The organism is Mycobacterium sp. SMC-15, assembly GCF_045310925.1.
GTDB lineage: Bacteria > Actinomycetota > Actinomycetes > Mycobacteriales > Mycobacteriaceae > Mycobacterium.
Window position 1 is genome coordinate 168,011 of the sequence record NZ_JBJIAJ010000006.1, and the last position, 113,681, is coordinate 281,691.

The window sequence follows — 113,681 nt, forward strand, 5'->3', positions numbered from 1 at the left end:
TCCAGGAACTCGTCGTCGTCGAGGATCCGGGTGATGACCTCGTGCATGTCATACGGCTGGTTCGGCGAGTCCGGGATCAGCGTGTCGAGCTCGATGTCCTCGGCGGTGAGGTTGTCCTCGATGGCACCTTCGGGCGCCGGCACCGGGAAGTGCGGCGGGTCGGCGTAGTTGTTCGGGGGCAGGTAGCTCAGCAGGTCCCGGACATACTCGAACGCGTCCTGCTCGCCGGAGGCGACGTAGTGCGCGGTACCCGACTTGCCCATATGGGTGTGGGCGCCGCCCAGCTCTTCCTGCGTGACGTCCTCACCGGTGACGGTCTTGATCACGTCCGGGCCGGTGATGAACATCTGGCTGGTCTGGTCGACCATCACGATGAAATCGGTCAGGGCGGGGGAGTACACGTGACCACCGGCGGCCGCGCCCATGATCAGCGAGATCTGCGGGATCACGCCCGAGGCCCGGATGTTGTTGTGGAAGATCTTGCTGTAGAGGCCCAGCGAGACCACACCCTCCTGGATGCGGGCGCCGGCGCCGTCGTTGATCCCGATCAGTGGCCGGCCGGTCTTCATGGCCAGCTCCTGGACCTTGACGATCTTCTCGCCGTAGACCTCGCCGAGGCTGCCGCCGAACACCGTGGCGTCCTGGCTGAAGATGCAGACCTCGCGGCCGTCGATGGTGCCGTAGCCGGTCACCACACCGTCGCCGAGCGGACGCTTGTCGGCCAGGCCGAAGTTGGTGCTGCGGTGCTTGGCCAGCGCGTCGAGCTCCACGAACGAACCCTCGTCGAGCAGTGCGTAGACCCGCTCACGAGCGGTCAGCTTGCCCTTGGCATGCACCTTCTCGACCGCGGCCTCACCGACCGGGTGCAGGGTCTCCTCGGTCCGACGCTTGAGGTCGGCGAGCTTGCCCGCGGTGGTGTGGATGTCGACGACGTGCTCGGCTTGCGCCTCTACGTGGGCCTCGCCGGAGTGCTCAGTAACACTGGTCATAAGAAACGATCTTAAAGTGTGGGCGATCGGACCGCCCGACCGGACCGGTTAGGGAATGTCGTCGTCGTCTTCGTTTTCCCGCAGTAGCCGCTCGGGGTGGTGGTAGTGGTTGGTTCGGGGTTGGCCGTGGTCTCAGTGTGGCGGCGCCAGGGTTTGGGTGGTGCCGTCGTGGCGCTTGCGAGTTTTCCAGCCGCCGGTGGTGATGAGTTGGTGGTGGGGGCCGCAGCGCAGGGTCAGGTCGGTGATGTCCGTACGACCTGTTTCGGCGTAGTCGTGGTCGTGATGGACTTCGCAGTGGTAGCCGGACACCGGGCAGTTGGGGTGGGAGCAGCCGCGTTCTTTGGCGTAGAGCACGATGCGTTGGGCCGGTGAGGCCAGGCGTTTGGTGTGGAACAGGGCGAGTTCTTGGGCGCCGTGGTAGATCCGCAGGTAGTGGTGCGCATGCGACGCCATGGCGATCACATCCGACATGGGGAGCCAGGTGCCGCCGCCGGTGTGGGCTTTGCCGGTGCCGGTTTCCAGGTCGGCCAGGGTGGCCGAGACGATGATGGTGGCCGGTAAGCCGTTGTGCTGACCGAGGTTTCCCGAGGCGAGTAGGGCGCGGCCCATGGCGGTCAGGGCGTCGTGGTTGCGTTGGGCAGCGCTGCGGGTGTCGGTGTCGATCGCGGCTTGGGAAGGGGTGCCGGCGGTGCAGGGGATCTCGTCGTTGGGGTTGCACATGCCTGGGGCGGCCCATCGCGCGAGTACAGCGTCGAGGGTGGCGCGGGCTTGGGGATCGAGATGGCCCTTGATGGATGTCATCCCGTCGCGGTCTTGCGGGCCGAGCACCACACCTCGGCGTTTGGCGCGCTGGTCCTCGGTGTAGTTGCCGTCGGGATGCAGGTAGTCGGCGAGGCGTTGGGCCAGTTTGGCCAGCTCGTCGGGGCGACACCCGGTGGCCAGGCCGGACAGCTGCGCTTCGGCCTGGGATCAAGTGCCCGCGTCGACATCGGCGGGCAGATAGGTGAAAAAGGAACGGATCACCGCGATATGAGCGGCCCCGATCTTCCCCGAACGTTGGGCGGCGGCCACGCTCGGCAAAACGGGTTCCAACGGTTCGCCGGTCAGACTGCGGCGGGCACCAAGTTCGGCAGCCTCAGCGATACGCCGTCCCGCCTCACCCCGGGTCAGGTGCAACTCGTCGGCCAGCACCCAGCGAGGCTTGCCGCCCAGTTCGGTGGGGTCGGTGGCGGCCAGTGCGTTGACCATCGGATGTTCCACCGCCGGAAGCCGCCGCCGCAGCACCTCGCAGCGCCGCAACAGTGCCAGGCATTCCCGCGGAGTCAGGGCGTCGAAGTCCAGATCCAGCGCCCGATCCAGGTCAGTCGACAGGGCGTCGAAGACTGCGACGACCTCCTCGCGACTATCCGAACGCATGTGCTAACAGTAGCTGCGGGGTCCGACAAGGCGCGGAAACTCGTCCATCACCAAAATGATTGTGACACAAGTGAATGCAGTGACAAACCGGGCGAAGTCAGGCGGCTGCGGTACCGGGCTTAGTGGGCGCGGTGACTTCCTTGACGAACTCGCCGATGTAGCGGATCGCCCGCCGCGCCTCGGGCAGCACGTCGGCCGCCAAGGGGAAGTCGTGCACCTGGCCCTCCCACAGATGCAGATCGCAGCGGACCCCGGCGGCATCCAGGCGTTGCGCCATGGTCTCGGCGTCGGGCAGCAGCAGCTCGTCAGTACTTGCGTGGATGGCGATAGGGGGCAGCAACGACAGGTCGGCGTCGATCGGCGACGCCGCCCGGGCGCGGAGTAGGTATCGGGTGAACGCCAGCAGTGCCTCGCAGGGGAACATCGCACATCGGCGGGCGTTGGGGTGCTGGAGCTTGGCGGTGGGGTTTGCGTCCGTGAACGGTGAAACTGTCACTATCCCAGCAGGTTTCACCAGATTCAACTGCGCCGATGTCAGGGCGGTCATGAAAGCCAGGTATCCGCCGGCGGAATCGCCCGCGATCACGATCTGCTCCGGGTCGTAGCCATGGCGAAGCAGCCAGCGCAATCCGCTCAGGCCGTCCTCGATCGCGTCGGCGATCCGGTGCGCAGGCAACATCCGATAGTCGATGTTGAGAACGCTGGCGTCGGCAGCTCGGGACAATCGAGTCACCAGTGAGCGGTGGGTGTTGAGCCCGCAGGTCAGGAACGCGCCGCCGTGCAGATAGAGAATGGCCCGTTGCGTCGAGACGTCTGCGGCCTGAACCCGTTCGGCGACACAGCAACCCAAGCGGAAGCGCTCGGCGTGTGCGGTGTGCCGGTGCGGCACCAAGCCGGCCATGCGGTCGACCGATGCGAGCGGCCAGGCCAGATCCGGTCGGACTGCCCACGCGCGCACCAGGTTCTTCACCACGAACCGGCTGGCCAGCCCCACCGCAACTGATTGTGCGCTGTGCCGGCGGTGAATTCGCCTCGTCAATCCCCTGGTGACCACGTCGATCACCTCCTCCACCTGTCCGATTACCCGCGCGTCGGGCGTCTCAACCGGCGTGGCTGCAGCGCCGGTTGAGTAAGCTGGCGCAATGAGTCTTGTGCCACGGCCGCCGCTGGATGTGACCGCTCTGCGAGATGGGCTGGCCGGTTCGAGCGGGCCATGGCGCACCGTGGATGTCGTCGACGACACCGGTTCCACCAATGCCGATCTGTTGGCCCGCGCCGCAGCGGGGGAGGACATCGACGGCGCCGTACTGCTGGCTGAAAATCAGACGGCCGGCCGTGGGCGTCACGGTCGACACTGGAGTGCCCCGGCGCGCAGCCAGCTCGCGCTGTCGGTGGGAGTCGCCGCCGCGACGGTGCCGACATCGGGTTGGGGCTGGCTGACGCTGGCGACCGGGGTCGCAGTCGCCGATGCGATCGCCGAAGCCTCGGGCCTGCAGGTGGGCCTGAAGTGGCCCAACGACGTTATCGCCGGCGACGGCAAGCTGGCCGGCATCCTCGCCGAGGTAGCCGCCCCGAAGCAGCTGATCGTGGTGGGGCTCGGGCTCAACGTGACGATGACCGCCGAGGAGGCTCCGGATCCCGTAGCGGTCTCGTTGGCCATGCTCGGGTCCTCGGTGCTTGATCGAAATGCCCTTGCCGACAAGGTTCTTCGCCACCTCGCGGCTCGGGTCGCGGCCTGGCGCGCGGCCGGTGGGGCGGACGACGCCCTGGTGTCGGACTATCGGCGGCACAGCTGCACGCTGGGAGCCCAGGTGCGCGCCGACATCCCCGGCGACCAACGAGTGGAGGGGCTCGCCGAGGCCATCGATGACGCCGGCCGCCTGGTGATCAACACCGGGAATGGCACCGTCACGGTGTCGGCAGGCGACGTCACCCGGCTGCGCCCGAATACGGGCAGCGGTTAGGGCCGGCCGTGGGTTACCCGGAGAACGTGCTGGCCGAGGACGAACAGGTGGTGTTGCATCGCCACCCCCACGTCAAACGTCTGATCCTGCCGGTACTGGCGCTGTTTCTGGCCACCGCCCTCGCCGCGTTCGCCGCCGGGTTCGTCAACCCGCGGACTTGGGATCCGGTCGCCAAGAACGTCGTCTTCGGGGTGATCTGGGCGATCTGGCTGGTAGTGGTCGGCTGGCTCACGCTCTGGCCGTTCCTGAGTTGGCTGACGACGCATTTCGTCGTCACCGACCGGCGCGTGATGTTCCGGCACGGATTGCTGACCCGCAGGGGCATCGATATCGCTCTGGCGCGGATCAACAGTGTGGAGTTCGTCCATGGGTTCATTGACCGGATCTTGCGAACCGGGACGCTGATCATCGAGTCGGCTTCACAGGAACCGTTGGAGTTCTACGACATCCCGCGGGTGGAGCAGGTTCATACGCTTCTCTACCGGGAAGTCTTCGACGGCTCCGACCGGAAGGACTTCGGCGGCCCCGGTCAGGACGTCTTCGACAGGCCGTCCGCCGGCGGTTGATGACGGGCCGGACGCCGGAAAAGCGTCACGACGCCGGTATCGGGGCCGCCCTCCAGTGAATCCTCGATCGCCTCGGCGAGCGCGCCGGTCTCGATCGTCGCGTCCAGCACGGCGTCGGTGCTGCGAGCGAACTCATCCGGAAAGACCCAGCGGCGGAACGCCCAGAACCGGAACGCCATCTGCAGCAGGTTGCCGATGATGTAAGCCGAGACGAAGTCCGACAGGTTCTCGACGGTCAACGACACCATGGGCGCCCGCAGCCCAAGTACGTAGCTGGAGAACCACAACGGCGCCATGGACAACACCACGCCGACGCCACTGACCCCGAAGAACAGCAGCGCCTCGTGGTGACGCTCCCGGCCGCCCCGATCCTTGAAGCTCCACTCCCGGTTGAGGATGTAGGAGGCGATCACCGCGACGATCCCCGAGATGACCTTGGCCGTGACGGGCTTGGGCGACAGGATGGTCAGCTTGAGGGTGTAGAACAGCGCCGAGTCGATGAGGAATGTGGTCGCGCCGACGATGGCGAACTTGATCAGCTCATGATGGCGTTCGGCCAGCGGACGGATCACCCGCGGCAGGCGGGCGATCGTGGCGTCGGTAAAAGACACAAGTTGCCAGTGTACGGACTCGGCCCCCTCCGCGCCTAACGACTGCGTAACGACCTCGCTGCGCAGCACTTGCGATCGCCGCGCACCGGCGTGACACGATATTGGCCGTGCCGAACCCCCCCACCCCGACGCCCCCTGCGGGCGGACGCAGCCCCCTCGTCGCCATGGTGGGCGGCGGCCAGCTGGCGCGGATGACCCATCAGGCCGCGATCGCGCTCGGACAGCGGCTGCGGGTGCTGGCCGCCGCGGCCGACGAGCCGGCCGCCCAGGTCACCCCGGACTTGGTGATCGGATCCCACACCAACCTCGATGACCTGCGCCGGGCCGCCTCCGGAGCCACCGTGCTCACCTTCGACCACGAGCATGTCCCGAGCGAGCTGCTGGACCAACTGATCGCCGAGGGTGTCAACGTCGCGCCGCCGCCCGCGGCGCTGCTGCACGCCCAGGACAAGCTGGTGATGCGCCGCAAGCTGGCAGAGCTGGGCGCGCCGGTGCCGCGGTTCGCCGCGATCGAGACGTCCGAGGATCTCGACGACTTCGCGGCCCTGACCGGCGGCCCGATGGTGGTGAAGGCGGCCCGAGGCGGCTACGACGGGCGCGGGGTGTTCATCGTCGACGACGTGGACCAGGCCCGGGCGGTCGTTGCCGACTATCTGGCCGCCGGAGTACCGGTACTGGCCGAAGAGCGGGTCGCTATGCGCCGGGAACTCTCGGCGCTGGTAGCGCGGTCCCCTTTCGGTCAGGGCGCGGCGTGGCCGGTGGTCGAGACCGTTCAAGAGAGCGGAATCTGCGTGACGGTGATCGCTCCCGCTCCCGATCTTCCAGACGAATCCGCTGCTGCTGCACAACAATTGGCGCTGCGGTTGGCCGATGAGCTGGGCGTGGTCGGGGTACTGGCCGTCGAACTGTTCGAAACCGTAGATGGCCAGGTGTTGGTCAACGAGCTGGCGATGCGGCCGCACAACTCGGGACACTGGACCATGGACGGTGCCGCCACCAGCCAGTTCGAACAGCATCTGCGCGCGGTGCTGGACTATCCGCTCGGCGCAACCACACCGGTGGCGGCCGTGACCGTGATGGCCAATGTCCTCGGCGCCCCGCAAACGCCAGCGATGACGATGGACGAGCGGTTGCACCACCTGTTCGCCCGCTATCCCGACGCCCGAGTCCACCTCTACGGCAAGGACGAACGGCCGGGCCGCAAAATCGGCCACATCAACCTCTTGGGTGCGGACACAAAGGACTCGGCGAACCTGCGCGAGCGGGCCGAAAGCGCGGCACACTGGTTGTCGCACGGGGAATGGAGCGATGGATGGGATCCGCATGACTGAGCACAAGCCCGGACCCCGGGTCGGCGTCATCATGGGCAGCGACAGCGACTGGTCGGTGATGGAAGAGGCCGCGCTCGCGTTGGCCGAGTTCGAGATCCCGTTCGAGGTCGGGGTGGTCTCGGCGCACCGCACCCCGCAACGGATGTTCGACTACGCCCGCGACGCCGCCGGCCGCGGCATCGAGGTGATCATCGCCGGGGCGGGCGGAGCCGCGCACCTGCCCGGGATGGTGGCTTCGGCCACACCGCTGCCGGTGATCGGGGTGCCGGTCCCGCTGGCCCGCCTGGACGGCATGGACTCTTTGCTGTCGATCGTGCAGATGCCGGCCGGAGTGCCTGTGGCCACCGTTTCTATCGGCGGCGCACGCAACGCGGGTTTGCTTGCAGTGCGTATTCTGGGCTCAGCCGACGCCGCGCTGCGGGCCCGCATGGCGGCATTTCAAGACCAGCTGGCCGCGAGCGTGCTTGCGAAGGACGCGATGCTTCAAGGTAAAGTTACCGGCGAGTAGCTTAGGAGGCTGTGATGGCTGGGTGGGCCGGGAATCCCTCGTTTGATCTGTTCAAGTTGCCCGAGGAGCATGATGAGTTGCGGGCGGCGATTCGGGCGTTGGCGGAGAAGGAGATCGCTCCGTACGCCAAGGATGTTGATGAGAAGGCCCGGTTCCCCGAAGAGGCCCTGGCCGCGTTGAATGCGTCGGGCTTCAATGCCGTGCACGTCCCGGAGGAGTACGGCGGTCAGGGTGCGGACTCGGTCGCCGCCTGCATCGTGATCGAAGAGGTCGCCCGGGTGTGTGCGTCGTCGTCGTTGATTCCGGCGGTGAACAAGTTGGGCACGATGGGTTTGATCTTGTCGGGTTCTGATGAGCTCAAGGCGCAGGTGTTGCCGGGTTTGGCCTCTGGTGAGGTGATGGCCTCCTATGCACTGTCCGAGCGTGAGGCGGGCAGTGATGCCGCGGCGATGCGGACGCGGGCCAAGGCTGATGGGGATGACTGGATTCTCAATGGTTCCAAGTGCTGGATCACCAATGGCGGAAAATCCAGTTGGTACACGGTGATGGCGGTGACCGACCCGGATTTGGATGCCAATGGGATCTCGGCGTTCATGGTCCACATCGACGACGAGGGCTTCACCATCGGGCCCAAGGAGCACAAGCTCGGCATCAAGGGTTCGCCCACGACCGAGCTGTATTTCGAGAACTGCCGGATCCCCGGCGACCGGATCATCGGTGAGCCCGGTACTGGCTTCAAGACCGCGCTGCGGACGTTGGACCACACCCGTCCGACCATCGGCGCTCAGGCGGTTGGCATTGCGCAGGGTGCGTTGGACGCGGCGATTGAGTACACCAAGGACCGTAAGCAGTTCGGGAAGAACATCAGCACCTTCCAGGGTGTGCAGTTCATGTTGGCCGATATGGCGATGAAGCTCGAGGCTGCTCGGTTGATGGTGTACTCGGCGGCGGCACGTGCCGAGCGCGGTGAGACCGGGTTGGGTTTCATCTCGGCGGCATCGAAATGTTTCGCCTCGGACGTGGCGATGGAGGTCACCACCGACGCCGTGCAGTTGTTCGGTGGGGCGGGTTACACCACTGATTTCCCGGTGGAGCGGATGATGCGCGACGCCAAGATCACCCAGATCTATGAGGGCACCAACCAGATCCAGCGCGTCGTCATGAGCCGACACCTACTGCGCTGACACCGCGGCGATGACAAACCGGATCGACATCGTCCGCGCGGCGCGGCATGCCTTCGTCGACACAGTCGACGGGCTCGGCGACGACGAATTCGACCACGGCACCACCCTGTGCACCCAATGGTCGCCGCGTGACGTACTGGCCCATCTGATCGGTACTTCCGAGATCGGCAGATACCTGCGTGCTCCGTGGCGGTTGCACAAGATCAACGCCGAGGTCGTCGCGGAGGGACGTGGTCGCGACCGAGCCGAGTTGATCGCCGACGCCCGGCGCTGGGCGCAGGTGCCCGATCGCGTGGTGGCCGGGCTCCTGCTGGGCGACTTGGCGATGCATCACCAGGATGTGCTGCGCGGGCTGGGCCGTAGCCGGGAGATCCCGCCGGGTGAAGAGGCCGCGATCCTGGCCGAGGGAGTGAGCCTGACCGTGCAGAAGCTGCAGCCGACGCTGCTGCGGTATCGGGTCGAGCCCACCAACGGGATCGGCCGGCCCCGTGGCCGTGGCACCGTTGTGCACGGCACCGCAGAAGCGCTGGGCCTATGGCTCGGCGGCCGCAACATATCCGATGTCGAGATCGGCTGAGGCGTTCGCGCGCATCGGTGAACGAAGGAATCCGACCGCCCTAAGATTGGCAGTCGGCGCTGTCCGTCCCACCTAGGAGAGGCTTCATGCCAGGACTTCTTCCCGAGGTCGACCCCGACGGTTTGCTGGAGTACTCCGTCGTCTACACCGACCGGGCACTCAACCACATGTCCGCACGCTTCCAGGACGTCATGAACGACGTCTCGGCCATGCTGCGCGAGGTCTACCACGCCGACGCGGCAGTCATTGTGCCCGGCAACGGGACGTGCGGCATGGAGGCGGTAGCGCGGCAGTTCGCCAACGACGCTGACGTGCTCGTCGTCCGGAACGGGTTCTTCAGCTACCGCTGGAGCCAGATCCTTGCGGCCGGCCGCATCACCGACCGTGTCACGGTGCTCAAGGCCCGTCCGACCGGCGACGGCGACCAGGCGCCCTTCGCTCCCGCGCCCATCGACGAAGTCGAGGAGGCGATCGCGCGAATCCGGCCGGCGGTGGTCTGCGTTCCGCACGTCGAAACCGCCAGTGGAATCTTGCTGCCCGACGACTACCTGGCGCGCATCGGCGCGGCGACGGCCGCGGTGGGCGGCCTGTTCGTCCTGGACTGCATCGCCGCCGGCGTGGTCTGGGCGGACATGGCGGCCCTCGGGGTGGACGTCTTGGTGACCGCGCCACAGAAGGACTGGAGTGCCGAGCCGGGCTGTGCCATGGTCGGCCTGTCGGGCAGGGCGCTGGAGGTCATGGAGCGCACCCAGAGCACCAGCTTCGCGCTGGACCTGAAGAAGTGGCGCGAGATCATGCTGGCCTACGAGAACGGTGGCCACGCCTACCACGCGACCATGCCGACCGGCGTGATCAGCGGCCTTCGCGACGCCATGGCCGAGACCCGCGAACGCGGGTTTGATGCCGTGCGCGAGCAGCAGTTCACCCTGGGGCGCAAGGTGCGTGCGCTGCTGGCCGAGCGGGGCTTCCCCAGCGTGGCCGCACCGGGATTCGAAGCGCCCGGCGTGGTGGTCAGCTACACCACCGACCCCGACATCCGCACCGGCAGAAAGTTTCTGGCCCAGGGCCTGCAGACCGCGGCGGGAGTGCCGCTGCAGTGCGATGAGCCGGCGACGTTCAGCACCTTCCGGCTGGGGCTGTTCGGTCTGGACAAGTTGGCCGATATCGAGGGCACGGTGGCGCGACTGGGCTCCGCGATCGACCGGATCGCCTCGGCCTGATCCGATGCCAGAAGGTAACGCCGGCACGTCGAGCATCTACCTCGCTGCCGCCGAGGGCGGCACCGGCAAGTCCGTGCTCGCGCTGGGCCTGCTGCACCTTCTGGCCGCCTCGTCGGCGCGGGTCGGCGTGTTCCGCCCGGTCGTGCGGTCGCTGGACGAGCCGGACGGGCAACTCGAACTGCTGCTCGCCCATGCCACCGCCACCATTGACGACCACAGTGCCTGCCGCGGCGTGACTTACCAGGACGTCTTCGCCGACCGGGAGGCGGCGCTGGGGGAGATCGTCGCGCGATTCCACGAAGTCGCCCGGCATTGCGACACCGTGCTGGTAGTCGGCAGCGACTACACCGACGTCGTCAACCCCAGTGAGTTGAGCTTCAACGCCCGGGTCGCGGTGAACCTCGGCGCGCCACTGGTGCTGGCGGTCAACGGCCACAACCGCGACGCGGAGGCCGTCGCGGAGATCACCGAGCGTTGCCTGGCCGAAGTGGCCGCGGTATACGCCCATCCGGCAGCGGTGATCGCCAACCGTTGCGACCCGGACCGGCTGGCCGATGTCACCCAGGCGATCTCGGTGCGCCTGGCCGGCGCGGACGTTCCGGCGTTCGCGGTTCCCGAGGTGGCGTTGCTGTCGGCCCCGACGATGGCCGAACTCTGCACTGCGCTGGAGGGCACCGTCTACAGCGGCGACCCGGAGTTGCTGCGCCGCGAAGCGCTCAGCGTCATGGTCGGCGGCATGACCGCTGAGAACATTCTCGATCGGCTGTCCGAGGGCCAGGTGGTGATCGTGCCGGCCGACCGCTCCGACGTGCTGCTGGCGCTGGTGAACGCCCATGAAGCACAGGGCTTCCCATCGCTGGCGGGCATCATTCTCAACGGTGGTCTGCTGCCACACCCGGCGATCGACAAATTGGTGAAAGGACTGCGGCCCACGCTGCCGCTGATCGCCACCAGCCACCGCACCTACGACACCGCTGAAAGGGTGTCGCACACCGGCTCGCGGATCACCGTCGGTGCATTGCGCAAGATCGACACCGCGCTTGCCCTGGTCGCCGAGCACATCGACGGCGCCGAGCTGGCCGAGCGGATCCGGGTGCCGGCGTCCACCGTGATCACCCCGCAGATGTTCGAGTACCGGCTGCTGGAACGGGCCCGGGCCGACCGTCGCCACATCGTGCTGCCGGAAGCAACAGATGACCGGGTCTTGTTGGCGGCCGGACGGTTACTGTCCCGCGGAATCGTGGATCTGACCCTGCTCGGTGTGGAAGGCGCGGTGCGCCAGCGCGGTGCCGAGCTGGGCGTGGACCTGGACGCGGCACGGGTGATCGACCCCGAGACCAGTGACCTGCGCGATACCTTCGGCGCCGAATACGCCCGGTTGCGTGCGCACAAGGGCGTGACCGAAGACCGTGCCCGCGAGATCATGCGCGACATCTCCTATTTCGGCACCATGATGGTGCACTCCGGGATCGCCGACGGGATGGTGTCGGGCGCCGTGCACACCACGGCCCACACGATCCGGCCGGCATTCGAGATCATCCGGACAGCGCCGGGGGTGTCCACGGTGTCCAGCGTGTTCCTGATGTGCCTGTCCGACCGGGTGCTGGCCTACGGGGACTGCGCGGTGGTGCCCGATCCGACCGTCGACCAACTCGCCGACATCGCGATCTCCTCGGCGGCCACCGCGGCGGCGTTCGGCATCGAACCCCGAGTCGCACTGCTGTCCTACTCGACCGGCGAGTCCGGTTCCGGCGCGGGCGTGGACAAGGTCCGTGCCGCAACGCAATTGGTACACGAGCGCCGCCCCGATCTGCTCGCCGACGGCCCCATCCAATATGACGCCGCGGTCGACGAGGGGGTGGCCGCGGCCAAGATGCCGGACTCGCCGGTCGCGGGGCGAGCCACCGTGCTGGTTTTCCCGGACCTCAACACCGGCAACAACACCTACAAGGCGGTGCAGCGCAGCGCCGGTGCGATCGCGATCGGCCCGGTGCTGCAGGGACTGGCCAAGCCCGTCAACGACTTGTCCCGTGGTGCGCTGGTCGACGACATCGTCTACACCGTCGCCATCACCGCGATCCAGGCGCAGGGGGTGGCTCCGTGACCGACGCCGCGTCCGGTCTGGTGCTGGTGCTCAACTCCGGCTCGTCGTCGATCAAGTTCCAATTGGTCGACCCGGTGGCCGGGACCGCGCTGCTGTCCGGGCTGGTGGAGCAGATCGGCGAGGCGGACAGTCCGGTGGCCGACCACGCCGCCGGGCTGCGGCTGATCCATCGGCAGCTGGTCGACTCCGGTATTGACCTGGCCGCCGTCCGTGCTGTGGGGCACCGGGTGGTGCACGGGGGCAACCTGTTCCACGCGCCCACACTGATCACCGATGATGTGGTGGCGGAGGTGGCGCGGCTGGCCGAGCTCGCCCCGCTGCACAATCCGGCCAACGTGATCGGGATCGACGTGGCTCGCCACGACTTTCCCGACGTACCGCATGTGGCGGTGTTCGACACCGGCTTCTTCCACTCGCTACCGGCGGCCGCGGCCAGCTATGCCATCGACCACGACGTCGCAACCCGATATGACATCCGCCGCTATGGATTCCACGGCACCTCACACGAATACGTCGCCGGTGAAGTCGCCGCCGTGCTGGGCCGTGACCCCGGCGAGCTGAACATCATCGTGCTGCACCTGGGCAACGGGGCCTCGGCTTCGGCCGTGCGTGGCGGGGTGGCCGTCGAGACCTCGATGGGACTGACCCCGCTGGAGGGCCTGGTGATGGGGACCCGCAGCGGTGACGTCGACCCGGGCGTGCTTTTTCACCTCAACCGCACCGCTCACATGGGCGTCGATGAACTCGACGAGCTGCTGAACCGCCGCTCCGGTCTCAAAGGCCTGTGCGGGGTCAACGACTTTCGGGAGCTGCTGGAACAGCGGGAGGCCGGCAGCGCGCTCGGCGAGGCAGCCGGGCTGGCCTACGACGTCTACATTCACCGACTGCGCAAATACGTCGGCGCCTACCTGGCGGTGCTGGGCCGGGTCGACGCCATCGCCTTCACGGCCGGGGTGGGGGAGAACGCGCCCAGCGTGCGCGAGGACGCGCTGGCCGGCCTGGACGGACTTGGCATCGTGGTGGACCCCGAACGCAACCGCACAGGCAAGGGCGCCCGGATCATCTCAACCGACCGATCGCCCACCACCGTCTTGGTGGTTCCCACCAACGAAGAGCTGGCGATAGCCAGGGCTGCCTGGCAGTTCGTGTGAGCCTCGCCCGAGATCTGGACCCGGTGGCCCCGCTGTGGCGGGCCGCGCAGGTGTTCCGACTGCTGAGTTGCCTGTACGCGCTGGGATTTCAGCTCGCGATCAACGACGATCTGCGCCGGCCCGGGCTGGCCTGGGCACTGTTCGCGGTCCTGATCGGTTTCAGTGGCCTCTGCGCGGTCGGCTATCTGCGCGGCTTCGCCCGTCGCCCGGCGTGGGTGATCGCCGAGATCGTCGTTGTCGTAGCCCTCATGCTCTCCACCGAGGTGGTCGCCTCCCGACAGTGGGAACTCGACAATCAGACCTGGCCGACGACACTGTGGGCCAGCAACGCCACCATTTCGGCTGCCCTGCAGTTCGGTTCGACCGGCGGCATGGCGACTGCGGCCGTGGTCACCGCGGCCAGTGCCTTCGTCAAGGGCTACGTGAGCCTCAACTTCGGCCGCAACGCCACCATGATCGTCGAGCTGGCCCTCGGCCTGGCGGTCGGCATGGCAGCGCAGACGGCGCGGCGAGCCCACGACGACCTGCAGCGGGCAACCCGGCTGGCCGCCGCCACCGAGGAACGCGAGCGGCTGTCGCGACACGTCCACGACGGCGTCATCCAGGTGTTGGCCCTGGTCACCCGCCGAGGACGCGAAATCGGTGGCGCCACAGCAGAGTTGGCTGAGCTGGCCGGCGAGCAGGAACGCGCGCTGCGCCGGCTGGTGAGTTCGGCGGACTTCACCACGGACGTCGGCGCCACCGATCTTCGGGCACTGCTGAGCCGCCGCGCGGACGATCGGGTGTCGCTGAGCCTGCCCGGCACACCGGTGCTGCTGGAACAACACGCGGCCGCCGAACTCGATGCCGCCGTCGGCAATGCCCTGGACAACGTGCGGGCCCACGCCGGTGCGCACGCCCGCGCCTTCGTGCTCTGCGAGGACCTGGGCGAGACGGTGACCGTCAGCGTGCGCGACGACGGCGTGGGCATCGCCGCCGGGGTGTTGGAAGAGGCCGCGCGCCAAGGTCATGTCGGGGTATCGAAGTCGATCATCGGCCGGATCGCCGCACTGGGTGGCAGCGCGGTCTTGCACACCGAGGTCGGGGAGGGAACCGAATGGGAACTGTCCATCCGACGGTGATGGTGGTCGACGACCATCCGATCTGGCGCGACGCCGTTGCCCGCGATCTGGCCGATTCCGGCTTCACCGTGGTCGCCACCGCCGAGGGGGTGGACGCGGCGCGCCGCCGGGCCGCAGCGGTGCAGCCCGACGTGGTGCTGATGGACATGCGGCTGGCAGACGGCGACGGGGTCGCCGCGACCACCGCGGTGCTCGAGGTCTCCCCGGCATCGCGGGTGCTCGTGTTGTCGGCTTCCGACGAGCGTGAGGACGTGCTGCAGGCGGTCAAAGCCGGCGCGATCGGCTATCTGGTGAAAAGCGCCTCGCGGGAGGAGCTGACCGACGCGGTGCACGCCACCGCAGCCGGCCGCGCGGTGTTCACTCCGGGACTGGCCGGGCTGGTGCTGGGCGAATACCGGCGCCTGGAACGCAGCCCCGACGCCGGGCCAGCCACTCCCGCGCTGACCGAGCGGGAGACCGAGGTGCTGCGTCACGTGGCCAAGGGCCTGTCCGCCAAGCAGATCGCCGAGCGGCTCTGCCTGAGCCACCGCACCGTGGAAAACCATGTCCAGGCGACATTTCGCAAGCTGCAGGTCGCCAACCGGGTGGAGCTGACCCGCTACGCGATCGAACACGGCCTGGACAGCTGACCGGCGAAGTCGAGTAGTCCTACTCATCCGATCTCCGCCCCCGATGCGGCATCGTTTCCTGCGTGACCGAACCACATGCCGTGCTGCACCGGCTTACCGCGGAATGCCACGCCTTGTCCTGGCAGCTCTACCGGGTCTCGACTGAACTCGCCGACCTGGATCGGCAACTGCACACCGCGCCCGCCCCGGTGTCGCCTCCCGTACCGATGGAGCCGGCGACTCCGGCGGCCATGCCGGTGAACCCAGCGTTTCCGGGGGCGGCGGCAGAACCGAAACCTGCTACCGCAGCGGGTGACACGAGCTGGATCGGCAAAGTACTGGCCGTCGCGGGCGTCGCGGTGACGCTGGTCGGCGTGGTGCTGCTGCTGGTGCTGGCCGCTCAGGCCGGCATCTTGCGCCCGCAGATCCGGGTGGCCGGTGGCTTCGTGCTCTCGGCCGTGCTGGTCGGTGCGGCGTGCCGGCTGCACAGCCGACCGGGCGGACGGACCGGGGCTATTGCATTGGCCGCCACCGGGATTGCCGCAGCCTATCTGGACATCATTGCCGTCACCGCCTACTACCAATGGGTGCCGGCGGCCGTCGGGTTGGTGGTCGCGGCAGCGGTCGGCGGCGTCGGCCTGCTACTGGCGCGGCGCTGGGACTCCGAACACCTCGGGGTGCTGGTGCTGGTCCCGCTGATCGGTCTGGCCCCGATCATCACCGGCGACGTCGACCTGCTGCTGGTCGGTTTCCTGCTGGCATTGTCGGCGGCGGCCCTGCCGGTGCAGCTGGGCAAGGACTGGACGGCGATGTTCGCCGCCCGCATCGCGGCCGCGACGTTGCCGCTGCTGCTGGCGCTGGGCGCGGTCAGTGGTGACGACCATCGGTGGCTGGTCGGCGGCGCCAGCGCCGTGGGCGCGGTGCTGGCCGTGGTCAGTGGGCTGTTGGTGCTGCCCACCAGCACCCGGCCGGGTGCACTCGCGCTGCTGACCGCCGCCGGAACCCTCCCGGTGTTGGCGGCTGGCGCCGCGGTCGACACGGTGCCGGCCACCGTGCTGGCGGCGACACTGTCGGTCGTCATGCTCGCGATCGTCCTTGCTCATCGGGCACTGCCGCCGGTTGTCGTGCAGGTTTTCTCGGCGCTGTCCGCCGTCGCCGCGCTGATCGCGGTAACCACGGCTGTGCACGGCTCAGTGCTGGCCCCGGTGCTGCTGGCCATGGCGGTAGTCGTCGCGGTCGCCGGCCCACGCAGCGGTGTGGCCCGGTGGGTCGCAGCGGGATTCGGATTCGCAGGCGCGGTCGTCTACCTGGGCTACGCCGCACCGGACAACCTGATCACCGCAACGGTGATGCCGACCGCAGACACGGTGTCCACGCTGATCGCCAGCCTGCTGTTGATCGCGCTGGTGATCGTCATGGCCCGCGCATACGCCGGCGCCGACGGCGCGAAACCCGCGAATGCGCCGATCCTGGCGGTGGCCGGCGGGGCGTCGATCGGCTACGCCGTCACCGCGTTCACCGTCACCGCCGGTGTCGCGATCGGGGGGACCGAAGGCGGGTTCTTGGCAGGCCACATGGCGGCCACCCTCTGCTGGATCGCGATGGCGGCCGGGCTGCTGCGCCACGCGCTGCGTTTGGCTGACCGCGAGGCCCGCACCTGGGCGATCACCGCCGGCCTGGCGCTCACCGCCGCCGCCACCGCAAAGCTGTTCCTGTTCGATCTGGACACCCTCGACGGCATGTTCCGGGTTGCGGCGTTCATCGTCGCGGGCCTGCTGCTACTGGGGATGGGCACCGGCTACGCCCGCAGCCTGGCGCAGCAGGACGAGAGGTAACCGGCGATGACAACCCTGCTGGGCTTCCCCGACCCCACCGAGCTGGCCGCGGCCACGCCCGCCGGGCGCGATCGCGCCCTGGACGTCATGCGGATTACCGCGCTGCTCGGCGTCGTCATCGGCCACACCGTGATGGCCACCAGCGTCATCCGCGACGGTGTGCTGATCTGGGACAACCTCCTGACGGCCTCGCCCGCGCTGGCCGGCTTGACCTGGGTCTTCCAGGTCATGCCGCTGTTCTTCTTCGCCGGCGCCGCCGCCTGCCTGACCACGTGGCGGCCCGGCGAACAGTGGGGCGGCTGGCTGATGAAACGCTGCACCCGATTGTTCCGGCCGGTCTTCTTCTACCTGGGGTTCTGGGCCGCCACGCTGGCGGTGCTGCGCCCGCTGTTGCCGCAACACGTCTACGAACCGGTGGCCGGCGTCAGCATTCAGCTGCTGTGGTTTCTCGGCGCCTACGTGCTGGTGCTGGCCGCGATGCCGCTGCTGTGCCGGATCGCCACCACCGGAACGCTTTTCGTCGGTGTCGCCGTGGTCTACGGAGCGATAGCGGTCGTCGACGTACTACGACTGCAACACCCGGCGCTGGCGCCGATCGGCTATCTCAACCTCGCCGTCTGGCTCATCCCGGCCATGTTCGGTGTCGGCTACCGGCGCGCATTGCTGCCGCGGCGCGCGGCGCTGGCAATCGCAGTGATCATGGTGGCGATCGACGTCGCACTGGTTCGGTTCGGGCCCTACCAACTGAGCATGGTGGGCACCGGCGACCACCAGTTGTCCAACACCAGCCCGCCGTCGCTGTTGCTGGCCGGGCACGCGATCGCGATGAGCGCGCTGGCGATCTGCGTCGCGCCAGCGATCACCCGATGGGCGCAGCGGCCCCGGGTGTGGTGGCTGACCGCGGTCGGAAACTCCGGGGCCATGACGCTGTACCTGTGGCATATCCCGGTGCTGCTGGGTGTGCACCTGCTCTTCGATCAACTGGGCTGGGCCCGCTACCCGGGGCTGCCGCATTTCGTCGCCATCAGCGTCGCGCAGTTGATCGTCGTGGCCGCCGTGGTGGCGCTGTTGTTCACGGTGTTGCGGCCACTGGAGAACAACCCGCTGCCCGGTTGGGACGGCCGGATCTCGGCGGGGCCGGGCCGTGGCACCGCCGCGGGCCTGCTGCTCATGGCGGCCGGCGCCGCAACGCTGGTCGCGGTCAAGTGGGGCCTCAAAGACGACGGACTGATCTGCGTCGCGGTCATGCTGGCCGCGCTGACCGGTGCGCGGCTGCTGGTCTCTGGGCAAGGCTCGCCGTCGTCGAACACGTCGTCGCCCATCCCGTCGCGGTCCTGATCGGGCGGCAGGGGAGTGCCGGTCCCGATCGCATCCGGCAGTACCAGGCCCGCTCGCGGCGGGTCGCGGTACAGTTTCGTCCTGTGAAATTCGGCCGATCGACCGTGCTGCCGGCCTTGCTGGTTGTTGGCGCACTGACGGTTTCGGCCTGTGGTGACGACTCTGCGCAATTGGGGTCCGCCGAGGACCCGGCGGCGGGCGTGGACTGCGGGGGCAAGCAGGCACTGCACGCCGGCGGCTCGACCGCCCAGGCAAGGGCGATCGAACAGTTCGCTTACGCCTATTCCCGTGCCTGCCCCGGACAGGGACTGGACTACAACGCCAACGGCTCCTCCGCCGGAGTCGATGACTTCATCGCCAACGCGATCGATCTGGCCGGCTCCGAGGTAGCGCTGGACCCCACCAAGACGCAGCCGGAACGGGCCGCGGAGCGGTGCGGTTCGCCGGCCTGGGACCTGCCGGTGGTGTTCGCCCCGATCGCCGTCACCTATCACCTCAACGGGGTGAACAGCCTCAGCCTGGACGGGCCCACCCTGGCGAAGATCTTCAACGGCACCATCGGGAGCTGGGACAACCCCGCGATCAAGGCACTCAACGCCGGTGTTGCGCTGCCCGCACTGCCCATCCACGTGGTGTATCGCAGCGACCGGTCGCCGAGCACCGCCACTTTCCAGAAGTACCTCGAAGTCGCCTCTGACGGCGGGTGGTTCGCCGGCGGCGGCGACATGTTCAACGGCGGCATCGGCGAAGCCGCCACCGGCAACAACGGTGTCGCGGCGGCGCTGCAGAGCACCGACGGATCCATCACGTACAACGAATGGTCGTTCGCGGTCGGCAGGCAGCTGCCCATGGCGCAGATCAGCACCGCGGGTGGCTCGGCACCGGTGGCGATCTCCGCCGAATCGGTCGGCAAGACGATCGCTGGGGTGAAATTCGTGTCGGACGCGAACCCGAACAACGACCTGGTGCTGGATACGGCGTCGCTCTACCGGCCCGCCGAGCACGGTGCCTATCCGATCGTGTCGGCGACCTACCAGACGGTCTGCTCGAAATACCCCGACGCCGCCACCGGCACGGCGGTCAAGGCGTTCCTGCAGGCTGCGATCGGTCCAGGCCAGGACGGGCTGGACCAGTACGGCTTCATTCCACTGCCGGCGTCCTTCAAATCCAGGCTCCTGACTACGGTCAACGCGATCTCGTGACCGTTTACGGCGTCGGCGCCGGTTAGTCTGATAGCCAATCTTTCGCCGCAGTGCGCGGCACTGTGGTCGAAGGGAGCGTCGTCGGTGAACAATCCCGAGCCGGGTTCGCGGACCGGGTCGCGATTCGGCCCCTATCAATTGGGGCGGTTGCTCGGCCACGGCGTCGTGGGTGATGTCTACCGGGCCGAGGACACCCGCAACGACGAGACGGTGGCGCTGAAGCTCATCTCTGAGTCGCTCTCCGCCGACGAGGCGTTCCGCAGCCGGCTGGAGGACGAGGCCGAAGCCGCCGGTCAGCTGACCGAGCCGCATGTGGTGCCGATCCGCGCCTACGGCGAGATCGACGAGGTGCTCTACCTGGAGACGGGCCTGATCGACGGCACGGATCTGGCCACCGTCTTGGCCGATGGAGGCCCGCTGAGCCCGCCGCGCGCGGTGGCCATCGTGCGGCAGGTCGCCGCGGCCCTGGACGCGGCACACAATGCCTATGTCGTCCACCGTGACGTCAAACCCGACAACATCTTGGTCACCCAGGACGATCTGGCGTATCTGATGGACTTCGGGGTGGCCGCGGCGATCGCCGAACCGGGCGCCCGGGCCAAGCCGTCCGTCGGCACCCTCGCCTACATGGCTCCCGAGCGTCTGACCGGCGAGCAGGTCACCCACCTGGCCGACATCTACTCGCTGGCCGCTGTGTTGGCCGAGGCGCTCAGCGGGGTGCGTCCGTTCTCCGCCGACAGCGTCGACGAGGCGATCGAGGAACGTCGCACCGCCGAGCCACCGCAGCCGAGCAAGCTGCGCCCGGGGCGGGTTCCGGCGGCCATCGACGCGGTGCTGGCCCGCGGGCTGGCTCGCAAACCCGAGGAGCGCTACAGCAGCGCCGGTGAGCTCGCCGCCGCTGCCTACCAGGCGCTGACCGAGCCCGAACGCCACCAGGTGTCCCGGTTCCTGCGGCGCGGCGAGCCCGCACTGCATCTGCCCGGCGGCCTGGAACCCGAGCCCCGGTCCGAGAGGCGGGGCGGCACTGCTCTGCCGGCCGCCGTGAGCCGAGCAGGATGGGCGCCGTCGGACATCGGATTGGGTACTGCATTGGGTGCCGGTCTGGGCGGCCCGCCCCCGGCTCCGTTCCCGATGTCGCCCCTGCGTAACGATCTGCAGACTCCGATCTCGGCCATGCCCACTCCGTCCCGGCGGTGGCGGCTGCCCCGCAAGCCGGTGCTGGTGGCGGCCGGTGCGATCGCCGCGGTCGCCGTCGTCGCCGGCATCACGCACCTGGTGTCGGAGCCCTCGTCGGCGACGCCGGTCGCGGCACCCCCACAGGACGTCTTGCCGTTCACCGACCTGGACTACCGGCTCTCACCGGGTGGGGTGGCTCTGGACGGTGACGGCAATGTCTACGTCACCAGTGAGGGCATGCACGGGCGGGTGGTGCGCCTGGCCGCCGACTCGACTGCCTCGACGGTGGTGCCCTTCAGCGACCAGTACCAGCCGCGCGGCGTGGTGGTCGACAGCATCGGCAACGTGTACTTCTCCGACGTCAACGACCGGGTGGTCAAGGTCGGGGCGGACGCCGACACTCACACGGTGCTGCCGTTCGTCGGCCTGGACGACCCCGACGGGGTGGCGGTGGATGCCGACGGCGGCAACGTCTATGTCGCCGACCGCGGCAACGACGTGGTGCTGCGGCTGGACACGGCCACCAACACCCAGACCACGGTGCCGTTCGTCGGCCTCAACAAGCCCGATGGGGTGGCGGTGGACTCCGCCGGCAATGTCTACGTCACCGACACCGGCAACAACCGGGTGCTCAAGCTGGTGGCCGCCTCAGGTGAGCAGGTGGTGCTGCCCTTCACCGGGATCGTCGCGCCGTGGGGTATCGCGGTGGACGAGGCCGGCGACGTCTACGTCACCGAGCACAACCGCAACAAGGTGGTGAAATTGGCAGCCGGTGCCGCGATCCCGGTGGTGCTGCCGTTCACCGGTCTCAACGCCCCGTTGGACGTTGCGGTCGACAAGCACGGCAATGTCTATGTCGCCGACCGCGGCAACGACCGCGTCGTCAAGGTGGACGCGGACAGCTGAGGACCGCCTGAGGCGCCGGTGCTGTGACGGCTGCCTCACCGAAACGCCAGGTAACATTTTTTGCGTGGACAGTAGCGTCGTGGGCCCCGCAGCGGCCGTCACCGATCCGGTGACCGACGCCCGGGGCACGACCATCGGACACCACGACCACGATCACGATCACGATCACGATCACGCCGGGCATGCCCATGGCGTTCGAGTCGTGCGCGATGGGGGCTGGCACCGCGCAGCGACGTGGGCGCGACGGCTTGCCTGGGTCAGCCTGGTCCTGGTGGGAATCGAAGGCGTGGTGGGTCTGTGGCAGGGCCTGGCCGCCGGTTCGATCGCCCTGACTGGGTGGGCGCTGGGCGCCATTCCCGAGGCGATGGCCGGGGCCGTGGTGATCTGGCGATTCACCGGTGCCCGCACCCTGTCCGAGACGGCCGAGCGGCGCGCCCAGATCGGCGTGGCGATCTCGTTCTGGATCAACGCGCCCTATATCGCCGCCGAATCGGTACGCCACCTCTTCGGCGACCATCGCAGCGAAGGCAGCACCATCGGCATCGCGGTCACCGCCGCGGCCGTGCTGGTGATGCCGGTGCTGGGCCGGGCTCAGCGACGGCTCGGCACGCGGCTCGGCTCGGCGGCGACCGTCGGTGAGGGAGTGCAGAACTACCTGTGTGCGATCCAGGCCGCCGCGGTGCTGGTCGGCCTGACCCTCACCGCGCAGTGGTCCGGCGGTTGGTGGCTGGACCCGCTGATCGGTCTGGGGGTGGCCGCCGTTTCGGTGTGGCAGGGCTTCCGGTCCTGGCGCGGCGAGGGCTGCGGCTGCTGAACGCCGCTGAGGCGTCGCGTCTACCGACGCAAAGTCCCGACTGCCCTGGAGCTGGTGGTGGTGCTCGACAGGAACAGTCGGGACGGGAGACAGATTACGGCACCGCGGGGTCGGGCGCCAACGCTTCGGAGCCCAGCCGATAACGAATCAACCGCGAGCTGTTGGCAACCACGGCCACCGACGACGCGTTGTGCAAGATCGCCGCGAGCACCGGTGACAGCGCGCCGCCGGCGCCGATCAACAGGCCGACCGCGTTGACCGCGATCGACATGCCGTAGTTCTGCCGGATCACCTCGACAGCACGTCCGCCCAGGTCCCGGACGTCGAGCAGTCGGCGCAGGTCGTCGTTGGCCAGGGCGACATCGGCGGTCTCCACCGCAACGTCGGTACCAGCCAGACCCATCGCGATCCCGATATCCGCGGCGGCCAATGCCGGTGCGTCGTTGACGCCGTCACCGACCATGCCCACCACGTAGCCTTCGTCCTGCAGGCCGCGTACCACCGCCAGCTTGTCCTCCGGCAGCACCTCGGCTCGCCATTCGTCGATGCCGAGTTCGGTCGCCACCGCTGCCGCGGTCTCCGGGTGATCGCCCGTGAGCATGACGATGCGGCGAACACCTTTGGCGCGCAACGCCTCAAGCACCTCGCGCGACTCTGGGCGTACCTCGTCGCGCAGACTGATCAACCCGACCAGGGTGCCGTCGACAGCCAGCAGCAGCGGGGTCTCGGCCTGTGCGCGCAGCTTGGCGACCCAGTCGGCCGCCTTCTTGGAGATACGGACCTTCTCCGAGCGCAGCAGGTTCGGGCTGCCCAGCAGCAGGGTGCGGCCGTCGGCCCAGGTGCGGATGCCCAGCCCCACCAGGACTTCGCATTCCTCATGCGGCGGGATGCTGATGTGGCGTTCTTCGGTGGAGCGGATCACCGCTTCGGCCAGCGGGTGACGCGAGTGCAACTCCGAGCTGGCGGCGTAGGCGAGCACCTGTTCGGGCTGCCAATCCTTGTGGATGGCAACGATATTGGTCACCACCGGGCGGCCCACCGTCAGCGTGCCGGTCTTGTCGAACACGATCGCGTCCACCCGGCCGGCCTGCTCCAGATGCGAGCCGCCCTTGATCAGGATGCCGCGACGCGCACCGTTGCCGATCGCCGCGCTGATCGCGGTCGGCGTGGCCAGCCCCACCGCGCAGGGGCAGGCGATCAGCAGCATCGTCATCGCCCGACGGACATCGCCGGTGAGCACCAAGGTGATCGCCGACAGGATGAAGGAGGCCGGCACGAAGCGCCGCGAGAAGTTCTCGCCGACCGTCTGAATCGGTGCGCGGTCGTGCTGTGCCTCCTCGACGCGGCTGATGATGCGGCCGATCACGGTCTGGTTTCCCACTGCGGTGGCCCGGACCACCACCCGGCCGCGCACCACCACGGAACCGGCGTGCACCCTCGCCCCGGCGATCACGCTGACCGGCAGCGTCTCGCCGGTGATCGCGGACTGGTCGACGATGGCCTCCCCGTCGACGACTTCGCCGTCGACCGGGATCGCCACGTGGTCGTGGATGATCACCTCGTCGCCGATCTGCACCGTGTCGATCGGCACCTGTACTTCGGTACCGTCGGGCAACCGGACCCACGCGGTGTCCTGGTTGCCGCGCAACAGATCCGAGATGGCGCGGCGGGTGCGGCGCAGCGTCAGATCCTGCAGGTACTCACCGATATTGAGCAGCCAGAGCACGGTCAGTGCGACCACGTTCTCCCGGAGCACCAGGCTGGCCACGGTCGCGGCGGTCACCAGTGCGTCGGTGCCGGCCCTGCCGGACCGGATCGAGCGCAGTGCGCCCCGCAGGAAGGGATAACCCATGAAGACCGTGGCGCCGGTCGCGACGAGTTGGCCGCTGGGCCCCAACAGCGGCGGCCGGGCAAAGACGTAGCGGCGCACCCCCAGCACCGCCAGCGCCGCGCCGCCGATCACCATGCGCAGCACATCGGTGTTGCGGATGTCGGCCGAGCGTGGCGTGCGGGCCGGGATCAGCTCGGCTGCGACGGTGGCCGCAGCCGCGATGGCCGCCAGGATCTCTGCGGTGTCGCTCCGCTTGGGGGAGTACCAGACCACGACCGAGCCGGTACGCGGATAGGCGTGCACGGTACGTACGCCGTTGACGCGGCCGGCGGCCTCTTCGGCGGCCACCGCACGCCGTGAATCGCCGCGGACCCACGAGACCTGCACCCGCATCCGGCCGGCCGCGTCGGAGATGACGGTCAGCTCATCGCCGGCGGGCACGGTTGCTATGGCGCTGCTGTTCATCGCTGCGCTCCCCATCCTCGGCGCCGGTCGGTCAGTGGTCGTGGTCGTGCTCGACGGCCGCGGCCGGCGGGGTGGCCTCCTCGCCGATGCGCTCGCGGGCCTCGGCCACGACGTCGGCCACCTTCAGCCGTGCCGACTCGGCGACCTCTTCGGCCCTCCGGGTTCCGCGCAGACTCCACTCGGTGGCGGTCACCGCTGCCTCGTGCAGCGGAGCTTTCGCCAGTGCCCGGCGGGCCACCTCATAGGCGCTCACGCCAACCAGTCCGGTGAACACCGTCGACGCCGCTTTCACCAGCAATCCCTGCACTGCCATGAGTCATCTCCTCTTCGTACGGCGGGTTCTTGCGGGCAAGCGTATCAGCATATAAGCATTTATGCATGAGTCATGGCTCGCGAAGTGTGCGACCGATGGTCTGTCGACCGTCGGTCAGCTCAGATGTCGGGTGACCTTCTCGCTGGCCCGGCGGCGCTCCTGCAGGTCGGGATCGGGGTTGGCGACCTGGACCAGCGACCCGCCGACGGCGAACACCGTCAACATGTTGTCGATCAGCTCGGTCGGGTTGTCCCAGCTATTGGTCGACCAAACCCGATCCGACGACGTCAAACCCAGTGCCGCCGCGCACTTCTCGCACGAGGCCAGCACATCGTCGGCGGACGATCCGGCCAGGGCGGGGCCGGGGGCGCGCTCGGCGTCGATCTGGTCGCCGTGCACCCGCACGGCGGTCGCATAGTCGGTGACGCCCACCGGCAGGTCGGGGGCGGGCCGGCCGAACGGATCCAGGGACAGCACCACCACCTCGCCGCCGGTGGCGGCCACCGCCGCGTCGGCCTCGGCGAGCCGGTCGGCGGTGCACAATGCGACATCGGCATCGCCGTCCGGATCGCCGAGCACCACCTCGGCCCCGATCCACCAGGCGCCGAAGAGCACCGCCGCCGTCTGCCAGTGCGCGGGGAGCAACACCGCGATGCGACTGCCGGCTGCGGCGCCGAGCTCGTCGCGCAACAGGTTGCCGGTCTTGGCGGCCCAGTTCGCCAGCGTCGCCGCGGACAGCTCGATACGTTCCCCGGTCGCGTCGTCGTAATAGGTGATCCGTGGCCCCACCGGGTCGGCGCGCATGATCGGGTCAAGGATCGCCGAGCTGAGGTTGGTCACCGCAGCGACGTTAGTTCACGCACTGGGGATCGTTGGAACCCGCGGTCAGAATCGGTGACGCAACGGGGATTTGGGGTGCCTCGCCGTCGTCGTAGCTGGAGATGCCGGCCGCCTGCGCGCTGGCGCCCCCGGAGCCCATGCCCGATCCGGGCCCGGTGTAGTCGCCTGCCAGCACGACGCGGACGGCGCCGGCCGGGAGCGACTCATTGGACACCACCGGCAATCCGCCGAGGTCCCTGGCCACCGCCCGTGCGCCGGGGTCGTCGGCCGAGGCGGCCTGCACCTGACTGGTGGGCACATGCCCGGACTCGTTGTTTCCCACGGCTCCGGTGCCGAAGCCCTTGGCGCTGAGCACGCCGGAAACCGCGGCGGCCAGGCCGTTGATGTCGGTGTCGTTGAGCACGCTGGCGGTGGTCTGTTCCGGGTTGTAGGCCAGTTGTTCGGTCTTGCCCTCGTCCTGATCGTGCAGCAGCCCCGCGACCCAGTCCGCCACCTGGTCGGGGTCGACACGCACCACGCTTTGCATACCGTCGTCGCTCCAGCCCGACTCCTCGAGCACCGGGATGGTGGCGAACGCCACCTTGCCCGCGGCCAGGTCTTGGGCTTTCGTGACGAAGTCGATTACGTCCCACCCGGCCGACAGCACCACCGACCGCTGTACCGCCGCCTGCAGCCGCGACAGGGTGCCGGGGCTGGACAGCGTCTTTCCGGAGATCACCTGGTGCGCCAGCGACGCCATCACCGTCTGTTGACGCCGGACCCGGTCCAGGTCGCCGTGCGGGAGTTCGTGGCGCTGTCGCACGAAGCTGAGCGCCTGGGCGCCACCGAGTCGCTGCCAGCCGGCCGGGAAGTCCGCGCCGGAGAGCTCTTCGTAGACCGGCTCCCGGAGGCAGACGTCGACGCCGCCCAGGGCATCGGTGATCAGTGCGAACCCGAGCAGTCCGATCTCGGCGTAGTGGTCGACGGTGACTCCGGTCAGGTCGGCCACCGTCTTGATCAGGGCCTCCCGGCCCGCTTCGGTACCGCGCGCCTGGGCCTGGACCGGGTCCATTCCGGATTCGACGAGCGCGTCGGCGGTCTCCAGTCGGGTGGCCCCGTACACGCCGTTGATCTTGGTCTTGTCCAGGCCGGGTGCCGCGACGTAGGAGTCGCGGGGGATCGAGATCGCGGTGGCCGACTTCCCGTTGTTGGGGATCCGGACCAGGATGATCGTGTCGGTGTTGGTGGCTTCGTCGTCCCCGACGCGCAGTGCGGCCAGCTCTTCGGGGGTCAGCGGATTGCCGTGGGCGTCGGTGCGGCTGTCCATCCCGACCAGCAGGATGTCGACCGCGCCATCGGATCCGCCGTTGCCCAGGGCCAGCGACGAGACGTGGAAGATGCCGTCCTCGAACGACCGGACTTGACTCCACGCCACTCCGGTACCCAAGACGACGGCGACGGCTGCCACCGTGGCAATCACACGAATCACACGTTGCGCAGGCATCACTTCAGATTACTTGCGTAACTGCTGTATCGCCGGTAGCCGGGTGCGGCGTGCCAGACCGGTGGTTTAGCGAGCCTCGACGGAGGAGAGGCGAAGCTGGAACCGCCGCATAAGCTCGACGGTCATGAGTACTCGGCAGCGGATTGTGATCACCGGCGCCGGCGGCCAAGTCGGCACCTTCCTGGCCAAACGCGCCGCGGAGGCCGGTCATGACGTGCTGGCACTGACGTCGGCCCAGTGCGACATCACCAAGGCCGCCGCGGTGGACGCCGTGGACCTGCGGCCCGGTGACGTGCTGATCAACTGTGCGGCCTACACCAACGTGGACGCCGCCGAGCAGGATGCCGAGCGGGCGCATGCCGTCAACGCCACTGGACCGGGTCACCTGGCCGCCGCCAGCGCGCGAGCCGGTGCCCGCCTGATCCACATCTCCACCGACTACGTCTTCGACGGCGACTTCGGCGGCGCCGCGCCCCGCCCGTACGAGCCGGGGGATGCCACCCGGCCGCTGTCGGTCTACGGCCGCACCAAACTGGCTGGTGAGAACGCGGTGCTGGCAGCTTCGCCGGATGCCCTGGTGGTGCGCACCGCCTGGGTTTACACCGGCGCTGCCGGCGGCTCCGACTTCGTCGCGGTGATGCGCGAGCGGGCCGCGGGCGATGCGGACGTGGAGGTGGTTGACGACCAGATTGGATCCCCGACCTATGTCGGCGATCTCGTCGATGCGCTGCTGGCGCTGGCGGCCGCACCGCCCAGTGCCCGGGTGTTGCATGCCGCCAACGCCGGTGCCGCGAGCCGGTACGAACAGGCCCGTGCGGTGTTCGCCGCCGTCGGCGCCGATCCGGACCGGGTGCGGCCGGTCAGCAGTGCGGCGCATCCGCGCCCGGCCGCCCGGCCCGCCTACTCCGCGTTGTCGGGGGCCGAGTCGGCGCGCGCCGGCCTGACACCGCTGCGCCGGTGGAGCGATGCACTGTCCGCCGCCGTGGCCAGATAACCTCTACGCCGTGAGTGAGGCGCTACCGGTGGTGACGGTGACCTATTCGCCGGGCTGGCACCTGGACCGCTTCCTGGCATCGCTGTCGCTGGCGACCGATCGCCCGGTGCGGGTGGTGATGGCCGACAACGGATCTACCGACGGTTCGCCGGAGGAAGCCGCGCAGCGCTATCCCAACGTGCAATTGCTGCATACCGGGGCCAACCTGGGCTACGGCGGAGCGGTCAATGCCGGGGTGGCGCTGCTCGACGCCGAGGACGGCGAACGCAGCGAGTTTCTCATCGTGGCCAACCCCGACGTGCAGTGGGGTCCGGGCAGCATCGAGGCCCTGTTGGATGCGGCCGCGCGCTGGCCCCGGGCGGCGACGCTGGGTCCGCTGATCCGGGAACCGGACGGTTCGGTGTATCCCTCGGCGCGTCACCTGCCCAGCCTGATCCGCGGCGGGATGCACGCTGTGGTCGGCCCGGTGTGGCCCAACAATCCGTGGACCCGCGCTTACCGGCAGGAGCGGCTGGAGCCCAGCGAGCGGGCGGTGGGGTGGCTCTCGGGCGCCTGCCTTCTGGTGCGCCGCGCCGCGTTCGACGCCATCGGCGGCTTCGACGAGCGCTACTTCCTCTATATGGAGGACGTCGACCTGGGGGACCGCCTGGCCAAGGCCGGCTGGCTCAACGTCTACGTGCCCGAGGCCGAGGTGCTGCACCAGAAGGGCCACGCCACCGGCAAGGATCCGGCACGCAACCTGGCCGCCCACCACCGCAGCACCTACACCTACCTGGCCGACCGACACCCCGGCTGGTGGCGGGCCCCGCTGCGCTGGACCATGCGGGGCGCGCTGGCGGTGCGCTCACAATTGGCGGTGCGTAACGCCCGCCGCAAACTGACGAAGGGGCACCCGTGACACTGAGCCAAGTCGACGCGGTCGTCCTGGTGGGCGGCAAGGGGACTCGGCTGCGGCCGCTCACCCTGTCGGCGCCCAAGCCGATGCTGCCGACCGCGGGTCTGCCGTTCCTCACTCATCTGCTGTCGCGGATCGCCGCCGCCGGCATCGAGCACGTGATCCTCAGCACGTCCTATAAGCCGGAGGTCTTCGCCGAGGAATTCGGTGACGGAGCCGCACTGGGTCTGCAGATCGACTACGTGACCGAGGAAGAGCCGCTGGGCACCGGCGGCGGCATCGCCAACGTCGCCGGAAAGCTGCGCCACGACACCGCGATGGTGTTCAACGGTGATGTGCTGTCGGGGGCCGATCTGACCGAGCTGCACGACTACCACCGCGAGCAGGGTGCCGAGGCGACCCTGCACCTGGTACGAGTCGGCGACCCGCGGGCCTTCGGCTGCGTGCCCACCAGCGACGGGCGGGTCACCGCGTTCCTGGAGAAGACCGAGGACCCGCCGACCGACCAGATCAATGCCGGTTGCTACGTGTTGTCCCGGGAGGTCATCGACCGCATCCCGCGGGGACGCCCGGTTTCGGTGGAACGCGAGGTGTTCCCCGCGCTGCTGGCCGACGGTGTGAAGGTCTGCGGCTACGTGGACACCAGTTATTGGCGCGACATGGGCACCCCGGAGGACTTCGTGCGGGGCTCGGCGGATCTGGTGCGCGGCATCGCGCCGTCACCGGCACTGGGCGGGCAGCGCGGTGAGGCCCTGGTGCACGACGGCGCCTCGGTGGCGCCGGGCGCGGTCCTGATCGGCGGCACGGTTGTGGGGCGAGGCGCCGAGATCGGCCCGGGCGCCCGGCTGGACGGTGCGGTGATCTTCGACGGCGTGAAAGTCGAGGCCGGCAGCGTGATCGAACGCTCGATCATCGGGTTCGGCGCCCGAATCGGTCCGCGGGCGCTGATCCGTGACGGGGTGATCGGCGACGGCGCCGACATCGGGGCCCGCTGCGAGTTGCTGCGCGGGGCCCGGGTGTGGCCCGGGGTGTCGATCCCGGACTGCGGGATCCGCTACTCGTCCGACGTGTGAGCCGGCTTTCCGCTGACTCTGCGCTCAGGGCGCACCCTTCTCGAACTTTCCCGCCGTAGACGCAGAGTCAACGCCTGGATCAGGCGGCCGCGACGGCCCGCGCCACCAAATGCGCCAGCGCGTCGTCGGCGTCCGGCGGCAGCGCATCCACCGGCCACCAGCGCAGGGCAAGCGACTCGTCGCTGATTCCGATCTGCGCGCCCGCGGGCGCGTGCGCCACGAACTGAAGGTCCAGGTGCCGGGTCGGCAGACCCAGCGAGCAGGTCACCGGATGCACATGCACGGCGGCCAGTGCCGGATCCAGCCGCAGCTCGGCGATGCCGGATTCCTCGGTGGCTTCGCGCAGGGCGGCGGCGACGATGTCGGGGTCGGTGTCCTCGCAGTGCCCGCCGAGCTGTAGCCAGCGGCCTACCCGCGGGTGCAGCGTCAGCAGCGCGTGCTCACCGGTGTGGTCGAGCACCAGTGTCGACGCGGTGATGTGGCCGGGAACGCATTCACGCCGGCACGCGTCGGGGCGGGCAGCCAGAAACGCCAGCACCGCATGTCGGAGCGAGTCTTGCGCGGAATCCGGTGCGGCCCAAGCGCTCAGTGCCGCGACCGCGGAGTCGTGCAGACTCATCGCCGCACCAGCAGGTCGCCGACGTCGGCCGGTGCGCGGGGTTCGGGCGGGTCGGTCGGGTAGCCGATCGCGATGGCGCCCAAGGGTTCCCAGTCGGGCGGCAGATCGAGCTCGGTCCGGACCAACTCGGGGGTGAAGATCGTCGAACCGATCCAGCAGCTGCCCACACCCCGTACCGCCAGTGCCACCAACAGCCCCTGGACGGCGGCGCCCACGGCAACCGTGAACATGGTGTGCTCGGCGGCGGTGCGGGCGGCGTCGGGGTAGTGGTGGGCGCCATCGGGGACCATCATCGGGATGACGACTTCAGGTGCGTCATAAAGGATCTGGCCACGTGAGACCCGGGCCTCAATGGACTCGGGGGACTTGCCGTCACCGGTCAGGTCGGATCGCCACTGCTGCGCCATGGCATCGAGCAGCCGCGTGCGCACGCTCGGGGTCTGCAGCCAGACGAACCGGACCGGACGGGTGTGGTGTGGGGCCGGCGCGGTCAGCGCCTCGGCCATGGCGTCGGTGATCAGTTGCGCCGGAACGGGCTCGCCGGCGAAGCTGCGCACGGAGCGGCGCAGCAGTTGCGCCTGGCCGCGTCCGACCTCGATAGCCTCGGCGGTACCGAGCCAGAACAGATCTTCCGGGCCGGAACGCACCAGTGCGGCGGCGGTGGAACCGTTGTCGGGGCTGGTAACGCCGCGCACCACCGCCACTGGAACATCGGTGAGCTTGCCCTTGACCAGGTCGGCGGCCGCGGCGAGTTCGTCGGCGACGGCCACTTCGGTGACCACCAGTTCGTTGCCGTGCCGGTCGACAGACCCCGCATAGCCGTTGAGCACCGACAGGCCCGACGCCCCGATCGCGAGGTCGATCTGGCCGTGGCGCCAGGCGCGGCCCATGGTGTCGGTGATCAGCACCGCCACGCTGACCCCCAGACGCTCGGCCAGCCCGGCGCGCAACGCGGCGGCGCTGCCGTCGGGATCGACCGGCAGCAGCGCGAGTTCGTCGGAGCCGACGTTGGAGCCGTCCACACCGGCGGCGGCCTGCACCAGACCGAGGCGGTTCTCGGTGATCCAGGTGCGGCCTTTGCGGGCCAGCACGCGTACCGCCTCGGCCTCGACCAGTTGGCGGCGCAATGCATCACGTGCCTCGGCGTCGTGCGGCGCCGGAACGATGCGGCCCTCACACTTGGACACCACCTTGCTGGTGACGACCACGATGTCGCCGTCGGCCAGCCATGGGGCGGCCTCGGCCAGTGCGGTGGCCAGATCGTCGCCGGGGCGGAACTCGCCCAAGCCGGTCACCGGCAAGATCTCGACCTTGGCGGCGCTACCGTGCTCGCCCTGCCCCTTTATGGTGACACCCCCGCGAGATCCAGTCCGGTGCGGACCATTTCGGCCGTGGCGGCCGGATCGGTCATCAACAGCGGGGCGGCGCTTACGGTCATGCCGGCGATGTCGTCGCCATGGGCGGACTCGCCCTCGTGTACCAGCCAGTAGTCCAGGATCCCGGTTCCGCTGCGGGCGCCATAATGCTCGCCGACGGCTCGAGAGGTGGAGTCCAGGCCGATCACGCTCAGGCAGACATCGGCCATGCCGCGCAACGGCTTACCGGCGATGATCGGCGAGTAACCGACGATCGGTGCCGCGGTGGAGCGCAGCGCCGCGCGGACACCCGGAACGGCCAGGATGGCGCCGATGCTCACCACCGGATTGGAGGGCGCCAGCAGGACGATGTCGGCGCCGGTGATGGCATCGACGACTTCCGTTGTGGCCGTGGCCTTCTCTGCGCCCACGAAGCCGAACCCGTGGGTGGAAACCTGCGCGCGGTAGCGCACCCACCATTCCTGGAAGTGGATTGCGCGCTGGGTGTCGTCGGCCGGGTCGGTGATGACGACGTGCGTTTCACAGCTGTCGTTGGTGACCGGCAACAGCAGCGCGCCCGGCTGCCAACGCTGGCACAACGCCGAAGTCACCTCTGTCAGCGGATAACCGGCGCGTAGCGACTGGGTACGGACCAGATGGGTGGCCAGGTCGCGGTCGCCGAGGCCGAACCAGTCCGGCTGCATCCCGTAACGGGCCAACTCCTCCATGGCGTGCCAGGTTTCGTCGCGGTGACCCCAGCCGCGCTCGGGGTCGACGCCGCCGCCCAGGGTGTACATGCAGGTGTCCAGGTCGGGGCAGATGCGCACCCCGTGCATCCAGGCGTCGTCGCCGACGTTGACGACCGCGGTCAGTTCGTGCGCGTCGGCCCCGGTGTCAGCTGGGGATTCGGCGAATTGGCCCAGACCCAGTAGTTTCTGGACGCCGAGCAGGAACCGGGCGCCGCCGACCCCCCCGACGAGAACGGTGACCTTCACAGCGCACGACAGTACCTTTGGCGCCGAGATGGCTGGCGTGGCGGACCGCCGTCGTCGCTCCATCGGGGACGCGGTAAGACACGCCGAGGGGCGGGTGTGGGGTAGATGACAGGGACTCGCCGGTCTCGGACACGTTGGAAATCGATCACGGGATGGTAAGGAATTTGGCCAATCAGCTTGACCGGGCTGATCAACCCGTGTCTAATCACACTAGTGTCATTTCCCGGTTGGCCAGCCGATTTCGGTGTCGCAGACCGAGATTCGATCACATGTTCGAATTGGGATGGTCAATATCTTCCGATTCGAGCGACATATCAGGATCGCGCTACAGGTGAGGAGGCGGAGCATGTCCTATGAGCACCTTTGGGGCGTGATGGGGGGAGCACCGCACGCCGGTGCCGAAATGGCTACGCCGAGCGGGCTGGAGGCGCCGGAGGCGTTGGAGCCGATGCCCAGCCGGCCGCATCTGAGCCTGGTTCCCGAGCCCGAGGACTACGACGAATTCGAGCCGTTCGACCCTGCGTCGGCCACCAATGAGCAATGGCAGGACCGCGCCCTGTGCTCGCAGACCGACCCCGAGGCGTTCTTCCCGGAGAAGGGCGGCTCGACCCGAGAGGCCAAGAAGATCTGCCAGCGGTGCTCGGTCCGCAGCGAGTGCCTGGAATACGCCTTGGGGCACGACGAGCGTTTCGGTATCTGGGGTGGGCTTTCCGAGCGTGAGCGCCGCCGCCTCAAGCGCGGCATCATCTGAGCCGGCGACTAGTCGTCGATCGTTGGGTCGATGACGTTGGGCTCGACATCCAAGTAGGTGGCGACTTGAGCCACCAGAATCTCGTGCAATAAGTCGCCGAGTTCTGTGCTGTCGTTTGCGCGTTGCTCGATCGGCTTGCGGAACAGCAAGATTCGGGCCCGCGTCGGATTTCCTCGAACGTCCACCCCGGCGGGAATCAACCGGGCCAGCGGAATCGGTCCGTCCGCGACCACTTCTGGCGGCCACTGCACGCTGTCGGGATCCTTGGCGGCGATCCGCGGGATCTCGTCGACGGCGACGTCAAGAGCCGTCAACCGTTGCTTCCAACGTTGTTCGATGGGCTCGTAGGCCTCCAGCACCGCCATGTCGAACCGTTCCGCACGGGTGCGCCAGCCCGGCACGGTCGGCGGCAACAGCGGTCCGCGGGTTTCACGGCCGCGCCTGCGGCGACGCGTGGCGATCACGCAGAAGATGGTAACGGTTGTGCATAGGGTGCCGGCCCATTGCGCGTGTCCGGCGCTGCGGGGGAGCGCGGCCACGATAGCCTCACGGGCGTGAACGTTCCCCGTCGTTGCTGCCGGCCAGGGTGTCCGCACTATGCGGTGGCGACGCTGACGTTCGTCTACTCGGACTCCACCGCCGTGGTCGGCCCGCTGGCGACTGCCGCTGAGCCGCATTCCTGGGACCTGTGCTTCAACCATGCGGGCCGGATCACAGCCCCGCGCGGTTGGGAACTGGTCCGCCACCCCGGCCCCTGGGTGTCTCCCGAAGAAGATGACCTGATCGCCCTTGCCGAGGCGGTTCGCGAGCGTGAATCCGGGCGAGCGGCCCCGGCCAACGGGTGGTACCCCCAGACCAATCCGGTCGACTCCGCGACCCGGGGAGCGCCCACCGCCGGACTCGGTGGCGGCGTGCTGGCACCGCCTGGTCCGCCCGGCAAGACCAATGGTCGGCGCCGTGGCCATTTGCGGGTGTTGCCAGACCCGTCGGACTGATCGCGGGTTCCGGGCTAGGCTTGAGCGTCAAGAGTCCACTGCGTCAGGAGCCCTGTCCATGTCTCGGCCCGCTGCGGCTGTCCACCGTGTGATCAAGGCGTACGACGTACGCGGCCTGGTCGGTTCGGAGATCGATGAATCCCTCGTCACCGAGGTCGGGTCCTCGTTTGCCCGGCTGATGGCCGAGGAAGGCGCCCGGCAGGTGGTGATCGGCCACGACATGCGGGACAGTTCGCCGGTGCTGTCGGCGGCGTTCGCCGAGGGCGTGGTCGCCCGGGGCCTGGATGTGGTCCGGATCGGGTTGGCATCGACCGACCAGCTCTATTTCGCCTCCGGGGCGCTGGACTGCCCGGGTGCGATGTTCACCGCCAGCCACAACCCGGCCGCCTACAACGGCATCAAGCTCTGCCGGGCGGGCGCCAAGCCGGTGGGCGCCGATACCGGCCTGGGCCGAATCCGCGATGAGCTGATCGCCGGCTTGGACTCCGACTGGGCCCCGGGCGGCGACGGCCACGGACCGCGCGGAACCGTCACCGACCGCGACGTGCTGGCCGACTATGCGACATTCCTGCACTCGCTGGTCGACATCTCCGGCCTGCGTCCGCTGCGCGTGGCCGTCGACGCCGGCAACGGAATGGCCGGCCACACCGCCCCTGCGGTGTTCGGATCGGTCGGCGCGATCACATTGCTGCCGCTGTATTTCGAGCTGGACGGCAACTTCCCCAACCACGAGGCCAACCCGCTGGATCCGGCCAACCTGGTCGATCTGCAGGCCTTCGTGCGCGAGCAGGGCGCGGATATCGGGTTGGCCTTCGACGGCGACGCCGACCGATGCTTCGTGGTCGACGAGCGCGGAGAGCCGGTTTCCCCGTCGGCGGTGACCGGCCTGGTGGCCGCCCGCGAATTGGCCCGCGAGCCCGGGGCGACGGTGATCCACAACCTGATCACCTCGCACGCCGTACCGGAACTGGTCACCGAACTCGGCGGCACACCGTTGCGGTCACGGGTCGGGCACTCCTACATCAAGGCGCTGATGGCCGAGACCGGGGCCATCTTCGGCGGGGAGCACTCGGCGCACTATTACTTCCGGGATTTCTGGGGTGCCGACTCGGGCATGCTGGCGGCCCTGCACGTCCTGGCCGCGCTCGGCGAACAACAGCGGCCGCTCTCCGAGCTGACCGCCGACTACCAGCGTTACGCGGCGTCGGGAGAGATCAATTTCACCGTCGCCGATGCACAGGCGTGCGTGGATGCGGTGGTCGGATCGTTCGGCGACCAGGTGTCCGTGGACCACCTGGACGGCGTGACCGTCGACCTGGGTGCGGGCAGCTGGTTCAACCTGCGCAGCTCCAACACCGAGCCGCTGCTGCGGCTCAACGTCGAGGCACCCGACGCCGCCGCGGTGGACGCGGTGGTGGCCCGGGTCGCTGCGCAGATCGAGGCTGTCAGCTCCGCGGAGAAGTCTCGTCCGTGACCGCTTTCTCCGGCTCCTTCTCCACCGTCGACCTCGATGACACCGAGGCCCTATTGGCGGCCGACCGCGACGGCGCGCTGTGGGCCGCGTCGATGGCCGGGGCACAGGTGCGCGCTACCGCCGCGGCGGTCGATGAGGGTGCCCTGGATGCCGTGCGCAGTGAAAGCCGTGACTACCCGCCGCGGGCGGTGATCTGGCTGGCCACCCGCGGTACCGCGGCCACGGCCGGGAGCCTGTTGGCCGCCACGCACGGCGATTCGGTGCGCGCACCGCTGGTGCTGGCCGCTGAGGCCCCGTCGTGGATCGGTTCGCTGGACGTAGTGGTGATCGCCGGTGATGACCCGGGCGATCCGGCGCTGGTCGCCGCGGCCGCGGCCGGGGTACGTCGCGGGGCGCGGGTGGTGGTCGTCGCGCCCTATGAGGGGCCGCTGCGCGACGCGACCGCCGGCCGCGTCGCAGTGCTGGAACCGCGGATCGCCGTCGCGGCGGAGTTCGGCCTGCCGCGCTACCTGGCCGCCGGGTTGGCCATCTTGGACGCCCTGGAGCTGGGCGGCGCGGGTGCGCCGAGTGACCTGGGCGCACTGGCCGACGAGCTCGACGCCGAGGCGCTGCGCAACAGCGCCGCGCGTGAGTTGTTCACCAACCCAGCGAAATTGCTGGCCGACCGCATTGTCGGGCGCGCCGTCGCGCTGGCCGGTGACTGCGCGGCGACCCTGGCGCTGGCGCGACACGGCAGTGCGGCGATGCTGCGGATCGGTCAGACCGCGGTGGCGGCGACCGGGCTGGCCGACGCGGTGAGCGCCCTGCGGGCGCGGTCCGCCGGTGGCAACGATGACGCCGACATCTTCCACGACGAGCAGATCGACGGCCCGGCCCTCGACCGGTTGCGGGTGCTGGCGTTGACGCTGGCCGCCGAACGTACCGTGGTGGCGGCCCGAATCAACGGCTTGGGCGATGTGGACCTGGTCGCAGCCGGGGATGTACCGGTGGCGCCGGGTGCCTCGGCGGAAACCGCGAACCCGACCCAGGGGCCGCCCCCGAGCGGCCCAGGCCCGGCCGAACAACAACTTGCGGTGTTGGCAGTGCGGTTGGAGATGGCCGCCGCCTATGTGCGACTTTTGCGGGGTTGACGGGAACAGTGGAACAACTACGCGGTGCGATACGGACCTACGCCTGGGGCTCGAGGACAGCTATCGCCGAATTCACCGGCCGGCCGGTTCCGGCGGCACATCCAGAGGCCGAACTGTGGCTGGGTGCACACCCCGGGGATCCGGCCTGCCTGGAGACCGACACCGGCGAGGTGTCGTTGCTCCACGTCCTAGCCCAAGACCCGGAGGGCCAGCTGGGGCCGCTCGCCCAGACCCGCTTCGGTGATCGCCTGCCGTTTCTGGTCAAGGTGCTGGCCGCCGACGAGCCACTGTCGCTGCAGGCCCACCCCAGCGCCATGCAGGCGATCGAAGGCTACGAGCGCGAGGAGCGGCTCGGGGTCCCGGTGTCCTCGCCGATCCGCAACTACCGCGACACCAGTCACAAACCGGAACTGCTGGTGGCGCTGCAGCCGTTCGAGGCGCTGGCCGGCTTCCGCCCGGTGGCGCGCACCATCGAGCTGCTGAGGGGGCTGGCGGTATCGGACCTGGACCCGTTTATCGACCTGCTCGGCGGCCAGTCCGGCAACGGTCAATCCGACGTGCAGTCCGACGCCGACGGCCTGCGGGCGCTGTTCACCACATGGATCACCGCACCCCAACCCGATTTGGACGTGTTGGTGCCCGCCGTGCTGGAAGGGGCCATCCAGTACCTCAGTTCTGAGGCCGGCGAATTCTCCGCCGAGGCCAAGACGGTCCTCGAACTGGGAGAGCGGTACCCCGGTGACGCTGGCGTCCTGGCCTCGCTGCTGCTCAACCGGGTCAGTCTGGCGCCGGGGGACGCCATCTTCGTATCGGCCGGCAACCTGCACACCTACCTGCACGGCGTAGGTCTGGAGGTGATGGCCAACTCCGACAACGTGCTGCGTGGCGGACTGACGCCCAAACACGTCGACGTCCCCGAGTTGCTGCGGGTGCTGGATTTCACCCCCACCACCGAGGAGGCGCTGCGGCCGGCCACCTACACCGACGGACTCGAGGTGGTCTACCAGACCCCCGCCGAGGAATTCGCGCTGTCGCGACTGACCCTCGATGGCACCCACCTCGGCCACGAGGTGGACGCGCCGGCGCGCCACGACGGTCCGCAGATCCTGCTGTGCACCGAGGGCTCGATCACCGTGCACGCCAAGTCCAAGACGCTGACGCTGCACCGCGGCGAGTCGGCCTGGGTGCCCTGCGACGACGGGCCGATCCGGCTGCTCGCCCAAAAACCAGCCGCTCTGTTCCGGGCGACGATGGGCCTGTGAGTGTCTTCCTCCGGTAGTACCAAGGCCATCATCGCGGCCCTGGCGGCCAACGCCGGTATCGCGGTGGCGAAGTTCACCGGCTACGTGATCACCGGTAGCGCCGCCATGCTCGCCGAGGCGGTGCACTCGGTGGTCGACACCTCCAACCAGACGCTGTTGCTGTTCGGACAGCGCGCCGCCACCAAGGCACCCGACGCGCTGCACCCCTTCGGGCACGGCCGCAGCCGCTACTTCTGGTCGTTCGTCGTGGCGCTGGTGCTGTTCAGCCTGGGCTCGATGTTCGCGCTGTACGAGGGGTACGAGAAGCTTCGCCACCCCGTCGAGTTGAGCTCGCCGCTGGTGGCGATTGCGATCCTGGTGGTGGCGATCGCGTTGGAGTCCTACAGTTTTCGGACCGCTATCGTCGAGTCGCGCCCGCTGAAGGGCCAGAGCAGCTGGTGGCGGTTCCTTCGCAACTCGCGCAATCCCGAGCTGCCGGTGGTGTTGTTGGAGGACACCGCCGCGCTGATCGGATTGGTGCTGGCGCTGGCCGGCGTGGGACTGAGCGTGCTCACCGGAAACCCGGTGTGGGACAGCGTGAGCACCCTCGGGATCGGTGTGCTGCTCGGTGTGGTCGCCGTCTTCCTGATGGTGGAGATGCACAGCCTGCTGATCGGTGAGGGCGCCACTGCCGCCGAGGATCAGGCCATTCGCGCGGCGCTGGAGGGAACCGAGAACGTCACCCGCCTGATCCACATCCGCACCCAGTACCTGGGCCCGGACGAGATGCTGGTGGGGGCCAAGATCGCCGTGGTTCCCCGGCTGGACCTGGCCGGTGTCGCGGCCACCATCGACGCCGCCGAAGCCAATATCCGCGCGGCCGTGCCGGCGGCGCTGGTCATCTATCTCGAGCCGGACCTGGACCGGACGCCTGTGCCACACTCGGTGGACCAGAAAGGTTGATCGCTTTGTCCAAACTTTCCTTTCCACAGCTGATCGCCGCCTGCCAGGCCGGTGGCGCCAGCACCCTGAGCCTGTCCACCGAGCTGGCACCCGCCGGGGGAGCCCACGCCGCGATCAGCCCGGTCCACCGCGCCGCGCGCTCAGCGTCGGCCGCTGAGACCCGATTGATCGACGGGGAACCGACGGCCACGGTGCTCATCGATGACAACCAGAGCCAGGTCCAGCGTGTCGAAGCCGCGATTCTGCAGGCCATCCGTGACCAGCATCCGCTGTTGAGCCGGGTGCCGCGGATGGAGGTTTCCTACGAGGGTGGCCGGCTGGCCTACACCGATCTTGAAATGCCGCAACGCATTTTCGACGGGCACTTTCTCACCGGCTCCATCGACGGCAAGCCCGCGATCGCACACCCCGCCTACCGAGTGGCCCGCGAGAGCACACCGGACAACGCTCGCGCGCTGTTGGAGTTGAGCCCCGGCAGCCTGGTCTTCGGTGCGATCGACGCGGCCCTGGGCACCGGCCAAAGCCGGTTCCGCGGAGTGCTGTCCGGCGAGATCATCGGCGTATTGGTCGATGGCGCATCGACGGATTCCCGTGCGGTGGCCGACACCGGTGTGTGCTGCACCCGGATCATCCGCACCCAGGTGCTCAGCTTCGCCGCACTGCGGCAACTGCGGTTCGACTGCGGTCCGGCCGGCGACGAGGCATGCCGCGTCCTGCTGGCCGCCTATGCGCTGGCGGGGCTGGCGCGTTCCAACGCCGAACTGAGCATCCGGGCCAACTGCGACCTGGTGGAAACCGGCCCCACCACGCTCAAACTCGATGCTCGCGACGGGGAATTCGTCGAACTGACCGCGTTGTCGATTGCCGAGGCCGACAAGCTGCTGGAACGTGCGCTGGTGGAGGCCTACCGGGAGGCCGACATCACCTGGCGCGGTCAGGTGCTGCACGTCACCGGTAATTCCGCGGCCTACACCGCCGCCCAGAACGGCGGAGCGCCACAGGACACACCGGTCATGCATGCGCCTCGGCGGTTCCGGTTGCCGCACTTCATCGAGAGTCGGCTGAGCGCGCCGAACTGAGTCACCCAGTTTCGGCGACCGATGCCCAGAAGGATGTGAGGGCGGCCGCGCCGCGCCCCGGGTCCTGGGTCATCCACCAGTGGCCAAGCCCGTCAAGCACTTCGGTATGGGCGCCCGCTTGCTGCGCTGCGCGTCGCCGGATCTTTTCGGACCCCACGTAGGGGTCGCCGGTGGACAACAGGGAAAGGCCCGGACGGGCCCGCGCGCGCTCGAGCCCGCCGCCGGTCTGTGCCATGGCCCCGGGGCCTTCCACCGAGCGGTACAGCAGCAGGGTTGCCCGCCCCATCTCCGGGCCCTGCGCCTGCGCCATCGACCTGGCGATGTCGGCCGGCAGGGTGGCCGACCACAGCGCCGTCCGGTCTTCCACTGTGCCGCCGAGCATGTTCTCGACCAACCGCTCGCCCTTGCCTGGGGTCCGCCAGACCTGGGCCGTCTCGGGCCAGACGTAGTCCGGGTCGAACACACCGATGATGTCGGTGGTCCAACTGCGCACGAGGTCGGGGCGATGCATCGCCAGGTTGACCACGTGGACCCCGCCCCAGTCGTGTCCGACGAGGTCGATCGGCTCGCCCGCGTCGCCGAGGGCTTCGAGCTCGCGTTCGAGCCAGTCGCGGTAGGCAACGTAGGTTGCGGAGAAGTGTTGCGGCAGTGGAGCGCCGAATCCCGGTGGCGACAACCGTACGACATCTCGACGGCCCAGGGCGTCGACCAGCGGGTCCCAGATCGCATCAGATTCCGGGTTTCCGTGCACCAGCACTACCGACATGAGCAGATCTTGGCATGCCGCTACTGACGCGGTCCGCGAGACCGGCACTAGGACGGGCCGACCATAAAGCCGACGACAGCCGGCAACAACGGGAGGAAACGTAAAGCGCTCGACTGGATACCCCAGCCGAGCGCTTTAGGTGTTCGCTACCGACCGCGTGACGTCCGCAGCGGCGATTTCGCATTAGTGGTCGTGGTCGTGGTCGTGCGGGTGACCGATTCCGCCGTCACCTCCAGCGCCACCGGTGATGCCGTCGGCGCCAGGCGTTCAGCCAGGTAGCTCGATGGCGGCGAAGTTCACCGTCGCGGTGGCCGCCAGCTGATCGTCGTCGCCGCGGTAGATGTCGACCTGGGCCACCACCGAACGCCGGCCGGTGCGCAGGATGGACGCGACGGCCCGGGCCGGCCCGACCTTGATCGGCCGCAGGTAGCGGATGAACAGATCCGTCGTGGCAATACCGTTGCCGAACTGCGTGCTACGCGCGGCGAGCTGTCCGGCCGCCACGTCGGCCATGGTGGCGATCAATCCGCCCTGCAACCCGCCGGAGGTGTTGACCACCCGCTCGTCGACCGGCATCTGCAGAGTCAGGGTGCCGTCGGCCGACGGCACCTCCTCCAGACCGAGTTGGGCGAACAACTCCCGGATCGATTGCGGCGCGGTCATGACGTCGGCTCGACCGCCTCGTCCCACGCCTGAAGCAAGGTGCACAGAATCTCTTCGGCGCGGCCCAATCCGGCCAGATGGCTCTCTCCGGGAATCGGGTAGAGCCGGGCGTCGGGAAGCAGTGCCACCGCATGTTTGCCGTGTGAGAACGGGACGATGTGGTCGGCATCGCCGTGCCACCAGTGCACCGGCACCGTGATGTCGGCGAGCCGGAAGCCCCAGGGGCGGGCGAACAGGATGGCGTCGGCGATCGGTGCGGCGAGCTGCTTGCGGGAGCCGTTGAGCAGGTCATCGAGGAACATCGCCTTGAACTCCGGGCGCGACAGCATCTCGCGGTCACCCTCGGGGGAGAGCCGCGCGTAGAGCTCCAGTGCCGGGGAGGCCACCGGGCGGATCATTCGGATCAGTCCGGCGGCCAGCACGCTGATCGGTCGCCCGGCGTGGTCGAGTACCGGCTCGGCGAGCCGGGCCAGCCGCATCAGATTGCTGTCGATGGCCTCGGGGCCCACCGCCGGGGCGACACCGCCCAGAACGCCGGCCGCCACCACCCGCTTGGGCATAGCCGCCGCGCATGCCAGCGTGTACGGGCCGCCACCGGACAGCCCGATGACCGCCATCTTGTCGATGCCGAGCGTGTCGGCGACGGTGCGCAGGTCATCGGCGAACTGCGACACCGTCTCGTACTGGAAAGGGGTCGAGGACCCGATCCCGGGTCGGTCCACCCCGATCAGACGGATGTTGGCTTCGGTGGCGTACAGCCGTGCCTCGACGGGAATCTGCCGGCGGGCACCAGGCGTGCCATGCAGCCAGAACATCGCCCGGCCCTGCGGCGCACCGAATTCGGCGAAACCCAGCTGACGGTTCTCGCCGACGGCGATGTTCCCCTCCATCTGAGGGCGGGCGATGTCATAAGCCATGCTCGGAGTCTGGCATGAGCCTGGCAGCCAGGTCACCCCCGGTCGCGGGCTCGGTGATCGGCGTCGACATTTGGGTGGGTTGCGCCCGGCCGCGCAATGTCGCCGACCCGTAGTGCACCCAGCGCGCCCGCTCGGCGTCGTCGGCGCGTTCCAGCGCGGTCGCCGAACACAACACCCGGGCCGTGACGGCCTTGGCGCCGTCGGCCAGCCGCGCGGCCTCGTTGACGGCGTCGCCGACCACGGTGTACTCGTAGCGGTTCTCGCTGCCGATGTTGCCGGCGAACACCGGCCCCGCCGAGACGCCGATGCCGAAGTCCACCAGCGGTAGCCGGCGAAGCCGGGCGATCAGGGTGCGGGCCGTGGCCAGCGCCGCCGTGGCGGCCCCGTCGGACGGGACGGGGGCGCCGAACAACGCCAGCGCCGCATCGCCCTGAAACTTGTTGATCGATCCGCGCTGTGCGTCGACGGCGTCCACCACGATGCGGAAGAAGTCGTTGAGCACCCCGGCGACCTCGTCCGGCGGGTGGGTGGCCGCCAGTTCGGTTGAGCCCACCAGGTCGATGAACAGGATCGCCGCCTCTTGTACCGAGCCGGACAGCGCGAGATCCTGCTCCACCGCCAGCCGGGCCACATCGGAGCCGACGTGGCGGCCGAACAGGTCCTGGAGTCGGTCGCGTTCGGCCAGACCGGCCACCATGCGATTGAATCCGGTTTGGAGTCGCCCGATCTCGGATTGTTCGTAGACGCCGACGGAGGTGGTCATCTCGCCGCGCTCGACCCGGGCCATCGCGTTGACGACTTCGCCGACCGGATCGGAGATCGATCGGGAAACCAGGATCATGGCGCGAACCCCGAGCAGCACCGCCACCACGCACAGCACCAGCACCGGGATCTCCACCGACGAGTCCGGGTCGATGATCCAGCCCCGCTGACGGCAGACGATCAGCGCGATGATGGCCGCCGAAGGCATGGCGCAGGTGATGAACCACATGGTCACCAGCCGGGCCAACACGCCGGGGGCGGTCGCGCGGACGTCGGTGCCTTGCCAGGCGGCGGCCACGATCGGCCGGAAGGTGCGCTGGGTGAACAACATGCTGGTGCTCAGCGATGCCGTGCCCCCGAACACGATGATCGCGCTGAGCAGCACGATCAGCCCCATGTTGTGTGAGTGGAGCGCGGCCAGGCCGATGGCCCCGCCGATCAGCCAGGTTCCGAGCACGATCACCGATTGCCGGCGCAGGATGTTGATGGCCGAGCGCCGTTGCCCGGGATCGGGCGGTGCTCCGGCGGTGTACCAGCGCACTGACGGCGCGATGCTGGCACTTCCCGCGGCGACGACGGCCAGCGTGCCCAGCGTGACCAGCACCGCGACCAGCACCAGGTTGGGCACCGACAGCAAGGTGGTGTCGGTGAGGGGGGTTTCGCCGTTGAGCGACACCACCACCGCGATCGCCTCGGCGCTGGTCAGCAGGTGGGCGAAGGCCAGTCCGGTCGCGTAGTCACGGACCCGGATGGCGGTACGCGGCCGCGCGCCTGCTTGCGAACCTGCAGTCGTCATTGCGGTCGTGCCCATCCCTGAGTGCGTTGTGCACTCAAGTTATACGGATCTGCCCGACGCGGCGCGGCATCTTTCGTGTACAAATTGCCGTCAAATGTCTAGACGGCGTACGAACAAGGATGTAATGTCCAGACGCGACGGTGGTTGAACTCACAAGGAGGGCGTGGATGAGCACTCAGACCGCGGAGGTATGGCGGGACAAGAAGCGATACCTCTGGCTGATGGGCCTGATCGCCCCGACGGTGATGTTCACCATGCTGCCGTTCGTCTGGGCGATGAACCGGTTCGGTTGGCACCTGGCCGCACAGTTGCCGTTCTGGATCGGTCCGATTCTGGTCTACGTGCTGCTGCCGGCGCTGGATCTGCGGTTCGGCGCCGACGGGCAGAACCCGCCCGACGAGGTGATGGCGCAGCTGGAGAACGACCGGTACTACCGCTACTGCACCTACGCCTACATTCCGTGCCAGTACGCCAGCCTGGTGCTGGGCGCTTATTTGTTCACCGCCACCGATCTGAGCTGGCTGGGAGTCGAGGGGTCTCTCAGCTGGTTCGCCAAGATCGGGCTGACGCTGTCGGTGGGCACTTTGGGCGGGGTCGGCATCAACACCGCGCATGAGTTGGGGCACAAGAAGGATCAGCTCGAACGCTGGCTGTCCAAGATCACCTTGGCGCAGGTCTGCTACGGCCACTTCTACATCGAGCACAACCGGGGCCACCACGTGCGGGTGGCCACCCCAGAAGACCCGGCGTCGGGCCGGTTCGGCGAGACCTTCTGGGAGTTCCTGCCGCGCACCGTCTTCGGTGGGCTGCGCTCGGCCTGGCAGCTGGAAGCCGCGCGGTTGCGCCGGCTCGATAAGGGACCCTGGCGACTGTCCAACGACGTTCTCAATGCCTGGCTGATGTCGGTGGTGCTCTGGGGGGTGTTGATCGCGGTGTTCGGCCCGGCGCTCATCCCGTTCGTGATTGTTCAGGCCGTCTACGGCTTTTCCTTACTGGAGTCGGTGAACTACATCGAGCACTACGGGCTGCTGCGCCAGACCCGTGCGAACGGCCGCTACGAACGCTGCACGGCCGAACACAGTTGGAACTCCGACCATCTGGTGACCAACCTGTTCCTCTATCACCTGCAGCGGCACAGCGACCACCACGCCAACCCCACCCGGCGCTACCAGACGTTGCGCAGCATGGCCGGGGCTCCGAACCTGCCCAGCGGATACGCGTCGCTGATCGGGCTCACCTACATCCCGCCGCTGTGGCGGCGGCTGATGGACCACCGGGTGCTGGCGCACTACGGCGGGGACATCACCCGGGTCAACATCGATCCGCGCCGGCGCGCCAAGATCCTGGCCCGCTATCGCGCGACAGATGCGGCGGCGGCGTGATGGCGGCGCGGCCGGGGCCGAATTCGAGTTGGTAGAGGTTGCTCGGGCATGACACCCGCTAATCTCGCGGTGGTGAAACGCATCCCCTACGCCGAGGCATCCCGGGCGCTGTTGCGCGACTCGGTGCTGGATGCGATGCGGGAACTGCTGACTCGCCGAGACTGGTCCTCGATCACGCTGGCCGCGGTCGCCGAGGCGGCGGGGGTCAGCAGGCAGACCATCTACAACGAGTTCGGCTCGCGTCAGGGCTTGGCGCAGGGCTATGCCGTCAGGCTGGCCGACCGCCTGGTCGATGCCGTCGAAAGCGCCATGTCCGACAACGTCGGCGACATCCACGCCGCGTTCCTCGAGGGGTTCCGGTCCTTCTTCTCCGATTCGGCCGCCGACCCGCTGGTGATCTCGCTGCTGACCGGTGCCGCCAAGCCCGACCTGCTGCAGATCATCACCACCGACAGCGGCCCGATCATCACCCGCAGCTCAGCGCGGCTCACGTCGTCGTTCATGCACAGCTGGGTCAAGGTCAGCGAAGACGACGCCGGAATCCTGGCCCGGGCCGTCGTGCGGCTGGCCATGAGCTATGTCTCCATGCCGCCGGAAGCCGACCACGATGTGGCCGCCGACCTGGCCCGACTGTTCACCCCGGCGGCACAGACCTACGGTGTCGTCGACACCGAATGACCCGACCGAGCAGACTTGGGCTTGCGCCGGTAGCTTGTAGCGGAGCCAATTCACCGAACCTAACGGGGGCGTACTGATGAGTTTGACCGCGGACAGCCGCAACGGAATCGACTACAAGGTCGCTGACCTGTCGCTGGCCGAGTTCGGCCGCAAGGAGATCCGGCTGGCCGAGCACGAGATGCCCGGTCTGATGGCATTGCGTCACGAGTACCACGGGGTCAACCCGCTCAAGGGCGCCCGCATCACCGGTTCGCTGCACATGACCATCCAGACCGCGGTGCTCATCGAGACCCTGGTCGACCTCGGCGCCGAGGTCCGCTGGGCCTCCTGCAACATCTTCTCCACCCAGGACCACGCTGCCGCGGCGGTCGTCGTCGGGCCGCACGGCACCGTCGAGGAGCCCAAGGGCACCCCGGTCTTCGCCTGGAAGGGCGAGTCGCTGGAGGAGTACTGGTGGTGCGCTGAGCAGGCCCTGACCTGGGACGGCGAGCCGACCAACATGATCCTCGACGACGGCGGCGACGCCACCATGATGGTGCTGCGCGGCGCCCAGTACGAGAAGGCCGGCGTGGTTCCGCCCGCCGAGGACGGCGACTCTCACGAGTGGAAGGTCTTCCTGGGCACGCTGCGCGACCGCTTCGAGATTGACAAGACCAAGTGGACTACCATCGCCGAGTCGGTCAAGGGTGTCACCGAGGAGACCACCACCGGCGTGCTGCGCCTGTACCAGCTGGCCGCCGCGGGTGAGCTGGTGTTCCCGGCGATCAACGTCAACGACTCGGTCACCAAGTCCAAGTTCGACAACAAGTACGGCTGCCGGCACTCCCTGATCGACGGCATCAACCGTGGCACCGACGCACTGATCGGCGGCAAGAAGGCGCTGGTGTGCGGCTACGGCGACGTCGGCAAGGGTAGCGCGGAGTCCCTCAAGGGCCAGGGTGCGCGGGTGACCGTCACCGAGATCGACCCGATCAACGCCCTGCAGGCACTGATGGAGGGCTACGACGTGCAGACCGTCGAGCAGGCCATCGGCGATGCCGACATCGTCATCACCACGACAGGCAACAAGGACATCATCACCCTCGAGCACATGAAGGCGATGAAGAACCAGGCCATTCTGGGCAACATCGGCCACTTCGACAACGAGATCGACATGGCCGCGTTGGAGTCCTCCGGCGCGGTGCGCGACAACGTCAAGCCGCAGGTCGACGTGTGGACCTTCCCCGACACGGGCAAGTCCATCATCGTGCTGTCCGAGGGCCGGCTGCTCAACCTGGGCAACGCCACCGGGCACCCGTCGTTCGTGATGAGCAACAGCTTCTCCAACCAGGTGATCGCTCAGATCGAGCTGTGGACCAAGGGCGACGAGTACGACAACGAGGTCTACCGGCTGCCCAAGCACCTGGATGAGAAGGTGGCCCGCATCCACGTCGAGGCTCTGGGCGGCACGCTGACCAAGCTGACCAAGGACCAGGCCGAGTACATCGGCGTCGACGTCGAAGGCCCGTACAAGCCGGACCACTACCGATACTGATCTCTTTCGCGGACAGTCACAAAAGCCCCCATTCCGGCCTGGAAATGGGGGCTTTTGTGTTCGCTCGGATAGGCTTCCCGCCGTGCTGATCGCGATCGAAGGCGTTGACGGCGCCGGCAAGAACACCCTGGCCCAGGGGTTGCGCACGGCGTTCGAGGGGGCCGGGCGGTCGGTGGCCACGTTGGCGTTTCCGCGCTACGGCGTCTCGGTGACCGCCGATGTGGCCGCCGAGGCGCTGCGCGGCAGTCACGGCGACCTGGCGGATTCGGTGTACGCGATGGCGATGTTGTTCGCGCTGGATCGTGCCGGGGCCAAGGACCAGATCGACGTGCTGCTCGGCGGCCACGACGTGGTGATCCTCGACCGGTACGTCGCCTCCAGTGCCGCCTACAGCGCCGCCCGGCTGCATCAGGACGCCGCCGGCGAGGTGGTGGACTGGGTGCGTCGGCTGGAATTCGAGCGGCTCGCGCTTCCCGCCCCGGACTGGCAGGTGCTGCTGGATGTGCCCACCGAACTCGCCGCGCAGCGGGCCCGGCACCGCGAGGACCACGACGCCGCACGCGCCCGGGACAGCTACGAGCGCGACGACGGTCTGCAGCGCCGCACCGGCGAGGTGTACCGCGGCTTGGCCCACGCCGGATTTGCTGGACGCTGGCAGGTAGTCGGCCCGACGGTCGACGCGGCCGCTCTGGCGGCCGATCTGACTGCCGAAATGCGCGGGTAACTCTGCGAAACGCGCGTGTGATAGCCGGGTTTTATCACGATCTGGTGACACCATGTACGCCATGAGGCAAAGGATTCTTGTCGTCGACGACGACGCGTCGCTGGCCGAGATGCTCACCATCGTGTTGCGTGGGGAGGGTTTCGACACCGCGGTCGTCGGTGACGGCACCCAGGCGCTCACCGCGGTGCACGAGCTGCGGCCCGACCTGGTGCTGCTGGACCTGATGCTGCCCGGCATGAACGGCATCGACGTCTGTCGGGTGCTGCGCAAGGACTCCGGTGTGCCGATCGTGATGCTCACCGCCAAGACCGACACCGTCGATGTGGTGCTCGGGCTGGAGTCGGGCGCCGACGACTACATCATGAAGCCGTTCAAGCCCAAGGAGCTGGTGGCCCGGGTGCGGGCCCGGCTCCGCCGCAACGACGACGAGCCGGCCGAGATGCTCTCGATCGCCGACATCGACATCGACGTGCCGGCGCACAAGGTGAGCCGGGGCGGTGAGCAGATCTCGCTGACTCCGCTGGAGTTCGACTTGCTGGTGGCGCTGGCACGCAAACCGCGGCAGGTGTTTACTCGTGAGGTGCTTCTCGAACAGGTCTGGGGATACCGCCATCCGGCCGACACCCGACTGGTGAACGTGCACGTCCAGCGCTTGCGGGCCAAGGTGGAGCAAGACCCGGAGAACCCGACTGTGGTGCTGACCGTCCGAGGAGTGGGTTACAAGGCCGGACCTCCGTGATCCCCACCGGGGAGCGGCGCAAGTGATCTTCAGCTCCAAACGGCGCCCCCGGCGGTCGGGTCCACTGCTGCTCGGCGTGAACACCCTGCGCCGCGCGGTGCAGATCGCCTGGCGACGGTCGCTGCAGCTACGGGTCGTGGTGCTGACGCTGGGGCTGTCGGCAGTGGTCATTCTGGCGTTGGGCTTCGTGCTGACCAGCCAGATCACCGACCGGGTCCTCGACGTCAAGGTTCGGGCGGCCACCGAGCAGATCGCGCGCGCCCGCGTCACGGCCGGCGGCATCGTCGGCGGTGAAGAGGCCCGCTCACTGACGTCGAGCCTGCAACTGGCCCGCAACACGCTGATGTCCAAGACCGACCCGGCGGCCGGCAGCGGAACCGCCGGCGCGTTCGACGCGGTGCTGGTGGTGCTCGGCGAGGGGCCGCGCGCGGCGACCACCGCCGGGCCGGTCGACCAAGTGCCCGCCACCCTGCGCGAATTCGTCAAGGCCGGCCAGGTCAGCTACCAGTACGCGACCGTGCACGTCGAGGGCTTTTCCGGGCCGGCACTGGTGATCGGTACGCCGACGACCTCGCGAATCACCAACCTGGAGCTTTACCTGATCTATCCGCTGGGCACCGAACGCAACACCATCAGCATGGTGCGCGGCACGATCGCCACCGGCGGCCTGGTGCTGTTGGTGCTGCTGGCCGGTATCGCTTTGCTGGTGTCGCGGCAGGTGGTGCTGCCGGTGCGGTCGGCTTCGCGGATCGCCGAGCGGTTCGCCGAGGGGCATCTGTCCGAACGGATGCCGGTGCGCGGTGAGGATGACATGGCGCGCCTCGCGGTGTCGTTCAACGACATGGCCGAGAGCCTCTCGCGTGAGATCACCCAGCTCGAGGAGTTCGGCAACCTGCAGCGCCGGTTCACCTCCGACGTCAGCCACGAACTGCGTACCCCGTTGACCACCGTGCGGATGGCCGCCGACCTGATTCACGACCACAGTGAAGACCTCGAGCCCTCGCTGCGGCGCTCCACCGAACTGCTGGTCAGTGAACTGGACCGGTTCGAGTCCCTGCTCAACGACCTGCTGGAGATCTCCCGCCACGACGCCGGTGTGGCCGAGTTGTCCGTGGAGTCGGTGGACCTGCGCTCGACGGTCAACAGTGCGCTGGAGAACGTGGGGCACCTGGCCGCCGACGCCGACGTCCAACTCAAGGTCGACATGCCCGGCGATCCGGTGATCGCCGAAGTCGATCCGCGCCGGGTGGAACGCATCCTGCGCAACCTGATCGCCAACGCCATCGACCACGCCGAGCACAAGCCGGTGGTGATCCGGATGGCTGCCGATGACGACACGTTGGCCGTCACGGTGCGCGACCACGGAGTGGGGTTGCGACCGGGCGAGGAGAAGCTGGTGTTCAGCCGGTTCTGGCGCGCCGATCCGTCGCGGGTCCGGCGCTCCGGCGGGACCGGGCTGGGCCTGGCGATCAGCGTGGAGGACGCCCGGCTGCACCAGGGCCGGCTGGAGGCCTGGGGTGAGCCGGGCAAGGGCGCCTGCTTCCGGCTCACCCTGCCGCTGGTGCGCGGACACAAGGTCACCACCAGCCCGCTGCCGATGAAGCCGGTGAGCGCCGCCGAGCGGCGGGAGCGTCGTCAGCGGGCCCGCGAGCACGCCGAGAGGATCGGATGATGCGGCGCAACAGGATCGCGACGTGCATACTTGCCGCGGCAGCGGTGGTCGGCGCGCTGGCGGGGTGCGCCGGAGTGCCCAGCAACTCGGCGCCGCAGGCAATCGGCACCGTGGAGGCGCCGCCGCCGTCGGTGCTGCCCAAACCGACCCCGGGCATGGATCCCGATGTGCTGCTGCGGGAATTCCTCAAGGCGACCGCCGATCCGGCCAACCGGCATCGGGCGGCGCGGCAGTTCCTCACCCAGGAGGCCTCCGACTCCTGGGACGACGCCGGTAGCGCGCTGCTGATCGACAACGTGGTGTTCGTCGAGACACGCAGCGCCGGCCGGGTCGCGGTCACCATGCGCGCCGACATGCTGGGCTCGCTGTCGGACATGGGGGTGTTCGAGACCGCCGAGGGCGCCCTGCCGGCTCCGGAGCCGATCGAACTGCTCAAGACCTCCGACGGCTGGCGTATCGACCGGCTGCCCAACGGGGTGTTCCTGGATTGGCAGCAGTTCCAGGCCACCTACAAGCGCAACACGCTCTACTTCGTCGATCCGACCGGCAAGACGGTGGTGCCCGATCCCCGCTACGTGGCGGTGTCCGATCCCGACCAGTTGGCGACCGAACTGGTGTCCAAGCTGATCGCCGGCCCCCGCCCGGAGATGGCCGGGGTGCGCAACCTGTTGGCACCGCCGCTGCGGCTGCGTGGGCCGGTGACCCGTGCCGACGGTGGCAAGAGCGGGGTGGGTCGCGGCTACGGCGGCGCGAAGATCGATCTGGACAGCTTGTCGACAACCGATCCGAACACCAGGCAATTGCTTGCCGCGCAACTCATTTGGACTCTGGCCCGAGCCGACATCAAGGGCCCCTACGTGATCGACGCCGACGGTGCCGCGCTCGATGACCGGTTCCCCGACGGGTGGACGACCTCGGACGTGGCCACCACCGATCCGGGTGCCTCCGACGGTGCCGGCGCCGGGATACACGCACTGGTGGGTGGATCGCTGTTGGTGCTGGATGGGCAGCAGGCCAACCGGGTGCCGGGGGCGTTCGGCCGGGAGCCCGATCAGGAGTCGTGCGCGCTATCGCGCAATGGGCGCCAAGTGGCTTCGGTGGTGGTGCACCCCGGTGACCCCGAGGCCACCTTGTGGATCGGCGACCTCGGGGGCGAGGCGGTGCAGGCGGCCGAGGGGCACACCCTGTCGCGCCCGAGCTGGTCGCTGGACGAGGCCGTGTGGGTGGTGGTCGACGGCAACAACGTGCTGCGGGCCATCCAAGAAGTCGCGACGGGCCGCCCGGCCCGGATCCCGGTGGATTCCGGGGCGGTCTCCGCGCGGTTCCCCGGACCGATCAGCGAGCTGCAACTGTCCCGCGACGGCACCCGGGCGGCCATGGTGATCGGCGGACAGGTGATCCTGGCCGGCGTCGAGCAGATGCCGGGCGGCCAGTTCGTGCTGCACTATCCCCGAAGGTTGGGCTTCGGGCTCGGCTCCTCGGTGGTGTCGCTGAGCTGGCGCACCGGTGACGACATCGTGGTGAGCCGCTCGGACCCCAAACACCCGGTGTCCTACGTCAACATCGACGGGGTGAATTCCGACGCGCCCAACGGCAACCTGCAGTTGCCGGTGTCGACGATCGTCGCCGACCCGTCCACGGTCTATGTGGCCGATCCGCGCGGGGTGCTCGCGCTGTCGTCTGCAGCGGCGGAAGAAGAGCAGAGTTGGTCGCCGCTTGGGCCGTTCATGGTGAGCGGCGCACTGCCCGTACTGCCGGGCTGACCGCCGGCACCGCCGCTCGGCCCGCGCCCACCAGTGGCCGGCGCGCGCCCCACTCTCATGGTCCGCCCACCTCGGGAATGTAGGCAGGGCCAGAAGTCCCGAGTCCGCCGCGCAGGTGCGGGTCTTCGTGCCCTGGTCGCGCCGGTGGGACGCGGAGGATCGTGAAGGGTGCAGGTCCTTTGGGCTCAGCGGGAATTGGGCTCGGGATCGCGAGGGAAGAAAGGGGCCGGACCGTGGATGAACAGCCTGCGGGTCACCCGGACGCCGCGGCGGTTCCGGAGACCATTCGAACCGCGTTGATGCTGGCAGCCCGAGCGCCGTCGGTGCACAACTCCCAACCCTGGCGCTGGCGGGTGGACCAGGCGCCGTCGGCGCCCCGGCTGGACCTGTACGTCGAGCCCGATCTGCAGCTGCGCAACGTCGACCCCGACGGCCGGGGCATGATCTTGAGCTGCGGCGCGGCATTGCACCACTGCGTGGTCGCGTTCGCCGCGTTGGGCCAGCAGGTCAAGGTCCATCGGTTGCCCGACCCGGCACACCCTGACCTGCTGGCCTCGATCGAGCTGGGACCGCGTGGCGCGCAACCCGATCTCTCGCAGGTCGACGTCGCGCTGGCGGCGGCGATCCCGCGGCGTCGCACCGACCGTCGTTACTTCAGCGGCTGGCCGGTGGCCGCCGCCGACATCGCGTTGATGGGCGCGCGAGCGGCCCGGGCGGGAGTGATGTTGCGCCGGGTCGACGCCCTGGACCGGCTGAACGCGGTGGTGGCCCGCGCGGTGTTCGAGCACCGCACCGACTACGAGTACCTCGTCGAGCTGGCGACCTGGAGCGGGCGCTACGGGTCGGTGGCCGGAGTTCCGGCGCACAGCGTGCCGGCCTCAGATGCTGGGGCCCCGATTCCCGGTCGGTTCTTCGCCGGGCCGGTGCTGGCCCAGCCGCCCGGTGCCGTCCCGACCGAGGACCGCGCGGTGATGCTGGCGCTGGGCACCGAGACCGACGACCGGCTGGCACAGCTGCGCGCCGGGGAGGCCACCAGCGTGGTGCTGCTGACCGCGACGGCATTGGGGTTGGCCAGCTGCCCGGTCACCGAGCCGCTGGAGATCGCCGAAACCCGCGCCGCGGTGCGCCGCGACGTCTTCGGGACCAGCGGCTATCCGCAGATGCTGCTGCGGGTGGGCTGGGCTCCGATCAATGCCGATCCGCTGCCGGCGACCCCGCGGCGCTTCCTCAACGACACGGTCCAGTGGCTGGTCGCCGACACCGGCGAGGCCGCAGCGCTAGACGCTGAAGGGCTGGCGCTCTACGCGTGATGCGCACCGTGGTGGTTAGGACACCAGGGGAGCGGACCAGCGCAGCACGGTCCCGCCGCCGGGAGCCGGTGTGACGCTGAAGGTTCCGCCGGCCTGCTCCGCGCGCTGACGCAGGTTGGCCAGGCCGCTGCGGTTGATCACCTCGGGCATCCCGCGGCCGTTGTCGGTCACCTCGATGCTCAGGTCGTCTTCGACCTTGATCTGCACGGTCAACGCGGTGGCCCCCGAATGCCGGACCGTATTGCTGACCGCCTCGGAGACCACCGCCTCGGCGTGATCGGCCAGGCCCGGCTCCACCACCGACAGCGGGCCGACGAACTGCACGGTGGTGTGCAGTCCCGATCCGGAGAATTGGGCCACCGCGTTGTCCAGTCGCTGACGCAACGGTGTCGCCGCGGAGGCGACACCGTGCAGGTCGAAGATCGTGGTGCGGATCTCGCCGATGATCGCCTGGAGGTCGTCGACCGCGTCGGAGAGCCGGTGCTGCACCGCGGCGTCCCGGCTGCGCGGAATGGTGCCCTGCAAGGACAGACCGACGGCGAACAGCCGTTGGATCACATGGTCGTGCAGGTCGCGAGCGATCCTGTCCCGGTCGGTGACCACGTCGAGTTCGTGCATGCGGCGCTGCGTGGTGGCCAGCTGCCAGGCCAATGCGGCCTGATCGGCAAACGCAGCCATCATGTCGAGTTGCTCGGTGTTGAACGGGGGAGTGGTGCTGTGCCGCATCACCACGACCACTCCGGCTACCGCGTCGGCGGCGCGCAGCGGAAGTATCAGGGCGGGCCCGGCCGCACGCACACCGCTCAACGTCAGCCGGTCGACTCGGTGCGGCTCCCGCTTCGAGAAGGCCTCGCCGACCGGGGAACCGGTCACCGGGAGGGTTCCCCCGGACAGGCAAGCCATTGTCGGCCCGATGGTTTCGACCACCAGAAGCTCGCTGACCTCGGCTTCGGCGACGCCCTCGTCCAGCGGGATGGCCACCAGCGCCGACTCGGCACCGGTGAGCTTGCTGGCCTCCTCGGCGATCAACCGGAACACCGTGGAGGGGTCGGTTCCCGACAGCAGTTCGGTCGCGATGCCGTGGGTGGATTCGATCCACGATTGCCGCGCCTTGGCCTGCGCGTACAACCGGGCGTTGGCAATCGCGATCCCAGCGGCGGCGGCCAGCGCCTGAACCAGCACCTCGTCGTCTTCGCTGAACGGCTGTCCGTTGGCCTTCTCGGTGAGGTAGAGATTGCCCACGACCTCGCCGCCCACGCCCACCGGCACGCCGAGGAACGTCCGCATCAATGGATGGTGGGGCGGGAAACCTATGGAGGCTGGATGTTTGGAGAGGTCGTCCAGTCGCAGGGTTTGGGGTTCGTCGATCAGCAGACCGACCACCCCCACCTGCTGGGGCAGCCGGCCGATCTTGACGAACGTGTCGTCGTCGATGCCCTCGTAGACGAACTGCTGCATTCGGCGGTGGCGGTCGTGCACCTCCAGCGCACCGTATTTGGCATCGACCAGATTGGTGGCGGTCTGCACGATGGTGCGCAGTGTTTCGTCGAGCTCCAAGCCCGAGGTAACAGCCAGCATCGCCGCCAGCAGTCCGTCGAGGCGGTCGCGCCCTTCCACGATCTGCTGGACCCGGTCTTGCACGCCGACCAGAAGTTCGCGCAGCTGCAAATGAGAAAGTTTGTCGCGCAGGGGGTTCGGGCCGTCTTCGGGTACGTCGTCAGTCATTCCGCGCGCGCTCGAGTTTAGTGGCGAAGACCGCGGCCTGGGTGCGACGCTCCATGCCCAGCTTCGCCAGCAACCGCGACACGTAGTTCTTGACGGTCTTCTCCGCCAGGAACATCCGGTCGGCGATCTGCTTGTTGGTCAGGCCCTCGGCCAGCAGGCTCAACAGCGTCCGCTCCTGTTCGGACAGGCCCGACAGCGGATCGGGTTTGGCGGCGGCACCGCGCAGCTTGGCCATCAGGGCGGCCGCAGCCCGGTTGTCGAGCAGCGATCGGCCGGCGCCGACCTCCTTGACCGCGCGCGCCAGCTCCATGCCCTTGATGTCCTTGACGATGTAGCCGCTGGCCCCGGCCAGGATCGCGTCGAGCATCGCCTCGTCAGAGGTGAAGGACGTCAGGATCAGGCACCGCAGCTCGGGCATCCGCGACAGCAGGTCACGGCAGAGTTCGATGCCGTTGCCGTCCGGCAGCCGGACATCGAGCACCGCAACATCGGGGCACAGCGCGGGTATGCGGGCGAGGGCTTCGGCCACCGAACCGGCCTCACCGACCACGTCCAGTTCGGGGTCGGCGCCCAGCAGGTCGATCAGGCCGCGCCGTACCACTTCGTGATCGTCCACCAGAAAGACCCTGACCACATCGCGTCCTCTCACCCGAAGCCGTCGTCGCGGCGCGCACGCAGGCACTGCCCACGGTAGCGGCGACATCGGCGGATTCACAGGGCACAAAGCCCCGATCCGCGCACGGGTCGCTCATCGGGGGTGAACTACGCTTCATGCCACTCGGTCCGGACGTAGGAGAACGAAGTGGACGCCTCTGCCCTCAACGCGTTGTTCGACCTGACCGGACGCACCGCCATCGTGACCGGCGGCACTCGTGGCATCGGATTGTCGGTCGCGCATGGACTGGCCGCAGCCGGCGCCAAGGTGGTGGTGGCCAGCCGCAAACCCGACGCCTGCGAGCAGGCCGCGGAGCAACTGCGCCAGGCCGGCGCGCAGGCCCTCGGTGTGCCCACCCACCTCGGTGACGTCGATGCGATCCAGGCGCTGGTCGACGCCACGGTCGAGCGGTTCGGCGGGGTGGACATCGTCATCAACAACGCTGCAAACGCGCTCGCGCTGCCGTTGGGCGAGATCACCCCGGAGGCGTTGACCAAGTCGTTCGCGGTCAACCTGCAAGGACCGGTCTTCCTGGTTCAGGCGGCGCTGCCGCATCTTCGCAAGAGCGAGCACGCCGCAATCGTGAACGTGGTGTCGGCCGGCGCCTTCGTCTATTCGCCGGCGACATCGATGTACTCGGCAGCCAAGGCCGCCATGGTTTCCTTCACTCGGTCCATGGCCGCCGAGCTCGCATCCTCGCGGATCCGGGTCAACGCCATCGCCCCCGGGCCGGTCGATACGGACATGGTGCGCAACAACCCGCCGGAGTTCATCGCGGCGCTGCGGGGCGCCACCCTGCAGCAGCGCATTGCCGAACCCGACGAAATGGTCGGTCCGGTACTGCTTCTGGTCTCCGATGCGGGCAGCTACATCACCGGCCAGACCATCCACGCCGACGGTGGGATGGTGGCGCGGTAGAGCTTCGGCTACGTGTTGCGCTTGGCGGCGCGCAATGCCTCGGCCGCGCCGCCCAAAAACGGGGTGATGATGTCCACCGGTAGCGGGAACACCACGGTGGAGTTCTGGTCGGCCCCGAGTTCCAAAAGGGTTTGCAGGTAACGCAGTTGCAGTGATGCCGGATTCTGCGAAAGCCGCTCGGCGGCCTGGCTGAGTTCCTCGGAAGCCTGTAGCTCGCCGCGGGCGTTGATCACCTTCGCCCGGCGCTCGCGTTCGGCCTCGGCCTCGCGGGCCATCGCCCGTTGCATCGACTCGGGGATCTCCACGTCCTTGATCTCGACCACCCGCACCTGCACGCCCCACGGCTCGGTCTGCTTGTCGATGATCGTGCGCAGGTCGGCGTTGAGGTCGTCGCGGTGTGCCAGCAACGTGTCCAGATCGGCTCGGCCCAACAACGAACGCAGCGTGGTCTGGGCGATCTGCGAGGTGGCCACGGCGTAGTTCTCCACCTCCATGATCGCCTTGAGCGGGTCGGTGACCTGGAACATCACCACGGCGTTCACTCGGGCCGGAACGTTGTCGCGGGTGATCACCTCCTGCGGGGGGATGGTCAGGGTCACCACCCGCTGGTCGACCCGAATCATTTTGTCCACCAAGGGGAACAGCACCTTCAGTCCCGGCTGGTAGAGCGGGCGGGCGTGGCCCATCCGAAACACCACGCCGCGTTCGTACTCGCGCACCACATTCAGCGCGAAATATGCCAGCACGGCCAGTGCCACGACGGCCAATACCAGCGCGGTGATCAGTCCCTCACTCACTTGAGCTGCTGCCTCCTGCTCGACGCGTCGTCGGAAAAGCTGCCCCACCGGGTGGAGTACCGGTCGATCGCGGCCTCGACCTTCAACGCCTGATCTTCGGCGACCGATCGGTGCGGCCGGTCGTCGGGTGCGTTACTCGGGGTGTTCCACAGGTGACGCAGCAGGGGAAAACTGCCGGCTGCCACCACGGCGATCGTCGCGGTCAACACCAGTACATCGGCGGCCGAGTGGTTCACGAAAAGCGTCGCCGCCGGCAGGATGATCCCGAAGCCTGCTACCGCACAGGCGATGCCGCGGTGAAACCGACCGGTTTCCGAGTGCGGCCACGGGTCCACCGCCCGGCTGATCTCTCTGCCGTGGGGCGAGGTGGTGCAGGTCTGCTTGACCGGGCAGGCGTTGCAGATCGACGGCGTGGCCCGGTAGCGCATCACGCGGTTGTCCGGGTCGAACGAGGTGGGCCAGAGCCACTGATCCTGCGGGCACTTCCACGCGTCATGGTCGTCGTGGTAGACGAACTTGCCGGTGCGCCACTGCGCGGCGCGTTCGGAGGTCCGCTGGGCCATCCGGTCGAAGCCCCAGGCGAAAGCCAGCAACAGCAGTGCGTAGCCGGCAACCAGCCACACCCACGTCGCCGGACCGGTCATGCTCAGCCCTTGCCTGCAGCCACGGAGTCTGCCGGGACCTCGACGTAGAGCGGGTTCTCGGGCAACTCGTCGACCGTCTCACCGGAGCGGAAGTTGCGCAGCGCAATCCAGGCGATCCACACGAAGGGCACCACGCCGGCAAGAATCAGGATCGCATCACCGGGCAGGCGCATCCATTCCAGCAGTGCGTTGCCGGGCTGGGTGATGTAGCCCAGCGAGCGCGCCTCGAAGTAGCCGGCGTTGACCGAGTGGAACAACTGCAGCACGCCCAGCGGCAGCAGGGTGACGAACACCATCCACGCGAGTCCGATGTTCATGCCCCAGAACGAGATCCGGGCCAGCTTGTTCGGCCACTTGTCGGCCGGGATCACGTAGCGGAAGGCGAACATCGCCAGCGCCACCGCGAGCATGCCGTAGACCCCGAACATCGCGGCGTGCGCGTGGTTGGCGGTCAGTGCGGTGCCGATTTCGTAGTAGGACACCACCGGCAGGTTGATCAGGAATCCGAAGATGCCTGCGCCCAGGAAGTTCCAGAACCCGACCGCGACCAGGAACATCACCGCCCAGCGGGCCGGGAAGTTGTTCTGCTCACCGGCTTCCTGACGAGCACCCAGCTGCAGGAAGGCCCAGGCCTCCACGGTCAGGAAGGTCAGCGGGATGACTTCGGCGGCGGAGAAGAACGCGCCCAAGGCCATGTGCTCCACCGGTGTGCCGGAGAAGTACAGGTGGTGCATGGTGCCGATCACGCCGCCGGCGGAGTACAAGATGATGTCGAGGAAGATGACCAGCAGCGCGACGCGTTCGCGCACCACTCCGAGCTGAACGAAGATGTAGGCCACCATCGCGGTGGTGAACAGCTCCAGGAAGTCCTCCACCCACAGGTGCACCATCCAGAACCGCCAGAAGTCGGCGACCGAGAAGTGCGTCTCACTGCCGGCCAGCAGGCTGGCCGCGTAGAACGTTGGGATGGCCAGCCCGGTGAAGAAGAACATCCAGGGCAGGTTCATCTTCGAGGTGGTGGCCAGCTTCGCGCGCATGCCACGCCAGATGATGACGATCCACAAGAACAGGCCGACGATCAGCAGCACCTGGAACAGTCGCGGCAGGTCCAGGAACTCCCACTGCTGGGAGAACACGGTGCCGGGCTTGATCACCCCGAAGATCGACAGCGCCTCGAAGATCAGCGAACCGAACACCACCACGGCCAGCGCGCCGAGCAGTCCGTACACCAGGACCGACTGCTTGCCGGGTTCGCGGCGAGTGATGAAGGGCACCAGGAAGATTCCGCCGGCTAGGAACGCCGCCGCAGTCCAGAACAGTGACAGTTGCAGGTGCCAGGTTCGGGCCAGGTTGTAGGGGAGGATCTTCGCGAGGTCGATCCCGTAGAACTCCGACAGATCCGCTCGATAGTGCTCGACTGCGCCGCCGAGCAGGACTTGGGCCAGGAACAGCACGGCGACAACGGCGAAGATCCAGATCGCGGCGCGCTGCGAGCGGGTCAGCGGCACCTCGCCGGGCTGGCGGAAGTGCAGCTTGGTCATCTCGGTGCCGTGCCAGCCGATGTTCTGGCTCCAGCGACCGTAGACGGTGAACATGATGCCGATGCCGCCCAACAGCATGATCAGCGACAGCACCGACCAGACCACCACCGATCCGGTGGGCCCGTTGTCGACGCGGGGCTCTGAGGGCCAGTTGTTGGTGTAGCTGTAGTTGTGGCCGGGCCGATCGGCGGCCGCCGCCCACGCGGTCCAGGCGAAGAACGAGGTCAGATCGCGGATCTCGCCGGGGTCGGTGATCATGTGCGGCAGCAGGCCGTACTTGGTGGAGGCTTCGCCGAAGTAGGCGGCGTAGTGCTCCTCGATGTCGTTGAACGCCTGGACCTGTTTGTCGGTGAACACCAGTGTCTTGGTGTCGGCGTTGTAGCGGTTGGTCCGGAATTCGGTGACCACCTCGTCGTGCGGGTTCGTCACGCCTTGGGCCTTGAACTGATCGGTGACGTCTTCGGTGGCCAGCCGCAGGTATTCGGCGGTGTAGTCCGGGCCCAGGTAGGCGCCGTGTCCCAGCACCGAGCCGTACTGCATGAGGCCGCGGGCCTGGTAGAGCTGTTGGCCGCGGGTGATGTCGGCACCGGAGAACAGCTCCTGGCCGGATTCGGTAACGACCTTGTCCGGCATCGGCATTGACGCCGTGTACGTGCGGTAGGCCAGGATGCCCATCACCAGGAAACCGAAGATCATGACCAGGGCCACGCCCTGGGCCCAGCCCTTGCCGACCAGCGCTTCGGCGCGGCCGGATTCGGTGGTGGGCGCGCCCACCTGTGTCGCATCGGTGCTCATGGACGGACGCTAACAGTATCGAGGATGAAAATTCGCGAAACTGTTAGTGCCCTCACGAATTTGGGGTCTGGCGTTAGTTTCTCTGTGGACTAAATGCCCCTTGACGCCGAGGTACGACATACCGTAGTAGCGGTCCGCTGTGCGGGCCGGAAAGGACACCGCCATGCCCCGACTCCGCGAGATCCCGCGCGCCGAAGTGACCGACGAGCAGATCCTGTTCTTCTACGACCGGCTGTTCGGCGCGGGCGTAGATCCCCTGGACCCCCTAGACGCCGATGCACCTGCGACGGCTCCGGGCAGCCACCGCACCATCCACGGGACACCGGGGGACTGGTGGACGGTGTTCGCGCAGGCGCCGCAGGTGTTCTCCCATGCCGTGCGCGGTTTCGCCCTGTATCGCAACGCCTCGCTGGACCCGTTGTTGCGCGAACTCGGTCAGGCTCGGGCCGGTTATGCGCGCGGCAGCCAGTTCGTGTTCTCCCAGCACTGCAAGCAGATGCGTTCGCTGGGCATGTCCGAGGAGAAGATCGCCGCGTTGCCGTCCTGGCAGGTCAGTGACGCCTTCTCCGGGCTCGAGCGCGCGGTCCTGGCCTACACGGATGCCCTGGTCTACGACGGCGGGCGGGTGTCCGACGAGATCTTCGCGGTGCTGCAGGCGAACCTGTCCGACCGCGAGATCATGGAGTTGACCTACATCACCTGCATGTATGACATGCACGCCACCATCTGTCGTGCGCTGAAGCTGGAGTTCGACGACCGCCCGGAGCTGATCGTGGAGGTCCAGGCACCCGAGGGGGCCGCGGTGGCCGACCTGTCGGCCGACCTGGCGGGCGGCTAGGACCGGACCAGTTGTCACACCCCGGGGGAAGCATCACCCTTGTGCTTGACGCGGTGCTTCCCCTGCAGTGCGGGGGCTGCGGTGCGCCCGGGACCCGATGGTGCGCCGCCTGCGCTGCGCAGCTGGCCGTCGGGCCGGACGAACCGCGGGTGATCGCCCCGCGGCTGGATCCGCAGGTGCCGGTGTTCGCACTGGGCCGCTACGCCGGGGCCCGCCGGCAGGCGATTGTCGCGGTCAAGGAACGCGGACGCAGCGACCTCATCGTTCCGCTGGCGGCGGCGATGGAGGCCGCGCTGCGGCGGCTGCTGTGCTGGCAGATGGTGGGCCTGCCGCTGACGATCATCCCGGCGCCCACCCGGCGCAGCGCTGCGCGGCGGCGCGGGGGCGATCCGATCGCGCGGATCGCCGCGGCGGCGGCGGGCGGCCATCACGGGATGGCGGTGGTGCCGGCGCTGCGGATGCGGGCACTGACCCGCGACTCGGTCGGCCTGGGCAGCGGCGCCCGAGAGCGCAACATCGCCGGCCGAGTACTGCTGCGCCGGCGTGGGCTGGCGGACTTCTCCGGAGCGGGTGATGTCCTGATCGTCGACGACGTCGTGACCACCGGCGCCACCCTGGCCGAGTCGGTGCGGGTGCTGCGTCACGCCCGGGTGAGGGTTTGCGCCGCGCTTGTGATCGCTTCGGTATGAGACGGGTGTCAAATGGGTGCGCCAAACCGGTGGCAGTTATCCGGCGGCATGGCTACGGTCGTCATCAAGGGCCGGGGGACCTTGAGAGAACGTGGTCGAGACGACAGGAGAGTGTCGAGCATGGCAAATCAATTTGTGGAAACCAGCGCGGCGTCAGTCGACGTGGACGAGCGACCCGATCAGTCGGGCGCGGAGATCGTGGTCAAGGGCCGTAACGTCGAGATTCCAGACCATTTCCGGGTTTACGTCGCGCAGAAGCTGGCCCGCGTAGAGCGGTTGGACCGCTCGATTCGCCTGTTCGACGTCGAACTCAAGCACGCCAATAATCGACGCCAGCGAAAATCCTGCCAGCAGATCGACATCACCGCGCACGGCCGCGGCCCGGTGGTCCGAGGGGAGGCCCGCGCCGACAGTTTCTATGCCGCGTTCGAGGCCGCGATCGACCGACTGGAGAGCCGGTTGCGCCGCGACAAGGGCCGCCGCAACGTCTCCTACGGCGACAAGACTCCACAGTCGGTGGCCGAGGCCACCGGTGTCACCAACTTGGACCCGGAGTTCCTCGCCGGCGCATTCAACCGGGACGGCACCGCCGAACCCGACCACCGCGAAGCGGTCGGGCACAGCGACGGCCACGAGCATGAGCCTGGCCAGGTGGTGCGCACCAAGGAACACACCGCGACGCCCATGTCGGTCGACGACGCGCTCTACGAGATGGAGCTCGTCGGCCACGATTTCTTCCTGTTCCAGGACAAGGAGACCGACCAGGCATCGGTGGTCTACCGTCGGCACGCCTACGACTACGGCTTGATCCGTCTGGTCTGAGGTCGCAGCCTTCTGGGAGCTGCGTTGGCGGCGCGTTACCGCCCTTGGCAACGGTGTCACCTACCATGGGTGACGCTCGTAATGCCGAAGACTGAGTAGGGGACATAGCCGTGCTGTCCAAGTTGCTGCGTTTTGGTGAAGGCCGCATGGTCAAACGGCTCCGAAAGGTAGCGGACTACATCGACACCCTCTCCGGGGACGTCGAGGCGCTCACCGACGCGGAGTTGCGCGCCAAGACCGATGAGTTCCGCCAGCGGCACGCCGACGGCGAGTCCCTCGACGACCTGCTGCCCGAGGCATTCGCGGTGGCCCGCGAGGCGGCGTGGCGGGTGCTGACCCAGCGGCCGTTCCACGTGCAGCTGATGGGTGGCGCGGCGCTGCACTACGGCAACGTCGCGGAGATGAAGACCGGTGAGGGCAAGACCCTGACCTGTGTGCTCCCGGCCTACCTCAACGCGATCTCCGGCAAAGGCGTCCACGTCGTCACCGTCAACGACTACCTGGCCAAGCGCGACAGTGAGTGGATGGGCCGTGTGCACCGGTTCCTCGGCCTGGAGGTCGGGGTGATCTTGTCGCAGATGACCCCGGACGAGCGGCGCGTCGCCTACAACGCCGACGTCACCTACGGCACCAATAACGAGTTCGGCTTCGACTACCTGCGCGACAACATGGCGCATTCGCTCGAACAGCTGGTGCAGCGCCCGCACAATTTCGCCATCGTCGACGAGGTCGACTCCATCCTGATCGACGAGGCCCGCACCCCGCTGATCATCTCCGGGCCGGCCGACGGCAGCTCCAACTGGTACTCCGAGTTCGCCCGGATCGTGCCGTTGATGGAGAAGGACGTCCACTACGAAGTGGACCTGCGCAAGCGCACCATCGGTGTGCACGAGCTCGGGGTGGAGTTCGTCGAGGACCAGCTCGGAATCGAGAACCTCTACGAGGCCGCCAACTCGCCGCTGGTCAGCTACCTCAACAACGCCCTCAAGGCCAAGGAGCTGTTCAACCGCGACAAGGACTACATCGTCCGCAACGGCGAGGTCTTCATCGTCGACGAGTTCACCGGCCGCGTGCTGGTGGGCCGGCGCTACAACGAGGGTATGCACCAGGCCATCGAGGCCAAGGAGCGGGTGGAGATCAAGGCCGAGAACCAGACCCTGGCCACCATCACCCTGCAGAACTACTTCCGCCTCTACGACAAGCTCGCCGGCATGACCGGTACCGCCGAGACCGAGGCTGCCGAGCTGCACGAGATCTACAAGCTGGGTGTGGTGCCGATCCCGACCAACAAGCCGATGGCGCGCCTGGACCAGATCGACCTTATCTACAAGACCGAGGAGGCCAAGTTCCTCGCGGTCGTCGACGATGTCGCCGAGCGCTACGAGATCGGCCAGCCGGTGCTGATCGGCACCACCAGCGTGGAGCGCTCGGAGTACCTGTCCAAGCAGCTGACCAAGCGTCGCGTCCCCCACAACGTCCTCAACGCCAAGCAGCATGAGCGCGAGGCGCACATCATCGCCGAGGCGGGCCGGCGTGGCGCGGTCACGGTGGCCACCAACATGGCCGGCCGCGGCACCGACATCGTGCTCGGCGGCAACGTCGACTTCCTGGCCGACCAGCGGCTGCGGAACCAGGGTCTGGACCCGGTGGAGACCCCGGATGAGTACGAGGCCGCCTGGGACGAAGCGCTCAACGCGATCAAGGCGGAGGCGGCCGCCGAGGCCGAGGAAGTGATCGAGGCCGGCGGCCTGTACGTGCTGGGCACCGAGCGCCACGAGTCGCGCCGTATCGACAATCAGCTGCGCGGCCGCTCCGGCCGCCAAGGGGACCCGGGCGAATCGCGGTTCTACCTGTCGCTGGGTGACGAGTTGATGCGACGGTTCAACGGTGCGGCGCTGGAGTCGCTGCTGACCCGGTTGAACCTGCCCGACGACGTGCCGATCGAGGCCAAGATGGTCACCCGGGCGATCAAGAGCGCCCAGACCCAGGTCGAGCAGCAGAACTTCGAGATCCGCAAGAACGTCCTCAAGTACGACGAGGTGATGAACCAGCAGCGCAAGGTGATCTACGCCGAGCGCCGCCGCATCCTCGACGGGGAGAACCTGGCCGAGCAGGCCCACGACATGCTCGTCGACGTGATCACCGCCTACGTCGACGGTGCCACCGCCGAGGGCTACGCGGAGGACTGGGACCTCGAGCAGCTGTGGACGGCGCTGAAGACCCTGTACCCGGTGGGGATCGACTATCACGAACTGCTGCACGCCGACGACATCGGCGAGGCCGATGATCTGACTCGCGAAGAACTGCTCGCGGCGCTGCTTGCCGACGCCGAGAACTCCTACGCGGCGCGTGAGGCACAGGTCGACGAGACTGCTGGGGCCGGCGCCATGCGAGAGCTGGAACGCGGTGTGCTGCTGAGCGTTCTCGACCGCAAGTGGCGCGAGCACCTCTACGAGATGGACTACCTCAAGGAGGGCATCGGCCTGCGGGCGATGGCGCAGCGTGACCCACTGGTCGAATACCAGCGAGAAGGCTTCGACATGTTCCGCGGCATGCTGGACGGGCTCAAGGAGGAGTCGGTCGGCTTCCTGTTCAACGTCGCCGTCGAGGCCGTTCCGAAGCAGACGGTGGCGCCGGTGGACGCCCCCGAGGGGCTGGCAGAGTTCGGGTTGCGCGCCAAGGGAATCGACGGCGCCAACGGTGCTGACGGCGCCGACGGTACGGCGGGGCTGACCTATTCGGGTCCCGACGAGGACGGCTCCGCGCAGGTGCGCGGGGGCCGCGACCTGCAACCGGCCGGAGCAAACAACCCCCAGTCTCGCCGGGAGCGCCGCGAGGCGGCCCGCCGCGAAGGCCGGGGGCCCCGGTTGCCGAAGGTGCCCCGCAAGAGCTGAGGTTTGCGCGCTCAGCCGATGGCGCCGATCCGTCCCCCGCTAGCCGATGTGCAGCGCGACGATCTGCCAGGCTGGGCCGTTTCCGGTCCGTGGAATGGACTCGACGCGGCAGGCCAGCGCATGTGTGCGCCGCCCGCGCCGGTAGGTGCCGAAAACCTCCACCGCGCTGGCCGGTTCGCCCGAGCCCGCCGGTTGCACCCGCACCCGCTGCAGGATGGCCGGCTCAACCCGGCCCGCCTGCGTGGCCAGGCGGGCCGACACCACTGAGTCGGCCAATCCGGCGGCAAGCAGCGGATGCAGATGCCTCGACGGCCGGCGCCCGTCCACCACTTCCAGGACCCGGCGCAGCGCCGCGTCGGCGAACACCGCTGCCGACTGCAGCGCGGCCGGTAAGACGTTGCGCGTGGGTCGATCGGGCCGTGTTCGCGGGGGATGCCAGTGGCGGGGTCGGGCCGACGGCGAGGATGCGGGAGGGTGCGCGGGCCGACACGGCATGGTCGGGCGGGCAGGCGGTTCGTAGTCGAGCATCGGCGCGACGGCCGAGCGCGGCAGTGGGGTCGGATCGGTGGGCACGGCAGCTCTCCAGGGTCGGTCCGGGGTGGCGGGCCTGCTGGAGAGTGGCAGGGCGTGTGCGGCGATCATCGCACAATCGCGGCTGCCGCGTATCCGCGTGCGCCGGCGCCCAGCGGCGGGCTACCGTGAGCGGCAGTGTTTTTCTCCGATCCGGGACTGGTGCGGTGCCCGGCCGGATCGAGCCAGAAAGGAGGACGGGCCACGATGGTGAACCGGCTATCGGCGTCGGAAGCCTCTTTCTATCGGCTGGAGAACACGACGACGCCGATGTACGTGCAGTCGCTGTTCATTCTGCGTAACCCGCGGGGCGGCTTGAGCTACGACAAACTGCTGGAGACCGTCGAGCAACGGCTGCCACAGATCCCGCGCTATCGGCAGAAGATTCGCGAAGTCACCATGAGCCTGGCCCGCCCGGTGTGGGTGGACGACCACGAGTTCGACATCACCTACCACGTAAGGCATCTCGCGGTGCCGTCTCCTGGCAGTGATCGACAGCTGCACGAGCTGATCGCCCGATTGGGGCAACAACCGCTGGATCGCGCCCGTCCGCTGTGGGCGACCTATCTGATCGAGGGGTTGGCCGACAACCGGATCGCCATCTACATCAAGTCGCACCAGGCGCTGGTCCACGGCATGGCGGCCCCGGCGATGGGGCACGTCCTGGTCGACCGGACCCAGCGCCCACCGCCGTTCGATGAGGATATCTGGGTGCCGCGCGACGAGCCCGGCGCCGTCGAGCTGGTGCTCGGTGCGGTCGGGGACTGGGTGGCGGCTCCGCGCACCCAACTGCAGGCGGTCGGGTCGACGGTCGGCAGCCCGCTGACCTGGGCGGGCCGCAAGGCGTTCGATGCGGCTCGCGCCATCGCACGCGGCGCGGCCCCGCGCAGCCCGCTCAACACCCAGGTCTCGCAGAACCGCTTGTTCACGGTGGCTCGCGGTTCGCTGGAGGATTATCGAACGGTACGAGCCCGTTACGGCTGCGCCATCAACGACGTGGTGCTCGCCGTGGTCACCGGGGCGTTGCGGAACTGGCTGCTGGCCCGCGGCGAGCCGGTCGGGTCGACGCGCACGGTACGGGCGCTGGCACCGTTGTCGGTGTACCCGGACCACGAATTCGACTCTGCGGGCCAACCTATCGGTGCGGTCACGCCGTTCCTGGTCGACCTTCCTGTCGGAGAACCGAATCCGGTAGTACGGCTCTCCCAGATTGCCTACGCCACCGAATCGCATCCCACCTCGACCGGGCTGGTGGACGCCCGCACCATCTTGACCGTGGCGGGCTTCGCCCCGCCGACCCTGCACGCGATGGGCGTTCGGGTCGCGACCGCGTTCGCCGGGTTCTCCGGGCGGGTGTTCAACCTGCTGATCACCAATGCGCCGGGCGCGCAGCGACAGCTCTACGTCTGCGGCGCGAAGCTGCTCGAGACCTACAGTGTGCCCCCGTTGTTGCCGAACAAGGCGTTGACGATCGGGGTGACGTCCTACAACGGCACGCTCTATTTCGGGGTGAATGCCGACCGCAAGGCGATGAGTGACGTAGGAATGGTCTCGGCACTACTGGATGAGGCGCTGGCCGAACTGCTGGAGGCAGCACAGTGAGCGAGGACGAATTCGAAGCCGCTAAGCGGCGGCTCGCCGATGACGTGTACGAAAAGGAATTGCTGCGTCTGCAAAGCGAATTCGTCAAACTCCAGGAATGGGTCCGCGATACCGGCACCCGGGTGGTGGTGCTCTTCGAGGGCCGTGATGCCGCAGGCAAGGGCGGCGTTATCAAGCGCATCACCGAATACCTGAGCCCGCGTACCGTGCGGATCGCGGCACTTCCGGCCCCCACCGAGCGCGAACGGGGGGAGTGGTACTTCCAGCGCTACGTCGCGCACTTGCCGGCGCGCGGTGAGATCACGCTCTTCGACCGATCCTGGTACAACCGGGCCGGGGTGGAGAAGGTGATGGGATTTTGTACGCCCGAGGAGCACGCGCAGTTCCTGAAGCAGGCCCCGGTCTTCGAGCAGTTATTGATCGACGACGGAATCCTGTTGCGCAAGTACTGGTTCTCGGTCTCGCAGGCAGAGCAGCTGCGCCGGTTCCGTAAGCGGCGCAACGACCCGCTGCGGCAGTGGAAGTTGTCGCCGATGGATCTTGAGGCGCTGCACCGCTGGGAGGACTACTCCCGGGCCCGCGACGAGATGATGGCCCGCACCGATACGGCGTCCAGCCCCTGGTATGTGGTCGAGTCTGAGGTGAAGACCCACGCGCGGTTGAACATGATGTCGCACCTGTTGGAGTCCATTCCGTATCGCGAGGTGGAGCGCCAACGGGTGGATTTGCCGAAGAAGCCCATCGTCACCGGCTTTTACGAGCGGCCCGACCGCAGCCTCTATCGCTATGTGGACGACTACGCCGCCACGCTGCTGGGCGACGCGTGACCCGCAGCGCCCGGCTTCGCCGCGCTCGCGATCGCGGCTAAGGTCTGATGGCCGTGACCCGCAGCGCCCGGCTTCGCCGCGCTCGCGATCGCGGCTAAGGTCTGGTCACATGCGGGTATACATCCCGGCGACGCTGGCCATGCTGGCCCAACTGGTTGCCGACGGTTCATTGCGTCCGGTCAGCGGGACCGCGTTCGCGGTGACCCCGGCGCTGCGGGAGGCCTACGCCCACGGCGACGACGACGAACTGGCCGAGGTCGCGCTGGGGGAGGCCGCGCTGGCCTCGCTGCGGTTGCTCGGTGGTGCGGACGCCGATTCGGCCGGCGAGAAGCTGCCCACGCGCCGGGCGGTGCTGGTCGCCGAGGTCGAGGGGGCTGCCGCCCGCCCCGATCTGGATACCGCCGTGGTGCGGCTGGCCGGGCCGGTCGCAATCACCGACGTGGTCGCGGCGTATGTGGACAACGCTGCCGCCGAGCCGGCTGTGCTCGCGGCAATGGCGGTGATCGACGACGCCGACCTCGGCGACGAGGACGCCGAGCTGACCGTCGGCGACGCTCAGGACCACGACCTGGCCTGGTATGCCACCCAGGAGCTGCCGTTCCTGCTCGACCTGCTCTGACCTCGCGCGGCTGGCGCCTCGCGCAAGTTACGGTACCGTAGGTTTAGTGAGCAAGAAGCATTCGGCGATCGTCGCCCACATCGGTGACACCAAGCGGCCGACCGCCGTGGGGGCCGACCGTCACCCGGTCTGGAATGCGGTGCGCCGCATCGCAACACAGATCACCACCCCGCTGTTGCCCGACGACTATCTGCGATTGGCCAACCCGTTGTGGTCGGCCCGGGAACTGCGTGGACGGGTGGTGGAGGTCCGGCGCGAGACCGGGGATTCGGCAACACTGGTCATCAGGCCCGGCTGGGGGTTCCAATTCGACTACCGGGCCGGCCAGTACATCGGCATCGGGCTGCTGGTCGACGGTCGATGGCGTTGGCGTTCTTACTCGCTGACCTCGCCGCCGGTGACCGGTTCTCGCACCATTTCCATCACCGTCAAGGCGATGTCGGAAGGTTTCCTGTCCAGCCACCTGGTGGACGGCGTCGCTCCGGGGACCGTGGTCCGGCTGGCCGCCCCGCAGGGGGAGTTCGTATTGCCCGACCCGGCGCCGGCCACGGTGCTGTTCGTCACCGCCGGCTCCGGGATCACGCCGGTCATGGCGATGTTGCGCTCGCTGGCTCGGCGCGGCGCCATCGCCGACGTCGTCCACCTGCATTCGGCGCCCACGGCAGCCGACACGCTGTTCGCCGATGAGTTGGCCGCTTTGGCACGCGACCATCCCGGCTACCGGCTGCTGCTGCGCACCACTCGCGACCAGGGCCGGCTGGAGCTGCGGGGACCCGAAACCCTGGACGCCGAGGTGCCCGACTGGCGTGAGCGCCAGACCTGGGCGTGCGGGCCGGCGGCGATGCTCGGCGACGCCGAACGCGTCTGGGCCGCTGCGGGGATCGCCGACCACTTGCATGTCGAGCGGTTCGCGGTGGCGCGTACCGCGACGGCCGAGGGCGGGGGCATGGTGACCTTCGCGGCCAGCGGCAAGAGCGTTGCGGCGGATGCGGCAACGACGCTGCTCGAGGCCGGCGAGAGCGCCGGGGTTCTGATGCCGTTCGGGTGTCGGATGGGCATCTGCCAGTCATGCGTGGTGACGCTGGTGGCGGGACAGGCGCGTGATCTGCGCAGCGGTGCCGACCACGAGCCGGGGACCCGTGTGCAGACCTGTGTCAGCACGGCCGCCGGCGATTGCGAGCTCGACGTCTAATGATTACCCGCTGGTAACCTACGGAGTCGTAGGTTACGATAGCGTAGGTGCAGACGGTAATGCGTTTCCGAAAGGCGGTCTGATGGCGGTAACCGACGTCGAGGTGTTTGCGCACCTCAGCGACGCCGACGTGGCGAACCTCGCCGCGGAACTGGACGCCATCCGCAGAGACGTCGAGGCGAGTCGAGGCGAACGCGACGCCCGCTACATCCACCGCACCATCGCCGCCCAGCGGGCGCTCGAGGTGACCGGCCGGGTGCTGCTGGCGGCCGGTAACCGGCGCTGGGCGCGCTGGGCCGGTACCGCCACCCTGGGCGTGGCCAAAATCGTCGAGAACATGGAGATCGGCCACAACGTCATGCACGGGCAGTGGGACTGGATGAACGATCCAGAGATCCACTCCTCCGGCTGGGAGTGGGACATGGCCGGTGTCTCCAAGCACTGGCGCTTCACCCACAACTTCGCCCACCACAAGTACACCAACATCCTCGGGATGGACGACGATGTGGGTTACGGCGTAATCCGGGTGACTCGAGACACTCGCTGGCAGCGCTTCAACCTGCTCAACCTGTTCTACAACGCCATGTTGGCGATCGGGTTCGAGTGGGGAGTCGCATTGCAGCACTTGGAGATCGGCAAGATCTTCAAAGGCCGCGACAGTCGCCAGGCCACCCTGGTCCGGCTGCGGGAGTTCGGCGACAAAGCTGGCCGGCAGGTGTTCAAGGACTACGTTGCGTTTCCGGCCCTGACCTCGCTGTCGCCCGGCGCGACGTTCGCCTCGACGGTAAAGGCCAACGCGATCGCCAATGTGATCCGCAACGTGTGGGCCAATGCGATCATCTTCTGCGGTCACTTCCCCGACGGCGCAGAGAAATTCACCAAGACCGACATGGTCGGCGAGTCGAAGGGGCAGTGGTATCTGCGGCAGCTGCTGGGCAGCGCCAACATCGATGCCCGGCAGCCGATGCGGTTCATGAGCGGAAGCCTGTCGCACCAGATCGAACACCATCTGTTCCCCGATCTGCCGAGCAACCGCTACCCGGAGATCGCGGTGCGGGTGCGCGCGGTGTGCGAGAAGTACGACCTGCCCTACACCTCCGGGCCGTTCCTGGTGCAGTACGCCAAGACGTGGCGCACCATCGCCAAACTGTCACTGCCGGACCGCTTCCTGCGCGACACCGCCGACGATGCGCCCGAGACCCGCAGCGAGAGGATGTTCGCCGAGCTGGGGCCGGAGTTCTCTCAGAATGACCCGGTGACCGGCCGTCGTCGTGGGCTTAAGACCGCCATCTCGGCGGTTCGCGGATGGCGTCGTGACAAGCGGATGGACCAGGCCGCCTGATTCACCCGCGCGTTGCCGGGTCGCGGTAGACAGCGGCTAGCCCTTTCCAGGGCTTGGCTCAGTTCAGCATCGCGTATGCCGCGCCAGAGCGGATCATGGCGCGGCATACGCGAGGGAAACAGACCGATCGGATCAGGGCTGCCTGGTTAGCCGCCAGACGGCGGCCGGCCGACCATCATCGGCCGGAACCCGTAGCGGGGGGTGCCAAAGGCGCCGAACCCGCCGCGGCCGCCACCGCCGGCACCCGCCATCGGCATCCCACCTAGGGCGCTGTGGCCAGCTTGGCCGGCGGCGGCTCCGGTGGAGCTGGCGTAGCTGGCCAATTGGACCGGGGCGGAGTGGACGGCGGCCGCCGGCAGGGCGGCGGCCCAGGTCGGCGGGACCGAAAGCGGGCCGACCAGCGAGGCGTGGCCGATGGTTCCGGCGGCTCCGACGACTCCGGCACCGAGACTCTTGGCCGCGCCTTCAGCTGCCTTGGCGGCGCCTTCGGCGACCTTCTCGACAGCTTTGGTTGCCGGGACCAGGGAATGCGACAGACCGTCCATGTCCTTGAACGCGGTGGTGAAAAGTCGCATGGGCGACACCATCCGGATGAACATGTCGAACGGGCTGGACGCACTCAGCGTCGGCGATCCGGTCAGGCCACGCATCAGATCGCCGAGCATGCCGTTGAACGTGATGGTCGATCCGTCCCAGGTGATTGGATTGAGCAGATCTTCGATCAAGTTCGATGCGGCCGGGCCCGCGAGGCTGCCGAGCTGACCCGGCAGCGTCGTGGTCAGGGCGGTCAGGGTGTCGGCGTCGGTCGCAGTCGCCGTCCCGACGGCAAGTGCAACGGCGGCCTCCTGGGCTGCCACCCCAGCCGGGTTGACGGTGGGGGCCGGCGCCGTGAACGGCGTCAACCGCGATGCGGCCGCCGATTGCCCGGCATAGCCGTACATGGTCGTGGCGTCCTGCACCCACATCTCGCCGTAGGCGGCTTCGGTAGCCGCGATCGCCGGCGTGTTCTGTCCCAGGACATTCGTCGCCAGCAACGACATCAGCGTCTCGCGGTTGGCCTCGACCACCGCCGGCGGAACCGTCGCGGCGAAAGCCGCATCGTGAGCGGCGGCTGCCGCACCCGCCTGGGCAGCGACCTGCTCAGCCTGCGCCGCGGCCCGGTTGAGCCACTCCAGGTGCGGTTCGAACGCCTTTGCCATTGCCGCCGCCGCCGGCCCGTGCCAGTCCGCGGTCAGGTCGGCCAGCACGGTCGCATAGCTGGCGGTCGTGGTGTAGATATCGGCGCCGAGGGTTTCCCAGGCGCGGGTGGCGGCCCACAGTGGCCCCGAACCGGCGCCGGAGTACATCAGGGCAGAGTTGATCTCAGGCGGCAATGTGCCGAAGTCCATGGCGTCGACCTAGCTCTAGGAGACCGCGGCCGCGTTTGCGGCCTCAGTGGCGTCGTAAGAACGCGCGCTGATGTTCAACACCATCTCCAGCATCTGCCGCATGGCGGCGGCTTGGGCGCTGACCTGCTGGTAGAGCTCGGCGTGCGCGGCGAAATTAGTGGCGGTCAGCAGCGACACCGGGTCGGCGCCCGCCGGGGTGATCTGGGTGGTGGGGGCGGCCGCCGCCGCGTTTCCGGCTTCCATGTCCGAGCTGATGGCCTGCAGCTCTCGGGCGCTCGCGGCCAATACCTCCGGCTGTGTAACAACGGTCGACATGTCTATCTCCTCTTCGCCTGCAATCACGTACAGGGACTTGGCAGGAACCTTCCAGGACATTGCCAGGTTAAGCAGCGAACCGTGGATCGGAGAAGCGGCGAAACTCTTTGTTCACCCGTACGGGGCTAATGTTCATCGGCCGGCCCGAAGGCGTTGATTCGATGACGCTTGGCGTTCACCTTGGGCCCTCGCCGTTCACCAGGTGAGGGCGGTCAATGGATGAGACCGAGCGACCGCCGACATCGGTCGGAGTCGGCCTGGCCGTCGTGCTCTAGTGGTCGCGAGTGTGAATCTCACGACGCAACTCACCGCTGAGGCGTCGTGAGATTCACACTCGGCGTTGGGGAGACGGGCGTCAGCCCTCGCGGAGCACCGTGAGCAGGCGGCGTGCGGCTTCGACACGGCGCTGCGCTGCGCCGGTCAGATTGTCCAGTGCGCATTCGGGATCGGCCGGCGGTCCCAGGTGGCCGCAGCCGCGTGGACACTCATCGATGGTTTCGGCGAGGTCGGAGAATGCCAGCAGCACGTCGTCGGGTGCGATGTGGGCCAGGCCGAACGAGCGGATTCCCGGGGTGTCGATCACCCAGCCCGATCCCGCCAGGCGCAGTGCCACCGACTGAGTGGACGTGTGACGCCCCCGGCCGATGTCGGTGACCCGTCCGACGGCCCGATCAGCCTCCGGGACAAGGCGATTCACCAGAGTGGATTTGCCGACGCCGGAGTGCCCCAATAGCACCGTCACCTGGGATTCCAGCAGGGGAGCGACGGCGTCGAGCGGGTCGTCGCGGCCCGCGGTGACCACCGTGAGGTCCAGGTCGGCGAACTGGTCGGCGAAGGGCGCCGGATCCGCCAGGTCAGTTTTGGTCAGGCACAGAATCGGCGCCAGCCCTCCGGCGTAGGCGGCGATCAGCGTGCGATCGACCAGACCGGTGCGCGGCGGGGGATCGGCCAGCGCGACCACGATCAGCAGTTGGTCGGCGTTGGCGACCACCACCCGCTCGGTGGGGTCGGTGTCATCGGCGGTGCGCCGCAACACCGTTCGTCGCGGTCTGCGCCGCACGATGCGGGCCAGCGTGTCGGGCCGGCCGGACAGGTCGCCGACCACGTCGACGCGGTCGCCGACCACGATCGGGGTGCGCCCCAGCTCGCGGGCGCGCATCGCGGTGACCTGAATGTCGGCCGGCCCGTCTGGGCCGTCGAGGACACAGCCCCAGCGGCCGCGGTCGACGCTGACCACCATGGCGGATTGGGCGTCGGCGTGCCCGGGGCGGATCTTGGTACGCGGCCGCGAGCCGCGGCCGGAGCGGACTTTGACGTCGGATTCGTCGTAGTCCTCCGGTTTCAAGCGCCGGCCCCCGCGTCGGCCAGCATGTCGGCCCACATCCGGGGGAATGCCGGCAGGGTCTTGGCGGTGGTCTCGATGTCCTCGACCTCGACGCCGGGGACCCGCAGGCCGATGATCGCACCGGCGGTAGCCATTCGATGGTCGGCGTAGGAGTGCCAGATTCCGCCGTGCAGCGGGGTCGCGGTGATCAGCAGGCCGTCGGCGGTCTCGACGCTGTCGCCGCCCAGCCGGTTGATCTCGGTCGTCAGCGCCGCCAGCCGGTCGGTCTCATGCCCGCGCAGATGCGCAATGCCGCTCAGCCGCGATACCGAACCCGGGGCCGCCAGGGCAGCCAGTGCCGCCACCGTCGGGGTGAGCTCGCCGACGGCGCGCAGATCCACGTCGAAGCCGCCGTAGCTGCCCGGGCCCTGAATCTCCAGGTGCGCATCGGCGTGGCGCAGCCTGGCGCCGGTTGCACCGAAGACCTCGATGATGGCGTCGCTGGGCTGTACCCCCACAGCCGGCCAGCCGGCGATCCGCACGCGGCCTCCGGTGACCACGGCGGCCGCCAGAAACGGGGTGGCATTGGACAGGTCCGGTTCGATCTCCCAGTTGCGGGCAGCCGGCGTCGCCGGTGTGACCCGCCACCGGTTCGGGGTGGCGTCCTCGACGTGTATCCCGGCTTGGCGCAGCATCGCCACCGTCATCGCGATGTGCGGGGCGGACGGCAGGGTCGCCCCGGTGTGCACCACGGTCAGTCCGTCGTCGAACGCCGCGGCAGCCAGCAGCAGGCCGGAGACGAACTGCGACGACGCGGAGGCGTCGATCGCCACGGTGCCGCCGGCGACGGATCCGGTGCCGTGGATCCCGAACGGCAGCCCGTCGCCGTCGACCGTGATGCCCAGGCTGCGCATCGCATCCAGCAGTGGCGCGATCGGCCGCGTTCGGGCCTGCTCGTCCCCGTCGAATGTGACGGTGACGGTGCCCAGTGCGGCCAGTGGCGGCACGAACCGCAGTACGGTGCCGGCGAGCCCACAGTTCAGTCGGATGTTCGGCTCGGGGTCGATCTTGCCGCTGATCGTCACGTGGTGGGCTACGGCCTCGACCCGCAGGCCCAGGGCCCGCAGTGCGTCGAGCATCAGGTCGGTGTCGCGACTGCGCAGGGCGCCGGAGAGGGTGGAGACGCCACCACCTCGTCCGGCGGCCAGCGCGGCCAGTACCAGCGCCCGATTGGTCTGCGACTTCGAGCCGGGCACGGTCACCGTCGCGTCGATGGGAGCGGTGGGCATCGGTGCCGGCCAAGTCGTCACGGTTTCATCCTGCCAGCGCGTGGCTCCAACGCTGGTATCGGCGGTTCGTAAGGTTTTTTGCCGGCTGGCTTCCTGGTATCACCCAACTGTTTACCCACCATCATTAGTGTCGGCGGCATGGCTCTGGCGTCGGGCTCGATTTTTGCTGAGTACACCATCTTGAAACTGTTGGGTGCTGGCGGGATGGGCAAGGTTTACCTTGCCCAGCACCCCCGGCTGCCCCGACGCGAAGCACTGAAGATTCTGCGCCGGTCGCTGAGCGCCGACGACGACTACGAGGAGCGGTTTCGGCGGGAAGCTGAAGCCGCCGCCGTGCTGGTGCACCCGAACATCGTGCGTGTGCACGACCGCGGCGAATACCGCGGTCGGCTGTGGCTGTCGATGGACTACATCGAGGGCGAGACGCTCGGCGAGCTCATCACCCGCAAGTTCCCGGCCGGGATGCCGGCTCAGATCGCCATTCCGATCGTTGCGAGCATCGCCGATGCGCTGGATTACGCCCACGGGCAAGGTGTGGTGCACCGCGACGTCAAACCGAGCAACATCTTGGTGACCGAGGACGGCGACGAGGTGCTGACCGCCGTGCTGGCCGACTTCGGCATCGCCCGGCAACTGAGCGGCCCCACCGGGCTGACCGCCAGCAATCTTGCCATCGGCACCATCGCCTACGCCGCACCCGAACAACTGATGGGTGCCGAAGGTCTGGAATGCGCTGACCAGTACGCCCTGGCCGCCACCACTTTCCAGATGTTGACCGGAGCACCGCCCTATCAGCACGAGAACCCCGTGACGGTGATCAGTCACCACCTGAACACACCGCCTCCGCTGCTCAGCGACCGTCGTCCCGAGCTGCAACAGTTCGACGACGTGCTGGCCGCGGCGCTGGCCAAAGACCCTGCCGAGCGATTCCGGGACTGCTCGGACTTCGTCGCAGCCCTGGCCGAGCAACTTGCCGACCCGGACGCCGATGGCGAGTCCGACTCCGCCAGGACAGTCGTGCGGGGCGTCGCGCGTGCGCTGCCGGCACCTCCGCCGAGCCGGCTATCGAAGCTGGCGCGGCCCGCGGTCCTGGTGCCCCTGGGCCTTGCGGTGGTGGGATCGGTGGCGGCCATCGTCCCGCGCCTGCTGGCCGAGGAGCCGGCCGACCCGGCGGCGATCGCCGCCGGTGGTGCACCTGCGGCGGCTGTGGCGCCGCCACCCAAGGCGCCGGCGTTCGAGGGCACCTACCGCGTCGATGCCAACCGGGCTGGGGAGAAGTACAACGGCGTCCCCAACCCCGAGCCGCCCAACGTGAGCACCTGGTGGGCCGTCAAATCGTCTTGTGACGATTCGGCGTGCACGGCGTCGGCGACGATGCTGGACGCCAAGGATCACCGGAAGACGGTGAAGACGCCGTCGGGCGGCAATGAATTGGCCCTTGAATTCACCGGCGATACCTGGCGGTCGCAGCCGCAGACCGTGCACACGCCGTGTATCGGTGTCGACGGGCGACAGGACAGTCAGACCACCACCCAGGTGCTCACGCTGGAGCCGACCATTCCGGGCGTCCTGCACGGCGCGATGGTCGCCACCGTGGAAAGCAACGAGTGCGGCCAGCGCGGAGCCCAGATCTGGGTTCCGGTGGTAGCCAGCCGATTCGGTGACGTTCCCGCGGGCATCAACCCGTCCGTCGAGATGGCCAAACCGGCCAAGCCGGCCTGATCATCGCCTGGGCTCCGCACATCGCATAGCGATCCCGGGCACGGATTGGACTTCGTGCGGGCCGGGGTGGACGCCTCCTTGGCGGCTCTGAATGGCTCGGCATTGCGTCACTGAAACATTAGAGTGCGCACGATTGCACGGCCTATTGCTATGTTGCTTTCGAGTAATTCAAGGTTGCTCGACAGCTTTCGCCTGGCCGAGCAGCGGTTGCCGAGTCCGCGTCGTCGGGCTGCCCGAAGGAGCATCAGTGAATCACGTACGCGGTCCGTTGGGCGCCGTTGCCATCGCAGTCGTGGGAGCGGGCTTGATCGCACCCACCGCTGCGGCTGCGCCGTCGACTGCCCTGCAGATTCCCGGGTTGCGCTTGGCCGCCAACGGCACTGCTCTGCCGCTCGGCGGCGGCACGGCGTTCATCATCGGGGGCAGTGGGCTGGCCACGCCCGGCCCGTCGTACGTGGACGCCGCCTTGTCGCTGTACCTGGAGCCGCTCGGATTCACCGGCACGACACAAGTCGTCACGACACCAGAGCAGCTCTACCCGTTCTTGGGTCCCTTCGGCGGCGCGCTGGATGAGTCGGTGGCGCAGGGGCAGCAGAACCTCTACGACGCGATCATGGCTCAGTACCAGAACGGAGACCTGAGCGCCGAGAATCCCGCGGTGGTGTTCGGCTGGTCGCAGGGCGCAGTCATCGAGTCGCAGCTGCAGTACCAGCTCGCCGGTGCGGGCGTGCCCAGTGACTACGTGCATTTCGTGATGATCGGCAATGTCAGTTCGCCGAACGGCGGCATGCTGGAGCGCTTCAATCTGCCGGACAATGCGCAGCCCACTCTTCCGAGCCTAGGTCTCACCTTCAGTGGAGCCGCACCCTCTGACCTGTACCCGGCAGAGGTCTACAACCGTGAATACGACGGCTTCGCCGACTTCCCTCAATACCCGATCAACTTCTTGTCGGTTCTCAACGCGATCTTCGGAATTGCCTTCCAGCACACCACTTATCTGGGGCTGACGCCCGATCAGATCAGTGATGCGATCCTGCTGCCGAATGCGTCGCCGGATTCGCTGACCAACTACTACATGATTCCGACCGAGGGACTGCCGCTGCTGTATCCGCTGCTGTTCTTCGGAAGCGGCGGTCAGGCGCTCTACGATCTGTTCGAGCCGGTCACGCGCATCCTGGTGAACCTGGGCTACGGCAACATCGAGCACGGCTGGAGTCAAGGCCCCGCCGATATGCCAACTCCGTTGGGATTCCTGCCGGATTCGGCGACGCTGTCGGCACTCATGCAGGAGTTGCCGCAGGCGCTGAGCAACGCCTGGCAGCAAGGCGTCGCCGACTTCTTCGACGAGATCTTCCACCCGACCAACACTCCGCCCGGCTTCATGGCCGAGATGGAAGGCTTCATCAACGCGATCTCCGACACTGGTATGGCGGACTTCGGGTCGACTTTCCCCACGCTGGATGACCTTTTCGGTACCTTCCCGCCGCACACCGGCATTCCATTCCTGGACGTGGGCACCGCACTGTTGTTCAACTTGCCCCAGATCAACTACGACATCTTCGCCTCGGAGTTGGCCGACGGCGACCTCCTCAACGCCATCGGCCTCCCGCTCGCCGTTGACCTGGGCATACTGCCGCTCGCCGTGCTGGGCGCGTTGATCTGACCCGCCCAGCGCCTATCCGGCGCTGGGCGGCCGGTTCATCACCCGGTGGCGGTAGCCGTATCGGGGAACGAACCGGAAGCCGGTGGGCCCGCCGTTGGCGGCGGCACTGGCCCCGGGCAGACCTGCCATGCCGGCCACCCCTGCCATTGCGCCGCGCGGCATCGCGCCGGACTCCGCAGCGGCGACCCGGCTGGAAACCAGTGTCGCGGCAGCCTGATTGGCCGACGTAGGAGCCATCGGCCAGCTCTGCGGCACCGACAACGCCCCGACCTGGATGCCCCGGCCCAGCGCGACCGACGGCGACGCGGAGCCGAACCCCGGCGTGTAGGAGGCTGCCGTGCCCGCTTTCGCGACGTCGGCCACCTTCGTCAGTTCGGTGAACAACGCCCTGACGTCGCCGACCGCCTGACCCGATACCTCGTGACCGTTGAGGCCCTGGCCGACCATGTCGATGAGCCGGAACGGTCCCATGGCCGAGTTGGAGTAGCGGGTGAGTGTCGTCAACGGAGTAACCAGCTGTTGCAGGAACGCGGTCCACGGCGACACGGCGGCGGGGGGTGTGGCGCCCGTGCCCGGGACCACGGGCGCCCCGGTGGCCGCGCCCGCCTGAGTGAGCGACTGCAAGGAGGTCAGCCCCTGCGACGTCGCCTGGGAGGTAGCCTGCGACACCGCGGAATTGCTGACGGCCTGGGTGGTCGCGGTGGCCTGCCCAGCCTGTGCGGCCGGATTGGTGGTCTGCGGCGGCGAGGTGAACTCCGACAGCTGCGAAGCCGCCAGGGAACCACCTGCGTAGGCATACATCGCGGCGGCGTCCTGGGCCCACATCGCCGCGTAGTGGGCCTCGGTTGCCGCGATGGCCGGGGTGTTCTGGCCGAAGAAGTTGGTGGCGACCAACATCATCAGCTGGGCCCGGTTGGCGAACACCATCTGCGGCGGCACGGTCATCGCGAACGCGGCTTCAAAGGCGGCCGCCGCGGCCTTCGCCTGGATGGCCGCCTGTTCGGCTTGCGCGGCCGTCGCCCTGAACCAGGTGGTGAAAGGCAGTGCCGCCGCGGCCATGGCGGTCGCCGACGGTCCCCGCCACGGACCGCTGGTCAGGTCCGCGATGGTCATGTCCACCGCGGCCGCGGTCACGCTCAATTCTTGGGCCAAGACATCCCAGGCCCCCGCTGCTGCCAACATCGGACCGGAGCCGACTCCCGCATACATCCGCGTGGAATTGACCTCCGGAGGCAGCGCCCCGTAGTCGATCACCAAGTCCCCTCGGGTGCTATCCGCCGAAGGGACGGCGTGGCATGACGGTCAATGCGGTGCCGTAGCGGGGACCGCCGAACCCGCGGAAGCCGGCGCCGGCCGCTCCCGCGGCCGGGATGCCGGGCATGCCAGGCATCCCCGTCGGCGGCGCGATCGGGGCGCCGCCGAGAATGCCACCCGCGGACGGCAGTGCCGCCGCGGCAGCGGGACCCACCGGCACCCAGGAGCCGCCGGAAACCGGGCCCAATGTGGACGCCGCCGCGAGCGGCGGAGCCCAGGCCGCCGGGACCGAGAGGCCGCCGACCGCGCCTGCGGCACCGGAGGCCGCGCTCGCCGCACCGGAGGCCGCGCTGGCGGCACCGGAGGCCGCGCCGGCGGCTCCCGACGATGCTGCCTTCGCGCCGTCGGCGAACAGCTTCTGCAGGCCGAGCACACCGCTGACACCACGCCACACCGCACAGACGTTGTTCGACTGCAGGTTCGAGCTGGTCACCAGTTGGGTCATCAGCTGGTTGCTCAGGTTGTAGTTCGGGTCGTTGAGGATGTCGTCGGCGCCATAAGTGGTGCTTTCAGCCGATTTCGCCAGGCTCTGCAGGGTGCCCGAAGCCTGGGTGGCCGTGGCGTTGCCAGCCGCCGAGGCGACCGCATTGGCATTCGCGGCGTCACCGCTCGGATTGGTCGGGTTGGGCGGCGCGGTGAACTCGTTGAGCTGGGTCGCGGCGCTGGACTGGGTGTGATAGCCGACCATCGCCATCGTGTCCTGGGCCCACATCTCATTGTGCTCGGTCTCGGTGGCCGCGATCGACGGGGTGTTCTGCCCGAGGATGTTGGTGGCCACCAACTGCTGCAAGAGCTCGCGATTCGCGGTGACCGCAACCGGCGGCACCGTCTGAGCGTGTGCCGCCTCGTAAGCGGCTGCGGCGGAACGCCCCTGAGCGGCGGCCTGCTCGGCCTGCGCTGCGGTGAGCTCCATCCAGTTGATGTAGGGCGCCGCGGCGGTCGCCATCGATGCCGATGCTGTGCCGAGCCATTCCTCGGAGGTCAGCTGGCTGATGACCGCCCGGTACTCGGCCGCAGCAGATTTCAGTTCAGCGGCCAGCGCGCTCCACGCCGACGCTGCCACGACCATGGGCTCCGAGCCGGGCCCGGAGTAGATCATGGTGGAGGTCACCTCAGGCGGCAACGACAAGTAGTTCATCGCGGTGACCTAACCGGCCGCTGCTGCGTTGGCAGCCTCGGTGGCGGCGTATGCGTTGGCTCCGCTGCTCAGGGCGTTCACGAACATCTCGTGGACGGCCACGGCCTGCGCGCTCACGGTTTGGTAGGCCTGGGCGTGGGCGGCGAACTGGGCGGCGGTCAGCGCGGATACCTCGTCGGCGGCGGCCGGCACCACGCTGGTGGTGGGTGCCGCGGCCGCGGCACTGTGCGCGGCCATCGACGAACCGATGGTTCGCAGATTGGCGACGGCGGCCAGCAACGCTTCGGGCTGCGTTGTGACGAACGACATGAAGGCTCCTCGTCGAAAGTCTTTTCAGGTTCCGCGATCGCTCCATTGCGGATCGCGTACGCCCTTGAGCGCAGACCCGACGCTATGCGATCCGACGCCCGACACACAGCCACGAAGGGGACTTTTCGGAGACTGTCAGCAGTTGTTCATTGACAGTTGGAAAAGGCACCCGAAACATTCACCGAGCAGCCCTCTGGCGTTGGTTTGCCTTCACCCATTGTTCACTTTGTCGACGCGGCGTCAGCTAACAGACGGAGCGTGGATTCACGCCCCGGCGCGCTGGCGGCAATGGTGCCTCGACGGGCGGAGGCGACCGGATTGAGCATCAACTCGTCCACCCCGAAGCGGTCGGCCAGTTCCTTCAGTTGGGTGAGCGCTTCGGATGCCGTACCGACCACGGCGCGCTCGAGTTCGCCCTGCGCGAGGAGGTGCTGTTGCGGCGTGAGCGCCGACTGCTTGGCGTCTTCGACCAGTTCTAGGCGTCCCGGTGGTTGCCCGGTAGCGGTCCGGGCCTGTAGCAGCAGATACGGAAGAATCAAAGCCGTTGCCTCGTCGTGTGTTTCGGCAACCACAGTGTTGACGGTCAGGAACGCGGTCGGCTCGGCGGCAAGCTCGCTCGGGACGAATTGTGACCGGTAGCACGCCAGTGCCTCATCGGTGTGCTCGCCGAACAGGTGATGGCCGAATACGTAGGGGAGTCCCTTGGCTGCGGCGATTTGGGCGGACTGCATCGAGGAGCCCAGCACGAACACCCGTGGCCTCGTAAGCGCGTGGGGTGTCGACCGCAGGACATAGGTCTGTTCTGCCAGTTGCACCGACACGCCCGCGGTGCCCAGCAGGGCGATCACGTCGGCGAGATTGTCGGGGAATTCGTCGATGTCGCGATCACCGCGGCCGGTCGCCCCGCGCAGCACCGCTGATGCCACCGGATCGGCGCCTGCGGCGCGTCCGATGCCCAGGTCGATGCGGCCAGGATGGGCGGCCTCCAGCAGGGCGAACTGCTCGGCCACTGCCAGCGGCGCGTGATTGGGCAGCATGACCCCACCCGAGCCCACGCGGATGCGCGAGGTCGCGGCGGCGATCATCGCGGTCAGCACCGCCGGGCTGGTCGCCGCTACCGAGGGAATGTTGTGGTGCTCGGCGACCCAATAGCGGGCGTAATCGAGGCTCTCGGCGAGCTGCGCGAGTCGCATCGTTGCCGCCAGCGCGTCTGAGGTGGACTGGTCGGTGCGGACCGGCGTGAGATCGAGGACGGAGAGGCGCACAGCGGCGATCTTGCCATCACTAGGACGTCTGTCGCCGTTCGTACACCGCGCGTTCTGATTTCGTTAACCCGGCTCACGCACAGTTGTGGGCGATGAACAGCGATACTGGGCCCCCGGAGCCGTGGGAGATCGGCCGTCCGCAGCCGGTAGTGCAGCAACTGGTGGCTTGCGGAGCGCTGCGCGGAGAAGTCCTCGACCCCGGAACCGGCTCGGGTCACCACGCGATTCATTATGCGGCCCATGGCTATTCGACGACCGGTCTCGATCATTCCCCGGCCGCCGTCGCGGTTGCGCGACGCAACGCCGCTCAAGCCGGTGTGTCCGTGGACTTCCAAGTGGCCGACGCGGTCGAACTCGTCGGGTTCGACGGTCGGTTCGACACGGTGGTCGACAGCGCGTTCTACCACCTGTTTCAGGACGACGAAGAAACCCAATTGCGCTATGCGCGCAACCTGCATCGGGCGACCAAGCCGCAAGCCCGGCTGTTCATGTTCGAGGCCGGACGCCACAACGTCAACGGTTGGCAGTTGGACGGGTTGTCGCCCGAGCGCTTCGGTCCGCTGCTCGAATCCGCCGGGTGGCGTATCGACCACATCGGGACCACGACCTATCAGGGCACTTTCGCGCCGAACGCCTTCACCGACATGATCGCGGTGATGGAGACGATGGGCCGCGAGGACCTGCTGGCAGGAGTCCGCGCCCTGGCCGAGCGCTTCGCGTACCTGCAACCGCTGCTCGAAGACAACCTGGTGCACATGCCGTTCTGGGCGGTCACCGCCACCCGGATCGATTAGCTGTCACCATGAAGGTATGTGCGGGCGTTTCGCGGTAACCACCGATCCGGCGTTGCTGGCCACGCGCATCGACGCGATCAACGAGATTCCGGCCAGCGCTGACGTTGACCCGAACTACAACGTGGCGCCTACCGACCCGATCGTGACTCTGGTCAGCCGGCACAGCGAGCCACATGCACCCCGCGACCAGCCGTCGCGGCGGTTACGGCTGATGCGCTGGGGACTGGTGCCGCCGTGGACGAAGGCCGGTCCCGACGGTGCGCCGGCGCCCGGCGGCCCCGTGATGATCAACGCTCGTGCCGACAAGGTCACTACCTCACCGGCGTACTCCGCGGCCGCGGAACGGCGGCGCTGCCTGGTGCCGATGGACGGCTACTACGAATGGCGCGCGGCGGGGGTTCAGAGCACCGGCAAGACGCCGTTCTACATCCATGGCGACGGCGAGATGCTGTTTGCGGCCGGCTTGTGGTCGGTCTGGCGACCCAACCGGCTCTCCGATGCGGTACTCAGCGTCGCGATCATCACCACCGCGGCCGTCGGTGAACTCGCCGACATTCATGACCGGATGCCTTTGCTGTTGCCCGAGATTCATTGGGACTCCTGGCTGGATCCGGACGCTGCGATCGACACCACGCTGCTGTCGCGCCCCCCGGACCTGGCCGGGATTGCGGTGCGTGAGGTCTCGACGCTGGTCAACAGCGTGCGGAACAACTCACCCGAGCTGATCGCGCCGGTCGAGCCGCAACCCGAGCAGGGCTACCTGCTCTAGCCTCCGACCAGACTGCGCTTCTGGGTCGCGTACTCCTCGTCGGTGAGTATCCCCGCATTGCGCAGCTCGGCCAGCTCCCGCAGTTCGATGTCGGCGCCCATCAACAGCCCGAACGCTGAGGGCGTGGGCAACTCCGGCAGGTCGTTGGGCGGCGGCACCGGCGGCGGGGCGACGGTAGCGGCCGTGGGGATGCGCAGGCCCCGGGTGGCTCCCGCCCCGGCCCTTCCGGCCACGCCGGCTGCGGCCATCCCCACCGCGGGGATCACCGTCTCGCCGGCGGCCACGGCCGGGACGGCGGACGTCGCGGCGACCGTACCGACGGATGCCAGCGACATGCCGATCTGCGGAGCCGCCACCGCCGGTGCGGCCGACGCCCAGGCCAGCGGAACCGACAGGCCGCTGATCGACGTCGCCGAGGCAAGGTTGGCCGAGATCGGCAGCGCGCCGGCCATCGCAGCCCGCAGCAACTCCTGGCCCACCTCGGCGGCGCCCATCGCGTCGAACAGGAACGTGCCGAGCGCGTCGACACCGAACGTGCCCATCGAGTCCACAACCAGCTCGACGCCGGCGATGCCGACCTCCATGGCGGGCTCGCTGATCAAGATCGCGTCGGCGCCGATGGCCTCGGCCAGGGCAGACGAGGACTCCAGCGCATGGGTGAGTCCGGTGACGACGCCCTCGCCGTGGCCCTCCGAGGTGGTGGCGGCCGCATGCATGACGGCCGCTGACTGCGCGGACGCGGCGGCGGAGTTGGTGGTGCGCGGTGGTTGCCGGAACGGGGCCAGCCTGCTGGCGGCGGCGGCACCGGCGGCGTAGCCGTACATAGCGGTGGCGTCCTGGGCCCACATCTCGTAGTAGTGGGCCTCGGTGGCCGCGATCGCGGGAGTGTTCTGGCCGAGAAAGTTGGTCGCGACCAAGGTCATCAGCAGGCTGCGGTTGGCGGCGATGACCGGCGGCGGCACGGTCATGGCGAAAGCGGACTCGTAGGCGGCGGTGGCGGAGCGGGCCGCTATGGCGGTCTCCTCGGCCTGGATCGCGGCGGTGTGCAGCCACTGGGCGTACGGTGCTGCCGCGGCGGTCATCGCCCGCGCGCTCGGGCCTGCCCAGCCGGCGCCCAGTTCGGTGAGCACCGACGTGTAGGCCAGGCCCGCGCTGTGCAGCTCTGCCCCCAGGGCGTCCCAGGACGACGCCGCGGCCAGCAAGGGGCCGGCGCCCGCGCCGGAGTACATCCGGGCGGAGTTGACTTCCGGTGGCAACAGTGCGAAATCCATGGTGCTACCGGCCGAGGAGGCGCCGCTTCTCCTGGGTGAACTCTTCGTCGGTGAGGATTCCCGCATCGCGCAGATCGGCCAGCTCGCGCAGCTCGCCGGAGATCCGCGTGATCGGTCCGCTCAACGGCCGTACCGGCGGCTTTTCCGGCTTCTCGGCTTGGTCGCGCAGCTTGACCATGGCGCGAGGCGCCCGTTTGGGGGTTGCCTTCGCCTTCGTGGTGGCCCCGCGACCCCGCCCGACGCCGGCGGTGGCCCGTCCGGCCAGTCCGGCGGCGCCGATGGCGGCCAGCGGTAGCGCGCTGGCCCCGGCCGCAGCGGTCGGGAGCGCGCCCTGCGCGGCGGTCGCCAACGCGCCACCAACCTGCTGGATCACCGTGGTCGTTGGCGCCGCGGTCGCCCAGGACTGCGGGACCGACAGGCCGCTGAGGGTGGCTGCCTCGCCCACCTCTGCGGTCACCGGCGTGACCGCACTGGCCAGGGCCATCTCCGGCAGAAGTTCGCTCTCGATCTCGCCGACCCCGATCAGGTCGATACCGAAGGTGCCGGCCGCGTCCACGCCGAAGGTGCCGGCCGAGTCGATGACAAACGTGCCGAACAGGCTGGAGGCCAGCGCCAGGTAGGACGCCGCCAACCCGGGTTCCATCGCCGCCGCCGAACCGATCGAGCTCGTCAGCGCCGCATTCGATCCCGCCGCCGCCGACCCCGGTGCGCCGAGGCCCTGCAGGGCTTGCGTGACCGCGGAGACCGCGGTATCAGCGTGGCTGCCTGCCGCGGTGGCGGTGGACTGGCCGACCGCGCCGGCCTGATTCGCCGCCCCGCCGGGGTTGGTGGTGCGCGGGGGCTGGGTGAACGGGACCAGCCTGGTGGCGGCGGCGGAGCTGGTGGCGTAGCCATACATGGCGGTGGCGTCCTGGGCCCACATTTCGTAGTACTGGGCGTCGGTGGCCGCGATGGCAGCAGTGTTCTGCCCCAGGTAGTTGGAGGCCAGCAGGGACGTCATCTGGGTCCGGTTGGTGGTGACTACCGGGGGAGGGACGGTCATGGCGAACGCCGCGTCGTAGGCGGCGGCGGCGGACCGGGCCGCCGCGGCGGTGTGTTCGGCCTGGGCGGCAGTGGCGTGCATCCACTGGGCGTACGGCGCCGCGGCGGCGGCCATCGCGGTGGCGCTGGGGCCGGCCCAGTCGGCGGTCAGCTCGTCGATCATCGAGTCGTAAGCCAGGCCCACGCTGTTCAGTTCGGCGGCCAGCGTGCTCCAGGCGGAGGCGGCGGCCAGCAACGGCTGTGCACCCGCCCCCGAATACATCCGCATCGAATTGACCTCTGGTGGCAGCATTGCGAAATCCATTGTCAGACAGTCCTGTTGGTAGTAGGCGTCATCATGCCTCCTGAATTTCCCCGGTTCGCGCCGGTGCGAAGGGCGCGGGGCGCACTCGGTCGCCGTGACCGTAGCGAGCCAACTTGAAGTGAACCTGAAGAACGCGATGGCGGGCGAAAGCCGCGCCGCCGGGATCTCCCCATCGCGGCGTGACGGTGTTATCAATGGACCATGGCCGATTCCCGGTCCGCCGACCGCCGCGGCGGCACCCCCTTCAGTGTGGGGACGCCGCGGGTGCTGGTTGTGGAGGACTCCGAGACCATTCGCGAGATGGTCAGTGAGGCGCTGGCCGATGCCGGCTACCTCACCGACACCCAGCGCGACGGGCACGGTCTGGAGGAGGTGCTCGACGGCTTCCGGCCGGATCTGGTGGTACTCGACGTCATGCTGCCGGGGCGCGACGGCTTCGCGCTGATGGACGTGATCTTGCGCTGGGGCGAGGTGGGGGTGGTGTTGCTCACCGCGCGCGACGGCTTGCCTGACCGGCTTCGCGGTCTTGACAGCGGCGCGGACGACTACGTGGTCAAGCCGTTCGAGCTGGCCGAGCTGGTGTCGCGCGTCGGTGCGGTGCTACGCCGACGGGGACGGCTGCCGGCGGCCGTGCAGTTCGGGGATCTGATGGTCGATGTCGACGCCGGAGTGGCCGCCCGTTCGGGCACCCCGCTGGGCTTGACCGCCACCGAGCTGCGGGTGCTGGTCTACCTCGTGGAACAACGCGGCCGCATCGTCAGCAGTGCACAGATCCTCAACGCGGTGTGGGGCTATGAGGCCTACGACCCCAACCTGGTGCAGGTCCACATCAGCGGGCTGAGGCAGAAGCTCGAGGTGCACGGACCGCGGATCCTGCATACGGTGCGCGGGATCGGATACCGGCTGGAACTTTCGGCTTCATGACCGCCACCCCCTCGCTGCGGCGCCGGCTGACGGTGATGGTGCTGGCGTTGCTGGTCATGCTGATGCTGGCGATGGGGTTGGTGATCAATGCCACGTTGACCGCGTTGGCAACACGCAGCGTGCACGAACGACTCGCGGCGGCTACCGCGCGGGCGGATTCCTTGGTGGCGCTGGGGATCTCGGCTGAGCAGATGTCGGAGCAACTCAACGGCGGCATCATCGCCGCGCTGGTCGTCACTGCCGACGGCACCAGCTACGGCGACCCGGCGATCGAGCCCGACGCGACCACCGGGTCCAAGATTCCGGCCCCGCCGCTGGAGCCCGATGACACCGCGACGGTCCTGGTGCATCCGTTGGCCAACGGCGACCGGGTGATCCTGGTCGCCGACACCACCGAGTCCGACGAGACGCTGCGCAGATTGCGGCGCTTGATGATCGAGGCCGGCGTGGGGACTCTGCTTCTCGCGTCGACTCTGCTGGCCGGTGCGAGTCGTGCCCTGCTCGCGCCGCTGGACCGTCTCACCGACCTCGCCCGCGACATCACCACCGGGGACCGGGGCCGGCGACTGCGCCCCGACCGCCCCAAGACCGAACTTGGCCGGGCGGCAGAAGCTTTCGATGACATGCTCGACGAGTTGGAGGACTCCGAGAAGCGAGCGCAGCGCGCCGCGCAAGGGGCACAGCGCGCCGAGGCCGCGGTCCGGCGTTTTCTCGCCGACGCCGCTCATGAACTGCGCACCCCGATAGCGGGAATGCAGGCCGCCGCCGAGCAGATTGCCGGAAACGTCAGCGCGCAGGTCGGCCCGTCGATCGGCGAAGAGGCGATCGAACCCGAAGTGCTGCGCCAGCATCGTCGCGCCAGCCTGTTGTTGACCGAAGCGCGGCGGGCCACCCGGCTGGTCACCGACATGCTGGATCTGAGCTATATCGATGCGGGATTGCCGTTGGAGCTCAAGGACGCCGACCTGGTCGGCATCGTCGACACCCAACTGGATCGGGCAGCGCTGCTTGCCCCGCAACTGCGGATCGGGCGCACGGGCCTGGACTCCGTAGCAGTCCGGGTCGACCCCACGCGGGTGGCGCAGATTCTGTCCAACCTGCTGGACAACGCGCGCCGCTACACCCCGCCGGGCGGGCAGATCAACATCGACGTCGCTCAACACGGCGGTGCTGTCGCGGTGGTCGTCACCGACACCGGCATCGGTGTTCGTAGCGAGGATGCCGAGCGGATCTTCGATCGGCTGGTGCGCCTGGACAGCGCCCGCGGCCGCGACCACGGTGGTGCTGGACTGGGGCTGCCGATCGCGCGGGCGCTGGCCCTCGCGCACGGCGGGACGCTGACCTGCGTTCCCCAGGACGGGGGCGCCTGCTTCAGGCTGGTCATCCCGGGGCGGCGCAGCGAGCCGCTGCCCCCCGACGTCCCGCCGGGGGTCGCGCCGCGGGGCGTGGGCTAGCGGCGTCGCAGCAATGGCTGGGTGCTGCATCGGAACGCGCCGCCCAGCGACCGGCTGATTCCGAACTCGACATACTCGACGGTGACGCCATGGTGTTCCAGTTGCTCACCGATCCAACCGAAGACCGGATCGGTGACATAGACGTCGGGGGAGATCGGCAAACCGTTGGTGGCCAGATCCTTGGTCTGCGAAGGCGAAACCGGAATCCGCTCCCAGGATTTCAGCGCGGCCGGGACCCCGTCGAGCAACGCCTCTTCGCAGACGACCAACAACCCGTCGCGGATCAAACCGAGCGCGCAATCCAAGTGCAAGATGTCGGGGGCCAAACGGACGACCTCAACGGTGTAGCCCCGCGGGGCGAGCAATTTGTCCAGCCAGCGCGCACCGAGCGCATTCGACGCCAGCCCCGATGTCCCCACAAAAACATGCTTGTCGAGCACCAGCACGTCGCCGCCCTCCAGGAACGGCCCGGGCCCCAGCGTCGCGTCGCCGTCGTCGGCGATCTCGGGAGCCGGAACGGCGACATAGTCACACGGCGCCGGATACACCCGCTCGAGTAGGACGTCGCGGACCGGCAAGACCTCCCGGCGGCGGTGCCGAAACCGAAGTGATCCCTCGATCACGACGTCTCCGATGGTGAAAAACGGGTCGCGCACAAAGAAATTGGCGTATCCGTCGGAGCCGGCTGCGGTCTTCTCGGCCGCGGTCAACATCCGCGGACGTAGCACTTCGACACCGTAGCGGTGCAATACCGCCTCGAAGTTGCGTCGTTCCTGCAGCCACAGTTGCTGCCGCTGCGGGCAAGCTGTACCGAAATCCTCTCCGGCGGAGATCGTTTCGTTCGATCCCGAGGGAAGAAATTCCAGTTCGGCGTCCGGGATGTCTTGCGGCAGTGCCAGTTCGGACTGGGCGAGCACCACGGTGTGCAGCGGCGCAAACTCGCTTTCGACGAAGACCTCGGTCACTGGCGCCTCACCATGCGGAACTAGGACTGCACGTACCCCTGTGGGTTGACGGTGTCGACCCACAGGTCCACGCCCAGGTCGCTGCCGGGCACGCAGTCATAGACCGACAGGTCGGTGACACCGGAGTCCACCAGCACGTCTTCGCACAGCAGCGAGTTGCCGGTGTATTCGGTGGCCGGCTTGGTCACGATGGCGTAGGCGGCATCGGCGTAGACGTCGGGCGTGCGGGCTCGCGCCATCGCTTCGTCGCCGCCGAGCAGGTTCTGCACCGCGGCGGTCGCGATCAGGGTGCGCGGCCACAGCGTGTTGGACGCGATCCCGTGCGAGCGCAGCTCTTCGGCCATGCCCAGTGCGCACAGGGTCATACCGAACTTGGCCATCATGTACGCGGTGGGCTTGAGCCATTGGGGCTCCAGCCGGATCGGCGGGGACAGCGTCAGGATGTGCGGGTTCTCGCGGCCGATCATGTGCGGAATGCAGGCCTGCGACACCGCGTAGGTACCGCGCACCTCGATGCCGTTCATCAGGTCGAAGCGCTTGAGCGGTACCTCGAGGATCGAACCGAGGTTGATCGCCGAGGCGTTGTTCACGCAGATGTCGATGCCGCCGAACCGCTCGACCGTCGCGGCCACCGCACCTGCCACGGAGTCTCCGTCACGGATGTCACCGACGATCGGCAGCGCCTGTCCGCCGGCCTCTTCGATCTCGGCGGCCGCGGTGTAGATGGTGCCGTCGAGCTTCGGATGGGGTTCGGCGGTCTTGGCGATCAGCGCGATGTTGGCGCCGTCGGCCGCGGCCCGCTTGGCGATCGCCAGGCCGATGCCACGGCTGGCACCCGAAATGAACATGGTTTTCCCGGAGAGCGGGCCTGTGTTGGGCATGGCTGTCAGCCTATGCCGTGGAGGTCTGCTGCGGGTGGCCGGCGCTCAACGCCGGACCGTTTGCGGTGGCCCGGCACTTTCACATCTGACAACCGGCTTACGACGTAAACTGAGGCACCAATCGCCACCGACATGCGGATCGGGTGATCTTCGTGTCGGAGCACTGAGAAGGGGTGGTCTGGTGGATGGCGGGGTGGACGCTGCGGCCACGGGCGACGGCCTGCGCTCGTCGCCGCAGTTGAGCCGTGACGGGATCCTGGAAATGGCCATCGACTTCATTGACCGCCAGGGCCTGTCGAAATTGACGATGCGCGCCTTGGGTGCGGCCTGCGGCGTCGAGGCGATGGCGCTCTACCGCTACGTGCACGGCCGCGGCGACCTGCTCAGCGGCGTGGTCGACCACATCATCGATCGGCTCTACGCCGATCAACTCGCGGCGCGGCGCCAGGAAGACGGCTGGCAGGACTACCTCATGCGGCTGGCTCACGGCGTACGACAGATCGCCCTTGATCATCCGGAGGTCTTTCCGCTGGTCGCCACCCAAGCGCCGGAGGCGCCGTGGGTTCGGCCCCCGCTGCGCAGCCTGCGCTGGATGGAAAGTTTCCTCGACACGCTGATCTCGTACGGATTCGACGACGGCGCCGCGGTGGCGGCCTACCGCTCCTACACCACATTCCTGATCGGTCACCTGCTGTTGGAAGTGTCCGCGCGCGGCGCCGCACTGCACCCGGACGAGGTCCTGCTCGATGACGGTGGCGAGCGGGCGGGGCGCAATCTGACCGACTACCCGCACCTGCGGCGCCTGCAGCCGATGTTGTCGCAGGATCGCAGCACCGCCGAGTTCGAAGAGGCACTGGAAGCCATGCTGGATCGACTGGAACTGCTGCTCGCCCAACGCTGAGGCAATCGGCGCCACCTTCTGGGGTTTACGTTGTAAACATCGGGGTATGTCTCGTGGTGCAACGTCACATGAGGGAGGAGCTTCACGATGGGACTGGCAGACAAGGCCAAGAACGCCGCACAGGACGTCGCGGGCAAGGCCAAGGAAGCCGCCGGCAAGGTCACCGGCGATGACGGCCTGAGGAACGAGGGCAAGGCCGACCAGGGGAAGTCCAGCCTGAAGAAGGCCGGCGAGAACATCAAGGACGCCTTCAAGGACTGACTGGCGCAAACGCCGCCCCGTGCGCTGACTACGGCGCGCGGGGCGGCGGCGCATTCGTGGGGTGACCCCGGGCCGCGAGGGCTCGCGGACACCGCCCTGGGGGTCTGCCCGCCCCGGTTTACAACGTAAACAAACCGGCGTAGCTTCGACCCCATGCTGTCCGGTTTACGGCGTAAACTCACCCGCTGCGCGGTTTGGCGCCGCACCTCGGCCGCCTCGGAGGGGGCGGCAGTAGCTGGCGCCACCGCATTGGTGGTCGGCGGCTTTCGCGGGGATAGGGCGTTCGTCGCCCAGGAGGGCCCTGCGGAAGACCAGCTGCACGTCCTGCTGGAGCGCCGCGGCTCGGCGCTGCTGGTCCGTGCGGGTGGCAGCATCGACGCGTCCAACGTCACCGTCTGGCGCCGCCTGGTCGGCGAGGCGGCCGAGGTCGCGACCGCGCCCGGACCGTTGATCATCGATACCAGTGGACTGGAGTTCATGGGAATCTGCGCCTTCGCGGTGCTGGTAGAGGCATCGGTCGGCTGCCGCCGGCGCGGTATCAGGCTTTGCCTGGTCAGCGATCAGCAGATCGTCGCCCGGGTGGTGGCCGCCGCGGGTATCGATGCCGCATTGTCGTTCGCCGCGACCGTCGACGACGTCCTCGGTGACGCCCCCCGCGACGAACCCGGTTCGGTTCTGGAGGGCTGAACGGCTGACGGCCCGGTCAGGGAGCCTGAATGTCGGCGGTGACCGCACCGGTCAACCGGATCAGGTCCGCGGGCGCCACCGCTACGTCCCAGCCGCGTTGGCCCGCGCTGCACAGCACCCGGTCGAAATCCAGCGCCGAGGCGTCCACCGCCGTCGGCAGTGCCTTGCGCTGCCCGAAGGGCGAGATCCCGCCCAGCACATAACCGGTCGCCCGTTGTGCCGCCGCCGGGTCGGCCATGGTGGCCTTGGGCACCCCGAGTGCGGCGGCGACTGCCTTCAGTGACAGCTTCGCCGGCACCGGTAGCACCGCCACCGCCAGACCGTGCGGGACGGTGATGACCAGCGTCTTGAAGATCTGCTCGGGCCGCACGCCGTCCGGCCCCTCGGCCGCGAGCTGCTCGACGGCTTCGGCGCCGAAGGCGTGCTGGTCCGGCTCGTGCCGGTAACGCAGCACCTCGTGGGGCACCTGCGCGGCGATCAGGGCCGCGATAGCTCGGGTTGCCGCGCGACTCACCGCGCCAGGATACGGGCCGGAAATAGCGCCATGGCCGACGCTGTTGAGTAAGGCAGTTCGTGTGGTCGCTGCGCCAAGTCGTCGATCACGGCCCTAGGATCGGAAAGGAGTCGCCGATGTCAACGGCGATCGGTCTGCTGGAACGCAAGCTATCGGCTGGGCCGGTTGCGGGCACCGCGACAGAAGGGACAGCGGCGATCGAGATGGCTGACGGCGAGAGTGCGTCCGGTACCGGAACCGAAGCTTCGGCAGAAGCCAAGGCCCCGGTGCGTTCCGATGAGACCGACGAGCAGCTGACCGCTCGGTTCGAACGCGACGCGATTCCCATGCTCGACCAGCTCTATGGCGGTGCGTTGCGCATGACGCGCAATCCTGCCGATGCCGAGGATCTGCTGCAGGAGACCATGGTCAAGGCCTATGCCGGGTTCCGTTCGTTTCGGGAGGGCACCAACCTCAAGGCGTGGCTGTACCGCATCCTGACCAACACCTACATCAACAGCTACCGCAAGAAGCAACGCACGCCTGCCGAGTACCCGACCGACAAGATCACCGATTGGCAGCTGGCGGCCACCGCCGAACATTCGTCGACGGGGCTGCGCTCGGCGGAGGTGGAGGCCTTGGAGTCGCTGCCCGACACCGAGATCAAAGAGGCGCTGCAGCAGCTTCCCGAAGAGTTCCGGATGGCGGTGTACTACGCCGACGTCGAAGGGTTCCCCTACAAGGAGATCGCCGAGATCATGGATACGCCGATCGGCACGGTGATGTCGCGCCTGCACCGCGGTAGACGACAGTTGCGCGGTCTGTTGGCCGACGTCGCCCGCGACCGTGGATTCATTCGCGATGGCCAGGCTCCCGAGGAGGTGTCGTCGTGACCGAGCGCTCGCGAGACTGCAACACCTCGCCGGCCGGGGGCGGGTCCGACGCCGACTGCTCGGAGGTGATCGCCGAGGTATGGACGCTGCTGGACGGCGAGTGCACGGCCGAGACCAAGGCCAAGCTGCGCCAGCACCTCGAGGAATGCCCGGGCTGTCTGCGGCACTACGGGGTCGAGGAACGGATCAAGACGCTGATCGCCAGCAAATGCAGTGGTGACAAGGCTCCGCGGCGGCTCTATGAGCGGGTGCGGCTGGAGATCAGTCGGACCACGATCATCCACCGCGAGGGCTAAGGCGATCGCAAGCGCGGCGGAGCCGGGCGAAGCGGGTCGCCGTCGCGGCATAGATCTAAAAAGACCCAGACTTGGGCGCTAACCGAAGCAAGCCCGGCCTGCGGCCGGGCTTGCGATCAGCTGTGCTGGCGATCAGCGAACTGGACCTACGCTCTAGGCGTTGGGTCGCTTGCCGTGGTTGGCTTTGCTGTGCTTGCGATCGCGCTTCTTGCGGCCACGTTTTGCCATGATTGGCCCTCCTAGCAGGTATACCGGCTGACCAGTCTCTCATGCCGCCGGGTGTGACGCGGTGGCGGGGCCTCCCGTCGGCCCCGCCACCGCAGCCACCGCGCCTGTATTCGCCTCAGTGAAAGGTCCGCGCACCCGCCAGGGTCTGCGGCACGAGTGCCGGCGGGGTCGGCGGGGCCGGCGGGGTTTCGAGCGCGGGACCCGCGGACATGGGCGCACCGGGCGGCGTCAGCGAGCTGACGTCGGTCGGCATGATCGAACCCACCCCTGGCACCACCTTGTTGAGCATGCCGTTGAGTACCTGCAGGAAGGAGTTCGCGGCGTTCACACCGGCCGCGGAGCTTCCGGCGGCGGGGCCGGGCATGCCGAGCGGGGTGGGGGCGCCCAGCGGCGTGGGCACGCCGAGCGGGCTGGGGGCGCCCACGGGAGCCGGGGTGCCGAGCGGGGCCGGAATCGGCATGGGGTCATCGACCAGCGTCGGGGCAGCTTTGGCAGACGCAACGCCGAATCCGAGCGTGGCCAGCGTCATCGCGCCGGCGCAGACCAACGTCAGCCGGACTCGTGGCTGGGCAAAACGGTTTACAGACAACGCGCTACTCCTCAAGTTCGATCTCGACTTGTGCCGCGTCACGGCGATTTCGTCACGCGTTCAAAACACTCGAGTAACGGTGCTATGCAATTGTCACAGGAGAAACACGACACGATCACGGATCGAACTCTCTACGTCCTCTTATTTATCTTGGAGTTCGCTTACCCGAGCGCCCTGCCCGACGGGCTGAGGCGGTTGTGGTTCGATAGGGCCTAGCTTTTTGGATGTACGTAATCGTCGACTGGGTGATGAACGAGGTGAAGATGGCCGAGGACGTTCGCGCGGAGATCGTGGCCAGCGTGCTCGAAGTCGTGGTCCGCGAGGGCGACGAGATCAACGAGGGCGACACCGTGGTGCTGCTGGAGTCGATGAAGATGGAGATCCCGGTGCTGGCCGAGGCCGCGGGCACCGTCAGCAAGGTAGCCGTGCAGGTCGGTGACGTGATCCAGGCCGGCGATCTCATCGCCGTGATCAGCTGATCGCAGCCGGTGTGAACGGCGCAACCTAGCCGATGTCCACACTCGGTGACCTGCTCGCCGAACACACCGTTTTGCCCGGCAGTGCGGTGGACCACCTGCATGCCGTGGTCGGGGAGTGGCAACTGCTGGCGGACCTGTCGTTCGCCGACTACCTGATGTGGGTTCGTCGTGACCCGGACGCCGACGGCGCATTGGTGTGCGTGGCGCAATGTCGGCCCAATACCGCGCCCACGGTGCTGCTCAGTGACGCCGTCGGCACCGTCGTGGTCCCGGAATGGATGCCGCTGGCGGTTGCGGCGTTCGATTCCGGGACGATTTGGCGCGAAGGCTCGGAAGGCTCTGCCGGACAACGCAATATGGAAGCGGTGCCGGTCCGGCACGGCGGCCGTATCGTGGCCGTGCTCACCCACCAGACCGCGTTGACGGGTGGGCGCGAATCCAGCCGGTTGGAAGCGGCGTACCTGGACTGCGCCGCCGACCTGGTGCACATGCTCTCCGAAGGCACCTTCCCCGACGTCGGCGACATCGCGGTGTCGCGCTCGAGTCCGCGGGTGGGCGATGGCTTCATCCGGTTGGCCGTGGACGGCACCGTCCGCTACGCCAGCCCGAACGCGGTGTCGGCCTACCACCGCATGGGGCTGGCCGCCGAGCTGGCCGGTCACGACCTGGTCGCGATCACCCGGCCGCTGATCTCGGACCCGTTCGAGGCGCACGAGCTGGCCGAACATGTGCGTGAGTCACTGTCGGGCGGATCGAGCATGCGGTTCGAGGTCGACGCGGCCGGGGCGGTGGTGCTGCTGCGTACCCTGCCGCTGATCGTGCATGGCCAGCCGGCGGGGGCGGCGGTGCTGGTTCGCGACGTCACCGAGGTGAAGCGCCGCGATCGCGCGCTGCTCTCGAAGGACGCGACCATTCGAGAGATCCATCATCGGGTGAAGAACAATCTGCAGACCGTGGCGGCGCTGCTGCGCCTGCAGGCCCGCCGCACAGCCAGCACCGAAGGCCGCGAGGCGCTGCTGGAGTCGGTGCGGCGGGTGTCGTCGATCGCCTTGGTCCACGAAGCGCTGTCGATGTCGGTCGACGAGGTGGTGAACCTCGACAAGGTGATCGACCGGATCCTGCCGATGATGAACGACGTTGCCAGCGTGGATATCCCGATCCACGTCGCCCGGATCGGATCGATCGGTTCGCTGGACGCCGACCGGGCCACCGCGTTGATCATGGTGATCACCGAACTGGTGCAGAACGCGATCGAGCATGCCTTTGAGGCAGAGGCGGACCGCCGTGCCGTGACCATTCGAGCCGAGCGCTCGGCACGTTGGCTCGACGTCGTGGTCCACGACGACGGTCACGGGTTGCCGGAGGGGTTCCGGCTGGAAACCTCCGACCGGCTCGGGCTGCAGATCGTCAACACACTGGTGTCGGCGGAGCTCAACGGCTCGCTGACCGCTCGAGACGCACCGGGCGGCGGGACCGAGATGGTGCTGCGCATTCCGGTCGGCGGTCGCCGCCTGCGCCAGGCGTTGTGAAATCGGGCCCGACACAAAACGACGCGGCCCCGACCAAGTCGGGGCCGCGTCGTTGTCTGTCTGAGGGTCAGACCCCGCTGCGCGCCCGGGTACGGGCGTTGCGGCGCTTGAGCGCACGACGCTCGTCCTCGCTCATGCCGCCCCACACACCGGCGTCCTGGCCGGTCTCCAGCGCCCAGGTCAGGCACTCGGTGACCACCGAGCAACGGGTGCAGACCTGCTTAGCGGAAGCAATCTGAGCGAGAGCCGGCCCGCTGTTTCCCACCGGGAAGAACAGCTCCGGGTCCTCGTCGCGACAGACCGCCTTGTGGCGCCAATCCATAGGTCTCCAACTCCTTACTTTGGGCGCAGCGGAGTGCGCTAGTGCTTTTCGGCTGTTATAAGCGGCGCAAGAAATGATTACGGCTTGCTCCGATCGCTCGATCGTGTCACAGCCTGGACAGATGTCAAGGGTGCGCTTTATCACGTGGCCCAGGTCACGTTTGCGAGGGGCTGCTCCCAGCATGCCCTCGCGGGTGTACTACAGTGGGCTTAACTGTGCGCTCATCGAGCGATTTGAGCGCTATCTCCGCAGGTCAGCGGGATTTCTCCACCAGGGGCGCGACGACGCTCAGGGCGTCGGGTACTGCGCGGAACGTCATCGTGCTACGCAGCCCCAGATATTCGCCATCGATCTGAGTCGCTATCGGTGTGTCGCCCGCATCCACCCGCAATGCGGCCACGTCGTCGTCGCGGATGAGCTGTTTGGCGCGCAGCTTCGGCCGTTTCGACAGCATCTGCCGCACTAGCCTCAGCGTGGGTAGAACCTTCATGCTGGTGGTCGCGAACACGCCCATGCCCGCCTCGAAGGTGGTGGCGGGGTTGGTCCACACGCATCGCTCGTCGGCGTAGGTCCACGGCGCGCAGTTCGAGACGAACACGAAATGCACCCCTTCGACCGGTGGGTCGTCGCCCAGTTGCAGGGTCAACGTCGGCGCGCGACGGGTGGTGGCCAGCACCGCGGGGACCGCCGCGCGGATATAGCGCAGCGGGGTGACGGCGTTGCCCTTCTCGCGTTCGGCTTCCACCGCGGCCACCACCTCGCCGTCGACCCCCATACCGGCGTTGAGGACCGACCACCGCTCGCCGCAGTCGATGAGACCGATCCGGCGCCACGTGGGGCGGCCCCCAGGGGGGTTGATCAACTCGATGAGCTGGTTGGTCGCGGCGATCGGGTCGGCTGCGATGCCCAGCGAACGGGCGAACACGTTGGCCGACCCGCCGGGCACCACCGCCACCGCGGGCAGGTGCGCCGGAGGTGGCGAGCCGGGGGTGCCGAGCAGGCCATTGACCACACCATGCACGGTCCCGTCACCGCCATGCGCGATGACCAGGTCGATGCCGTCGCGGCACGCGGCCTGGCTGATCTCGATCGCATGGCCGCGATAGTCGGTGTGCACCACGGTCAGGTCCAGGCGGCTCTTCAGCGCGTGGGCAAGTAGGTCTCGGCCCGCCGGCGTGGTGGACGTGGCATTGGGGTTGACGATCAGCACGGCACGCACGGGATACGAGTCTATGGGCATCGAGGATGTGGGACCGGGTGGTTACGCTGGCGGCGTGAAAGCCGTCGCTGACTCACCGCGCGCTGTATGGGGTGCGGGCCTGATCGTTGCAGTGCAGGGCGTGGCCGCGCTGGCGGTCGCGGCGGTGTTGGTGCTGCGGGCATTTGCCGGCGCGGACCAGCACGACGCGAATGGCTACGGTACTGCAGCATGGTTCGCCTTCGTCGGTGCCGCCGTCTCGGCAGCCGGTTGGGCGCTGCTGCGGGGCCGGCGGGTTGGGCGCGGCATAGCGGTGTTCGCCAATCTGCTGCTGCTGCCGGTCGCCTGGTACCTGGGGGTGGGCTCACACCGCTGGGGCTACGGCGTGGCGGTCGGCGCGGCGGCCGTGGCGGTGTTGGCGGCGTTGTTCAGTCCGGCGGCGCTGCGCTGGGCGGAACGGCGCCCATAGCCGACAGGATCGTGTGGAACTTCGTCACGGTTTCGGCCAGTTCCTCATCCGGGTCGGATTCGGCGACGATCCCGCCGCCGGCATGGGCCAGGGCCGATCGGCGGTCGGCGGACAGTTGCGCGCAGCGGATCGACACCACCCAGCGGCCATCACCGCCGGCGTCGCACCAGCCGACCGCCCCTGCGTAAAAGCCCCGGTCGCCCTCCAGTTCGGTGATGAGGTCGACCGCAGTCGCCGTCGGCACCCCGCCGACCGCAGCCGTCGGGTGCAGAGCCAGCGCCAAATCCAGTGCGGTGATGGAGGTGTCGCGCAGCCGGCCGGTGATCGGGGTGTTCAGGTGCCATACCGCGGAGGTGCTGCTGAGCTGCGGCGCCGGCGCGATGTCGAGTTCGGTGCACAGTGGCTCGAGTGCGGCACGCAGCTGGTCGACGACCAGCTGATGCTCGTGGCGGTTCTTGCCGGACTCGGCCAGCGCGGCGCCGTTGGCCGCGTCAACGGCGCGGTCCGGTGAGCGCGGCGCCGAGCCGGCGAAGGGTCGGCAGGTGACCCGGTCGCCGTCGCGGGCGACCAACAGCTCCGGGCTGGCGCCGACCAGGACGGAGCCGGCGTAGGCCGGCCCGGCCGCACTCAGGTCGACCAGATAGCCGTAGCCGCTCGGGTCGGCGGCGACCAACCGGTGCAGGAGTGTGTCGGCGTCCAGCGGGGCATCGGCGGCCAGGCGCAGCCCGCGGGCCAACACCACTTTGTGCAGGGATCCGTGCGGTGCGGTCAGTTCGTCGAGGGCTCGGCGGATCCGGGCGCGGTGCTCGTCGGGCTGCGGAATCTGCGCGACAACGTGGACCGCCGGCAGCGCGGCGCCACGCGCGGGCGGCAGCTCCTCGTCGCGTCGCACCCCGCGTGGGACGAACAGTGCCGCGGCGGAATTCGGGCGGAAAGGCAACGCGCCCACCACAATCGGTGCTTCGCCGCAGGAAAGTGCGGCCTGGGCGGCGGCGACATCGGCGAATCCGGTTGTCATCGTGTCGGCCGACAGCGTCCCAGCGGGTCCGGACAGCACGAACGTCGGTGTCGGCAACCTCAGGCTCCCGGTCCGGTCAACCCGAGTGCGACGAGCTGGCGCACCCCGTGTTCGAAGCCGCAGACGGCCAGCGACGCCACGGCCATCCCGAACCGCGCTCCATCGGCCAACGGCAGCTCGAGCCAGCGGGTGATCACCGCCCGGGAGAAGTGGCCGTGACCGACGAACACCACATCACGCGAGGCGAGCTGCCGCAGCGCCAACGCGACCATCCGGTCGGCGCGGTCGCTGACCTGCGCCACCGACTCACCGCCGGCACTGCCGTGCGTCCAGATCAGCCAGTCGGATTCGGACTGGCGAATCTGTGCGGTGGTCAACCCTTCGTAGCGCCCGTAGTCCCACTCGGCGAGGTCGCCAGAGATCTCATCGACGTGCAGTCCGGCCAGCTCGGCGGTCATCTGGGTGCGGCGGCGCGGGCTGCAGATCACCAGCGGGTTGTCCAGCGCAAGCTTGGTCAGCGTCGCTCGGGCGGCGGCGGCCTGGCGCCGCCCCACCTCGGTCAACTCCAGATCGGTGCGTCCAGTGTGCCGACCACTTTGGGACCACTCGGTTTCGCCGTGACGCAGCAGCAGAAGTCGGTGCTCCTCGATCCCCACGCCCGTCGATTCTGCCCGACGGCGGACACCGACCGGCGTTTGGTGCTCCCGCGGGGCAAGCCGTGCCAGTATGTCGGTGTGACGGGGATGCGGATCTTGGCGGTTGCCAACCAGAAAGGCGGCGTGGCCAAGACCACGACGGTGGCGTCGCTGGGTGCGGCGATGGCCGAGCTGGGCCGGCGGGTGCTGCTGGTCGACCTCGACCCGCAGGGCTGTCTGACCTTCTCGCTGGGGCACGACCCCGACAAGCTGCCGGTATCGGTGCACGAAGTGCTGCTCGGTGAGGTGGAACCCAACACCGCGCTGGTGCCGACCGACGAGGGGATGACCCTGCTGCCGGCCAACATCGACCTGGCCGGTGCCGAGGCGATGCTGCTGATGCGGGCCGGCCGCGAATACGCCCTGCAGCGGTCGCTGGCCAAGCTGGACGACGAGTTCGATGTGGTGGTCATCGACTGCCCGCCGTCACTGGGTGTGCTGACCCTCAATGGTCTGACCGCGGCCGGCGAGGTGATCGTGCCGCTGCAATGCGAGACCCTGGCGCACCGAGGTGTCGGCCAGTTCCTGCGCACCGTCTCCGACGTCCAGCAGATCACCAACCCCAAGCTGCGTCTGCTGGGAGCGCTGCCCACGCTCTACGACTCGCGCACCACCCATAGTCGCGACGTTTTGCTCGACATCGCCGACCGCTACGAGCTGCCGGTGCTGGCCCCGCCGATCCCGCGTACGGTGCGTTTCGCCGAGGCCAGCGCATCGGGCGCGTCGGTGATCGCGGGGCGCAAGAACAAGGGCGCGCAGGCCTATCGGCAGCTGGCCGAGGCGTTGCTCAAGTACTGGAAGAACGGCAAGACGCTGCCCACGTTCACCCCCGAGGTCTAGCGCCCTTTCGCGCGAGCGTGCCGCCCTTTCGCGCGAGCGTGCGCGTCTGTACGGCGACACGCCGGTTGGCGGCGTACGACTATGCACCCTCGCGCCGGCGGAGCTGGGCGAAGCGGGTCGCCGCCATCAGCCCAGCGCGACGACGGTGTCGCCGCGCTGCTCCAGCACGGTCGGACCCGACACCGCCGGAAACACCGTCGAGACCCCGGGTGGACGACCGACCGGGATGATCCGTTCGGCAGTGCCGGTGTTCTGGTCGAAAACGCCGACCCCGTCGGTCACCGGGATCAGCAGGCGGCCGGCCATCGCCGCCGCCGGCCCGAGCGGAACCGCGGCTCCCGAGCGCGGGATGGTGTAGCGGTAGGTCAGGGTTCCGGAGTCGAACACCATCACGGCATCGCCGGTCCACCAGCAGATCAGCCCGGTGGGCCGCGACACCGGCAGTGCGGCGCTGTCGGGGGAGGGCTTGGCGGGCAGCAGAGTCTTGGCGATCGTGCTGCCGGTCTGGTCGACGACCTCCACCCGGGGCTGTGGGGTCGGCAGATAGATCGCGGTGTTGGCGCCGGCGTCCGAGTCGGTCACCGCAAGCACCCGTGCGCCGGAGTCGGCTGTCACTCCGCGCTCGGCGATGTGCTGGGTCTCCGGCTCGTCTTCTTCCTTGCCCGCGCGCAGCAGGGTCAGTTGCAGGTCTGTCTGGCCCGGGCAGGCTTCCAACACCGAGACCGCCGAGGAGGCTGCCGCCGCCGAGACCAGGGTGCAGCCCTGGCCGCGGCCGCGTGCCGACGGCTTCACCCGGGCGTCGATCTCCCCGTAGGACAGCACGCGGACCAGGTCCGAACGCCACAGTTCCAGGCGGGTGGAGCCGACGGAGAGCACCGAACTGCCTTCGGAGGTGACCCGCACGGTCCGGTCGGCGTAGCTGGTTCGGGCCGGTCCGCGCAGGCCGTCCGCGGCGACGACTGAGCTCACCTGACCGCAGCCGCGGGCATCGGGGTAGACCGCGACCGCATACCGGTAGATCCAGGAGACCCCGCACAGGTCGACGTCGCGCGAATAGCTCCAGCGCTCCTCCCCGGTGGCCGGGTCGCGCCCGCTCATCTTCGGGCCCTCGCCGGTGATCACCGTGCCGGAGACCAGCACCGGTGCCCAGGTGGCCGGACTGGACGTCGTCCACAGTTGAGACAACGCTGCCGGCACCATCGCCGCCGATGGGGGATTGGTCGCCGAGTCCGATGCGGGCCGGCTGATCGTGGTGCGGGCATCACTGGTCCACCAGATGACCACCCCGACAACGACGACCACGACCGCGATCACCGCCGCCGCGACCAGATCGCCGGAGGTGCGCCGCTCGGGTCGCACCATCTGGGCGGCCTAGCTCAGCTGCCGTTCGCGGCAGCGGCCGCGGCCTTGTTCGGACGCCGACGGCGGCGACGACGCGGGGCACTGGGCCCGGTGGCGTCGGAGGAGGGGGCGGTGCCGGTCTCACCCGTCTCGACGGTCGGCAGGGCGCCGTCGGCCGCGCCCGCCTGACCGCCCCCGCGGGTGCGCCGCCGCGACCTGGTGGTGTTGCGGGGTGCCCGCTGTCGGTCGGCGGCCGTCTCGCGGGTCTCGCCTTCGGGCCGCTTGGCCGGTGACCGGCGCGCCTGGCCGATGGAGCTGCCGGCGTCGGTGGGAATGTTCAGCTCGGTGAACAGGTGCGGAGAGCTGGAGTAGGTCTCCGCCGGGTCCGGGCAGCACAGGTTGAGCGCCTTGTCGATCAGGGTCCAGCGAGCCAGCTCGTCCCAGTCGACCAAGGTGACGGCGACACCGGTCTTGCCGGCGCGGCCGGTGCGGCCGATGCGGTGCACATAGGTCTTCTCGTCGTCGGGGCACTGGTAGTTGATGACGTGCGTGACGTCGTCGATGTCGATGCCGCGGGCGGCCACATCGGTGGCCACCAGCACGTCGATGTCGCCGGTGCGGAACGCCTTGAGTGCCTTCTCGCGAGCCACCTGGTTGAGGTCGCCATGCACCGCACCGACCTTGAACCCGCGCTCACCCAGGTCGTCGGCGACCTTCTGGGCGGTCCGCTTGGTGCGGGTGAAGATCATCGTGGCGCCGCGGCCACGGGCCTGCAACACCCGCGCCACCAATTCGGCCTTGTCCAGCGCGTGCGCCCGGTAGACGAACTGCTCGGTGGCGTCGTGCACCGCCGACGAGTGCGGCGCCTCGGCGCGGATGTGGGTGGGCTGGTTCATGAAGCTGCGGGCCAGCGTGATGATCGGGCCGGGCATGGTCGCCGAGAACAGCATGGACTGCCGGTCGTCGGGGATGCGGGCCAGGATGCGCTCGATGTCGGGCAAAAAGCCCAGGTCCAGCATTTCGTCGGCCTCGTCGAGCACCAGCACGGCCAAGCCGCCCAGCTGCAGGTGTCCCTGCTGGGCCAGGTCGAGCAGCCGGCCCGGGGTGCCGACCACCACGTCGGCGCCGGCCTTCAGTGCTTCGATCTGCGGTTCGTAGGGCCGGCCGCCGTAGATGGCCTGCACCGACAGCGGACGGTCGCCGGCGGTCAGGTACTTGGCCGCGTCGGCCAGGTCGCCGGAGACCTGGATGCACAGCTCACGGGTGGGCACCACGACCAACGCGCGGGGCGCACCGGTCAGCGGTCGGTCCGGGCTGGTGGTGACCCGCTGCAGCAGCGGGATGCCGAAACCGTAGGTCTTGCCCATGCCGGTGCGGGCCTGGCCGATCAGGTCGTCGCCGGCCAGGGCCAGCGGCAGCGTCAGCTCCTGGATCGCGAAGGCGTGCTCGATACCGTCCTCGGCAAGTGCGCGGACGATCTCGTCGCGAACGCCCAGTTCGGCGAAGCTCGGAGGGGTGGTGGGGACGGTGGTGGAGATCAGTGGGGTCATGCGCGGGCAGATGCCTTTCGAAGTTGGCGCGGTATGTCAGTCGATCGCGGTGCGGGTCGGGGCGCACACACTGCGACGGTCGATACTTTGCCCATCATTCGAAGGCACCGCCGGGGGCCCTGCACTCGCCTAGTAGGCGGGCCAACCGCGTGTACGCACATTGCGCGGCAGCGCCGAATAGGCACTGCCTGGGGCTCATACTACCTGGTCGGGCCGGGCATCGGTCCACCGCCGCGGAACGCCTACAGTGTGGTGATGAATTCGGTTCCCTCCGCCGACGCGGAAGCGCAGACTTCCCCGCCGCGGCTGTCCGCCGATCATCCCGGTGTCAACGAGCTTTTCGCGGTCCTGGCCTACGGCGAGGTGGCCGCGTTCTACCGGCTCACCGACGAAGCCCGGATGGCGCCCGATCTGCGTGGCCGGATCTCGATGGCGGCGATGGCGGCCGCGGAGATGGGCCACTTCGAACTGCTCCGCGAAGCGCTTGAGCGCCGCGGTGTCGACGCGGTCGCGGCGATGTCGAAATACGCTAACGCCCTTGACAATTACCACCGGTTGACGATGCCGAGCACCTGGCTGGAGGCATTGGTCAAGACCTACATCGGCGACGCGATGGCCGCCGACTTCTACCTGCAGATCGCCGACGGGCTGCCCGACGAGGTGGGCGACGTGGTGCGTGCGGTGCTCGCCGAGACCAAGCACTCGCAGTTCGTCGTCGACGAGGTGCGCGGCGCGGTCACGGCCAGCACCAAACAACGCAGCCGGCTGGCGTTGTGGTCGCGCCGCCTGCTCGGTGAGGCGATCACCCAGGCCCAGTACGTGTTGGCCGACCGCGACGAACTCGTCGATCTGGTGGTATCCGGGGCGGCCGGGCTGGCCCAGCTGGCCGGGTTCTTCGACCGTCTCCAACACACCCACGACGAACGCATGCGCGAGCTGGGGTTGGCCTAGCGCGTCGCCGCGATAATGTCAGCGGGTGACCGGCGGGCGTGCCCAGGACCTGCGTGACCTCGCGCGGCTGCGGCGCGTTCGGGACCGGATCGACCGGGACTACGCCCAACCGCTGAACCTGGAAGCACTGGCTCGCGACGTTCACCTGTCCACGGGGCACTTGTCGCGACAATTCAAGCTCGCCTACGGCGAATCGCCGTACTCCTACCTGATGACCCGGCGGATCGAACGGGCGATGGCACTGCTGCGGTGCGGGGACATGAGCGTCACCGAGGTCTGTTTCGCGGTCGGCTGCTCCTCGCTGGGGACGTTCAGCACCCGCTTCACCGAACTTGTCGGGATGCCACCGAGCCGCTATCGGGCGGAGACCAGGCACCTCACCGAGGGCATCCCGTCGTGCCTGGAGAAGCAGGTCACCAGACCGATCAGGAATCGAGAAGCCCCGGCCGGCGCGCGGCACTTACCGTGACCGCTATGAACATCACCATTCACTCGAGTTTCCTACCGCACGACGATCCGGAAGCCTCCGTCGCCTTCTACCGCGACGCGCTGGGCTTCGAGGTGCGTCTGGATGTCGGTAAAGGCACGATGCGCTGGATCACGGTCGGTCCTCCCAATCAGCCCGACACCTCGATCGTCTTGTGTCCGCCGGCGGCCAACCCCGGGATCACCGACGAGGAGCGCCGCGTCATCGCCGAAATGATGGCCAAGGGGACCTACGGCACGCTTCTGCTGGCCTCCGACGATCTTGACGGTGTCTTCGATCGGCTGCAGGCGACGGACGCCGAAGTGGTCCAAGAGCCGACGCAGCAGCCATATGGCGTGCGAGACTGCGCTTTCCGTGATCCCGCCGGCAACATGGTTCGCATTCAACAACGCTGAGAAGTCCGTTATCGCCGAGGGCGAACAGTCCGGTGCGCACCAACCGGACGCCCGTCCACTAGCCTGCTTAGCAACGCCCAACGCAAACGAAAGGGGCCGGCGTGGAGGTCAAGATCGGGGTCACCGACAGCGCGCGCGAACTGGTGATCAACAGTGCGCAGACGCCCGATGAAGTCGAGAAGCTGGTCGGCGCCGCGTTGGGCAAGGGCGCGGAGAGCGCGGGACTGCTGTCCCTCACCGACGAAAAGGGCCGTCGCTACCTGGTGCAGGCCGCCAAGATCGCCTACGTGGAGATCGGCGTGGCCGACAGCCGCCGGGTCGGTTTCGGGATCGGTGCCGACGCCGCTACCGCGTAAGCGGCACGTGTGACAGACCGCCCCAGGCGAACGCCACCGTCCCGTCGACGGCATCGTCCTTGGAGATCGGGCGGTCACTGTCCAGCCAGTACCGGGCGCAGTCGACGCTGATCGCGACCAACCCCACCGCGACCATCCGGGCGCGGTGCGGGTCCAGGCCGGAGTCACGGCTGACCAGGTCGAAAATCGCGTCGATGCACGACTCGGTGGCGACCCGCACCTGGACCGCTACCTGTGGCTCGGCGACGTTGTCGTTCTCGAAGATCAGCCGGTAGCCCTGGCTGTCGTGCTCTATGAAGTCGAAGAATGCCTGCACCGCCGAACGCAACCGCTGGCGGTTGTCGGTGGTGGTCCGCAGTGCCTGACGGACACCGGAGACCAGGTTTTCCACGTGCCGGGCCAGCACCGCCAGGTACAGCTCCAGCTTCGACGCGAAGTGCTGGTAGAGGATCGGTTTGCTGACGCCGGCCCGCTCGGCGATCTCGTCCATGCCGGCAGCGTGGTAGCCGCGGTCGACAAATACATCGCTGGCGGCGATCAGCAGCTGACCGCGTCGCTCGTCGCGGGGTAGCCGGCTGCCCCGACGGCCGCCCCCAGTCGACGCCTTGGCGCCGCTCGAGCGGCGGCCGGACGGCTGGGCGCCGTCCCGTTCTGCCGTGTCGATCGGTTTGCTCATCGACTCCTCAATCTGGTTCGGCCGGACGCCTGGGACTGGGTCCGCGACGGCCGGTGCGTGAGAGCGAGACTACGCGCTGCAGCCGTCACTTCCACCAGCGACATCCGCCAGTCCGCTGCCGATCAGCATTTCGAAGTCCTCGCAGCACCCTCCTGGCGTGCCGCAGAGTCCCAGCTCGCAGACCTTGTGCCATTCTGGGACGGTGACCTACGACCCGGGGCGAAGCGGCGGCGGTCGAGCCCCGGTGCTGCGGGATCGCTTCCGCGAGCCCCTGCGCGCCCAGCGTGACCCACTCGCGGCCGGTGCCGGGCGGCTGCGCTCCGACCGTGATGTGCACCGCCAGTGGCGCAAGCAGTCGTGGCTGGGCAGGTTCGTGTCCACCTATGGTTGGCGCGCCTACGCGCTGCCGGTGCTCATGGCTCTCACCGTCGTGGTGGTGTATCAGACGGTGACCGGCACGGGAGTGCGCACTCAGGCCGCCGACGACACAGTCCAGGGCCCGCCGACGATCGGATCGGCCGGTACTTCGATCATCGGTGCGCCGCCGCGCGGCCTCACCGAGTTCGACGTCAACCTGCCGACCGGCGTGCTGCCCAACGGCGGCCCGTTCACCGAAGCCGGCGACATGTCCTGGCACGTCATACCGGGAACGGAGCCCGAATTCGGTCAAGGCACCGAGAAGGTGTTCGCCTACACCATCGAGGTGGAGAACGGCATCGACACCACCGCGTTCGGCGGCGACGAGGCTTTCGCCCGGATGGTCGACCAGACCCTGCGCAACCCCAAGGGTTGGACGCACACCCCGCAGATCGGGTTCGTGCGGGTCGACGGCAGCAGCCCGATCACCCCGGATTTCCGCATCTCGCTGACGTCGCCGATCACGGTCCGGGAGGGCTGCGGCTACGAGATTCCGCTGGAAGCGTCCTGCTACAACCCGTCCTACGGGGCAAGGTCGGAGCCACGGGTGTTCGTCAACGAAGCCCGCTGGGTTCGCGGTGCCGTGCCCTTCCAGGGCGACATCGGGTCCTATCGGCAATACCTGATCAACCACGAGGTCGGTCACGCTATCGGCTATCAGCACCATGAGCCGTGCGACAAGCAGGACGGGCTGGCGCCGGTGATGATGCAGCAGACGTTCGGCACCTCCAACGACGACGCGGCGAAGTTCGACCCGGACTGGGTCAAGCCCGATGGAAAGACCTGCCGCTTCAACCCCTGGCCCTCGCCGATCGCCTGAGCCGGTCAGCTGCCGTGGGAAGGGTTCCCCGCGGTTTGTCGTTGCCCCCAGCAGCTGCTGTGATGGATTGGCGGACGCGACGTTGAGGAGATTGCCCGGTGCCGAATTCACTGCCGCCGCTGGTGGAACCGGCCGGCGAGCTGACCAGGGATGAAGTGGCGCGCTACAGCCGGCACCTGATCATTCCCGACGTCGGCGTGCAGGGGCAGAAGCGGCTCAAGAACGCCCGCGTGCTGGTGATCGGCGCCGGCGGACTGGGTGCGCCGACGCTGCTGTATCTGGCGGCCGCCGGCGTCGGCACCATCGGGATCGTCGACTTCGACGTCGTCGAAGAATCGAACCTGCAGCGCCAGGTCATCCACGGGATCTCCGACATCGGCCGCGCGAAAGCCGAAAGCGCCCGAGACTCGATCGCCGAGGTCAACCCGCTCGTACGGGTGCAGCTGCACCAGGTGCGGCTGGAGGCGTCCAACGCCGTCGAGCTGTTCGAGCAATACGACCTGATCCTGGACGGCACCGACAACTTCGCCACCCGCTACCTGGTCAACGACGCAGCGGTCTTGGCGCACAAGCCCTACATCTGGGGATCGATCTACCGCTTCGAGGGCCAGGTGTCGGTGTTCTGGGAGGACGCCCCGGCCGATGAGGCCGGCAATGAGCGCGGCCTGAACTACCGCGACCTGTACCCCGAACCCCCGCCGCCGGGAATGGTGCCGTCGTGCGCCGAGGGCGGTGTGCTCGGGGTGCTGTGCGCCTCGATCGGGTCGGTGATGGGCACCGAAGCGATCAAGCTGATCACCGGTATCGGAGAACCGCTGCTGGGCCGGCTGATGATCTACGACGCCCTGGAGATGAGCTACCGCACCATCGCGATCCGCAAGGACCCCGCCACGCCGAAGATCACCGAGCTGATCGACTACGACGCATTCTGCGGCGCGCTCTCCGAACAGGCCGCCGAAATGGCCGCCGGGTCAGCGATCACCCCGGCCGAGCTGCGCGAGCTGCTGGACTCCGGTCAACCGTTGACGCTGATCGACGTGCGCGAGCCCGGAGAGTGGGCGATCAACCGTATCGAGGGTGCGCAGTTGGTCCCGCAGTCGACGATCAACACCGGTGAGGGCCTGGCAAAGCTTCCGCAGGACCGAATGTCGGTGCTGTACTGCAAGACCGGTGTCCGCTCTGCCGAGGCCCTGGCCACCCTGAAGAAAGCCGGATTTGCCAATGCAGTCCATCTGCAGGGCGGAATTGTGGCGTGGGCCAAGCAGATGCAGCCCGACATGGTCATGTACTAGGCGCCAGAGACCCGGTGAAACCGTGCATACGGCGGTGACCCGCCGCGCCCGGCTCCGCCGTGCTTGCGATCACCGCGGTTAGTCTTATCGCGTGACCATCGAGCCGCCGCCCGAACATGTGCTGGCGACGTTCGGTATTCGCAACGTTTCGCCCACTCCGCTCGGTGCCGGCTGGGAAGACGGCTGGAGGTGCGGGGAAGTTGTCCTGTCGATGGTCGCCGACCATGCCAGGGCCGCGTGGTCGGCGAAAGTACGCGAAACGCTGTTCGCTGACGGCATCCGCCTGGCCCGCCCGGTGCGCTCCACCGACGGACGCTATGTGGTGTCGGGTTGGCGAGCAGACACCTTCGTCGGCGGCAGCCCCGAGCCGCGCCATGACGAGGTGGTGTCGGCGGCGGTTCGGCTGCACGAAGCCACGTCCAAGTTGGAGCGGCCCCGTTTCCTGACCCAGGCGCCGGTGGCGCCCTGGGCCGACGTCGACGTGTTCATCGCCGCGGACCGGGCCGCCTGGGAGGAACGGCCGTTCGCCTCGCTGCAGGCCGGTGCCCGGCTGGCCCCGGGCTCGGTGGACGGTCAGCGGTCGATCGACCTGATCAACCAGCTGGCCACCTTGCGCAAACCCACCAAGAGCCCCAGCCAGTTGGTGCACGGCGACCTGTATGGCACGGTGCTGTTCTCCGGCGCCGCGGCGCCCGGCATCACCGACATCACGCCGTACTGGCGGCCGGCCTCGTGGGCTGCCGGGGTGGTGGTGGTGGATGCCCTGTCGTGGGGTGATGCCGACGACGGGCTGATCGAACGCTGGGAAACGATGCCCGAGTGGCCGCAGATGTTGCTGCGGGCGTTGATGTTCCGACTCGCAGTACATGCGCTGCACCCGCGCTCGACCGAGGAGGCGTTCCCCGGGCTGGCCCGCACGGCGGCGCTGGTGCGTCTGGCGCTCTAGCCTCTCGTTTCTCGTTTCTCGCCGAACGTGTACTCAGCACGGGATTTCGGCCCTCAAAGTCAAGTGGCTAGTGCAACGCCGCTAGGCGGCTTGATCGAGGAGGGCGGCTAGGCGTTGGGCCGGGGTATC

109 protein-coding genes and 1 pseudogene (1 of these 110 cut by a window edge) are annotated in these 113,681 nt (G+C 68.4%); 66 read left to right on the forward strand and 44 right to left on the reverse strand.

All coding sequences use genetic code 11. The annotated features are described in order from the left end of the window. From ACJH71_RS11245 to ACJH71_RS11255, 3 genes and pseudogenes are all read right to left on the reverse strand, one after another. Nucleotides 1–989, reverse strand: the 5' portion of a protein-coding gene (locus tag ACJH71_RS11245) for an acyl-CoA carboxylase subunit beta (protein WP_406758095.1). 664 nt of this gene lie to the left of the window's left edge; 989 of the gene's 1,653 nt are visible here — the first part of the coding sequence; it begins with the start codon at nt 987–989; its stop codon lies beyond the left edge, outside the window. Between the two features lie 48 nt (nt 990–1,037). Beyond that, nucleotides 1,038–2,405: pseudogene (locus ACJH71_RS11250) on the reverse strand (HNH endonuclease signature motif containing protein). Between the two features lie 97 nt (nt 2,406–2,502). After that, nucleotides 2,503–3,459: an alpha/beta hydrolase gene (locus tag ACJH71_RS11255; protein ID WP_406758196.1), complete on the reverse strand. Its 957-nt coding sequence runs from the start codon at nt 3,457–3,459 to the stop codon at nt 2,503–2,505. An 88-nt stretch (nt 3,460–3,547) separates the two neighbouring features. Here ACJH71_RS11255 and ACJH71_RS11260 point away from each other — a divergent pair, with 88 nt between their 5' ends. Further along, nucleotides 3,548–4,369, forward strand: coding sequence for a biotin--[acetyl-CoA-carboxylase] ligase (locus tag ACJH71_RS11260; protein ID WP_406758096.1), 822 nt, complete (start codon nt 3,548–3,550; stop codon nt 4,367–4,369). Nucleotides 4,370–4,377: 8 nt separating this feature from the next. Further along, nucleotides 4,378–4,935: a PH domain-containing protein gene (locus tag ACJH71_RS11265; protein ID WP_406758097.1), complete on the forward strand. Its 558-nt coding sequence runs from the start codon at nt 4,378–4,380 to the stop codon at nt 4,933–4,935. On the opposite strand, the gene ACJH71_RS11270 is transcribed toward ACJH71_RS11265, so the two are convergent. Further along, nucleotides 4,899–5,546, reverse strand: a complete 648-nt coding sequence (locus ACJH71_RS11270; protein WP_406758098.1) for a GtrA family protein — start codon at nt 5,544–5,546, stop codon at nt 4,899–4,901. The genes ACJH71_RS11265 and ACJH71_RS11270 overlap by 37 nt on opposite strands. A gap of 164 nt (nt 5,547–5,710) precedes the next feature. Here ACJH71_RS11270 and ACJH71_RS11275 point away from each other — a divergent pair, with 164 nt between their 5' ends. The 14 genes from ACJH71_RS11275 to ACJH71_RS11340 all read left to right on the forward strand — a co-directional run bounded on the left by ACJH71_RS11275 (nt 5,711) and on the right by ACJH71_RS11340 (nt 22,621). After that, nucleotides 5,711–6,877 (forward strand): 5-(carboxyamino)imidazole ribonucleotide synthase, encoded by a 1,167-nt coding sequence (locus ACJH71_RS11275; protein ID WP_406758197.1) that lies wholly within the window; start codon nt 5,711–5,713, stop codon nt 6,875–6,877. Next, the gene (purE, locus tag ACJH71_RS11280; RefSeq protein WP_406758099.1) at nt 6,870–7,385 is read left to right on the forward strand and encodes a 5-(carboxyamino)imidazole ribonucleotide mutase; all 516 of its coding nucleotides are present in this window, start codon (nt 6,870–6,872) and stop codon (nt 7,383–7,385) included. The genes ACJH71_RS11275 and purE overlap by 8 nt, the downstream gene beginning before the upstream one ends. A gap of 14 nt (nt 7,386–7,399) precedes the next feature. Continuing rightward, the gene (locus ACJH71_RS11285) at nt 7,400–8,569 is read left to right on the forward strand and encodes an acyl-CoA dehydrogenase (protein WP_406758100.1); all 1,170 of its coding nucleotides are present in this window, start codon (nt 7,400–7,402) and stop codon (nt 8,567–8,569) included. Nucleotides 8,570–8,579: 10 nt separating this feature from the next. Next, on the forward strand, nt 8,580–9,146 hold the full coding sequence (locus tag ACJH71_RS11290) for a maleylpyruvate isomerase family mycothiol-dependent enzyme (RefSeq protein WP_406758101.1): 567 nt from the start codon (nt 8,580–8,582) through the stop codon (nt 9,144–9,146). A gap of 86 nt (nt 9,147–9,232) precedes the next feature. Beyond that, nucleotides 9,233–10,366 carry an aminotransferase class V-fold PLP-dependent enzyme gene (locus ACJH71_RS11295; RefSeq protein ID WP_406758102.1) on the forward strand — a complete coding sequence of 378 codons (1,134 nt, stop codon included), beginning with the start codon at nt 9,233–9,235 and terminating at the stop codon, nt 10,364–10,366. A 4-nt stretch (nt 10,367–10,370) separates the two neighbouring features. After that, a complete protein-coding gene (pta, locus tag ACJH71_RS11300; RefSeq protein ID WP_406758103.1) occupies nt 10,371–12,470 on the forward strand; it encodes a phosphate acetyltransferase in 2,100 nt (699 codons plus the stop codon). Further along, on the forward strand, nt 12,467–13,621 hold the full coding sequence (locus ACJH71_RS11305) for an acetate kinase (protein WP_406758104.1): 1,155 nt from the start codon (nt 12,467–12,469) through the stop codon (nt 13,619–13,621). Before pta ends, ACJH71_RS11305 begins: the two co-directional genes overlap by 4 nt. Beyond that, a complete protein-coding gene (gene macS, locus ACJH71_RS11310; protein ID WP_406758105.1) occupies nt 13,618–14,742 on the forward strand; it encodes a MacS family sensor histidine kinase in 1,125 nt (374 codons plus the stop codon). The genes ACJH71_RS11305 and macS overlap by 4 nt, the downstream gene beginning before the upstream one ends. Beyond that, entirely contained in the window at nt 14,718–15,371 is a 654-nt protein-coding gene (locus ACJH71_RS11315) for a response regulator (protein WP_406758106.1), read from the forward strand. The genes macS and ACJH71_RS11315 overlap by 25 nt, the downstream gene beginning before the upstream one ends. 62 nt (nt 15,372–15,433) lie before the next feature. After that, nucleotides 15,434–17,185, forward strand: coding sequence for a DUF2339 domain-containing protein (locus ACJH71_RS11320; protein WP_406758107.1), 1,752 nt, complete (start codon nt 15,434–15,436; stop codon nt 17,183–17,185). Between the two features lie 6 nt (nt 17,186–17,191). After that, nucleotides 17,192–18,523, forward strand: a complete 1,332-nt coding sequence (locus ACJH71_RS11325; protein ID WP_406758108.1) for an acyltransferase — start codon at nt 17,192–17,194, stop codon at nt 18,521–18,523. Nucleotides 18,524–18,606: 83 nt separating this feature from the next. Then, nucleotides 18,607–19,725 carry a phosphate ABC transporter substrate-binding protein PstS gene (pstS, locus tag ACJH71_RS11330; RefSeq protein ID WP_406758109.1) on the forward strand — a complete coding sequence of 373 codons (1,119 nt, stop codon included), beginning with the start codon at nt 18,607–18,609 and terminating at the stop codon, nt 19,723–19,725. A gap of 84 nt (nt 19,726–19,809) precedes the next feature. Beyond that, the gene (locus ACJH71_RS11335; RefSeq protein WP_406758110.1) at nt 19,810–21,807 is read left to right on the forward strand and encodes a serine/threonine-protein kinase PknD; all 1,998 of its coding nucleotides are present in this window, start codon (nt 19,810–19,812) and stop codon (nt 21,805–21,807) included. Nucleotides 21,808–22,009: 202 nt separating this feature from the next. Then, on the forward strand, nt 22,010–22,621 hold the full coding sequence (locus ACJH71_RS11340) for a cation transporter (RefSeq protein WP_406758198.1): 612 nt from the start codon (nt 22,010–22,012) through the stop codon (nt 22,619–22,621). A 94-nt stretch (nt 22,622–22,715) separates the two neighbouring features. On the opposite strand, the gene ctpC is transcribed toward ACJH71_RS11340, so the two are convergent. The 4 genes from ctpC to ACJH71_RS11360 form a co-directional block, all read right to left on the reverse strand. Then, the gene (gene ctpC, locus ACJH71_RS11345) at nt 22,716–24,917 is read right to left on the reverse strand and encodes a manganese-exporting P-type ATPase CtpC (protein ID WP_406758111.1); all 2,202 of its coding nucleotides are present in this window, start codon (nt 24,915–24,917) and stop codon (nt 22,716–22,718) included. A 31-nt stretch (nt 24,918–24,948) separates the two neighbouring features. After that, nucleotides 24,949–25,230, reverse strand: a complete 282-nt coding sequence (locus ACJH71_RS11350; protein WP_046284995.1) for a DUF1490 family protein — start codon at nt 25,228–25,230, stop codon at nt 24,949–24,951. A 114-nt stretch (nt 25,231–25,344) separates the two neighbouring features. After that, a complete protein-coding gene (locus ACJH71_RS11355) occupies nt 25,345–26,070 on the reverse strand; it encodes a TIGR03089 family protein (RefSeq protein WP_406758112.1) in 726 nt (241 codons plus the stop codon). 10 nt (nt 26,071–26,080) lie between these two features. Further along, entirely contained in the window at nt 26,081–27,556 is a 1,476-nt protein-coding gene (locus tag ACJH71_RS11360; RefSeq protein WP_406758113.1) for an LCP family protein, read from the reverse strand. 121 nt (nt 27,557–27,677) lie between these two features. Between ACJH71_RS11360 and rfbD the strand changes: the two genes are divergently transcribed. From rfbD to ACJH71_RS11375, 3 genes are read left to right on the forward strand one after another with little or no spacing between them, the layout of a single operon-like run. Beyond that, complete coding sequence (gene rfbD, locus ACJH71_RS11365; protein ID WP_406758114.1) at nt 27,678–28,547, forward strand: dTDP-4-dehydrorhamnose reductase; 870 nt, start codon at nt 27,678–27,680, stop codon at nt 28,545–28,547. 28 nt (nt 28,548–28,575) lie between these two features. Next, nucleotides 28,576–29,445, forward strand: coding sequence for a glycosyltransferase family 2 protein (locus ACJH71_RS11370; RefSeq protein ID WP_406758199.1), 870 nt, complete (start codon nt 28,576–28,578; stop codon nt 29,443–29,445). After that, entirely contained in the window at nt 29,442–30,515 is a 1,074-nt protein-coding gene (locus ACJH71_RS11375) for a sugar phosphate nucleotidyltransferase (RefSeq protein WP_406758115.1), read from the forward strand. Before ACJH71_RS11370 ends, ACJH71_RS11375 begins: the two co-directional genes overlap by 4 nt. Before the next feature lie 79 nt (nt 30,516–30,594). On the opposite strand, the gene ACJH71_RS11380 is transcribed toward ACJH71_RS11375, so the two are convergent. The 3 genes from ACJH71_RS11380 to cofD are packed head-to-tail and all read right to left on the reverse strand — an operon-like array spanning nt 30,595 to nt 33,484. Then, nucleotides 30,595–31,134 (reverse strand): NUDIX hydrolase, encoded by a 540-nt coding sequence (locus ACJH71_RS11380; protein ID WP_406758116.1) that lies wholly within the window; start codon nt 31,132–31,134, stop codon nt 30,595–30,597. Further along, nucleotides 31,131–32,480, reverse strand: coding sequence for a coenzyme F420-0:L-glutamate ligase (locus tag ACJH71_RS11385; RefSeq protein WP_406758200.1), 1,350 nt, complete (start codon nt 32,478–32,480; stop codon nt 31,131–31,133). Before ACJH71_RS11385 ends, ACJH71_RS11380 begins: the two co-directional genes overlap by 4 nt. Continuing rightward, on the reverse strand, nt 32,477–33,484 hold the full coding sequence (cofD, locus tag ACJH71_RS11390) for a 2-phospho-L-lactate transferase (protein WP_406758117.1): 1,008 nt from the start codon (nt 33,482–33,484) through the stop codon (nt 32,477–32,479). The genes ACJH71_RS11385 and cofD overlap by 4 nt, the downstream gene beginning before the upstream one ends. A 346-nt stretch (nt 33,485–33,830) precedes the next feature. Between cofD and ACJH71_RS11395 the strand changes: the two genes are divergently transcribed. Continuing rightward, nucleotides 33,831–34,235 carry a WhiB family transcriptional regulator gene (locus ACJH71_RS11395; RefSeq protein ID WP_406758118.1) on the forward strand — a complete coding sequence of 135 codons (405 nt, stop codon included), beginning with the start codon at nt 33,831–33,833 and terminating at the stop codon, nt 34,233–34,235. An 8-nt stretch (nt 34,236–34,243) separates the two neighbouring features. On the opposite strand, the gene ACJH71_RS11400 is transcribed toward ACJH71_RS11395, so the two are convergent. Next, entirely contained in the window at nt 34,244–34,696 is a 453-nt protein-coding gene (locus tag ACJH71_RS11400) for a metallopeptidase family protein (protein ID WP_406758201.1), read from the reverse strand. A gap of 93 nt (nt 34,697–34,789) precedes the next feature. Between ACJH71_RS11400 and ACJH71_RS11405 the strand changes: the two genes are divergently transcribed. From ACJH71_RS11405 to ACJH71_RS11430, 6 genes are read left to right on the forward strand one after another with little or no spacing between them, the layout of a single operon-like run. After that, nucleotides 34,790–35,230, forward strand: coding sequence for a DUF3499 domain-containing protein (locus ACJH71_RS11405; RefSeq protein WP_406758119.1), 441 nt, complete (start codon nt 34,790–34,792; stop codon nt 35,228–35,230). Between the two features lie 58 nt (nt 35,231–35,288). Further along, nucleotides 35,289–36,704 carry a phosphomannomutase/phosphoglucomutase gene (locus ACJH71_RS11410; RefSeq protein ID WP_406758120.1) on the forward strand — a complete coding sequence of 472 codons (1,416 nt, stop codon included), beginning with the start codon at nt 35,289–35,291 and terminating at the stop codon, nt 36,702–36,704. Beyond that, a complete protein-coding gene (locus ACJH71_RS11415; RefSeq protein ID WP_406758121.1) occupies nt 36,701–37,834 on the forward strand; it encodes a TobH protein in 1,134 nt (377 codons plus the stop codon). The genes ACJH71_RS11410 and ACJH71_RS11415 overlap by 4 nt, the downstream gene beginning before the upstream one ends. Before the next feature lie 8 nt (nt 37,835–37,842). Next, nucleotides 37,843–39,096, forward strand: coding sequence for a mannose-6-phosphate isomerase, class I (gene manA, locus ACJH71_RS11420; RefSeq protein ID WP_406758202.1), 1,254 nt, complete (start codon nt 37,843–37,845; stop codon nt 39,094–39,096). Beyond that, a complete protein-coding gene (locus tag ACJH71_RS11425; protein WP_406758122.1) occupies nt 39,097–40,038 on the forward strand; it encodes a cation diffusion facilitator family transporter in 942 nt (313 codons plus the stop codon). It begins immediately after the preceding gene. Nucleotides 40,039–40,043: 5 nt separating this feature from the next. Next, the gene (locus tag ACJH71_RS11430) at nt 40,044–41,117 is read left to right on the forward strand and encodes a type I-U CRISPR-associated protein Cas7 (RefSeq protein ID WP_406758123.1); all 1,074 of its coding nucleotides are present in this window, start codon (nt 40,044–40,046) and stop codon (nt 41,115–41,117) included. 1 nt (nt 41,118) lies between these two features. Here the strand turns inward: ACJH71_RS11430 and ACJH71_RS11435 are convergent, their stop codons facing one another. The 4 genes from ACJH71_RS11435 to ACJH71_RS11450 form a co-directional block, all read right to left on the reverse strand. Beyond that, complete coding sequence (locus tag ACJH71_RS11435) at nt 41,119–41,883, reverse strand: alpha/beta fold hydrolase (protein WP_406758124.1); 765 nt, start codon at nt 41,881–41,883, stop codon at nt 41,119–41,121. Between the two features lie 267 nt (nt 41,884–42,150). Continuing rightward, complete coding sequence (locus tag ACJH71_RS11440; RefSeq protein WP_406758125.1) at nt 42,151–42,546, reverse strand: PaaI family thioesterase; 396 nt, start codon at nt 42,544–42,546, stop codon at nt 42,151–42,153. Next, nucleotides 42,543–43,463: an alpha/beta fold hydrolase gene (locus ACJH71_RS11445; RefSeq protein ID WP_406758126.1), complete on the reverse strand. Its 921-nt coding sequence runs from the start codon at nt 43,461–43,463 to the stop codon at nt 42,543–42,545. The genes ACJH71_RS11440 and ACJH71_RS11445 overlap by 4 nt, the downstream gene beginning before the upstream one ends. Next, nucleotides 43,453–45,021, reverse strand: coding sequence for an adenylate/guanylate cyclase domain-containing protein (locus ACJH71_RS11450; RefSeq protein WP_406758127.1), 1,569 nt, complete (start codon nt 45,019–45,021; stop codon nt 43,453–43,455). The genes ACJH71_RS11445 and ACJH71_RS11450 overlap by 11 nt, the downstream gene beginning before the upstream one ends. 167 nt (nt 45,022–45,188) lie before the next feature. Here ACJH71_RS11450 and ACJH71_RS11455 point away from each other — a divergent pair, with 167 nt between their 5' ends. The 8 genes from ACJH71_RS11455 (at nt 45,189) to ACJH71_RS11490 (ending at nt 54,823) form a co-directional block, all read left to right on the forward strand. Next, the gene (locus ACJH71_RS11455) at nt 45,189–46,403 is read left to right on the forward strand and encodes an alkane 1-monooxygenase (protein ID WP_406758128.1); all 1,215 of its coding nucleotides are present in this window, start codon (nt 45,189–45,191) and stop codon (nt 46,401–46,403) included. A 48-nt stretch (nt 46,404–46,451) separates the two neighbouring features. After that, nucleotides 46,452–47,081 (forward strand): TetR/AcrR family transcriptional regulator, encoded by a 630-nt coding sequence (locus ACJH71_RS11460; protein WP_406758129.1) that lies wholly within the window; start codon nt 46,452–46,454, stop codon nt 47,079–47,081. Nucleotides 47,082–47,157: 76 nt separating this feature from the next. Beyond that, a complete protein-coding gene (gene ahcY / locus ACJH71_RS11465) occupies nt 47,158–48,615 on the forward strand; it encodes an adenosylhomocysteinase (protein ID WP_406758130.1) in 1,458 nt (485 codons plus the stop codon). Between the two features lie 82 nt (nt 48,616–48,697). Next, the gene (locus tag ACJH71_RS11470; protein ID WP_406758131.1) at nt 48,698–49,339 is read left to right on the forward strand and encodes a dTMP kinase; all 642 of its coding nucleotides are present in this window, start codon (nt 48,698–48,700) and stop codon (nt 49,337–49,339) included. Nucleotides 49,340–49,391: 52 nt separating this feature from the next. Then, nucleotides 49,392–50,078, forward strand: a complete 687-nt coding sequence (gene mtrA / locus ACJH71_RS11475; protein WP_013829915.1) for a two-component system response regulator MtrA — start codon at nt 49,392–49,394, stop codon at nt 50,076–50,078. Between the two features lie 22 nt (nt 50,079–50,100). Next, on the forward strand, nt 50,101–51,750 hold the full coding sequence (mtrB, locus tag ACJH71_RS11480) for an MtrAB system histidine kinase MtrB (protein ID WP_406758132.1): 1,650 nt from the start codon (nt 50,101–50,103) through the stop codon (nt 51,748–51,750). Further along, nucleotides 51,747–53,513 (forward strand): MtrAB system accessory lipoprotein LpqB, encoded by a 1,767-nt coding sequence (gene lpqB, locus ACJH71_RS11485; RefSeq protein ID WP_406758133.1) that lies wholly within the window; start codon nt 51,747–51,749, stop codon nt 53,511–53,513. Before mtrB ends, lpqB begins: the two co-directional genes overlap by 4 nt. A gap of 299 nt (nt 53,514–53,812) precedes the next feature. Then, nucleotides 53,813–54,823 (forward strand): Acg family FMN-binding oxidoreductase, encoded by a 1,011-nt coding sequence (locus ACJH71_RS11490; RefSeq protein WP_406758203.1) that lies wholly within the window; start codon nt 53,813–53,815, stop codon nt 54,821–54,823. Nucleotides 54,824–54,838: 15 nt separating this feature from the next. Here the strand turns inward: ACJH71_RS11490 and ACJH71_RS11495 are convergent, their stop codons facing one another. Both ACJH71_RS11495 and dosR read right to left on the reverse strand, forming a co-directional pair. Next, a complete protein-coding gene (locus ACJH71_RS11495) occupies nt 54,839–56,548 on the reverse strand; it encodes a GAF domain-containing sensor histidine kinase (protein ID WP_406758134.1) in 1,710 nt (569 codons plus the stop codon). Beyond that, nucleotides 56,541–57,182, reverse strand: a complete 642-nt coding sequence (gene dosR, locus ACJH71_RS11500; protein ID WP_406758135.1) for a hypoxia response regulator transcription factor DosR/DevR — start codon at nt 57,180–57,182, stop codon at nt 56,541–56,543. The genes ACJH71_RS11495 and dosR overlap by 8 nt, the downstream gene beginning before the upstream one ends. Nucleotides 57,183–57,350: 168 nt before the next feature. On the opposite strand from dosR, the gene ACJH71_RS11505 reads away from it, so the two are divergent. Further along, nucleotides 57,351–58,121, forward strand: coding sequence for an SDR family NAD(P)-dependent oxidoreductase (locus ACJH71_RS11505; protein ID WP_406758136.1), 771 nt, complete (start codon nt 57,351–57,353; stop codon nt 58,119–58,121). A gap of 8 nt (nt 58,122–58,129) precedes the next feature. Here ACJH71_RS11505 and ACJH71_RS11510 read toward each other — a convergent pair whose 3' ends face one another. Genes ACJH71_RS11510 through ACJH71_RS11520 form a run of 3 tightly spaced genes read right to left on the reverse strand, consistent with a single transcriptional unit; the run spans nt 58,130 to nt 61,898 of the window. Continuing rightward, nucleotides 58,130–58,918, reverse strand: a complete 789-nt coding sequence (locus ACJH71_RS11510; protein WP_406758137.1) for a slipin family protein — start codon at nt 58,916–58,918, stop codon at nt 58,130–58,132. After that, complete coding sequence (locus ACJH71_RS11515) at nt 58,915–59,562, reverse strand: hypothetical protein (protein ID WP_406758138.1); 648 nt, start codon at nt 59,560–59,562, stop codon at nt 58,915–58,917. Before ACJH71_RS11515 ends, ACJH71_RS11510 begins: the two co-directional genes overlap by 4 nt. 2 nt (nt 59,563–59,564) lie before the next feature. Next, nucleotides 59,565–61,898 carry a nitric-oxide reductase large subunit gene (locus ACJH71_RS11520; RefSeq protein WP_406758139.1) on the reverse strand — a complete coding sequence of 778 codons (2,334 nt, stop codon included), beginning with the start codon at nt 61,896–61,898 and terminating at the stop codon, nt 59,565–59,567. Nucleotides 61,899–62,061: 163 nt separating this feature from the next. Between ACJH71_RS11520 and ACJH71_RS11525 the strand changes: the two genes are divergently transcribed. The 4 genes from ACJH71_RS11525 (at nt 62,062) to secA (ending at nt 67,141) form a co-directional block, all read left to right on the forward strand. Further along, nucleotides 62,062–62,736 (forward strand): carboxymuconolactone decarboxylase family protein, encoded by a 675-nt coding sequence (locus tag ACJH71_RS11525; protein WP_406758140.1) that lies wholly within the window; start codon nt 62,062–62,064, stop codon nt 62,734–62,736. A 41-nt stretch (nt 62,737–62,777) separates the two neighbouring features. Beyond that, nucleotides 62,778–63,425: a ComF family protein gene (locus ACJH71_RS11530; protein WP_406758141.1), complete on the forward strand. Its 648-nt coding sequence runs from the start codon at nt 62,778–62,780 to the stop codon at nt 63,423–63,425. A gap of 120 nt (nt 63,426–63,545) precedes the next feature. After that, nucleotides 63,546–64,247, forward strand: a complete 702-nt coding sequence (gene hpf / locus ACJH71_RS11535) for a ribosome hibernation-promoting factor, HPF/YfiA family (protein WP_406758142.1) — start codon at nt 63,546–63,548, stop codon at nt 64,245–64,247. A gap of 110 nt (nt 64,248–64,357) precedes the next feature. Further along, on the forward strand, nt 64,358–67,141 hold the full coding sequence (gene secA / locus ACJH71_RS11540; protein ID WP_406758143.1) for a preprotein translocase subunit SecA: 2,784 nt from the start codon (nt 64,358–64,360) through the stop codon (nt 67,139–67,141). A gap of 39 nt (nt 67,142–67,180) precedes the next feature. Here the strand turns inward: secA and ACJH71_RS11545 are convergent, their stop codons facing one another. Beyond that, on the reverse strand, nt 67,181–67,714 hold the full coding sequence (locus ACJH71_RS11545) for an Rv3235 family protein (RefSeq protein ID WP_406758144.1): 534 nt from the start codon (nt 67,712–67,714) through the stop codon (nt 67,181–67,183). 204 nt (nt 67,715–67,918) lie between these two features. On the opposite strand from ACJH71_RS11545, the gene ACJH71_RS11550 reads away from it, so the two are divergent. The 5 genes from ACJH71_RS11550 to ACJH71_RS11570 all read left to right on the forward strand — a co-directional run bounded on the left by ACJH71_RS11550 (nt 67,919) and on the right by ACJH71_RS11570 (nt 73,293). Beyond that, nucleotides 67,919–69,313: a WS/DGAT/MGAT family O-acyltransferase gene (locus tag ACJH71_RS11550; protein ID WP_406758145.1), complete on the forward strand. Its 1,395-nt coding sequence runs from the start codon at nt 67,919–67,921 to the stop codon at nt 69,311–69,313. Next, nucleotides 69,310–70,140: a polyphosphate kinase 2 gene (gene ppk2 / locus ACJH71_RS11555; protein WP_406758146.1), complete on the forward strand. Its 831-nt coding sequence runs from the start codon at nt 69,310–69,312 to the stop codon at nt 70,138–70,140. Before ACJH71_RS11550 ends, ppk2 begins: the two co-directional genes overlap by 4 nt. Before the next feature lie 109 nt (nt 70,141–70,249). Beyond that, nucleotides 70,250–70,759 carry a DUF6912 family protein gene (locus ACJH71_RS11560; RefSeq protein WP_406758147.1) on the forward strand — a complete coding sequence of 170 codons (510 nt, stop codon included), beginning with the start codon at nt 70,250–70,252 and terminating at the stop codon, nt 70,757–70,759. A gap of 46 nt (nt 70,760–70,805) precedes the next feature. Then, the gene (locus ACJH71_RS11565) at nt 70,806–71,951 is read left to right on the forward strand and encodes a ferredoxin reductase (RefSeq protein ID WP_406758148.1); all 1,146 of its coding nucleotides are present in this window, start codon (nt 70,806–70,808) and stop codon (nt 71,949–71,951) included. Between the two features lie 82 nt (nt 71,952–72,033). After that, nucleotides 72,034–73,293: a fatty acid desaturase family protein gene (locus tag ACJH71_RS11570; RefSeq protein WP_406758149.1), complete on the forward strand. Its 1,260-nt coding sequence runs from the start codon at nt 72,034–72,036 to the stop codon at nt 73,291–73,293. Between the two features lie 146 nt (nt 73,294–73,439). Here the strand turns inward: ACJH71_RS11570 and ACJH71_RS11575 are convergent, their stop codons facing one another. The 4 genes from ACJH71_RS11575 to aroA form a co-directional block, all read right to left on the reverse strand. Further along, nucleotides 73,440–74,681, reverse strand: a complete 1,242-nt coding sequence (locus tag ACJH71_RS11575; protein ID WP_406758150.1) for a PPE family protein — start codon at nt 74,679–74,681, stop codon at nt 73,440–73,442. Between the two features lie 15 nt (nt 74,682–74,696). Beyond that, complete coding sequence (locus tag ACJH71_RS11580) at nt 74,697–74,996, reverse strand: PE family protein (RefSeq protein ID WP_406758151.1); 300 nt, start codon at nt 74,994–74,996, stop codon at nt 74,697–74,699. 355 nt (nt 74,997–75,351) lie between these two features. Further along, the gene (gene rsgA / locus ACJH71_RS11585; RefSeq protein ID WP_406758152.1) at nt 75,352–76,341 is read right to left on the reverse strand and encodes a ribosome small subunit-dependent GTPase A; all 990 of its coding nucleotides are present in this window, start codon (nt 76,339–76,341) and stop codon (nt 75,352–75,354) included. Beyond that, a complete protein-coding gene (gene aroA / locus ACJH71_RS11590; RefSeq protein WP_406758153.1) occupies nt 76,338–77,630 on the reverse strand; it encodes a 3-phosphoshikimate 1-carboxyvinyltransferase in 1,293 nt (430 codons plus the stop codon). The genes rsgA and aroA overlap by 4 nt, the downstream gene beginning before the upstream one ends. 117 nt (nt 77,631–77,747) lie before the next feature. Here aroA and ACJH71_RS11595 point away from each other — a divergent pair, with 117 nt between their 5' ends. Both ACJH71_RS11595 and ACJH71_RS11600 read left to right on the forward strand, forming a co-directional pair. Further along, nucleotides 77,748–79,331 (forward strand): serine/threonine-protein kinase, encoded by a 1,584-nt coding sequence (locus tag ACJH71_RS11595; protein ID WP_406758154.1) that lies wholly within the window; start codon nt 77,748–77,750, stop codon nt 79,329–79,331. Nucleotides 79,332–79,578: 247 nt separating this feature from the next. Further along, on the forward strand, nt 79,579–80,994 hold the full coding sequence (locus ACJH71_RS11600) for a PE-PPE domain-containing protein (protein ID WP_406758155.1): 1,416 nt from the start codon (nt 79,579–79,581) through the stop codon (nt 80,992–80,994). A gap of 12 nt (nt 80,995–81,006) precedes the next feature. Here the strand turns inward: ACJH71_RS11600 and ACJH71_RS11605 are convergent, their stop codons facing one another. The 4 genes from ACJH71_RS11605 to ACJH71_RS11620 form a co-directional block, all read right to left on the reverse strand. Beyond that, nucleotides 81,007–82,245 (reverse strand): PPE family protein, encoded by a 1,239-nt coding sequence (locus ACJH71_RS11605; protein ID WP_406758204.1) that lies wholly within the window; start codon nt 82,243–82,245, stop codon nt 81,007–81,009. A 19-nt stretch (nt 82,246–82,264) separates the two neighbouring features. Beyond that, nucleotides 82,265–83,446, reverse strand: a complete 1,182-nt coding sequence (locus tag ACJH71_RS11610) for a PPE family protein (RefSeq protein ID WP_406758156.1) — start codon at nt 83,444–83,446, stop codon at nt 82,265–82,267. A gap of 9 nt (nt 83,447–83,455) precedes the next feature. Continuing rightward, nucleotides 83,456–83,755, reverse strand: coding sequence for a PE family protein (locus ACJH71_RS11615; protein ID WP_406758157.1), 300 nt, complete (start codon nt 83,753–83,755; stop codon nt 83,456–83,458). 221 nt (nt 83,756–83,976) lie between these two features. Beyond that, nucleotides 83,977–85,020, reverse strand: coding sequence for an LLM class flavin-dependent oxidoreductase (locus tag ACJH71_RS11620; protein ID WP_406758158.1), 1,044 nt, complete (start codon nt 85,018–85,020; stop codon nt 83,977–83,979). 92 nt (nt 85,021–85,112) lie between these two features. Here ACJH71_RS11620 and ACJH71_RS11625 point away from each other — a divergent pair, with 92 nt between their 5' ends. After that, complete coding sequence (locus ACJH71_RS11625) at nt 85,113–85,814, forward strand: class I SAM-dependent methyltransferase (RefSeq protein ID WP_406758159.1); 702 nt, start codon at nt 85,113–85,115, stop codon at nt 85,812–85,814. A gap of 16 nt (nt 85,815–85,830) precedes the next feature. Then, on the forward strand, nt 85,831–86,583 hold the full coding sequence (locus ACJH71_RS11630) for an SOS response-associated peptidase (RefSeq protein WP_406758160.1): 753 nt from the start codon (nt 85,831–85,833) through the stop codon (nt 86,581–86,583). Here the strand turns inward: ACJH71_RS11630 and ACJH71_RS11635 are convergent. Both ACJH71_RS11635 and ACJH71_RS11640 read right to left on the reverse strand, forming a co-directional pair. After that, nucleotides 86,580–87,854, reverse strand: a complete 1,275-nt coding sequence (locus ACJH71_RS11635; RefSeq protein WP_406758161.1) for a PPE family protein, SVP subgroup — start codon at nt 87,852–87,854, stop codon at nt 86,580–86,582. The two genes, ACJH71_RS11630 and ACJH71_RS11635, sit on opposite strands and share 4 nt — an antisense overlap. A 4-nt stretch (nt 87,855–87,858) precedes the next feature. Beyond that, entirely contained in the window at nt 87,859–89,199 is a 1,341-nt protein-coding gene (locus ACJH71_RS11640) for a PPE family protein, SVP subgroup (protein WP_406758162.1), read from the reverse strand. A 201-nt stretch (nt 89,200–89,400) separates the two neighbouring features. On the opposite strand from ACJH71_RS11640, the gene ACJH71_RS11645 reads away from it, so the two are divergent. Beyond that, complete coding sequence (locus tag ACJH71_RS11645) at nt 89,401–90,123, forward strand: response regulator transcription factor (RefSeq protein ID WP_406758163.1); 723 nt, start codon at nt 89,401–89,403, stop codon at nt 90,121–90,123. Further along, nucleotides 90,120–91,577: a sensor histidine kinase gene (locus ACJH71_RS11650; protein ID WP_406758164.1), complete on the forward strand. Its 1,458-nt coding sequence runs from the start codon at nt 90,120–90,122 to the stop codon at nt 91,575–91,577. The genes ACJH71_RS11645 and ACJH71_RS11650 overlap by 4 nt, the downstream gene beginning before the upstream one ends. On the opposite strand, the gene ACJH71_RS11655 is transcribed toward ACJH71_RS11650, so the two are convergent. Beyond that, nucleotides 91,574–92,542: a dimethylarginine dimethylaminohydrolase family protein gene (locus ACJH71_RS11655; RefSeq protein ID WP_406758165.1), complete on the reverse strand. Its 969-nt coding sequence runs from the start codon at nt 92,540–92,542 to the stop codon at nt 91,574–91,576. The genes ACJH71_RS11650 and ACJH71_RS11655 overlap by 4 nt on opposite strands. 20 nt (nt 92,543–92,562) lie before the next feature. Continuing rightward, nucleotides 92,563–93,423, reverse strand: a complete 861-nt coding sequence (locus tag ACJH71_RS11660; protein ID WP_406758166.1) for an SDR family oxidoreductase — start codon at nt 93,421–93,423, stop codon at nt 92,563–92,565. Nucleotides 93,424–93,685: 262 nt separating this feature from the next. On the opposite strand from ACJH71_RS11660, the gene ACJH71_RS11665 reads away from it, so the two are divergent. The 3 genes from ACJH71_RS11665 to ACJH71_RS11675 all read left to right on the forward strand — a co-directional run bounded on the left by ACJH71_RS11665 (nt 93,686) and on the right by ACJH71_RS11675 (nt 95,272). After that, entirely contained in the window at nt 93,686–94,324 is a 639-nt protein-coding gene (locus ACJH71_RS11665; protein ID WP_406758205.1) for a TetR/AcrR family transcriptional regulator, read from the forward strand. Between the two features lie 87 nt (nt 94,325–94,411). Beyond that, the gene (locus ACJH71_RS11670; protein ID WP_406758167.1) at nt 94,412–94,585 is read left to right on the forward strand and encodes a CsbD family protein; all 174 of its coding nucleotides are present in this window, start codon (nt 94,412–94,414) and stop codon (nt 94,583–94,585) included. Between the two features lie 153 nt (nt 94,586–94,738). Then, nucleotides 94,739–95,272: an anti-sigma factor antagonist gene (locus ACJH71_RS11675; RefSeq protein ID WP_406758168.1), complete on the forward strand. Its 534-nt coding sequence runs from the start codon at nt 94,739–94,741 to the stop codon at nt 95,270–95,272. A 16-nt stretch (nt 95,273–95,288) separates the two neighbouring features. Here ACJH71_RS11675 and ACJH71_RS11680 read toward each other — a convergent pair whose 3' ends face one another. Further along, nucleotides 95,289–95,786 (reverse strand): aminoacyl-tRNA deacylase, encoded by a 498-nt coding sequence (locus ACJH71_RS11680; RefSeq protein ID WP_406758169.1) that lies wholly within the window; start codon nt 95,784–95,786, stop codon nt 95,289–95,291. A gap of 203 nt (nt 95,787–95,989) precedes the next feature. On the opposite strand from ACJH71_RS11680, the gene ACJH71_RS11685 reads away from it, so the two are divergent. Further along, complete coding sequence (locus ACJH71_RS11685; RefSeq protein ID WP_406758206.1) at nt 95,990–96,658, forward strand: sigma-70 family RNA polymerase sigma factor; 669 nt, start codon at nt 95,990–95,992, stop codon at nt 96,656–96,658. Beyond that, nucleotides 96,655–96,954, forward strand: a complete 300-nt coding sequence (rsrA, locus tag ACJH71_RS11690; RefSeq protein WP_406758170.1) for a mycothiol system anti-sigma-R factor — start codon at nt 96,655–96,657, stop codon at nt 96,952–96,954. Before ACJH71_RS11685 ends, rsrA begins: the two co-directional genes overlap by 4 nt. Before the next feature lie 153 nt (nt 96,955–97,107). Here rsrA and ACJH71_RS11695 read toward each other — a convergent pair whose 3' ends face one another. Together ACJH71_RS11695 and ACJH71_RS11700 are read right to left on the reverse strand one after the other, a co-directional pair. Continuing rightward, the gene (locus ACJH71_RS11695; protein ID WP_011728008.1) at nt 97,108–97,182 is read right to left on the reverse strand and encodes a 50S ribosomal protein bL37; all 75 of its coding nucleotides are present in this window, start codon (nt 97,180–97,182) and stop codon (nt 97,108–97,110) included. A 115-nt stretch (nt 97,183–97,297) separates the two neighbouring features. Further along, nucleotides 97,298–97,771, reverse strand: coding sequence for a hypothetical protein (locus ACJH71_RS11700; RefSeq protein WP_406758171.1), 474 nt, complete (start codon nt 97,769–97,771; stop codon nt 97,298–97,300). Nucleotides 97,772–98,034: 263 nt separating this feature from the next. Between ACJH71_RS11700 and ACJH71_RS11705 the strand changes: the two genes are divergently transcribed. Together ACJH71_RS11705 and ACJH71_RS11710 are read left to right on the forward strand one after the other, a co-directional pair. After that, a complete protein-coding gene (locus ACJH71_RS11705; protein WP_406758207.1) occupies nt 98,035–98,250 on the forward strand; it encodes a biotin/lipoyl-binding carrier protein in 216 nt (71 codons plus the stop codon). A 32-nt stretch (nt 98,251–98,282) separates the two neighbouring features. Next, complete coding sequence (locus ACJH71_RS11710; RefSeq protein ID WP_406758172.1) at nt 98,283–99,779, forward strand: sensor histidine kinase; 1,497 nt, start codon at nt 98,283–98,285, stop codon at nt 99,777–99,779. A 67-nt stretch (nt 99,780–99,846) separates the two neighbouring features. Here the strand turns inward: ACJH71_RS11710 and ACJH71_RS11715 are convergent, their stop codons facing one another. Both ACJH71_RS11715 and ACJH71_RS11720 read right to left on the reverse strand, forming a co-directional pair. Continuing rightward, nucleotides 99,847–100,101 carry a WhiB family transcriptional regulator gene (locus ACJH71_RS11715; RefSeq protein ID WP_024443658.1) on the reverse strand — a complete coding sequence of 85 codons (255 nt, stop codon included), beginning with the start codon at nt 100,099–100,101 and terminating at the stop codon, nt 99,847–99,849. A gap of 253 nt (nt 100,102–100,354) precedes the next feature. Further along, complete coding sequence (locus tag ACJH71_RS11720; protein ID WP_406758173.1) at nt 100,355–101,320, reverse strand: diacylglycerol/lipid kinase family protein; 966 nt, start codon at nt 101,318–101,320, stop codon at nt 100,355–100,357. A gap of 55 nt (nt 101,321–101,375) precedes the next feature. On the opposite strand from ACJH71_RS11720, the gene ACJH71_RS11725 reads away from it, so the two are divergent. Further along, a complete protein-coding gene (locus tag ACJH71_RS11725) occupies nt 101,376–101,768 on the forward strand; it encodes a hypothetical protein (protein ID WP_406758174.1) in 393 nt (130 codons plus the stop codon). On the opposite strand, the gene ACJH71_RS11730 is transcribed toward ACJH71_RS11725, so the two are convergent. Next, nucleotides 101,728–102,786 (reverse strand): isochorismate synthase MenF, encoded by a 1,059-nt coding sequence (locus ACJH71_RS11730; RefSeq protein WP_406758208.1) that lies wholly within the window; start codon nt 102,784–102,786, stop codon nt 101,728–101,730. The genes ACJH71_RS11725 and ACJH71_RS11730 overlap by 41 nt on opposite strands. A gap of 59 nt (nt 102,787–102,845) precedes the next feature. Next, nucleotides 102,846–103,442 carry an acid phosphatase gene (locus ACJH71_RS11735; RefSeq protein WP_406758175.1) on the reverse strand — a complete coding sequence of 199 codons (597 nt, stop codon included), beginning with the start codon at nt 103,440–103,442 and terminating at the stop codon, nt 102,846–102,848. A gap of 78 nt (nt 103,443–103,520) precedes the next feature. Between ACJH71_RS11735 and ACJH71_RS11740 the strand changes: the two genes are divergently transcribed. Then, nucleotides 103,521–104,321, forward strand: a complete 801-nt coding sequence (locus tag ACJH71_RS11740) for a ParA family protein (protein ID WP_406758176.1) — start codon at nt 103,521–103,523, stop codon at nt 104,319–104,321. A 126-nt stretch (nt 104,322–104,447) separates the two neighbouring features. Here ACJH71_RS11740 and ACJH71_RS11745 read toward each other — a convergent pair whose 3' ends face one another. Together ACJH71_RS11745 and ACJH71_RS11750 are read right to left on the reverse strand one after the other, a co-directional pair. Beyond that, nucleotides 104,448–105,683, reverse strand: coding sequence for a hypothetical protein (locus tag ACJH71_RS11745; RefSeq protein ID WP_406758177.1), 1,236 nt, complete (start codon nt 105,681–105,683; stop codon nt 104,448–104,450). A gap of 14 nt (nt 105,684–105,697) precedes the next feature. Then, nucleotides 105,698–107,200 (reverse strand): DEAD/DEAH box helicase, encoded by a 1,503-nt coding sequence (locus ACJH71_RS11750; protein WP_406758209.1) that lies wholly within the window; start codon nt 107,198–107,200, stop codon nt 105,698–105,700. 267 nt (nt 107,201–107,467) lie between these two features. Here ACJH71_RS11750 and ACJH71_RS11755 point away from each other — a divergent pair, with 267 nt between their 5' ends. The 4 genes from ACJH71_RS11755 to ACJH71_RS11770 all read left to right on the forward strand — a co-directional run bounded on the left by ACJH71_RS11755 (nt 107,468) and on the right by ACJH71_RS11770 (nt 109,401). Beyond that, nucleotides 107,468–108,163 (forward strand): ferritin-like fold-containing protein, encoded by a 696-nt coding sequence (locus ACJH71_RS11755; protein WP_406758178.1) that lies wholly within the window; start codon nt 107,468–107,470, stop codon nt 108,161–108,163. Nucleotides 108,164–108,188: 25 nt separating this feature from the next. Continuing rightward, a complete protein-coding gene (locus ACJH71_RS11760; protein WP_406758179.1) occupies nt 108,189–108,632 on the forward strand; it encodes a helix-turn-helix transcriptional regulator in 444 nt (147 codons plus the stop codon). Between the two features lie 5 nt (nt 108,633–108,637). After that, nucleotides 108,638–109,045, forward strand: a complete 408-nt coding sequence (locus ACJH71_RS11765; protein ID WP_406758180.1) for a VOC family protein — start codon at nt 108,638–108,640, stop codon at nt 109,043–109,045. 101 nt (nt 109,046–109,146) lie between these two features. After that, the gene (locus ACJH71_RS11770; protein ID WP_406758181.1) at nt 109,147–109,401 is read left to right on the forward strand and encodes a DUF3107 domain-containing protein; all 255 of its coding nucleotides are present in this window, start codon (nt 109,147–109,149) and stop codon (nt 109,399–109,401) included. Here the strand turns inward: ACJH71_RS11770 and ACJH71_RS11775 are convergent. Then, on the reverse strand, nt 109,391–110,077 hold the full coding sequence (locus ACJH71_RS11775) for a TetR/AcrR family transcriptional regulator (RefSeq protein WP_406758182.1): 687 nt from the start codon (nt 110,075–110,077) through the stop codon (nt 109,391–109,393). The two genes, ACJH71_RS11770 and ACJH71_RS11775, sit on opposite strands and share 11 nt — an antisense overlap. 202 nt (nt 110,078–110,279) lie before the next feature. Here ACJH71_RS11775 and ACJH71_RS11780 point away from each other — a divergent pair, with 202 nt between their 5' ends. The 3 genes from ACJH71_RS11780 to ACJH71_RS11790 all read left to right on the forward strand — a co-directional run bounded on the left by ACJH71_RS11780 (nt 110,280) and on the right by ACJH71_RS11790 (nt 113,552). After that, the gene (locus ACJH71_RS11780; RefSeq protein WP_406758183.1) at nt 110,280–111,314 is read left to right on the forward strand and encodes a DUF3152 domain-containing protein; all 1,035 of its coding nucleotides are present in this window, start codon (nt 110,280–110,282) and stop codon (nt 111,312–111,314) included. Between the two features lie 98 nt (nt 111,315–111,412). Beyond that, entirely contained in the window at nt 111,413–112,606 is a 1,194-nt protein-coding gene (gene moeZ, locus ACJH71_RS11785) for an adenylyltransferase/sulfurtransferase MoeZ (protein WP_406758184.1), read from the forward strand. A gap of 91 nt (nt 112,607–112,697) precedes the next feature. Continuing rightward, nucleotides 112,698–113,552 (forward strand): TIGR02569 family protein, encoded by an 855-nt coding sequence (locus tag ACJH71_RS11790; RefSeq protein WP_406758185.1) that lies wholly within the window; start codon nt 112,698–112,700, stop codon nt 113,550–113,552. Nucleotides 113,553–113,681: the final 129 nt, after the last annotated feature.

What these genes read in the sequence shown, in the direction of transcription:
- ACJH71_RS11260 (WP_406758096.1), top strand. Translation starts at nt 3,548, where the DNA reads ATGAGTCTTGTGCCACGGCCGCCGCTGGATGTGACCGCTCTGCGAGAT.
- ACJH71_RS11275 (WP_406758197.1), top strand. Translation starts at nt 5,711, where the DNA reads ATGGTGGGCGGCGGCCAGCTGGCGCGGATGACCCATCAGGCCGCGATC.
- purE (WP_406758099.1), top strand. Translation starts at nt 6,870, where the DNA reads ATGACTGAGCACAAGCCCGGACCCCGGGTCGGCGTCATCATGGGCAGC.
- ACJH71_RS11285 (WP_406758100.1), top strand. Translation starts at nt 7,400, where the DNA reads ATGGCTGGGTGGGCCGGGAATCCCTCGTTTGATCTGTTCAAGTTGCCC.
- ACJH71_RS11290 (WP_406758101.1), top strand. Translation starts at nt 8,580, where the DNA reads ATGACAAACCGGATCGACATCGTCCGCGCGGCGCGGCATGCCTTCGTC.
- ACJH71_RS11295 (WP_406758102.1), top strand. Translation starts at nt 9,233, where the DNA reads ATGCCAGGACTTCTTCCCGAGGTCGACCCCGACGGTTTGCTGGAGTAC.
- pta (WP_406758103.1), top strand. Translation starts at nt 10,371, where the DNA reads ATGCCAGAAGGTAACGCCGGCACGTCGAGCATCTACCTCGCTGCCGCC.
- ACJH71_RS11315 (WP_406758106.1), top strand. Translation starts at nt 14,718, where the DNA reads ATGGGAACTGTCCATCCGACGGTGATGGTGGTCGACGACCATCCGATC.
- ACJH71_RS11325 (WP_406758108.1), top strand. Translation starts at nt 17,192, where the DNA reads ATGACAACCCTGCTGGGCTTCCCCGACCCCACCGAGCTGGCCGCGGCC.
- ctpC (WP_406758111.1), bottom strand. Translation starts at nt 24,917, where the DNA reads ATGAACAGCAGCGCCATAGCAACCGTGCCCGCCGGCGATGAGCTGACC.
- ACJH71_RS11350 (WP_046284995.1), bottom strand. Translation starts at nt 25,230, where the DNA reads ATGGCAGTGCAGGGATTGCTGGTGAAAGCGGCGTCGACGGTGTTCACC.
- rfbD (WP_406758114.1), top strand. Translation starts at nt 27,678, where the DNA reads ATGAGTACTCGGCAGCGGATTGTGATCACCGGCGCCGGCGGCCAAGTC.
- ACJH71_RS11380 (WP_406758116.1), bottom strand. Translation starts at nt 31,134, where the DNA reads ATGAGTCTGCACGACTCCGCGGTCGCGGCACTGAGCGCTTGGGCCGCA.
- ACJH71_RS11395 (WP_406758118.1), top strand. Translation starts at nt 33,831, where the DNA reads ATGTCCTATGAGCACCTTTGGGGCGTGATGGGGGGAGCACCGCACGCC.
- ACJH71_RS11410 (WP_406758120.1), top strand. Translation starts at nt 35,289, where the DNA reads ATGTCTCGGCCCGCTGCGGCTGTCCACCGTGTGATCAAGGCGTACGAC.
- ACJH71_RS11435 (WP_406758124.1), bottom strand. Translation starts at nt 41,883, where the DNA reads ATGTCGGTAGTGCTGGTGCACGGAAACCCGGAATCTGATGCGATCTGG.
- ACJH71_RS11440 (WP_406758125.1), bottom strand. Translation starts at nt 42,546, where the DNA reads ATGACCGCGCCGCAATCGATCCGGGAGTTGTTCGCCCAACTCGGTCTG.
- ACJH71_RS11445 (WP_406758126.1), bottom strand. Translation starts at nt 43,463, where the DNA reads ATGGCTTATGACATCGCCCGCCCTCAGATGGAGGGGAACATCGCCGTC.
- ACJH71_RS11450 (WP_406758127.1), bottom strand. Translation starts at nt 45,021, where the DNA reads ATGACGACTGCAGGTTCGCAAGCAGGCGCGCGGCCGCGTACCGCCATC.
- ACJH71_RS11455 (WP_406758128.1), top strand. Translation starts at nt 45,189, where the DNA reads ATGAGCACTCAGACCGCGGAGGTATGGCGGGACAAGAAGCGATACCTC.
- ACJH71_RS11460 (WP_406758129.1), top strand. Translation starts at nt 46,452, where the DNA reads ATGACACCCGCTAATCTCGCGGTGGTGAAACGCATCCCCTACGCCGAG.
- ahcY (WP_406758130.1), top strand. Translation starts at nt 47,158, where the DNA reads ATGAGTTTGACCGCGGACAGCCGCAACGGAATCGACTACAAGGTCGCT.
- mtrA (WP_013829915.1), top strand. Translation starts at nt 49,392, where the DNA reads ATGTACGCCATGAGGCAAAGGATTCTTGTCGTCGACGACGACGCGTCG.
- lpqB (WP_406758133.1), top strand. Translation starts at nt 51,747, where the DNA reads ATGATGCGGCGCAACAGGATCGCGACGTGCATACTTGCCGCGGCAGCG.
- ACJH71_RS11490 (WP_406758203.1), top strand. Translation starts at nt 53,813, where the DNA reads ATGCTGGCAGCCCGAGCGCCGTCGGTGCACAACTCCCAACCCTGGCGC.
- ACJH71_RS11495 (WP_406758134.1), bottom strand. Translation starts at nt 56,548, where the DNA reads ATGACTGACGACGTACCCGAAGACGGCCCGAACCCCCTGCGCGACAAA.
- ACJH71_RS11515 (WP_406758138.1), bottom strand. Translation starts at nt 59,562, where the DNA reads ATGACCGGTCCGGCGACGTGGGTGTGGCTGGTTGCCGGCTACGCACTG.
- ACJH71_RS11520 (WP_406758139.1), bottom strand. Translation starts at nt 61,898, where the DNA reads ATGAGCACCGATGCGACACAGGTGGGCGCGCCCACCACCGAATCCGGC.
- ACJH71_RS11525 (WP_406758140.1), top strand. Translation starts at nt 62,062, where the DNA reads ATGCCCCGACTCCGCGAGATCCCGCGCGCCGAAGTGACCGACGAGCAG.
- hpf (WP_406758142.1), top strand. Translation starts at nt 63,546, where the DNA reads ATGGCAAATCAATTTGTGGAAACCAGCGCGGCGTCAGTCGACGTGGAC.
- ACJH71_RS11550 (WP_406758145.1), top strand. Translation starts at nt 67,919, where the DNA reads ATGGTGAACCGGCTATCGGCGTCGGAAGCCTCTTTCTATCGGCTGGAG.
- ACJH71_RS11560 (WP_406758147.1), top strand. Translation starts at nt 70,250, where the DNA reads ATGCGGGTATACATCCCGGCGACGCTGGCCATGCTGGCCCAACTGGTT.
- ACJH71_RS11570 (WP_406758149.1), top strand. Translation starts at nt 72,034, where the DNA reads ATGGCGGTAACCGACGTCGAGGTGTTTGCGCACCTCAGCGACGCCGAC.
- ACJH71_RS11575 (WP_406758150.1), bottom strand. Translation starts at nt 74,681, where the DNA reads ATGGACTTCGGCACATTGCCGCCTGAGATCAACTCTGCCCTGATGTAC.
- ACJH71_RS11580 (WP_406758151.1), bottom strand. Translation starts at nt 74,996, where the DNA reads ATGTCGACCGTTGTTACACAGCCGGAGGTATTGGCCGCGAGCGCCCGA.
- ACJH71_RS11595 (WP_406758154.1), top strand. Translation starts at nt 77,748, where the DNA reads ATGGCTCTGGCGTCGGGCTCGATTTTTGCTGAGTACACCATCTTGAAA.
- ACJH71_RS11610 (WP_406758156.1), bottom strand. Translation starts at nt 83,446, where the DNA reads ATGAACTACTTGTCGTTGCCGCCTGAGGTGACCTCCACCATGATCTAC.
- ACJH71_RS11615 (WP_406758157.1), bottom strand. Translation starts at nt 83,755, where the DNA reads ATGTCGTTCGTCACAACGCAGCCCGAAGCGTTGCTGGCCGCCGTCGCC.
- ACJH71_RS11625 (WP_406758159.1), top strand. Translation starts at nt 85,113, where the DNA reads ATGAACAGCGATACTGGGCCCCCGGAGCCGTGGGAGATCGGCCGTCCG.
- ACJH71_RS11630 (WP_406758160.1), top strand. Translation starts at nt 85,831, where the DNA reads ATGTGCGGGCGTTTCGCGGTAACCACCGATCCGGCGTTGCTGGCCACG.
- ACJH71_RS11635 (WP_406758161.1), bottom strand. Translation starts at nt 87,854, where the DNA reads ATGGATTTCGCACTGTTGCCACCGGAAGTCAACTCCGCCCGGATGTAC.
- ACJH71_RS11640 (WP_406758162.1), bottom strand. Translation starts at nt 89,199, where the DNA reads ATGGATTTCGCAATGCTGCCACCAGAGGTCAATTCGATGCGGATGTAT.
- ACJH71_RS11645 (WP_406758163.1), top strand. Translation starts at nt 89,401, where the DNA reads ATGGCCGATTCCCGGTCCGCCGACCGCCGCGGCGGCACCCCCTTCAGT.
- ACJH71_RS11650 (WP_406758164.1), top strand. Translation starts at nt 90,120, where the DNA reads ATGACCGCCACCCCCTCGCTGCGGCGCCGGCTGACGGTGATGGTGCTG.
- ACJH71_RS11660 (WP_406758166.1), bottom strand. Translation starts at nt 93,423, where the DNA reads ATGCCCAACACAGGCCCGCTCTCCGGGAAAACCATGTTCATTTCGGGT.
- ACJH71_RS11665 (WP_406758205.1), top strand. Translation starts at nt 93,686, where the DNA reads ATGGCCATCGACTTCATTGACCGCCAGGGCCTGTCGAAATTGACGATG.
- ACJH71_RS11670 (WP_406758167.1), top strand. Translation starts at nt 94,412, where the DNA reads ATGGGACTGGCAGACAAGGCCAAGAACGCCGCACAGGACGTCGCGGGC.
- ACJH71_RS11675 (WP_406758168.1), top strand. Translation starts at nt 94,739, where the DNA reads ATGCTGTCCGGTTTACGGCGTAAACTCACCCGCTGCGCGGTTTGGCGC.
- ACJH71_RS11685 (WP_406758206.1), top strand. Translation starts at nt 95,990, where the DNA reads ATGGCTGACGGCGAGAGTGCGTCCGGTACCGGAACCGAAGCTTCGGCA.
- ACJH71_RS11705 (WP_406758207.1), top strand. Translation starts at nt 98,035, where the DNA reads ATGGCCGAGGACGTTCGCGCGGAGATCGTGGCCAGCGTGCTCGAAGTC.
- ACJH71_RS11710 (WP_406758172.1), top strand. Translation starts at nt 98,283, where the DNA reads ATGTCCACACTCGGTGACCTGCTCGCCGAACACACCGTTTTGCCCGGC.
- ACJH71_RS11715 (WP_024443658.1), bottom strand. Translation starts at nt 100,101, where the DNA reads ATGGATTGGCGCCACAAGGCGGTCTGTCGCGACGAGGACCCGGAGCTG.
- ACJH71_RS11730 (WP_406758208.1), bottom strand. Translation starts at nt 102,786, where the DNA reads ATGACAACCGGATTCGCCGATGTCGCCGCCGCCCAGGCCGCACTTTCC.
- ACJH71_RS11745 (WP_406758177.1), bottom strand. Translation starts at nt 105,683, where the DNA reads ATGGTGCGACCCGAGCGGCGCACCTCCGGCGATCTGGTCGCGGCGGCG.
- ACJH71_RS11755 (WP_406758178.1), top strand. Translation starts at nt 107,468, where the DNA reads ATGAATTCGGTTCCCTCCGCCGACGCGGAAGCGCAGACTTCCCCGCCG.
- ACJH71_RS11765 (WP_406758180.1), top strand. Translation starts at nt 108,638, where the DNA reads ATGAACATCACCATTCACTCGAGTTTCCTACCGCACGACGATCCGGAA.
- ACJH71_RS11775 (WP_406758182.1), bottom strand. Translation starts at nt 110,077, where the DNA reads ATGAGCAAACCGATCGACACGGCAGAACGGGACGGCGCCCAGCCGTCC.